The following is a 115343-nucleotide window of genomic DNA, read 5'->3' on the forward strand; positions in this document are numbered from 1 at the left end:
ATAGTGGCAGTGACATTGGTATTAATAACAGCTTCAATTTGCTCCGGCTCGTTGTTGGGCAAAAGCCCAAACAAACTAATGCCCGCACAATTAATTAAGATATCTACCGGCTGTGGCAAAGCAATTAATGCAGTGCGAATACTTTCCCGCCCGGCATGGGTTGCAATATCTGCAACCAGCGTAAAACCTTTATTCTTTTGTAAGTCTAATTCCCTCGCTAAAGCATTGAGTGTGGGCGCCGAGCGGCCAACTAAAATTAGTATCGCCCCTTGATGGGAGAGACGACGCGCAATAGCCTGACCAATGCCACCCGTGGCACCGGTGAGCAACACAATTTTTCCGCGGATAGTCATAATCTGCACTCCCCATTAGGCGGCTTGCGCCAAAGGTTTTTGCTCAATAGAGCGAAAAATATTGCCGTATAGAGTGAAAAACATTTTTGCGGCGTGGACTATATCGTCCCTATCTTTTTGCTCAGTCAAGCCATTCATTAACTTTTCAAAAAACACCATGTGCTCCAAATCCAAACTGCCGTGTGAGCGCAAATACGAAAACGCTTTATTCGGCAAGCCCAAGTGTTGCTGGATAATATCCGCCGCTTGCGTCGCCAAATTAATACTGGTGCCTTCCAACACCAGCACCATGCCAAAAAATGCCATGGGGTTATTGCGCATTACCGTGTCGTAGGCGTAGGCCACCATTAATTCAGTGGCTGCATTGGGGCAACCATGGCGCACCGTATCTTTATCCACACCGCAGGCAGCAAGGTCATTTAAAATCCATTCCTGATGCCCCAATTCTTCTTCAATATATTCAGCAATCGCTTCACGATAATTTTCTTTTTCAGCAGGCAAGCGACCACCCACCGCCATCAATAAAGGCACTGTATGCTTCACGTGATGGTAAGCCTCGGTCAGGAAGGCGATATATTCCTGCAGGCTAAATTGCCCCAAACCAATACAGCGCTGGATAATGGGCGCACTCAATAAATAATTACGCTCAACCGCCGTTTCTGCTTGTAACCGATCAAAAAAGTTCATGGATTGCTCCTGCAGTAGTGCTGCTTGTAGAGGGGTAAGAGGTAGAGAGCTGAGAGGAAGAAAGCTCAGAGGCAGTGGAATAAACCGTATCAATCAGTTCGGCATAAACAGCCTGAATCGCCGTGCGACGCAAACGTCCGTTGTCGGTTAACAGCTGATTAACGGGAGTAAAAGCTTCGCGAGCAATAATGAATTTTTTCACCTGTGCATAATCAGGTAAGGTTTGATTAATGCGCGCGATCTCGGCGAACAATTGATCGGTAGAGCTGGTAGGTGTAGGCACAATAATCGCGCTGCAAAATGGTTGGGCATCACCCACCACCATCACTTGTGTAATCGCAGGGCTCAGAGTCAGCTCAGCTTCAATCCACTCGGGAGAAATATTGCGCCCGAAACTGCTGATCAAACAATTTTTTTCGCGCCCGGTGATAAATAAAAATCTATCACTGTCGAGATAACCTAAATCACCAGTATTAACCCATTCATTATTTTCATGCTGGCTATTGAGATAACCACTAAACCCATTGCCACGAGTAAAAATTACACCGTTTTCAATACGCACTTGCACATGGCTGAGCGGTTTCCCCACACTGCCAATTTTATTTTCCAGCGGAGAATTTAAACTTACCACCGACGCACATTCAGAGAGGCCGTAACCTTCATACACCGGAATACTGCGAGCGCGCGCCTGGGCAATTAAACTCGCCGAGGTTTTTGCGCCGCCCACCGCCACAAAGTGTAGCGAGTCTGGCAAGCTAAAACCCTGTAGGCTGGCAGCAACCAAACCCTGCAGGATTTGCGGCAACAAAATCAAACTATTGGGCTGGTATTCGTGGAGTTTTTGCAGCAGTGTTGGTAGCGATAGCTGTGAGCTGCCCGTCAGCCCTAGCTGTACACCGGGCACCACAATAATTCGCTTACCCAAATACAGTGGCACATACACACCGGCAATATTTTCTAACAAGGTGCTAAGCGGTAATAAATTCAAATGACAATTTAATTTTTTATCTGCATCGGGCGCTGCATAAATACGCTCTGCCAAGGCAAGGGTGACATTTTCCAATGCAGCAGTTGAAAGACATACACCTTTGGGTGAGCCGGTAGTGCCGGAGGTAAAGGTAATTTTGGTGATATCTGCAATGGCGACGGCGTTAGAGGCATTCGCTAAATCATCGAGATAGATATTGGCGAGTGGAGAGTTTTTTCGGTCGCTGATTTTAGCTACCGGTGTTATATCACCACACATCAGCAAACAGGATAATTGCGCATCGGTTATTACATACTGCAGTTGTGTCGCCGAAAAAAAACGCGGTAGCGGCACCAGGGTGATATTCGCTTGCCAGGCGGCAAGGTCAGCCACAATCCACTCAATGGAATTTTCGCCCCACAATCCGGCGCGACCAATATTTTGCGCGACCAACCAATCTGCCAACTGATTAATTTGCGTCGCAAGCTGCGCATAAGTCAGTTGAACATTGTGGCCGGTTAAGGCAATTTTTTCTGGAGTGGCGCCAGCATGATGATAAATCGCGGCGAGAATTTTATTCATCATTCTGCTCCAGTGAAGTGCTCAGCTCGATTGAACTTTTCGTCGCACAACTTTCATTTGCTAATAGAAACTGTGCGCAAATTTTTTCAATCGGACGACTGATGGCGGCAACGGTCGCGCGGTACATCGGGTTTTTGCGCGCGGCCATCATCGCCGGGCGATTATCACCAAACATCACTTGCGGCTGATTGTTGTAGTAAGTGCCCCAACTGGCGCCGCCATCGGGCAACACACTCGGATCCGCATCGGCCAATACCATGGGCGAATAGCGCAAACGCGCGAGTAGCGCTTTTACTTCGCGGGTGCCGGTAAACAATACATAGTGATAACCCAAACGCTCCAGCACTTCACCAATCACAATAAACAGCAACAAACTGCTGCCCTTCCAGGTGGAAACCAAGTTGCCAACCTCCACGATTTGCTCGCGCGCTACCGGCACGCCGAGTTTATGGCTAATCACCTGCTCGATAGGCGCTGCCAAATACTGCTCCGCAAACAACTTGCCACTGCTTGCCGGTGCCAAGCCCACCGCCGCCGAATATTCACCACCACAACGCAGGCTGATGAGGTTGGGCAGGAAGTGAGTAACCTCGGCGCCATGTACTGCCGAAAAACGCGCATGAATATAAGCCTCCACCGCTGCACGCTCAGGCGAAGCAAGGGTTTGTAGACCAAAGCGGGGAATTCTGATTTGCGGCAAGCGCGGCATATGCCACTGACTGGTGCTGTGTTCAGCCAAGTGATCGCTGTTTATTGGCAAACCAAGAGACAAGTCTTTCATTACTGCACCCTGAAGGTTGGAAACCGGAAGTTCTTAGGGTGCAGACTAGGGAAGGAAACTTAAGGGAAAATTAAGGAAAAACAAAATAAGAGGGATAAGTGAAAATCGCGGCAAATGCGCTGCAGTCACCCAGTAAGAAACCTAAATAGTAAGGAACCTAAATAGCGACAGGTTTAAGCCGGTGAAACAGCGGCATAAAGGTTTCGTTGAGGATTTTTTCCATTTTTTTCAACTTACCCGGCGCGCCATCGTAATCGACCGAGGTTGATTTGCCGGCAAATAAAATGTGATTGCCGAACTCGCCAGAACACACTAACAGCGTGGAGAAGTGTTCAGTCAACGCAATAAAAAACGCGGAACCAGGCTCAGGAAGGCGATGGAAGTTAATTACCAGCCAACCATGTTTAGTGAGCGTGCGACAACATTGTTGGGCGAATTGTTTCTGCGCCTGAACCGGACTCATATGATAAGCATCGTAGAGGTCGGCAAAAATAATATCGGTACTGGCATTTTTACTGGACTGTATTTGCAGTCCGGCATCTTCAATAGACACCCACACCCGTTCATCGTCGGGAATATCAAAATAATCGCGCGCTATGTCGTACACCTTGGAGCGTAATTCCACCACATGAAAATCGCAGTGCGATAAATAGTGATGCAGGCTGCGCAACAAACTGCCACCGCCTAAACCCAATAAAGTAGCGTGGCGCGGCTGCATAAACCCCAATACCAGCATCATAATGCGAATATATTCATGCACTACAGCATGGGGTTTTTCCAAATAAAAACCACTTTGTTCATAAATGGAATCAAAACTGAGTACCCGATAACGCGGGTAATCCACTACCAAAATATTGCCGTAGGTATCGCTGGTGCTGTGGACTATTTTTCCTTCTGGCATAGCGGAAGCACCTGTGAGCAAAAATTTCAGTTTCATCTGGCGCTCGTTTTAAAGAACAACGTTCGCCTGCTTGATGCCTAAAGTGCGCATCAGCAACAAACATTGATTCGCATCGGTATTGGTCAAAACCACATCAAATTCATTGGTTAACAAAAAACTTTTGCCATCGTTCTCGCGCACCCACACCACCCACTCAGCAAGGTCAGCGGGATTACGCATCATCTCCACCTGAAAACTTTCATTGGCAGTTAGCTTGGTTTTTATTTCCGATATTTTCATAAGGTGTAACCAGACTCATATTCCAGACAGCAGCAATTAACCCCGGGCCATGGCAGACATGAACTATGAGCTGGGCTTTTTAGTGTAACACCAGAAGCATATAATGATAATAACATTATAATGTTATTATCATTTACAGGCTGGATGTGTAAGATAGGAGGCTTGGGGAAACGGCACATTTCAGAGCGATATACCGCTAAAATGCGCCCCGAAATACTATTTAGCGCCCAATACCGGCAATAGCATCACCTCAATAGCTGACGAGACTCCCGTTATGGAACAGAAAACCGCGCGTTTGACTGTGTTGATAGACCCAACCAAAAAAGATGCCTTTGAACAACTGTGCGCCGAGCAGGATGTGACGCCCTCGCAAGTAGTGCGGCAACTGATTCGCGAATATCTGGACAAGCATGGCGTTAGCTACGCCAATCAACCGTCCAATGGCGCGGCTAACAGCAAATAACCCCCCTTTTCACCTTTACCCTGTTAACAAAGAGATCACTTATGAGCCAGCTCCCACCCTGCCCCAAATGCAACTCCGAATATACCTATGAGGATGGCGGCCTGTTAATTTGCCCGGAGTGCGCGCACGAGTGGTCGAAAGAGGCAGTAGCAGCGGGCGTAGCTGAAGAAACCTTGATCGTGCGCGATGCCAATGGCAATCAGCTGAACGATGGCGATTACGTGACCGTCATTAAGGATTTGAAAATCAAAGGATCATCGTCGGTGGTAAAAGTCGGCACCAAGGTAAAAATTAATCGCCTGGTGGATGGCGATCACGACATCGACTGCAAAATCGACGGCATTGGCGCGATGATGTTGAAATCGGAATTTGTGAAGAAGGCTTAGATGTGAAGAAGGCGTAAGGCAAATCCCCCCTAGCCCCCCTTTTTCAAAGGGGGGAATTTGCTTCAATACCCCTTTTGAAAAAGGGGGTCGGCACAGCCGGGGGGATTTGCTCTTGCTCCCCCTTTGAAAAAGGGGGCTGGGGGGATTTGCTTTTACCGGGGGACTACATTGTGTAAATACCCTGACTGCGCAGGTAATCCTCGTAGTTGCCGTGGAAATCGATAAGACCGCTGGGTTGCATATCGATAATACGGGTCGCGAGCGAGGATACAAATTCGCGGTCGTGGCTGACAAAAACCAGTGTGCCGGGGTAATTTTCCAGCGCGAGGTTTAATGCCTCGATGGATTCCATATCCAAGTGGTTGGTGGGTTCGTCCATCAACAATACATTGGGGTTGATCAGGCTGAGCTTGCCAAACAGCATGCGGCCTTTTTCACCACCGGATAATACTTTTACGTTTTTCTTCACGTCATCGTTGGAAAACAACATACGACCGAGAGCGCCGCGCACTAATTGCTCGTCGCCTTTGGTCCACTGTTTCATCCAATCAAACAGGTTGGTGTCGTAAGAAAAATCTGCCGCGTGATCCTGCGCAAAATAACCAATTTCCGCTTGCTCAGCCCATTTCACTGTGCCCGCGTCCGGCTGCAAATCGCCATACAAACAGCGCAGCAAGGTGGTTTTACCGGCGCCGTTGGGGCCGATAATCGCGATGCGCTCACCCGCTTCTACTTGCAAGCTCAAATCGGTAAACAGTGGGCGGTCGTAAGCTTTACTTACCGCTTCCAGGGTTACTGCCTGGCGATGCAACTTTTTGTTCTGGGTAAATTTGATGTAGGGACTCACACGGCTGGAGGGCTTAACGTCATCCAACTGAATTTTGTCGATTTGTTTGGCGCGCGAGGTGGCCTGTTTGGCTTTGGAAGCGTTAGCCGAGAAGCGGCTCACAAAGGTTTGCAGCTCGGCTATTTGTGCTTTTTTCTTGGCGTTTTCGTTCAACAACTTTTCGCGCGCCTGGGTGGACGCCATCATGTAGTCGTCGTAGTTACCGGGGTAAACGCGCAGCTCGCCGTAGTCTAAGTCCGCCATGTGGGTGCACACCGAGTTCAAAAAGTGACGGTCGTGCGAAATGATAATAATGGTGCTATTGCGCTGGGTGAGCATGCCTTCCAACCAGCGAATGGTATTGATATCGAGGTTGTTGGTCGGCTCATCGAGCAAGAGCACATCGGGATCAGCAAACAATGCTTGCGCCAATAACACCCGCAGTTTCCAGCCCGGTGCCACCGCGCTCATGGGGCCAAAATGTTGTTCGATAGGAATATCCAGGCCGAGCAGCAATTCACCGGCGCGGGACTCGGCGGTGTAGCCGTCCATTTCGGCAAAAGCCACCTCCAATTCCGCCACGCGCATGCCGTCGTCTTCGCTCATTTCCGGCAGGGCGTAAATGCGGTCACGTTCGGCTTTTACCGCCCAGAGTTCGGTGTGGCCCATGATCACCGTATCCACCACCGAGAATTCCTCATAGGCGAATTGATCCTGTTTCAATTTACCCAAACGCACGTTGGGTTCCAGCATCACTTGACCACCGGAGGGGTCCAAGTCGCCACCCAAAATTTTCATAAAGGTGGATTTACCGCAGCCATTGGCGCCGATCAGGCCATAGCGGTTGCTGTTATTAAATTTGACCGAAACATTTTCAAAAAGCGGTTTGGCACCAAATTGCATGGTGATATTGGCGGTGGAGATCAAGGTAATTTCTCTGCGACTGTGCGACTAAATAGGAGTAACTAGGGATAAGTGGGTAAAAAAGGCGCGCATTTTAGCCTAGTTGGGACAGCAACAGGGATTTAGTGACGAAATTAGTGGATAAAAAAGCCCGCAGGTTGCGGGCTCTGTAGCGGGAATAGTTGCATTGAGGCGTTTAGGGCACTTTGAACACCACTTTTACTGAGGCATCCACCACGCTGGCATCCACATAACCAATCATGTTGGTATTGGCGGCAACCAAGGCTTTTACGCCGGCATCATCACCACCGTCTTTGGGCGGAGTGCCCTTGCCGGTAAACACCAACTGCGACCAATAGGCTTTGTATTGGCTGGCATTTTTTTTACAGACCGTCTCATTGAATTTTTCCCGCACCGCTGAACCTTCGTTCTGATTAATGGGCACGGCTTGCGCACCACCGGGAAAACTTTTGCTTTTGCCGAGGAACAAGCGTGCAATATCATCCTCGGTGAGGCTTTCAATACCCGCCGAGGGGTGCACTATAACCGCGACTTCCGCCACACAAAGTGCAGGCAGTGACAAGGCCGCAACCGCGATAAGAGAACCTAACCATTTTTTCATGTTGATCGCCCCCTAGAATACGGTTTGCACAGCAACGGAATAGACTTTTTGGTCGCCACGCACCTTATCGTCTACATCGTCAATCTGTAATTTAAGTGCAACACCCGAGGCGACATCCCAACGAGTTCCCAATGAAATTACATCGCGCTCATCCGCTTGCGCAGCGGCAATCGCATTGAGTGTGCCAATCAATTGTGCCGTTTGTTGTGCAACAGGAATTCCCTCCACTAAATTCACCGCTTCGTCTTTGGATTGTGCGGCCGTTACATGGAATAACCAGTCGCCCGTGCGCACTCCCACCATCACATACTCGCGAATATTTTTGGCGAGCATGGAATTTTCCGGCTCAAACTCCACATGCTCTGCTGCTGCCACAAAACGCCCGGTGTCGATAGTGAAACCAATTTGCGCAAAGGTGGCCTTTTCCTCCTCCACTAATATGCGCGGGCCGACAAAACTGAAGGACGCAGGAATGCTGCCGATAAACTGCCCCAAGGTTAAACCAGGCATCAGGGCCGCACCGGTCACATCCACACTTAAATCCGCTTCGTGGTACGCCGCGCGCAAATTCCACCAATCTTTACCCAGCGTTGCCGCGATCCCCATTTGATTGCGGGTTTGGGCATCGCTGGTTACGCCATCAAAATTAAATTCGTCATCAAAACTGCCAAAATACACTTGTACGCTGGTATCAAAAATTCCCAGTGTTTGGGTGGCATAGAGGTCGATGCCATCCACATTATTGAACGGTAAGTAATACACTTCTTGCGGCGGTGTTATCCACCCATAGCTGTAACCCACGTCAAGAAAATCGGAGTAAATATAAAACGGGGTGCGCAAACGGCCGGCGCGGAGTTTAATACTGTCGGTTGCCTGCCAGGTTAAATAGGCCCACTCCGCATTCACTTCGTAGCTGTCATTTTTGCGCGCGATTAATTGCGCTGTGGCTGACACTTTTTCATTGACTTGCCCCGTAACTTGCAACCCCAGCAAGCTGCGATCGAAGGTGAGGTCTTCCTCGTAGCCACCGTAATTGCCGCCAGAGTCAAAGTCGTCATCGACCATACCGCCGCCCACGGATAAAAAGCCGGAAAAATTAAGTTCCGCCGCCTGACTGCAAGGCACTGCCGCTGCGAATAATATGGCGAGCGCGAGTGTATTTTTTTTACGAGCCGAACTGTGTTTTCTCATTGATTGTCCACTCCTGATGTTAAGCACTTCCTGTGCCCCGGTTCCTTGAAAAACTAATCGGTTAAACGCGAAATTGACTGGCAACCTTATGCAGCTCATGGCTGATGTGATCTATATCGCGGCTCACTTCATCCAGCTCATTAGTGCTGGTAGTGACCAGTTGGGTATTGTGATAAATACCATTCACATGCTCGGAAACCTGCGCAAAGGTAACTGTTTGCTCCTGAGTCGCGGCGGCAATTTTTTCGTTGATGCTGCTGATAATGTCCACATTATTTAAAATAGAATTCAACACTTCACCCGAGGCAGTGGTTGCCTCCACACCGCGATTAGCGCGCACCACACTGCCCTGCATGGCAGTCACTGCACTGGCCGATACTGCCCGTAGCTCGCCAATCACTTTATGAATTTCTTCGGTCGCCTGGCGTGTGCGCACCGCCAGCCCGCGCACTTCGTCTGCCACTACCGCAAAGCCGCGCCCGTGCTCGCCAGCGCGCGCCGCTTCAATCGCCGCATTGAGTGCGAGCAAATTGGTTTGATCGGCAACGTTTTGAATCGTATTTAATAATTTCCCCACATCAGCCGAAAACTCTTCAAAGCGATTCACCACATTTGCTGCACTGCGCACCTCCTCTGCCAAGGTGCTAATAGTCGCCACGTTGGTCGCCAGGGTTTCTTTGCCGCGCGCTGCAGCCGAGCTGGCATCCTGCGCTTGCGCTGACGCATTGCCTGCAAACTCGGCAATTTCATTTACGGTTTGTAAGAGATCGTCAATCGAGGAGCGCATCGCCGCAATCGCGCCAGCCTGATCATTAATGCGCACTAAATTTTGACTGCTGGAATTGGTGAGCCGCGAAGCGACTTGCGCGAGCGCACCCACATCGTTACTGACATTGCCAAATGCACCGTGTAGTTTTTCTACAAATGCGTTGAAATATTTCACCAAATATAAAATTTCATCGTGCCCGGCGTAATGGATACGCTTGGTTAAATCGCCCTCGCCTGATGACATTTCTTTTAACGACACGGTCACTTCATTGATGCTGGACGTAATTGAACGGCTGATAAATAAACTGATAATTACCAACGCAATCACCGCGCAAATTGCAATCAGCAGTGCGATATGCGCAGCGTTTTGTGAAGCGGAAACTGTTTCGCTAATGGATTCATTGAAGCGTTTGGCCGTTTCACTTTTCATGGTGGCAAGTGAGTCGCGCAGCTTTTGCAAACGCTCGGCGTTGGCGGCGGCCTCCACACCTACTTTTTCAAAATCCACGGTGTTATTGATAAAACTTTGTGCGATACGTGTTGCGGTGGTGTACCAGGCTTCCAATTGCGCATCAATCCCCTTCACCTGCGCGGAAAGGTCACTGCTAAGGCTGGATAATTGCGCAAGATTTTTACGGATTTCCTCATAGTGCGCCGCAGTTTCTTGCAACACCTGCGCATCACCGGTGGTTACCGAACTATTAATTTGTTGTTCCATCAGCAACAGCGAACCGAGATTAATAGTGGTTAATTCAAGTGTGGGATAAATACGTTGTTCTACATCCGCCAAACGGCTGCTATTGGCGCGCTCAACCCACATGGAATAAACCTGACTAACAACAAACCCAAGCAGCGCGATACTGACTAAGAGCATCAGCTTTTTGGCAATGGTCAAGCGAAGCATCGGTGCTACCTCAGAACACAGTAATTGCTTTTGGGTATAGCAGCAGCCCAGACAATGCGCAAAAAAACGCCGCCACATATCGGGAAGGGAGCCAAACTAATTTATTTTTTAGTGTGTTTAATGCTTTAAAAAAAATGCCTAATCACTAATGGCGATTAGGCATTTTTAAAATCAGATATATACACAGGCATTAAATTCAGGCGTCGCTATTCAACAACCAGGCGACAGGTGCAACTACCAGCGCGATAAATACCGCCAGCGCAAGCGTGATAAGGCTGCTCACATCCAACAATAAAAACCAGGCGTAAACCGGCTGAACCAAGTCGCGCCAGGGAAGATGGCGGAGCACCAGAAACGCAATCAAGGCAACAGGCAACGCGATAATGGTTTTTTCCAACCAGGGGTTAAGTGTTTTCTGCACGGGCAGCGCCGCCATTAACTGCGAGGTAAAACCATTGTCGTCAATATAATCGGCGCACAATTGCTGACGCAGAAAATCATCAAAACGATCCGCCTGCAGGCTATTGCTATTTATCATGTCATTGTCATTCATCATCAACCTCACGTGGCTGGTTAGTGCGGCAGCGCATCCTGCCAGGATGCCAGCAGGGTTTGCAGTTTGGCTTTGCCGCGCGCTATGTGGGTTTTTACCGTACCGAGTGGAATACCCATGATACTCGCCGCCTCCTCGTGGGAAAAGCCGTCTTCGTAACAGAGGCGCAGTGCCAATTGCTGCCCGGCGCTCAAGGTTTGCATGGCTGCCTCCACGTCTCTTTGAGCATGAAACTGTTTAACACTGCACTGTTCTGCTTCGATCTCTTCGTTCCCGTCGAGTTCACACCATTCAATTTTTTTGGCGCGCCAGCGGTTGGCCGCAATATTAAAGGCGATGCGATACAGCCAAGTGGAGAACTTGGCTTCCGCGCGGAACGCACCGAGCGCAGCATAGGCCTTCATAAAGGTCTCTTGCGCCAGGTCATCGGCGAGGTGGGTATCGCCGTTGCACAAGCGCCGCGCCCAAATACGCAGTGCCGACTGGTAGCGCAGGACCAGCTGCGCAAAGGCATGCTGGTCCCGGCGGCTTACCACCCGCGCAATTAATTCCTGATCGGAAAGGGACATTGCCGCTTAGTCCTGCTGCTCAACCTGTGGTGCAAGCGGCTGCCCGGCTTTGGGCTGGTTGAGGTACCAAATCAGCACTTGGGATATGCCCAGCGCAATCCAGATAAAACCAATTGCGCCTATATCAATACCGGCGAGGATAGTCAGGAAAATCGCCCAGCCAGCACCGAGGCAAATATTGCGGATGCCCTTGCTGCGATTGCTATTGTCGTCGGCCCCCTTAGGTTCGTCGCCGCGCAGCAACTCCACCGGAATATCGCGCCCGGCGGCGAGCAACTTGTCGATATTGGAATTGATGCTCTGCTGGCGCACCGCTCTGGCGCGATAGCGCTGCACAATCAATAAGGCGACCAGGAAAATCGGCCCGCCGAAAATAAAAATCACCGCCAGAATCGGGATCAACATTGCCAGCTCAAACGCGCCTTTGTAATTTGCTTCGTCATCATGACCTTCACCAAAGGCATGTTTGAGGCCCATTTCAAATTCGCGCTCCCAATCGCCGTGACGATGGTGATCTGGAGGTTCGTGAGCAGGAGATGCAATCGGCGCAGGTGCGGCGATGGGGGCAGGTTGTGCATCTGGCGCAGCGGCGCTTGAGGCAGGTGCAATTGCATCTGCGGCACCAGTGTCGGCCGATTCAATCGGCACCGGGGTGCCTTCCAATTCCGCAGCCTGGGCTGAAATGGCGTGCGCCAACGGCAAACAGCCGACAAGCGCCAGACCAAGTGCACCCAATAGGTGACGGGAGAAGCGTGGAAGTAATGTCATGGGAAAACCTCTCAGGAAAAATCCGGGCAGGATGGTGATTATTGCCCCCAACTCACCAACTAAGACACAGTCTAGCGAGCGTCAGATTCACCTGAGTGATTTATTTTTGGAGCGCGGTTTGGGGGGAACCCTTTAGGCTGCTCTTTATTGATCTGTCTATTCAACTCATTGTTAAATAATTGAATAACAGCGGCTTAGTTGACCAGCCGCTGCCAGAAGTTTTTCACCGGATTATTGCTGTTAGGCAGCAAGCAATCCGCCGATTGTTGTGGGCGGGCATCATCCCGCAGCGGCAACCACAGGGCACCGATACAACCTTCCGCACTGAGCTTGCCGGTGGCGCCATCCAACCAATCGAAACTGACGCCGGGTGGCGGTTCTTGCGGCAGGCTCTGGCTGGGCAGCTGCTTCATAAACTCAGCCCACACTTGCAAGGCGCCGCCCGCACCACTGAGCGGGGTTGCACTATTATCATCGCGCCCCAGCCAGACCACCGCCAGATGCTCGCCACTGTAACCGGCAAACCAGCTGTCGCGCTGATCGTTGGTAGTACCGGTTTTACCTGCCACTTCAAGGCTAGCAGGCAACTGGTTGTAGGCGCTGCGCCCGGTGCCCTCGCGCATGGTGCGCTGCATGGCGTATTGCAATTGGAAACTGGTCTCGGCAGCAAAACGCTGCTCTAATTCCAGTGGGTAACGTTTTAATGGCTTGCCGTCGGCCGCCAATACTTCGCGAATCGCATTGAGCGGGGTATAGACGCCATCAGCCGCCAGGGTGTGGTAAATACCGGCCACTTCCAGTGGCGACATTTCAATCGAGCCCAGCAACATGGCGGGCAGCGCGGGCACCTTACCTTCATAACCTGCGCGCTTTACCACATCCGCAACCGTATCCAGCCCCAGCGTCATGCCCAAACGGGCGGTTGCCTGGTTGTAGGAAAATGCCAGCGCTTTATAAAAGGGGATATCGCCGTGATCTTTTTTGTCGGCATTTTGTGGCGCCCACCACTTGCCACCGGATTTGTAACTCACCGGTGCATCACTGACTGTCGTGGCCAAATTGTATTTGTGCGGTTGCTCCAGCGCCGCGAGAAACACAAAGGGTTTCATCAGGGAACCGATTTGGCGTTTGGCGTCCAGCGCGCGGTTAAACCCGGTAAAGCGCGGATCGCGATCCCCCAGGAGCGCCAGAATCTCGCCGCCACCCACCGAGGTCACCACCATGCTGGCCTGTACGCCCTTGGTGTTGAAGCGTTTTTCCAAGTCCGGCAGACGGGTCGTCATAGCGCGCTCGGCTTGACGCTGCACCATCGGCGATAAGCTGGTAAAAATACGCAAACCTTCGCTGCGCAAATCCGCCTCGTTGTAATCCTCATTCAATTGACGTTTCACCAACTCCATAAACGCCGGATAGGTGGTGCTGCGCGATTCCCCTTCGGCGACTATGCCTAATGGTGCTGCCTGCGCGCGCTTGAGTTGCTGCTCGTCAATCAGCCCCTCCTCTTTCATTACACCCAGCACCACATTGCGCCGCGCTTTGGCGCGCTCGGGGTTGCGCCAGGGGTTGTAATAGGAGGCACCTTTCACCAAGCCCACCAAGAGTGCGAGTTCATGAACCTCCAACTCACGCAACGGTTGGCGGAAATAATGCTGCGCCCCCAGGGCAAAACCGTTAATCGAACGCGCGCCGCTCTGACCTAAAAACACTTCGTTGATGTAGGTCTCCAGAATTTCGGATTTGCTGTAATGCACTTCCAGCAAGACCGCCATAATCGCTTCGGGAATTTTACGCCGCAGCAAACTCTGCTCATTGGTGAGGTAGAAGTTTTTCACCAACTGCTGGGTGATGGTACTGCCGCCCTGTACTACACCACCGCTCGATGCATTTACCCAAGCCGCGCGCAAAATCGCCAAGGGTGATACACCGTGGTGGTCGAGAAAATGTTTGTCCTCCACGGCCAACAAGGTTTCGCCGAGCAGCGGCGGCAAATCTGCCAGACGCACCAACAAGCGATCCTCTTTATCGGCGGGATAAAAACCGCCAATTTCTTCCGGCTCCAACCGTACCAGCGGCAAATCTGCGCCCGCCAAATCAATCAAACCCTGCACACTGCCATTGGCGACGCGCAACATAAATTTATGCGCCGGCTCTTTTTTATCCCAGAAATCAAAACCGCGACTGTGAATGTGATAAGTCACTTCGCTGCTAGTCGCGCTGACTTTTTTCACCACCTGCCCCGGCGCATTAATACTGCCTTCAAAGCGATAACCCAGCGCGCGCAGCTCCTGTTCAAACAGTCCGGGGGTCAGTGACTGGCCAACGTACAACTCCAGCGGCCGCGCATAAACACGCGCCGGCAGCGACCATTTTTTACCTTCAAATTTTGCGCGCACCACCGAATCCAAATACAGCGTCCAAATGCCCAACAACGCTACCAACAGCAGCGTGGCGTAAAGAATCCAGATGCGTACCAGCGCCCAGCCAGTGCGTGGTGCGCGAGGGGTGGATTTAGTGCGACGGTTATTAGTGCGACGTTTGGTCATGGAAAAATCTTAATGGTGATAAAGGCAGAATGGTGTTTGCAGTAGCAGCAAAGAGTGGGCGCAAGTTTACCCGCCACACCCAGTGATTGCGAGGAGCAATAATGCAAAGTGCTGCACAGCGAGCGGTTGTGCTTTATCGACCAAGGCGAATTTTGCATAATGCGGCCCACTGTGGCACTCAGGGCTACTTTCTCCCGCAATATTCTCCCGCAAAAGGTTAACTGCGTATGAACAAGCACTATCACATCTACGGCATAGGCGCGGCACTGGTCGATACCGAAATTACCCTCACCGATGCTGACCTCACACGCATGGCCGTTGCCAAAGGAGTGATGACGCTGGTAGATGAAGCGCGCCAAAACACACTTATGGATTATTTGAGCGATCACCTGGTTGCATCACATCGCGCCAGCGGTGGCTCGGCGGCCAATACCATCATCGCCGCCAGTTATTTTGGCTGTAATAATTTTTATTCGTGCAAAGTCGCCAACGATGAAAACGGCGCGTTCTATCTGGACGATATTCAAGCCGCCGGTGTGGCAACCCCGGCACACATCACACCGCCCGCCGGTATTACTGGCAAATGCTTGGTGATGATTACCCCCGATGCCGAGCGCACCATGAATACCTTTCTCGGTATTAGCGAAACACTCTCGGTGAATGAACTGGATGTGGGTGCAGTTGCAAAATCCCACTACGTTTACATTGAAGGCTATTTGGTGAGTTCCACCACTGGTCGCGCGGCGGCGATTGAATTGCGCAAACAGGCCGAAGCCAACCACACCAAAACGGCATTGAGTTTGTCTGACCCGGCAATGGTGCAATTTTTTTACGACGGTTTGGTGGAAATGATTGGCGAGGGTGTGGATTTAATTTTCTGCAACCGCGACGAAGCCATCGGCTTTACCAAAACACACTCGCTTGAAGAAGCTTGTATTGGGCTGAAAAAATATTGCAAACAATTTGCGATTACCTGCGGTGCAGACGGTGCGCTGGTTTTTGATGGCAATGAATTGATTCAGGTTGCCGGCGCTGCCGCGACACCAGTAGATACCAACGGCGCTGGCGATATGTTTGCCGGTGCGTTTTTGTATGCCATCAACCAGGGCAAAGATTTTAAAACCGCAGCAGAGTTTGCCAATATTGCCGCCGCCAAAGTGGTGTCACAATTTGGCCCGCGCTTGAAACCAGAGCAATATGCAGAATTAAAAGAAGGTTTTTTTAACTAAGGGACATTGCAGGATGGACAGAGCCAAAGCAATGCCCATCCTATTCTTCAGATTATTTTGGACCAAACAAAAACCACAAAATAAACCCGAGCAGTGGCAACAACAATAACACCACAATCCAGATCACTTTATTTCCCGTGCTTGCACTACTTTGTGTTGTTTTTACAATGGCGTAAACAACACAAATCAACAAAATAAGACCTAATAACCCACCGACTTCAACGTTCATAACCAACTCCTATTGCGTGAATTTATCGCGAAACGCTGACAGCACTTAACTAAACAATGATACCAGCCACTTGCCGTCCATAAACAACCAATCAAACCATAACACCTGGTGAGACAGCACTATCAACCAAAATACCGACAAAAAGGATATTTTTTTGGTTTTGTGGCGAAATTGTTGCTGTGCCACAAACGCACCAGGCCAACCACCCACCAATGCACACAAATGTAAACTCGCTTCGGGAACACGCCATTCATTGCGCTGCGCGCGGCGTTTGTCGGTCCAGTAAAAGTAATAAGCGAGCAGACTGGCAGATACTATCACTAACAGCGGCACCACCGTTTTGTGGCGGAGCAACAGGTCAGTTACACCTGCAACAGGCAGAGCAGCCAATACAATACAAAGCGCCCAGGGAATAGACTTTTTTGCGGACTTATGCCGAGTGGATTTGGCGATCATAGAGGCACAAGGTTTGAGGAAGGAAAAGCAGGCAACTTATTGCCAGTAACCGTGGGCAGCTTTCACCGCCCACGCGAACCGTTAATTAATGTCCATTTTTATTGGCAGAGCTCACACGCTGCATCAACAAATCGGTGTAAGCAATACCAATTGCTGACGCAATAAATGCCATGTGAATAATGGTCTGCCACATCACACCTTCTTCAGTAAATTTCGCATCGGGCATACCAATGTTGCCAGCCTCAATAAAGGTTTTTAACAAGTGGATGGAGGAGATGCCGATAATCGCCATAGCCAACTTTACTTTTAATACCGTGGCATTAACGTGACTTAACCACTCGGGTTGATCCGGGTGCCCATCCAAACGCAGGCGCGACACAAACGTTTCATACCCCCCCACAATTACCATCACCAACAGGTTAGAAATCATCACCACATCGATCAAGCCCAAAACAATCAACATAATGGCTTGTTCGTTGAGTGAGTTAATATCCATCACCAAATGCGCCAGCTCTTTCAGAAACAAAAATACGTAGGCGCATTGGGCGATAATCAAACCCAGATACAGGGGTAGCTGCAACCAGCGCGAACCAAAAATGAGGGCAGGAAAAAAACCGGTTTTGTATACGGGAGGAACGTCGTTCATTGTTACACCTTTAAAGTCGATAGATAGAAAGTTGAATAAAAAATGCGAGAAAAATTTGTTAGCGTCAATATAGAGACGCGATGATAAAAAACAAGCTTTTTACACAGCACTGGGCTTTAGGCCGACGCACACTGGCTGCATACCGGGCAATTGTGATCTTTCGGCAACTTCAATTCGCGCCACTGGCTATGGCGTGCATCCAGCAGCAGCAAACGCCCGGCAAGACTGGAGCCAAAGCCACAAATTAATTTGATGGTTTCCAATGCCTGCATCGAACCGATAATCCCTACCAGCGGGGCGAGCACGCCGTTTGCTGCACAAGTTAGATCATCGCTATCTTCTTCATATAAACAGCGATAACAGGGGCTGGTTTCAGCGCGTGCATCAAACACCGCGACCTGCCCTTCCAACCGAATTGCGGCGCCCGATACCAACGGTACTTTTGCAGCAACACAGGCGGCGTTAATCGCAAAACGGGTTTGGAAATTATCGGTGCAATCCGCCACCACCGTAGCCAATTTAACCTGTGCAACAAGCTCATCGGCATCGAGCAATTTTTCGATGGTTTCAATTTTTACGTCGGGGTTTAGTTCGCGTAAGGTCTGCGCTGCCGAGGCCGCTTTGTTCATACCGATACGCGCCGTAGTATGCACAATTTGACGTTGCAGATTGGTTAAATCCACCGCATCAAAATCCACCAGTGTTAAGTGGCCAACACCGGCCGCCGCTAAATACATCGCGACCGGCGAACCCAAACCACCCAAGCCAATAATTAATACTCGCGCGGCTAATAACTTGTCCTGCCCATCGAGATCGACATCGGGCAGCATTATCTGGCGTGAGTAGCGCAGCAGTTGTTCGTCATTCATGGTTTACTCCTGACCTTTCCTGCCCAGTGTGATACGTTCGTTGCCGCCCAAATCGCGCCGGGTTTCCACCTGCACAAACCCACGCTGGCGAAATAATTCCCGGACTGCGTGTGCTTGATCGTAACCATGTTCCAGCAACAACCACCCCTGCAAATTTAGATAATCCCAAGCCTGCTGAATAATCAGTTCGATATCCGCCAAGCCATGGTTAGCGGCAATTAATGCCGAGCGCGGTTCAAAACGCACATCACCCTGCGCTAAATGCGGATCTTGCGGATCAATATACGGCGGGTTGCTGACAATCACATCAAATGCTTGTGCGCCAACGTTTTCAAACCAATCACTCTGTGCGATGGCAACATGATTAAAACCCAAAGCCGCACGATTGTATTCCGCGAGTGCAACGGCATCCGCCGAGAAATCCACCCCCAGTAATTTCCAGTGCGGTTTTTCGCTGGCGATGGCTAACACAATTGCACCAGTGCCTGTGCCTAAATCCAAACCGCGACGAGCTTGCTGCGGCGCATCCTGCGCAAATAAATCCAACACCGTTTCTACTAACAACTCGGTGTCCGGGCGTGGAATCAAGGTGGAATTATTCACGGCGAGTGGCAGCGACCAGAATTCGCGCATGCCGATAATATGTGCAATCGGCTCGCCGGATTTACGGCGCGTGAAAAATTGCAAAAACTCTTCTTCCTGTTCGGGCGATAAGGTTTTTTCCGGCCAGGTAAAAAGGTAAGTGCGATTTTTTTGCAGGATATGACAGAGGATTAATTCAATATCCAAGCGCGCCGAATCACTGAGGGATTCAAGTTCATAGGCGCGCTGTAAACATTGTGCAACGGTGATGTTGCTCATAGGGGAGTCACGCAGGCCGGTGCTTTAATGAATCAGTCGGATGCGCAAATGTACCATCGCCATAAGCGCGCAATACCTGCGCGATCACAACTTGATAACCATTTAACCAATTGGCCTGTGCAGCCTTGGCTTCCAGATGTTTCGGGTGCTGCATCAGTTCATGCAAGCCGTCCATTGTTTCCCAATAATACACATTGGAGACGCGCCCGGTTTCAGGATTTTCCCAGGCTTCTTCCCCAATATAACCCTGGGTATTTTTGGCGACCTCAGCGATGCTTTTATCCAATTCATAAAACGCATCATCGAATTGCTTTTTATCAAAAATGAACGTTGCCGAATACATAATCATTAATCCGCAATCGCCGCTAATTGATCGGCTTGATATTCATTTGCCAGCGGCCCGACCACCGGATCGAGATCGCCCTGCATAATCGCATCCAACGAATAAAGCGTGAGGTTAATGCGATGATCAGTCACGCGCCCTTGCGGATAGTTGTAAGTGCGAATACGTTCGGAGCGATCACCGGAGCCGACCAGATTGCGGCGCTCATCGGAGAGTGATTTATGCGCAGCATCTTCCTGCATGGTTTTTAATTTGGTGGCGAGCAAACTCATCGCACGCGCGCGGTTTTTATGCTGCGAGCGTTCATCCTGACACTCAATAACCAGGCCAGTCGGCAAATGCACAATCCGAATTGCCGAGTCGGTTTTATTAACGTGCTGACCACCGGCACCGGACGCACGGAAGGTATCAATACGCAAATCGGCTTTGTTGATATTGATCTCTTCCATTTCATCCGCTTCCGGCATCACTGCCACAGTGCAAGCGGAGGTATGGATACGACCTTGGGATTCAGTTTCCGGCACGCGTTGTACCCGGTGTGCGCCCGATTCAAATTTTAATTTTGAATACACGCCCTGCCCGCTTACCAGCGTAATAATTTCTTTAAAGCCGCCGTGTTCACCTTCGTTCTGGCTGAGCACTTCCACTCGCCAGCCTTGCGTTTCAGCATAGCGCGAATACATACGGAATAAATCGCCAGAGAAAATTGCCGCTTCATCACCACCAGTGCCAGCGCGAATTTCCAGATAACAATTTTTTTCGTCATTCGGATCTTTGGGCAGCAGCAGTTTTTGCAATTCCAGCTGCATCGGCTCAAGTTGCGCTTCGCAATCTTTTAACTCTTCCTCGGCCATTTCTTTCATATCGTCATCGCCGTCCACCAGCAGGTGTTTGGCTTCTTCGATATTGGCAAGCAGATTTAAATAATTTTGATAGCCTTGCACCACCGGCTCTAACTCGGCGTACTCTTTGGAGAGATCGCGGAATCGGTTTTGGTTATTGATGATGTCCGCTTCCGACAACATGGCACTGACTTCTTCGTAGCGCTCTTTAAGGCGATCCAGTTTTTCTAAAATAGACGCTTTCATTATGGCTCACTTGCATCGCTGCTTTTGTCGGCAGCGGGGTTAACAGATTCTTCAGACGCGTTTGGGAATTCAGAGTCTAACGACAAGTCAAACAACTCGTGCGCCACCTGCAATACATGGTGACGCGAACTGGCACTCGCCTCTTTTAATACGGTGGTGGGCGAGTGAATTAATTTGTTGGTGAGGTTGCGTGCAAATTGCTGCAGCACCTGCTCGGCATTGGCACCCCCCTGCAAACTGCGCAGCGCTTTTTGCAACTCCATATCGCGCAGCTGCTCCGCTTTTTGGCGATAGGCTTTTACCGTTCCCACCGCTGTGAGCGCGCGCTGGTGACGCAAAAATTGCTCCACTCCCTCGCTGATAATATCTTCCGCTTGATCAGCAGCGGCAACGCGGGATTTTTTGTTTTCATCAATCACCGCGTGCAAATCATCCACGGTGTAAAGGTACACATCGTCGAGCTCACCGACCTGTTCTTCAATATCGCGCGGTACGGCGATGTCGAGCATAAACATCGGTTTGTGTTTGCGCTTTTTCAGGGCAGATTCCACCGCCCCCTTGCCTAATAAGGGCAATTGGCTGGCAGTGGAGGAGATGACGATATCCGCACGCTGCAAATGTTCGGGGATATCCGCCAGCAAAATCGCCTCGCCGTTAAACTCCCGCGCAAGGCGCTGGGCGCGATCCAAGGTGCGGTTGGCGACAATAATATGTTTGATGCCCTGCTCCACCAAATGACGCGCCACCAATTCGATGGTTTCACCCGCGCCGATCAGCAGCGCTGTGTCCTGCTTTAAATTAGAGAAAATCTGCTGCGCCAGACTCACTGCGGCGTAAGCCACTGACACCGGGTTTTCACCAATCGCGGTTTCGGTACGCACCCGCTTGGCGATATTAAAAACCTGCTGGAAGGTCGCATGTAATTCCGCGCCGAGGGTGCCTGCTTCTTTCGCCACCGCAAAAGCTGACTTCATTTGGCCCAAAATTTGCGGTTCACCCAGCACTAGCGAATCCAGACCACCGGCCACTTTCATCATATGGCGCACCGCGTTGTGATTCTCATAGCAGTAGTAGCTATTCGCCAGGTCAGCCGCTTCTATCGCGGTATGGGCGACCAACCACTGCTGAATCGCCTGGGCGTCACTCTCACTGGTGGCATAAATCTCCGTGCGATTGCAGGTAGAGAGGATCGCCACTTCGGTTAAACCCGCCTGCGCACAGGCCTCCTGCAGTGCGGACTGCAGGTTTTCCGGCGCAAAGGCAACCCGCTCGCGCAGGGCAAGAGGTGCAGTGGTATGGTTTATGCCAAAGGCTAACAGGGTCATCGAAGGCGCTAGTTGTGATTTAGGGCGGTATTGTCGGGTTCGCAGCTTGGCGTGACAAGAGGCAAGCGGATAATCCCATCATAAACACTGGCTATTTTTTGCAGGAAGATCACAAGACACACCCTATACTGAAATGCACTCAAAGGATTCTTTATGCGCCATCACCCCTGCCCAACCATTATCGACATTGAAGCCTCCGGCTTTGGCTCCCGCAGTTACCCTATTGAAATCGGGGCAATCAAGGCCAATGGCGAGCGCTACTGTGCGCTAATAAAACCGCAGGATGAGTGGCAGCACTGGTCAAGCGACGCAGAGGCAATGCATGGTATCAGTCGCGATGTGCTCTGCGGGCGCGGCAAACCAGTGCGACAGGTATGCACGGAGCTGAATCAGTTTTTAGGTGAGATCACCGCTTACAGCGATGCCTGGACCCACGATAGCGCCTGGCTTAACTGCCTGTTTTTTGCGGGGCGCATCCAGCCTCTCTTCCACCTCAGCCCAATAGAAATGATTGCCAGCGAAGCCCAACTGCTGATTTGGGATGCCACCAAAAAGAAGCTGGCAAAAGAACATGGGGCGCGCCGCCACCGCGCGAGCGTGGATGCACACCTGATCCAACAAACCTATTTGCGTACCCGCACCCGCCTGCAAGCTGAACCACAACTCGCGCTACGCGGCGGATTGCTCTGAGCCTCCGCCGACACACCGAATACCCTCACTTAACGATTAATGACAACTGTCCCCTTTTTATAAGCCAGTCGCCCGTTTATCATGTCCAGCCGCGCCTCCATTTACGGCGCACTTTCACTCCCGCTACTGGTCGAACATGATCAAACACCGCCCGCTGATACTGTCGAGCATGACCCTCTACTGGGTATTGAGTGGCTGCAGCCTGCCCGCCAGTCGCACCGTTGCCGCCGTAGATCAGACACCTGAGCCAAGCGCGCCGGCAGCGGAGGTGCGCGTTCAGATCCCCGCCCGCCCCTTCCCAACCGAAACACTTTATTCACTGCTCACGGCTGAAATTGCCGGTAGTCGGGCGCAATATGATCTGGCACTGGGCAACTATGTGCAGCAGGCGCGTGAAACCCGTGACCCGCAGGTGGCGGAGCGCGCCACACTGATCGCGCGCTACCTGAACGATTATTCCACCGCATTGGAAATGGCCAAGCTGTGGACGAATGCCGTCCCCCACAACCAGGATGCACTGGCCAACGCGTCGCTGGCACACCTGCAACTCGGGCAATTACGTGAAGCTTTTGAGTTTTCACGCCGCCTGCTGGATGAAGGTGGAGAGCCACTGTTTCAAAATATCGCCGCCAGCGCCGCCAGTGTTGACGATGCGGCCCGGACGAAATTGCTGGAGGATTTTGCGCACGAATTGGAGCAGCACCCTGAAGATGAGCAACTGCTGGTCGGCACCGGGATATTGCTACAACAAAGCGGCGACTATGACGCAGCAATGCAACAGGTTCACAAAACCCTGAAGCTGCACCCGCGCAGTATCCCCGCGGCTATTTTGGAAGCAAACCTGCTGCACCAACTCAAGCGCGACCAGGAAGCGATTGCCAAAATGGCAAGCCTGCTGGAGTTCTACCCGGAAAATACCAGCCTGCGCCAACAATACGCGCGCATCCTGACCCACCATGATATGACTCTGGCGCAGGAACAGTTCGCGATCCTCAGCCAGCAATTGCCGGGCAATGGCGATATGTTGCTCTCCCTGGGCATTATTGCCCTGGAGCGCCGCGATCTGGATACCGCGCGCGCCAGCTTCGAGGAATTACTGGATCGCGATCAACATATAGCTGCCGCCCACTATTATTTAGGGCGGATGGCGGAAGCGCGCAACGACCTGCAAGAGGCGATCATCCACTACCTGCAAGTAAATAGCGGCAATGATTTCCTCTCGGCCACCCTGCAGTTGCTAGATATTTTTGTCCGACTGGAGGATTTCCTCAGCGCCGAGCAGCACATGAATCGCGTGCGCTTGCGCTTTCCCGATCAAAGTGAAGCTCTGTATGTATTGCACGGCCAAACACTCATCAAACACAACTATTTGACCCAAGCCGAGCAAGTACTTAGCGACGGACTGACCAGCTTCCCCAGCAGCACGCACCTGCTGTTTGCTCGCGCCATGCTCAACAACGAACGCCAACGCCTGCCCGCCACCGAGCGCGACTTGCGTCAGATCCTCAAACAAGACAGCGACAACGTGGCCGCACTTAACTCGCTCGGCTACATACTCGCGGACCGCACCCAGCGCTACAGTGAAGCCTATGAGCTGCTGGAAAAAGCATTGCGCCTGAAACCGGATGATGCCGCGATTATCGACTCCATGGGCTGGCTCTACTATCGCACCGGCAAATACCCGGAAGCGCTGAGCCACCTGCGCCAAGCTTACGAGGCATCGCCCAATGCTGAGATTGGCGCGCACCTGGGCGAAGTGCTGTGGGTGATAGGCGAGACCGAAGAAGCGCGCCGCGTCTGGCGCGAAGCACAACAGCTGGAGCCAGACAACGCCACCATCCGCGAAACACTCAACCGCCTGAAGGCCGATTTATGATGCAACGCTGTTTTATCTGCCTGCTGCTATTAGTGACCATCAGCGGCTGCGCCCAGCGCGGCACATTTGCACCACCGCCGGATCTGGTCGCCCACCAGCAGCAATTACAGCGCATCACCCACTGGGAACTGAACGGCAAGCTGGGTATTCGCACCCCGGACGAAAGCGGCAGCGCCTCGCTCAAGTGGGCCCAACAACTCGCTGATTACCAAATCAACCTCAGTGGCCCACTCGGCCAAAAGCGGATGATTATTACCGGCACACCCGGTAAGGTGCGCCTCGAACAAACCGGCAGCGACACACTGGAAGCTAAAAGTGCCGAGTCGCTTATTAAAGAAGCGGCGGGCTGGACACTACCGGTAGCGCAACTCACCTACTGGGTGCGCGGTGTTCCCGCCCCCAAACAACGCATCACCCACTTGCAACAAAATGAGTCCGGGCTGATCGCGCAACTCCAGCAGGGCGGCTGGTCCATCACCTATAACAACTACAAAAACTACAACCACCGCGACCAAGCCTTTTCCCTGCCCGGCAAAATCACTGCAGAACATGACGATGTCCGCCTGATTCTGGTAATTCGCGATTGGCAGCTGGGCAACTAAGCCGCCCATCAGTGCCATTGGATTTGATTTATGAGTAGCTTGACGCTGTTATCCCCCGCCAAACTCAACTTGTTTTTGCATATCACCGGCCGCCGCGCCGATGGTTATCACAACCTGCAAACGCTGTTTCAATTGCTCGATTACGGCGATGAAATGACCTTTAACACCCGCAGCGATGGCCAAATCACCCTCTCGCCCGAGTTGCCTGGTGTCGCCTTCGAGCAAAATTTAATTATCAAAGCCGTGCGTAAACTCGAAGCCTATAAAAGCGCAGCGGCCGGTGTAGATATCCAATTGCAAAAACGCCTGCCCATGGGCGGCGGTATTGGCGGTGGTAGCAGTAATGCAGCCACAACTCTTGTCGCCCTCAATCATTTATGGAATTGCGGGCTCACCAAAAACCAGCTGCAAACAATCGGTTTACAACTCGGTGCCGATGTTCCCGTTTTTATCAATGCGCAAACCGCATGGGCCGAAGGGGTTGGCGAAGCACTTGAGCCTATTAAAATGCAGCCAAAATGGTTTTTGGTTGTGCAACCTGACTGCCATGTATCCACTGCAGAAATTTTTTTACATAAAGATTTGACAAGAGATACGTCGGCCATTAAAGTGGCGGCCTTCCTTGAGCGGGGCGGTAAAAATGACTGCGAAGCCCTAGTGAGAAAGCTCTACCAGCAGGTAGATAAAGCACTCATTTGGCTACAGAAATTTGATCGTAACGCGAGAATGACGGGAACCGGAGCATGCGTTTTTGCAAGCTTTGAGTCGGCAGAAAAAGCACAGCAAGTGCAGGCATTATTGCCCAGTGATCTGCCCGGTTTTGTAGCACAAGGTGTAAATCAATCACCGCTCTACAAACTGCTTCCGCCAAACTAATCAAGTACAACAGGGGCGTCGCCAAGTGGTAAGGCAGCGGGTTTTGATCCCGCCATTCGTAGGTTCGAGTCCTTCCGCCCCTGCCATCTATTTCTCATCATGATCATTCAAAAACTTCTCCTTTTATCCAGTCGAAATTGCCAATTTGGCTAGGATTTCCTAGGGTAAAAAACTCTGTTTTGCGCAGAAAGACTTTTTGCTGACAGACTTTTTATAGACAGAAAGTATCGGCTCTGGCATTCAAGCACCAACAATCACCCCAGCAATCACCAAAAGGTATCTGACGTGACTGACTTAATGGTCTTTACCGGCAACGCAAACCCTGACCTCGCCAAAAAAATTGTTGATCACCTGGGCATGCCGCTTGGCAATGTTTCCGTGTCGCAATTTTCCGATGGTGAAATTGCGGTGGAGCTGCACGATAACGTGCGTGGTCGCGATGTATTTGTGGTGCAACCCACCTGCGCGCCCACTAACGATAACCTGATGGAATTGATTGTAATGGTCGACGCATTGCGTCGCGCCTCCGCTGGCCGCATCACCGCTGTGGTCCCCTACTTCGGTTATGCCCGCCAGGATCGCCGCGTACGTTCCGCGCGCGTGCCTATCACCGCCAAAGTAGTGGCTGACATGATGGTGGGTGTAGGTGTTGACCGTGTGCTTACCGTTGACCTGCACGCCGAACAAATCCAGGGCTTCTTTGATGTTCCTGTTGATAACGTCTACGGCTCACCCGTATTGCTGGAAGATATAGAAGCACAAAAATTTGAAGACCTGATTGTGGTATCCCCTGACATCGGCGGCGTAGTACGCGCCCGTGCGGTAGCCAAACAATTGGGCATTGACCTGGCGATTATCGATAAACGTCGCCCGCGCGCCAACGTCGCCGAAGTCATGCATATTATCGGTGAAGTCGATGGCCGCACCTGCCTGTTGGTAGACGACATTATCGACACCGCCGGCACCCTGTGCAGCGCCGCCAAAGCACTGAAAGCCCAAGGCGCCAAAAAAGTGGTGGCCTACTGTACTCACCCGGTGCTATCGGGCAAGGCGATTGAAAACCTGAACAATTCCGAGCTGGATCAGTTGGTCGTTGCCGACTCCATCCCGCTCAGCGAAGCGGCTAAAAACTGCCCGCGCATTCGTAGCTTGACCCTGTCAAGAATGCTCGCCGAAGCGGTGCGTCGCTTGAGCAATGAAGAATCCCTGAGTGCCATGTTTCGCTAATACTTAGCAGACACAGCACCTGGTAAACCACCGTACAACATAGTGTTGTACGGTTACTGAAACCCGGTAGATTCTGGTCGCGGATCTACACGGAAAATTGAGGACGTAATCATGTCTGAAGACTTTAAATTAGATGCAACAGCCCGTAACGATTTGGGGAAAGGTGCGAGCCGCCGCCTGCGTCGTTTGGCAAAACAAGTTCCTGCGGTAATTTACGGCGGTAACGTAGCGCCAATCAGCGTTTCAGTTTCTGAAAACGAATTGATGAAGCACTTGGAACACGAAGCATTTTACTCGCACATCATCAGCCTGAATGTTGATGGTGCTGCGCAAGATGTGATCCTGAAAGATGTACAGCGTCACCCATCCAAGCCAGTGGTTCTGCACCTGGACTTCCTGCGCATTGACAAGTCAACCAAGGTACACACTCACGTACCTCTGCACTTCATCAATGAAGCTGGTTCTAAAGGCGTGAAAATCCAAGGCGGCAAAGTGGTTCACAACCTTACCCAATTGGACATCATCTGCTTCCCACACCAGTTGCCAGAGTTTATTGAAGTAGACTTGGCTGATGCTGAAGTTGGCACCATCATCCATATTTCTGACCTGAAACTGCCTGCTGGCGTTGTTTCTGCTGACCTGCAAAAAGGCGCAGACCACAACCTGGCTGTTGCAACCATTCAGAAGCCGAAAGGTGGTGCAGAAGGCGAAGAAGCGTAATTGCTTTTTTACCGCTGCTGAAAAGGGCTGGATCTTCGGATCCGGCCTTTTTTTTGCCTGCCATTACAGCGACAATGCGCGCCGCATAGTTCCTCAACGCCGCTGGCGAATCCCATTTAAAATCAAGGTTCAACCATGACCAACGAGATTCAATTAATTGTCGGCCTCGGCAACCCGGGCAGCGAATACGACCGCACTCGCCACAATGCAGGGCAGGATTTTGTGATCGAATTGGCCCGTAAACTCGGCGCCACACTCAATACCGACAGTAAATATTTTGGCCTGACAGCACGCGTCAACTACCAAGGGCACGATTTGCGCTTATTGATCCCCACCACTTACATGAACCGCAGCGGGCAGGCAGTGGGGACACTGGCGAATTTTTTCAAAATAGAACCGGCTGCCATTCTGGTAGCACACGACGAACTGGATCTCGCACCCGGCGTAGCGCGTTTTAAACAGGGTGGTGGCCACGGTGGTCACAACGGCCTGCGCGATATCATCGCCGCACTCGGCAATAACCCCAATTTTCCGCGTCTTCGTCTGGGTATTGGCCACCCCGGCGTTGCCGCGCAAGTTGCTAACTTTGTACTCAAACGCGCCCCGGCCGCCGAGCAGGAACTGACTGATGAGGCGATCAACCGCGCAATCCACTGCCTACCCGATGCCCTCAAGGGGGATTGGAATACGGCGATGAAAAACCTGCATACCGATCCTAAAAAAAGCGAGCCTCAAAAAACCTGACCTGTCTATAGCGGGCGCGAGCCTATATAATCGCGCAACTTTCTTACCATGCTTTTTGCGGCTCCTTTTTCTTTCTTATATTTATAGTGGACACACACCATGGGTTTTAACTGCGGCATAGTCGGCCTGCCCAACGTCGGCAAATCAACACTCTTTAATGCATTGACCAATGCCGGTATCAGCGCGGAAAACTTTCCCTTCTGCACCATCGAACCCAACGCCGGTATCGTAGTAGTGCCCGATCCTCGCCAGGACAAACTCGCTGAAATCGTGAAACCCGAGCGCATTGTTCCCACTACCATGGAATTTATCGATATCGCCGGGATTGTCGCGGGCGCATCCAAAGGTGAAGGCCTGGGCAATAAATTCCTCGCTAACATCCGCGAGACCGATGCCATCGCCCACGTCGTGCGCTGCTTTGATGACGACAACGTGATTCACGTAGCCAACGGCGTAAACCCGGCTGCGGATATTGAAGTTATCAATACTGAACTCGCACTCGCCGACCTCGAAGCCGTGGATAAAGCCATCAATCGCTACGCCAAATCGGCCAAAGGCGGTGACAAACACGCCATGGCGATCAAAGCGCTGCTGGAAAAAGTCCAGCCACATTTGAACGAAGCCAAACCGCTGCGCTCCTTCCCGCTCGACAAAGAAGAAGTGGCGATGCTGAAAGAGATCAACCTGCTCACCCTCAAGCCAACTATGTATATCGCCAACGTGGCGGAAAATGGTTTTGAAAATAATCCGCATTTGGATGTGGTGCGCAAAATCGCGGAAGAAGAAAAATCTGTCGTAGTGCCGATTTGCAACAAACTGGAAGCCGATATCGCAGAACTGGAAGGCGACGACAAAAAAGAATTCCTCGCCGAAATGGGCATGGAAGAGCCAGGCCTGAACCGCGTAATTCGCGCTGGCTACCAGTTACTCGGCCTGCAAACTTACTTCACCGCCGGGGTAAAAGAAGTGCGCGCCTGGACCATTCCTATCGGCGCCACCGCCCCCCAAGCCGCAGGTGTAATTCACACCGACTTTGAAAAAGGTTTTATCCGCGCCGAAACCATCGCTTACGAAGACTTTGTTCAGTACAAAGGCGAACAGGGCGCAAAAAACGCCGGTAAGTCACGCAAAGAAGGCAAGGAATACGTAGTAAAAGACGGTGACGTACTGCACTTTTTGTTTAACGTCTAATTCCGTCCAGTATTTGCACCCACAAAACGCCGCCCCACAACCATCGGGCGGCGTTTTTTTATGCGCAACACTGGCTATGACATAGCCATAGGGTATCAGCGCAAGTGGGTACATGATTGGAGAGTATAAGAAAGATGATTTAGGCGAAGTATAATAACTCTCACCTCACAGTCCTTACGAATAGCAGGGCACATCATGGCGCTGCTCGACACGGTCAATGTCATCGGCTCGACCATCTATTTTGTGTTTGTGATATTACTGGCATGGTTGAGCACGATTCCGCGCACCAGCCCCGGCGCTGGTTGCTGGGCTATTGCCATTTTATTTGGCATGAGCGCTCGCCTCAGCCTTCTATTACTTCCGCAACTACTGCCAGCAGAAAATATCGATCACATTTATGCATTTTTTATCTTGCTGGAAAAATGTTTTTTATTAATTGGCGCATTTCAATTTCTAAACCTTCGCCATTTAATACGTCCTTATTTGTTGTTTATTGCGTGCGGATTTTTGTGGCTAGCAATCACTTTTTTAGCAGAATCAAACCGTATTTTATTTTCGCTAGGCTTTGGCATTATTAACGCTGCCGCATTATTTTTACTCGCCTATATTTGTTATCGCGAGCGCGACAATATTCCACACCGCATTATGAACATCACCAGTATTATTTGTTTGCTGCTGGGTATTCACTGGCTCACTTACCCCCTGTTACGCTTTACCGACTTCTGGCAAGTGCCTGGTTTTTTATTGGGCACCACACTGGTACTACTGGAATACCTGTGTTTAATTTCAGCGGTACTACTGCAATTTCAAAAACGCTTATTGGAGGCAGAGCGCAACGCGCTTGAACTCGCGTATCACGATCCACTCACCGGCTTGAACAACCAGCGCTACATGACCACCCTGTTTGAACAAGCATTAGTTCTCGCCCTCCGCCCGCATCAAATGCTCGCGGTTTTTTACATTGATCTGGATAACTTCAAACCGATTAACGACAGCGCCGGTCATCACGTCGGCGACGAAGTATTAAAAGTTATCGCCAAACGTTTAGTCGAACACACCCGCAGCACCGATATTTGCGCCCGCATGGGCGGCGACGAATTTGTGGTTATCGCCACTCAATTGGAAACCGAAGAGCAAGTCAAACAAGTCGCCAACAAAATCCTCCAACAATGCTGCACGCCGGTGGAAATCAATAAAAACCACTACCACCTGGGCGCCAGCATCGGCATCAGCATCTACCCCCAACACGGCAATGACCTGGCTCAACTATTACAAAATGCCGACGACGCGATGTACCAAGTGAAAAAAAATGGCAAAAGTGGGTTTCAGGTTTTTGATGGGTGAGTAATGTCGCGTAATTCCCCTTTCATAAGCTTTAATGATAATCTTATCGCGCTCAAACATTGACCGTAGGGTGCGCCAAGCGCAGTAACCCGCCGCCTCATCAGTAGGTGGCAAGGAGTCCAAATGCGTAGACCCATCCTGTTGCTGATCATCATGGCAATCGCCTATTCCCAAAGCGAAATCATGTCGCCAGACATCATCAAAGGTGTGATGTTTCCCCTGCTATTTTCTGCCGCATTATTGATATTGCTTATCTGGCTTATACGTCTATCTCATAGTAATCGCAGGGGCGATGGGGGATCGGGGGATTCAGGTGGTGGTTTTTACTCAAGTGGAAAAAGTAATGATAGGGATTTGGGAGACGGTGGTGGGGATGGTGGCGGAGATTAACGCATTTATATAATCACACCACTCAACTTCTCACAGAGAATAACTAGCATCTTCACTCAAACAACACATTATTGCCAAAGTACTCACGAATGAATAACGGAAAAGCACTAAGCACATAAATTTCAGCTGCTCTTTCCATAAGTTCAGATTGCGCAACAAATATTTGCAGTTGGCTTGGGCAGTCTGGATCCTCTAGGCATGTTATTTTCTGCGATTTAATTAAACTGTAGCGAATTAAGTCCATCCAGTTTTGATGGGATATTTTCCGATAGTCCTGCGGAATAGCCTGACGTCGTGATTCAGACAATTGCTTGTAAGTCGCACCATCACATTTATTAATTGCTATTTTTAGATCGACAAAATCTGCAAATGTAGCCACATCACGCAGCGCTTCGACCATCGGATAACTAATATATAACTTCCCGTGCTCAGTTTCTTCTGTGAACTTCACTAGCATTTGTGCAAGGTTAGGGAGTGAGAAATGATTATCTTGGGGTTCCATATCAAAAAATAAAAACACCTGCGCTATTTCATCGCGCTCGATGCCAGCCAATACATCTTTATTGGCTGGCACAGTGGCTGACTCGCGAACCAACTCGACAACATCCAAATCATCATCTTGTTGTAACTCATGTAGTAAATGGTACAGATCATTGCCGTAAGAGCATTTAATAATCGCTTCCTGTTTAAAAAAATGCTCTTCTACTGATGAAAAATAATGTGGTTCTCGCTTTTCCCCCTCAAAAACACACAATATAGTATTAGCCATTAGTTAATCCCTTATATATCTTTTCCAAGTTATGCGCTTTACGAAGCTCCTTATCAACCAAACTGAAAAATGGGTACATACCTGGCTTTTCATGTTTATGATCAGAGCCAACATTTTTTTGTTGGCTGACATTAGCTCGCACCTCAAAGTAACAATCGGGTCGCAGCAAGTCATTCGACATAATGCCAGTATTGTGGGTAGTTAATACAGTTTGGCAATCCTCAAGAGCAGAAAGTTTTTTCACGATTTCTTTAGCCAGTGCGTGGTGATAAAACGCATCAAACTCATCAATGTAAGCAAAGCTCAACGCACCTTTTTTCAATTTCAACCACCAGAAATAGAAAACCCCTAAAGATTGGGTGCCAGACGATGCAGCCAGCGAAAATTCCACATTGCGTCCATCAAACACAAACTCGATGCGCTCATCATCTTTTGGTCCAGCCTTTTTTAAACGGCATTCAACACCAGACTCGTTGAGAAATGCTTCAAAATCGACCAGATGCCCCGAGTTAATAATTTCTTTAGATAAACGACTGATTTCAAACTCAACACCAAGGTGCTCAGAACGTTTATTGAGCGTACGAAAAAAGACCATTCCTTTTACGAAGCTAATCAATTTTTTAAATGCAATCCCCGCCTTAGTATCTTCAAGAATAGCATTTGCACTCAGATACTTGAGCGCAGATATGGGCGAATCAGACAGGTCATTTTTTAGATGCTCAGCACCTTGAATAGCATAAGTTGCTAAAGCAGATTTGCGGCGGTCAATACTGATGCAGGTTTCCCCATCGATGTCTAACCGCTCATAAACAAGCGTACTTACATCCTTTTTTCCATAGGAATAAACAACCTCAACACCGTCGAACTCAAACTGATATTTAAACTCCGCCATATCATTACGGTTGTTTGCATTTAGATAGTTGCTGGACAAACTACTGAATGAACTATTACTCGACATATCATTTAAATGGCAGGTCAAGTCCAACATAGCCAAACCTAAATTTGATTTGCCACCACCGTTTAGGCCATAAATGATGGCATGCTTGACGACACCATTTTGAACAGCAAAGGAACTGAACTCGTAATTTTTTGTTGTTCGAAGATCAAACTCAAACCAATCCTCGAAATTGCGAAAGTTTTTGATTTGCACGCAAACAAGCATGATTTTTCTCACAAGAAAATAGATTGCAAATTGATAATCCAAATCCTAACACAAAAAAAGGGGTGCCGTAAAAAAATTACGGCACCCCTTTTTACAGCTTTAGTGAAATAGAAAACCTACTCCATCTTAAAAAACGTAGCCCGATAATGCTGCAACTCTGCAATCGAATCCTTAATATCATCCAACGCTAAATGTGCACCGGATTTTTTCACGCCGGCAATCACATCCGGTCTCCAGCGGCGGGCTAATTCTTTTACGGTGCTGACATCCAGATTTCGGTAGTGGAAATAATCTTCCAGCTTGGGCATGCCGCGCACTAAAAAGCGGCGGTCCTGGCAGATGGAGTTGCCGCTGATGGGTGATTTGCCTTTGGGTACCCATTGCTCCAAGAATTTAATGGTCTCGGCTTCGGCTTGTTCAATACTGATTTTACTCTCGCGCACGCGCTGGGTAAGGCCGGATTTACCGTGTTGGTTGGTGTTCCATTCATCCATATTTAACATGATGCTGTCAGGCTGATGGATGGCGAATACGGGGCCTTCGGCGAGGATGTTGAGATCGGCGTCGGTGACGATGGTGGCGATTTCGATAATCACGTCGGTATCCGGGTTGAGGCCGGTCATTTCCAGATCGATCCAGATCAGGTTGTTTTCATTCAGCATGGGTTTTTCCTCGGTAAATAGGGCACAATTGCCGCGCAGCTTAAAGTAATAAATCAGTCTAGCCAAACATCACCCACCTCACAGGCAAGTTCACCAACGCATGACCAAACGCAAATTGACTCGCCGCCAGCAATGGCGCATCGACAAAATCCAGGACGAACGCACCGCCCGCGTGGCGAAACGCGACAAAGTCACCGATGAACAAATGCACGAGAACGATTTGGGGCCTGAGCAGCTGGGTTTGATCATCACCCACTACGGCACCCAAGTGGTGGTAGAGGCAACTGAAGGTGAACAAGCGGGGCAGCACCAGCGCTGCCATTTCCGCAGTAACCTCGGCTCTTTAGTGACCGGCGACAGAGTGGTATGGCGCACCGGTAACCCTATGGGTGTGGTGGTGGCGGTAATGCCGCGCGATTCCGCACTGCAACGCCCCGACCCGCACGGCGATATGAAAACCGTGGCCGCCAATATCGATCGCATTATGATTGTGGTCGCCCCCTACCCCGAACCCCACGCGAATTTGATTGACCGCTATCTGGTCGCCGCCAATGCCATCGATATAGAACCGGTGCTAGTGATCAATAAAATCGACCGCATCGATGACAGCACCCGCGAAAAAGTCACTTATTTGGAAACCACTTATCGCAAGCTGGGTTATACGGTGTTGATGGTATCCACCAAAACCGAACATGGGCTGGATGAACTGCGCAATTACCTTGCCGATTACACCAGCGTATTTGTGGGGCAATCAGGTGTGGGTAAATCGTCGCTGGTGAATGCGCTGTTGCCAGAATCGAACTTACGCGTGGGTGATTTGTCGGAAAGACAACAGGGAACCCATACCACCACCAGCGCCACACTCTTGCACTTCCCCGGTGGCGGCCATTTGATCGATTCGCCCGGTATCCGCGAATTTGGTTTGTGGCATATGGAGGAAGATGAGGTGCTGGAAGGGTTTATTGAGTTCAAGCCTTTTATCGGCCACTGTAAATTCCGCGATTGCTCGCACCGCCACGAACCTGGCTGCGCGATTTTAAAGGCGCTGGAAGATGGCACAATCAGTGCAACACGTATGGATTCATACCGGTATATTTTGCGTACATTAAACGAGAATTAATCGGCAACCCCACCCCGGCCCGCCCCTTAACGCCCTACCATTTTAAGGGGAGGGCGCCAAAACCCCTCCCCCCTGTCAAGGGGGAGGGGAGGCTGGGAGGGGGATAAATATTATTTTTCCAAAGGAAAACATTATGGCCCTGCCCTTTGTGATTGAACCCACGCAGCTGGCGGCATTGCTGGCGCAGCCCACCAGTAAACTGCTGGTAATTGATATGTGTGTCGAAGCCACCTATTTGCGCGGCCACATTGATGGCGCCGTGCATGTGCCGCCGCAAAAAATCGTTTGTGGCACTGCGCCAGTGCCGGGCAAAATCGCCAGTCTCGAGCAACTCAATCGCCTATTTTCGTTTTTGGGTTTAACCCCCGAAACCCACGTGGTGGTGTATGACGATGAAGGCGGCGGTTGGGCCGGGCGTATGATCTGGACGCTGGACGCTATCGGCCACAAAAACTATTCCTACCTGAATGGTGGCTTGCACGCCTGGATTGCCTCGGGGCAATCGCTCTCAACCGAGGCGCCAGTGGTCACGCCAAGCGAGGTAAAAGTCAAAATTGACCCGCTGGTGGTCATCGAACTGACCGATGTGCTGGGCGAAATGGATCGGGCAGATTTTGTGGTATGGGATGCGCGCAGCCCGGCAGAATTTACCGGCGAACGTATTACGGCGCAAAAAAATGGCCATATTCCCGGGGCGATTAACTGCGAATGGACCAATTTGATGGATCGCAATAATGCGCTGCGCATCCGTACCGATGCGCGCGAATATTTGGCATCGCTTGGTTTAACAGCGGATAAACGAATTATCACCCATTGCCAAAGCCATCACCGCTCCGGCTTTACCTATTTGGTGGGCAAGGCGCTAGGGCTGAATATCCGCGCGTACCACGGCTCCTGGGCTGAGTGGGGCAACCACCCGACTACGCCGGTAGTGCAATCCCAAGCGGTTGCCGTTTAAAAAAACACCCGCCCCTTTTTAAGGGGCGGGTTAGCCCCCTCCTCCCGAAACATCCCCCCCTCTTAATGCTGTGCTACTTTTGTTTAAAGCGAAAACAATTCGTTCATCCTCAGTGATAGTGCGATGAGTTGTTAACGTAAACACAAGAAACGCTAATCAGCAGGATAGGGCCATGAAGTTTCTGAAACCCGCAAGTGCGCAATCCCCCACCAAAAGCGCCGCAGGCAGCCCCTGGAAAGTCGCGATTATTGACGACGAGCAGCAGATTCACGCGGTCACCCAATTGGTGCTGAAAAATACCCGTATCGATGACCTGCCACTGCAGTTCCTCAACGCTTACAGCGCCGAAGAAGGCCTGCGTTTGTTTCAGGATCACCCGGACATCGCCCTGGCATTTATCGATGTGATTATGGAGAGCGACGATGCCGGTTTACAGTTAATCCACAAAATTCGCAACGAGCTGGGCAACCACAGTACCCGCATCGTATTGCGCACCGGCCAGCCCGGCACCGCACCCGAAGAAACCGTGATCCGCACCTATGACATCAACGACTACAAAAGCAAAACCGAACTCACCGACACCAAATTAAAAACCTGCGTCTATTCCTCTATTCGCTCCTACCGCGACATCATTACCATCGAAACCAGCAAGCGCGGCATGCAAAAAGTTATCGCCGCGTCTGACTCCGTATTGCGCAGCCAAACGCTTTATCAATTTGGCAATGCGATTTTGAATCACACCATTCAACTGCTGAACATTAAAACCGCCGAGATGTATTTAATCAGCCAGCATGTGGATTTATTTGGCGATTCAGAAATGATCCTGCTGGCAGCCACTGGTGATGAGGTGAAACTCGATACACATTGGAGCGCAGACATCATGCCCGCCGATGTAAAAAAAATGATTGAGCAGACGCTGGCAGAAAAAAAATCCTACAGCGACGACACTCTTTTTATCGGCTACTACCACACCAATAGCAGCACCGAGAGCGTGCTCTACACACGTTTTCATGAAGCACACGACGCCTTGCAAGATGAAATTCTCACGCTCTTTGCCGCCAACATCACCTTAATTTTTCAAAACCTGCACAACCGCGAGCATATTCAGGAAACCCAAAAAGAATTACTGCTGGTGCTGGGCGATGCCATAGAGCAACGCTCCAAAGAAACCGGCTCCCATGTGCGCCGCGTGGCGCTAATGTGCGAATTGATTGCGCTGAAATTAGGCCAGAGCAGCGAGTACGCAGAAATGCTGAAATACGCTTCACCGCTGCACGATATTGGCAAAATCGGCATTCCCGAAACCATTTTGCACAAACCGGGCAAGCTCGATGACGCCGAGTGGGAAGTGATGAAAACTCACGCGCAAATTGGTTATGAGCTGTTAAAAAATTCCACCCGCACTATCGCCAAAATGGGCGCGCGCATAGCACTGAGCCATCACGAACACTGGGATGGCAATGGCTACCCCGGCGGTTTACAAGGTGAGGCGATTCCGCTGGAGGGGCGCATTGTGGCGATTATTGATGTGATAGACGCCCTCGGCTCCGAGCGTGCTTACAAAAAGCCCTGGCAGGAAAACGACATCATTCAATACATTCGCGAGCGCAGCGGCAAACAATTTGACCCGGCCATTGTTGACGCCGCGCTGGAATTGTTTGAGCACTTCCGAGTGATTCGCCAGAACTTTCCCGATCACCTGCAACACTGAATGGCGCAAATAGACTATGGCTAGAAATCTCTACGAAACATTACTCGATGTATCCAAGTCATCAATGATTGATGCCGGCGATATGCAAAGTGCGGGATTATTAATTCTCACCGCCGCTATTCACGGGCTGGGCATTAATCGCGCAGGAATCTGGTTGCTCAGCGACGACAAACAAGCCATTTGCGGCAAGATGTTAATTGACGGCGACGACTGCAAATTGGATACGGAGTTGTGCCTCGCCCGGCGCGACTTTCCCAATTACTTTGCCAGCTTGGACAGCGAGCGCGCCGTAGTCGCTAACGATGCACAAACCGACCCGAGCACCTGCGAGTTCCGCAGCAGCTATTTAATTCCTCACGGCATCACGTCCATGCTCGATGCGCCGATTCGCCATCGCGGTAATATGCTCGGCATTATTTGCTGTGAACATCAGGGCGAAGCGCGGGTCTGGACCAATGAAGAAATTGCCTTTGTCAGCGCTCTGGCCGACACCTATGGACGCGCGGTAAGTGCGGCGCAGCGCAATGAATACGAACAAAAACTGCAGGACATTAACGATCAACTCGAGCAAAAAATTAATGAGCGCACCGAGGGCTTACAAACGGCGCTGCGCAATTTACATCACACCCAAGCCAAATTAATTGAAAGCGAAAAACTTGCCTCACTTGGGCGCATGGTATCCAGCCTCGCCCACGAAATTAATACACCGCTGGGCATTGCGGTTACATCGTCCAGCCATTGCGCCAGTGAATTAAAACGCGTACAGCAGTTATATCGCGATGAGCAATTAAACGAAGCCGAGTTCGCCCAATTTTTACAATCCATCGACGACGGCCTGCAATTAATTAACCACAACCTCAGCCGCGCTGCCGGGCTGGTGCGCGACTTCAAATTATCTGGCGCCATTCATATTGCCGATGAGCGCGAGGAGTTTGACCTGCGCAGCTGTATTGAACTTTCACTCAAAGGTTTACAGCCGCTGCTGCGCAAAGAGCAGATTAGTTGCGAGCTGGCGCCGGGCGCTGCACTGCCACTCAACAGCTACCCCGGCGCTATCGCCCAAATTGTTACCAACCTGATTACCAACTCCATTCACCACGCATTTGCCCACACCGAGCACAAACAAATTCGCATCGCCTTGGAGCACGGCGCAGAAAAAGTAGCCATTCACTACCACGACAATGGCAGCGGCATTCCAAACGACATTCGCGATAAAATTTTTGAACCCTTTTTCACCACCGCACGCCGCACCGGCGGCTCAGGGTTGGGGCTGTCGATTGTATACAACCTGATCACGCAGAAATTGGGTGGGGAAATTGTTATAGATGAGGATCAAAGCGAGGGGGCCAAGTTTAGTATTGAAATCCCCGCTGCAAGATAATTAATCTATTGTTTAACGAGCACATTATCATTTTCCACATAGACTTTTTCCCAAAGCTGGTTACGAAAACGATACTGGGGGTCAACTGCTTTTTTTAGTGCGAAAAATTCCTGCGAACGTGGATAGGCGGCCATAAACTGGGCAGGAGTTTCATAGACTTGATAAGGCAAGTAATAAGCACCACCTAGTTCAATCGCTGCATCATTCATTGCGCGCGTCCACAGCTCAACCACCTTCTGTGCTTCGCTACTAGTTTCCTGGCGATAATAAACTACAAAAGCAAATACTTCAGTTTTTGCCCAAGCTAATAATGTACCTGGGTCTTGATGGGCATGACGCACTGAAACATTAATGATCGTCGCATCATAGGTCTGAAAAATAGCGCGCATTTTCGGCACAAATTCATCAAATTTTTCTACCGGGACAAAATATTCTCGCAATGCATAAGTAGTAGTTATACGGTTTGCTGGCTCCAATTCACGAACATCGTAACTGGCCTCATAATTACGCCAAACCACTGGGGATGACGTGTAGATGAAGGGATCAATGACATGCTCGCGCAACCAAAGCCCAATATCATAGTCGGCAATCCAATCAACCACCTTTGGCCCCCAATAATATTGGGCATCGCGCGGAATTAAACGTGCCGTTTCGGTTAAGGGCAGCTGGGTGTTGTACCAAGTCACAGAGCGCAATTTTTCGTAAGCTGGGGGGTAAATATCAGCATTGGTAAATACTGCACTGGTATCGTCGCGAATGTGTTCAAAAAAGAACTGCTTGTATTCGCTTACGGGCATAGACAGATCGCGGCGCACCACTTTTTGATTCTCTTCTAGTTGCAAGGTTGCTTCGACAATGACGCCTATACCACCGTAACCGCCAATTGCCGCAAAGAACAACTCTGAATTTTCACTGGGGCTGGCAGTTTTCAATTCACCATTGGCTAAAATCAATTTAATACTTTCAACCGATTTCACTAGCGGCCCTTCACCCACATAGCGCCCATGAACATTGACACTGAGTGAACCCCCTACCGTAAAGTTGGCGTAGGTTTGCATAATTTTGAGCGATAAATTGTACGGATCAATGTAGTCCTGAATATCGCGCCAGCGAATACCAGCCTGCACTGTGATTTGTTTTTTATTTTTATCGAATGCCAGCACTTGCTTAAATTGTCGCATATCAATATGCAGGCTATCGGGATATGCCACTTGCCCGCCCTGACTGTAGCGTCCACCACCGATAGACACTGGCCCTGATGTTTGGGTAATGGCTGTAATAATTTCCTCAGTGGTAGTGGGTGCAATTACCTGTGCTACCCGCACGGGGTTTAGCTGCGTTACGTTGTCGATCCAAAGATTGTCGTACTGCGAATTGTTTTGAGTCTCATCAGCAGAAAGCATCCACATTACGATGACAAGAACACAGCCTAAGAGCAGACAAACTAGCAACCATTTTGACAGGGGGCGTGCAAACATAGATTGCATGAATAATTCCTTGAATATTATGGGGCAAGTACCTTCGTGCAATGAAGTATCAGCGACGGTAATAAGCTTGGGAGTGTAGATGCCAAAGTCATAACAGAACAAGTGTTCAGGAATCCACCACCAAGAGCCGTAACGCTGGCATCTACCACCTCATACGCCTACAATTCCCCCCTTTGCCCAACACTGGTCGCATAGGCCGCGAGCACTATGAGTTCATCGCTATTACCGGAACGCCCCCTGCTGATTTCCCCGTCCCTGGCCGCCACTATCGGGCTAGAGGAGGCGTGTATGTTGTCGATTCTGGGCGATATGGCGACTTACCTGCCGCTGCACCCGGCCAATAATCGCCAGTGGCTGGATATAGACGAGAGTTGGGTGAGCCGGCTGATGCCCTTCTGGACTGACTTTGATGTACAGCGCATCAGCCGCAGCCTGAAAGACAAAGGCATAATCCTGCTCGCCTCCGCACCCTATGTGGACAGCCGCCGCCTGACGCTGGCATTTGATGATGCTGGCACCGCGCCTTTCGCCCAACCTGCGCCCGCTATCGCCCCGATTGCAGCCATGGCCCCGGTGATCAATAGCGGTGCGACGCTGATATCGCCCAACTGGCAACCGGATCAGGAATTGCTGCGTCAAATTGCCCAGTACAATATCCCGCTCGATTTTGTGCGATTGCAGGTGCCCGAGTTTGTGACCTACTGGCGCGAGCGCGGTGAGACCAATCACTCCTGGGGCGCCAAGTTTTTAAAAGATTTGCTGCATAAATGGCGCAATTACGAGACCCAAATCGCCCGCCAGCAACGTGAAGAACAGGAGCGCAACAGTCGCGACCGCGATACCGAGTTCCTCCAGCGCGATCTGGAAACCGCTATGCACAGCCAATGGCGCCCGAGTAAGGATGCGCTGGAAGTGCTGGTCAAACACGCCAACATCAGCCTCGCGTTTGTGGAGGATTCCATCCCCGAGTTTGTGGTTTATTGGCAGGAGCGCGGCGATGTAGGGCGCACCTGGAACAGCAAGTTTATCCAGCATGTGAAACGCCAGTGGCAGCGTTACCACTCGGCGCTGGAACACGACACCGAACCCAAGCGTATTCCCGAGAACTGGAACCCCAGTAAAGATGTCTATGACGTTTTGAAACTGGCCAATATCGATTTGAAATTTGCGCAGCAGCAGGTGGCAGAGTTTGTTTTATTCTGGCGCGACAGCAATCAGGTCTACGCCAGCTGGAACACCAAGTTTTTGCAACACGTGAAATACCACTGGGCCAAACAACACGCCCTGGCAACCGTTAATTCGCAGCAGGTTAATCCAAATGCAGGACAGCAATTCGCTAATCAACCAGGTCGCACACGAGATAGCAGCCTCGCACAACAGCTCAACGACCGCAGCTGGGCAAGCTGACCGGCGCAGTGAGCAGGCGACACCGACGGATGCGCATATCGATGCGATCAATCAGGTATTTGCCCTGTTTCGCATCAACTATCACAACCAGTATTACGCGGCCTTTAAAGACAATGAACTGCTCAATCAGGCGCGCCGCCTGTGGCTTAATTCACTCGCGCAGTTTGCGCCGGAAACTATTTTGCGCGGCGCACGCCGGGTGATTGAGGAGTCGGAATACCTGCCCACCCTCAACCGCATGATTCGCGCCTGCCAGGGCGACCCGGAAAAGTTTGGCCTGCTCGACGCCCATGCCGCCTATGTGGAAGCTTGCCGCGCGCCCAGCCCGAAAGCCGCGCACAACTGGAGCCACGCGGCGGTGTATCACGCGGGTTGCGCTAGCGATTGGTATTTTTTGATGACCAATGCCGAGAAAGTCGCGTTCCCGATTTTTGAACGCCACTATTTAAAATTGTGTGAGCGCGTGATGAATGGCGCCGAGCTGCCTGCACCCAATGTGCAGCTGCTGCCTGAAACCATAGAGACGCCACTCAGCAAAGAGGAAAACCTCAAGCGCATGGAAGACCTGCGCAAACAGCTCGACTTATAACCCTCTTTTTCTGTTCACTTTTGGTAGCCCCCCGCTATGAATAAACATGCTTCACAATGGTTGCTAGGTTTTGCGTTTGCAGCCTTTCCACTGATCACCCTATTCCTGGTTTTGGTACTGGCCAGTGTTTCACCGCAACAATTTTTTACAGCAATGGATGACGATGAGCTAACCAGCAATACTCTGTTACCCGACTTTGCCGCCATCGAACAAACACCTGAGCGCAAAGCCCAGTTTTTAGACATGCTGCGCCCGTTGATCGATGAAAAAAATGCCAAATTATTAAAATCGCGCGAGCGTTTACTAAAAATCAAAAATGAATGGGATACAAAACAAACGGTCACTGGTGTAAATAAACGCAACCTGGAAAAGCTGCGTGAGAAATTCCACGTCACCTACAAAACCTACCCGGAAGATGCGCGCGCTATAGAAATTCTGCTGTTGCGCGTGGACGTGATTCCACCGGCCATGGTGCTGGCACAAGCGGCGGTGGAGTCCGGCTGGGGCACCTCACGGTTTGCCGAGGAAGCACACAATTTGTTTGGTCACTGGTGCTACACCCCGGGCTGCGGCTTGGTGCCAAGCCGTCGCGCCGCCAACGCCAAACACGAAGTTAAGAAATTTAACAATGTTGAAGAGTCGCTTACGGCATACTTCAATAACATTAATACCCACAACGCCTATCGCCCATGGCGTCAGCTGCGCGCACAGTTGCGCCACGACGAAGCGCAGTTTACCGGTAGCACCATGGTGGCGGAGCTGGGCAAATATTCCAGCCGTGGCCCGGCTTATATTCACGAATTGCGCACCGTAATACGCGCCAACAACCTGGAATAAAGACGATACCCAAATAACAAACACCAACTTTCACCCAGCAAGGATTACTTATGTGCAAACGATTGGTTACTTCACTCTGCGCCCTGGCACTGGCCAGCAGTGCCGGCGCTTTTGCCCAAGGGCAAACACCGGATGGATTGCCCTTGGCCTACCATCTCTCCGGTCAGGCGACCTACACCAAAATCAAAGCCTCGGGTGAAAGCTTTTCACCCAGCCTGTTTCAATTTCGCGCCGATGTTGAAGTCACCAACGGCATGCTTGATGGTATTGGTTTACAAGGTATGTTTGGCGTGCCAATGAGCAATGATGAAAAAAATGACATGACGCTGGATATTAAACAGCAGAGCGCCGCTTACATCACCCTAAGCAACCCCGACTACGAACCTGGCGATTTACGTGTAGTGATTCTGTTGGGTTATGCCGCTACCGAATTGGAAACACACTTGCCGAGCCTTGGCGATAAACAACAAGATACTTTCAGCGGTTTTAGCTACGGTTTTTCGCTGCAGGATCGTGTAGTGGAAGGCAAAAATTATTATTGGGCGCTCGATTGCGCCCGCTACTTTAAAGACGACAACCTGAGCATTGATGGCTGCGGCCTGGGAGTTTCCTATGCGTTCTAAAGGATTACATTATTCATGTGCACTGCTATTAAGTGTGGGTGCGCTGGGCATAAGCGGCTGTGGCGGCGGTGATGGCGACAGCGCACGTATCGCCCAAACCGTGGATGCCAGTAAAAACGGTGTTACCAGTATCGAATTGGAAGACAACGACGGTTACGCGCATTTCAAAGGCACGCTGCAATTAAACCTGATTGGTCGCAATAGTGAAAACGTCGCCACCAACCTCAACACCCAAGCGACCTGGAAACTCAGCGACAAAACCTTGGGTAGTATCAAAAATGGTTTGTTTACTGCCTCGGGTAAATCCGGTGAGCTGATTGCAACGGTGGAATATGCGGGGCTGAGCGAGACCCAAAATATTATTGTCTCCGACGCCAACCTGGTGAGCATTAGCGTTACTCCCGCCAGCAGCTCTGTCGATGAATGTAAAAATGCCAGCTTCACCGGCAGTGCATTATTTGATAATGGCTTAACACTGGAATATCCACTGATATGGGCAGTCACCGAAGGCGTCACTCTCGCGCAGTTTAGCAATACCACCAAAGGTGAGTTAAGCACCAAAAATAGTGGCGTGGTGAGCATTGTGGCGCACGCTGAAAATAACAACGGCGAGCTCATCAGCTCCACGCCGCTCAGTTTTCCTATCAACGACACCTTAGTGAGTTTGGCGCTGGTATCTGACAAAGAACTGGAAATGCGTGAAGGTGAGTCCGCCACTGTCACCATCACTGGCACTTACACTAATAACAGCACTGCCGTTATTACCAGTAACAGTACGTTGGCCGCCGATCCAAGTGCGTCATTGACCATTGATGGCGCAAAAATTACTGCCAAAAACGGTAGCTATGCCGGAACAGACCTCACCCTCACGGGCGCTTGCGGCGGTGAAACGGATGAACTGGCGCTGGTCATTCTGAAAAAACAACTCAAGTCAGTTGAGATCAAAAACAGCAATGGTGGCACCGAAAATCTCTCCGTCACTGAAGGCAGCAATCTGGAATTGAATATCACCGCCACCTTTGCCGATGACACCACCGATAGCAATTATGATTACAACTTGACTTGGTCGATTGTGGATTCCAAATCCGATGATTATGAAGATGACCTGATCACGCTGGATCAAACCGGAAAATTATCGGTAAGCTCTGAATTGGATCTTGCCCTTAATCAACAACTCAACCTGGTAGTCCGTGCGGAAGTTCGCGATGAGGATGACCGAATTGCAACCAATGCCCAAGGCCAGCAATTGGTGGATGAAATTAATATTGTTGTGCGACCATAATTGGTTGCACTCACCCAGCCCAATAAAAAAACGCGCCAAAAACGGCGCGTTTTTTATTGGATATTGCGCTGCATTAGGCTTGGCTAAGGCAGTGTGATATCAAAAGGCACAAATAATTCTTCGCTCTCACTGGTGTATTCAATTTCAAAACGCGCAGGCAGCTCACTGATTTCCAGCGTAAGCTGTGGGTCGCCAAATATAGAAGAATATTGCGCGGGTTGACTGATAAGCGCATTGGCATGATTGAACGCTTTTAACCCTATCACCTCTTCGTAACTGCCCTGCACCGCAAAAACCAAACGCCCGCTTTTCCATTCAATTAATTCCACGCTGGATTTAGGGCCACTCCAAATCGGTCCCAACACAAAAGGCAGAGTTGCCGTTTGTAAGCGTTTGGGTTGATAAAAACGCAGCTCACCCTGTACCTGACGAATATTGTCGACGCGTACGTCGGCCGCCTTGAGCGAAAAATCAGACCTCAACCAAGGTGTTTTTTCATCCGGCTGGTAAACACCATTACTGGTTATGCCGCCCTGCCGCTCAAAATATAAAGGCACTGATTTATTTACCGGGAAAATTTTTCCATCGGCATCGGCCAACTGTTTGATAAATAATTGCGCTGCACCGATTTGTCCATACAGTGGCAATGCAAGGTCAGTGTAAGCCGCACCTTCAACCGATAAACCAAAACTGTTACTGCTGCGCACATCGTTAATGGCCAGCTCCACCGGCGCAGCTGTGGCACGCGCTTTCGGTGGATAAAAAGGGAACTCATCAATTTGTGGCGCCTGTGCCAACAGCAATTGCTCAAAACCTTTATCGCCAAAGGGCGGCGGAAATTCCTTGTCCATAAAAAATGCTTTAGCGGGCGGTGTTAGTTGGTTTAATTCAAATTCATAACGCTGGTTTTCTATGGCGCTGGCAACAATCACCTCCGCCTTGGCAACGGTGCCTTTGAAATCCAGACTGGCGGATTTACCCGACCCAAAAAATATACCGCTACGCATCCCACTGCTTGATGAGAGCGGTTTGTTTGTCGCGTTTAATGCATTGACTTGTAACAACTGTTGGGTGTTGCCGCTGGTTTCAAAACTGAGTGCACTGGCGCCCGCTGTTTTGAATCGAACGCGAGTGCCGTACAAATCGATCGACTTTCCGGCTAGCGGCGCATCAATAATTTTTGTCTCTACCGCTATGGGTAAGTGGTAATCGATATAACCTTTAATGCGTGCCACTTGCGCAAAGTTCACCCCCGCGGCTAATTCAATTATTTTCTCGCCAATTAATGCACGGCCCGGCACCAATTTGCCATCTTCAAACCGGCTCGTGGCGTAACTATTAGTAATTGCCTCAGGGGCACGCTGATCGGTTTCTCCGCAACCCGGTGCGGACAATAAAGAATTACCCTGTTGATCCACCACATCCGTAATCACCAGAAATGCAGGACTGCTTTCATTGCCAAGGTTCGGCAAGTCATAAGCCTTTACACCCAACTTAATCTGTATGCGCTGATTTTTTAGTGCCAAGGATTCAACACCCAACCCAAAGGGGCCAGTTGTGGTTTTATATATTCCATCCATGAAATCATCTTTTGGCACAAACGATGTGAGCTGTTCGCGGCGCGCGGGAGCAAACGCCGCCGGATTTTCATCAATCACATCCTGCTGTGCAACCGTAGGCTGATCCATCCCGACGGAAAAACTAAAGAGTGAGCGAAACCAGATAGCGACTTCATCTTTTATATGTTGATCAAAACGAATTGATGCCTGCAATTGTTTAGTGCTGCGGCTCAATTGCAAACGATCATAAATGGCGACAACCTCCGGCCAATCCTGTGCGATTTTTTTGCGTGTTTCATCAAGCCGGGTTTGTAACGCGGTATGAGTGTTATTAATAAACTCAGCGTCGCCACTGATTAAGCTTAGGCTTAGCGTCATACCTTGGGCCACAACATCAGGTTCGACATCAACATATACTTCGCTCACTGCTTCCATTTCATCAGCCAGTTTTCCCAAGCTGTATTGCACCATACCCGACTTATCAGCCTGCCAACGCGCAGGAGAAAAAATAACAAGGGAGAATAATTTTCCACCCAAGGAGTTTTGCCATTGCGCAAGATCCACCGCCGCCCCTGCGGCATTTTTTAAGCGCAGTGCAATACGTTTTACCGCCTCTGGCGAACCGATTAATAACTGACCTTGAGTAAACTGCGCAAGCATGGGCTCACCTTTAGCACAGGTGGTTTTATCCAGTGGCGCAAACCAAATGCCATCAGCATCTTGTTTGTCTATGCCGTATTGCTCATCGAGCCAGCGGGATATTTTGTCCGGTGAAAAATTACCGCGCGCGATAACTGCAACTTCCATCTTATCCGCAACAAAAGCAGCCGCATAAAGTTGCGTGGCCTGTTGTTGGATATGAATGCCCGAACGCTCCATGCTGCTCCACATATCGGCATCCACGCCGGGAAGGTTTTGCAATTGTCCTGCCTCCGCCAGTGAAGGATCGAGTGTGCGCATCAGTTCAATATCTACACGCGCAAGGGCGAGCAATTGCGGATCGGCCATTGCCGCCAGCAAGGTTTTTTCTTCTTTACTGACGGCGGAAAATAACCAGCGATTTAAATAACCCTGCTGCCAAACAATCGCCGCACTGACCACTACTACCAACAAACAGGCCACAAGGCCGATTATCAATTTACGAAATTTTAGTTTAGGCAGTGTGGCTGAAACGGCTGACTGAGTTGCAACTGGATGATCAGAGGAATCCGAATGGGCAACACTGGATTCTGAGTCGGTAGTATTGGAAATTGATGGCGATTCAGTAACCGGAGGTGTTGGCTCAACCGCAGTTTCGTCGACGATTGTTAACACCGCCCCCGCAGTGGCAAATGCATTTTTCCATTGGGTTGCGCGCGCAAAATTATCAACCCGTTTAATAACACGCTCTGTGCCGCTAAATAATAATTGCTCAATACGCGCTGGTGATTGTTTTAACAGCAGTGCCAGTTTTGCGATAACATCCGCGCGAACAGCACCCTCACCTAATTCGCCACGAAAGACTAATTTGTACATATCAGATCCTTAATAATTCACACACTTTGAAGTTATTGTTATATTTTTTGGCGAGCGTTAATCGCGATAAGTCCAATTGCCCTGCTTGTCGGTTACCAACCATTGCTGGGTGTACCAGTAAAACCGCCCTTTTTCGCCCGTGTACGCCGTGCAGTTATAGCGGGTGCGCCCCGAAGGTAAAGGTTTGTTCGGTTGCACCCACACTTTGTTGTCGATCACCTCAGTAACAATTGCCCCTTGGCCGGAGGCAAAACAATTTATTTTTTTCAGCAGACTGGCATCGGCCAGCGTTAACACCAACCAAGGTTTTTCACCTTGGCGCACAATTAAATTGTCAGCTTTCTTTTTGTTATCTGCATAAAATTCCACCCGGGAAACAGGCATAGGTTTGGCATTCACCTTGAGAATAAAATCATCCAAATCACTAAAGCTGCCGCCAAACGGAAACCGCGGCACCGCCTGTAAATCGCCCTCACTATACAGCGCACCTGACTGCTGCCCAAATGCGATATAGCCTAATTTTTTCGCGATGCGCTGTACCTCGGTATCGTATTCACCAAAGGGGTAAGCCAGAATCATCGGCGCCGAGCCAATTTCCGTTTTTATTGTTTGCTGGGCATTATTAATTTCTTGTGTGATACGTTCACGCCATTGTGCAGCGGACTCACCGCTTTCACGTCGGGGTAAATGTGTATGGCTGCTACTGTGGTTGGCGATAGTCGCACCCGCCTGTGCCATTTCGCGCAATTGGTCCCAGGTTACAAATACCTTACCTGTGCCCACCGCATCGGTGTTGACAAAAAAAGTAAACGGCCAGCCGCGTTTTTGTAAGCGCGGAAAAGCCGACTCATAAACTGATACATAGGAGTCATCAAAACTGATCGCCACCGTTTTATCGGGTAGCGGTTCGCCTTTGCGCAGTTTTTCGGTCAGCTCTAACAGCGGCACTACTGCAAAATTATTTTTCTCCAAATAATCCATCTGCGCTTCAAAGGCCGCGGGGCTAATGCTGGTGGACTTGGGTGTTTTATCGCTGACGTGGTGATACAAAAGCACCACGGCTGCTGATGCCGGTAACGCCAGTGAAGTCATTGCAGCCAGGAAGAATATACGAATTAAATAAGCCATTGTTTAAACCGGATTAGTCCTCTTGTACAAAACGCAAACCAACCCCGGCGGGTTCTACCCGCACCACCTCCATTTCCAATACCGGTGCATCATCCATCAAGCCCTGCACCTGACCGGTGAGGCGCGTGCCAATCGGCGGAATCTGCTCGGGCTCCAGCACTAAAAAAACGCCACCATCCGAAATGTCGCGGGTTTTTACCTGTAGCTCGCCAATCGATTCATGTTGAATTTTAATGCGACAGCTAAACGCAGTGCGCACGTATCGACGTTGATCTTTATCGCTCATAACTATTCCTGCATTATTGTTTTACCGTTTTTTCCAGACAAAAATAAAGGCGGAATACCGCCTTTATTTGCTCACTTTATTTATCTGTCACTTCGGCCTTATCCACTTTTTGGAAACCGCGCGGCAACTTATTACCACGACGTCCCCGCTCACCTTTGTAATGCTCAAGGTCAGCCGCTTTCAAGGTGATAAAACGTTTACCCGAATGCAGCGTTAACAATTGCCCCGGATGAATGACTGCCAGCGCCACCACAAATTCTTCGCGGCTTTGCACTTTTGCCGAGGGAATATTCATGATTTTATTGCCCTTGCCTTTGGCGAGTTCCGGCAATTCGGTCACCGGGAATACCAACAGACGGCCATCATTGCTTACCGCCGCCAACTGCACCTGTTCGGGTGAATTAATTAATTGCGGTGGTAAAACTTGTGCGCCTTCCGGCAAGGTCAGCAGTGCTTTACCTGCTTTATTTTTACTGGTGAGATCTTCCAATTTGGCAACGAAACCATAACCAGCATCCGATGCAATAAGCACACGCTGACTGTCGGCGCCCATTAGGGCCCCCTCAAAAGTCGCCCCACTGGGTGGGCTGATACGACCGCTCAGTGGTTCGCCCTGACCGCGCGCGGAAGGCAAATTGTGCGCGGGCACCGAATAACTGCGACCAGTAGAATCAATTAAAATCACCTGCTGGTTACTCTTACCCTGTACCGCAAATTTAAAACTGTCGCCCGCTTTATAACTCAAACCGGTTGGATCTATATCGTGGCCCTTGGCAGCACGAATCCAACCTTTATCCGAAATCACTACAGTAACAGGGTCGACACTGAGCAATTCGGTTTCGCTCAAGGCTTGCGCTTCAGCGCGCGCTACAATCGGTGAGCGACGTTCATCGCCAAACGCCTCGGCAATTTGCAGCAGTTCTTTGCGCACCAGATTTTTTAACTTCACGGCGGACTCAAGAATTTTTTGCAAGCCATCGCGCTCTTTTTCCAGCACGGTTTTTTCTTCCAGAATTTTCATTTCTTCCAAACGCGCCAATTGGCGCAATTTGGTTTCCAGAATATATTCCGCTTGCATTTCAATTAAATTGAAACGCTCCATCAATACCGGCTTGGGGTTGTCCTCTTCGCGAATAATACGAATCACTTCATCGACATTGAGAAACACCACCATCAAGGCGGCCAAACGCAGCAAGCGCTCTTCCACTTTCTCCAAGCGATATTGCAAACGGCGGCGAGTCGTAACCGTTCTGAAACTGAGCCATTCACTCAAAATTTTGGTAAGCGATTTCACCGCCGGGCGGCCATCGATACCAATCATGTTCATGTTGACGCGATAGGTGCGTTCAAGCTCAGTGGTGGCAAATAAATGCTGCATCACCTGCTCCAGATCAACACGATTGGAGCGCGGAATAATCACTAAGCGGGTAGGATTTTCATGGTCGGATTCATCGCGTAAATCGGCGACCATCGGCAATTTTTTCGCCTGCATTTGCGCAGCGATTTGCTCCAGGATTTTTGCCCCACTCACTTGGTGTGGCAGCGCAGTGATAATGATATCGCCCGACTCTTCATCTTTTTGCCAGACCGCGCGCATGCGCACACTGCCGCGCCCGGTTTCGTACATTTTGATCAGCTCTTCGCGCGGAGAAATAATTTCCGCTTCGGTGGGCATATCGGGGCCGAGAATATGCTGGCACAAATCGTTGACCGTCGCCTGCGGATTGTCGAGCAAGTGCACACAGGCATTAACCACTTCGCGCAAATTGTGCGGCGGAATATCCGTCGCCATACCCACCGCAATACCGGTAGTGCCGTTCAATAACACATTGGGCACGCGTGCGGGTAATACGATAGGTTCTTCAAGTGTTCCGTCAAAGTTGGGCTGCCAATCCACCGTGCCCTGCCCCAACTCTTCCAGCAAGACTTCGCTGTATTTGGTGAGGCGCGATTCGGTATAACGCATCGCGGCGAAAGATTTGGGGTCGTCAGGTGAACCCCAGTTGCCCTGGCCATCCACCAGCGTATAGCGATAGGAAAATGGCTGCGCCATTAATACCATCGCTTCATAGGATGCTGAATCACCGTGCGGGTGGAATTTACCGATCACATCACCCACGGTGCGCGCGGACTTTTTATATTTGGCGCTGGCTTTTAAACCCAGTTCACTCATCGCATACACAATGCGGCGCTGTACCGGTTTAAGACCGTCGCCAATATGTGGCAGAGCGCGGTCGAGAATTACATACATGGAATAATCGAGATAGGCTTTCTCGGTGTAATCTTTCAGCGCGATGCGTTCATCGGCTTCGGGCAATACAATTTCGTCAGTCATTGAAGATCCTGAAAATACAAAATTCAGTGAAAATACGTTCGCTAAAAATTAGCGCTTTTTGGCCGCAAGCGGGATCGAGCCTTTTTCATTTACCCGCAGCGCGGGCAGCCAGGCGCTAAAATCCAGCTTGGCGGAAAAATTATAATCAACATTCTCTTTCATGCCATTGCGACCAAAGTGCTCAATCAAACGCACCAGCTGCAATACATTGGCTGTCACCACAACTTTTATTGGTGTTTCCTGATAGGCGGTGAGGGTTGGCAACTCGTTGCTCACACCACTCAATACGTCAAAATTTTCGATGCCCACGGTATAGGACATACCGCGCAGTGATAAGTCGCGGTCATTGGGGTTAGTCACTAACAAATTCACTTCTATCGGCTGCAACAAACCTTGCGCGGGCAGCAACTGCAAGCCGGCCACCTTGACTGTCGGCTGCTCCAATTTGGGCTTGATGGCGGCACAACTTGCCAATAACAAACATAAAGCGATAAAAAAAATATTTACTAGCGACTTGGCCCGCAGTACACCAAGGTTGGGGGATGAAATCATTGCACGCTCCGTTTAGCTACCTAAGGTTTAACTGAACTATCTTTACGTTATCTTTAACTGAATTATCTTCAACCGAATACCGCTTGAGTGGGTAAACAGAAAAACAAAAATGTGAAAGACCGCACTCGGCGATTAACAACGCTGTGGTCTAATCCACGCGCTTTTTACAGTCTATTTGTCTTTGGCTTTGTCACAGCGGATAGTTACACTAGGTGTTTTTACAACCTTGTCAGGATACTGGAGTGCTTGTTTCACTCTGCCCGACCACGATGGTCAGCCTATTCGTCAATAACGTATAACTGACTTTATCTTATGCAGCAGCCACCACACAAACGTTTGATTGATCCAGACGAGTTATTCGCCAGCCGCGAAATTCGTTTTCAGGATCGACGCGAGTCGCAGTATCCGCTGCTGATGCGACTCTGCGCGGATTTTAATTTTTCGGTACTGCAACTACAGCGCAAACTATTTAGCCACTTGAGTCGCAAAACAGTGCCGGGCGCACTGGAATTTGTTTTGGCGACCCGCGATGAGTCAACCAATTTTTGGTGTAGCCTCAGCCCCGGTGTTGCCGATTTAAAAGCGCTGAACGATTACGCTAAACACTACGAGGTAGATATTTTGCACCTGCAATTGTTTGGCGAAGAGACCGACCAGAATCAAGTAGGGGATGCTTATTATTAAGCGCACCGGTCAGCGGTAACGCTTAGTCACTCATTTCCTGTTCAAACTCTTCCAGCAAGTCCAGCGGCTCCAGTTCCTCGCCTTCCAGCTCATCGTTCCAGTTGATGCCCACCAGCAATACATCTTCATGCATACCGGGCAGCCAATCCTCCAGGAACTCTTCCAGGTCCACAGCAACCGGCTGGTAATCTTTCCAATCGTCCTGGCAGTGGGCGCGGGCAAAACTCTCCTGCGACCAGAAGGGCATCACATCTACGTCTTCATGCGCTTCCGAGCCACTGAGCGCCCAGCCTTCTGGCCCTTGCAGCCCCCAGACACAGCCCAGCTCCATGGCTTCCACGATAAAACGATCCAGGTTTTCAGCGGGATCATCACTCAGGGGTTCGATGGTGCTTTCAATAGAGGGAATGTCATTCATCACTAAATACCTTTGGAGTTTATAAACTGAGCCGTGCACCGTTCGCTTTTAACCAGGCGCGATCGGCCGCAAAAGATGGACAAACACTGGCAACCAGAGCCCAAAAATCGCGGCTGTGGTTTTGGTGGCGCAGATGACAGACTTCGTGTGCGACAAGATAATCGACTATGTGTTCGGGTGCCAGCAGTATATTCCAGTTGTATTGGATGGCGCCGCGACTGGTGCAGTGGCCCCATTTTGAGCGTGTCGCCTTCACCGTCACCGCGCTGCACACCAGCCCCATTTGCCCCGTTAATTGCGCCGTTTTTGCGGTGAGAATGTGCAGCGCTTGCTGTTGATACCAGCGCATTAACAACTGCTGGATTTGCTGGGCATCTGGCAGGCGCGAGCGGGTTGATAAAAGTACATGCAAGTGCTGATCGACACGGTGGATAGCCGCAGTGGCACCGCGCCCAAGCACCAGCGTCAAACGCTCATCCATAAACACCACTTCGGTACCTTGGGTGTAGACCGGTGCAACTGGCGGCGCAACGGACTCTAACCGCTGGGTCTGTTCAGCGATTTTTTGCTGCACCCAGCGCGCTTTCTGCTGCAAAAAATCGAGCAATAGTGCTTCAGGCACAGCTACCGGTGCGCGAATCACCACCTCCGCGCGGCGGATTTCAATGCTGATACTGCGCCGCTTCGCCGAGCGCGCAATACTAAAGTCAAAGCCCGGGTTCCAGTTGGAATCAACGCCCGGCTTGGATTTTTTGAGATCGGCAAACAGCGACATAAGGTTACATCAACCGTAGTTTTTATCGGCGACAAAGGGATTGCTCAGTCGCTCATGACCAAAAGTGGACATAGGGCCGTGGCCCGGAATAAAACGCACCGCGTCACCCAAGGGCAATACGCGGGTGCGAATGGCATTGATCAAATCGGCGTGATTACCGCGCGGGAAATCGGTGCGACCGATGGAGCCTTTAAATAACACATCACCCACCAGCGCCAATTGGGCCGCGCGATTATAAAAAATCACGTGGCCGGGAGTGTGGCCGGGGCAGTGCAATACCTCCAGCTCGGCATTGCCGACCCTTACTTTATCGCCGTGATTCAGCAGTTGATTCGGGGTAAAGCCCGCCACCGGTTTGAAACCCATCATTTGCGCCTGCTGGGGCAATAGATCAATCCAAAACAGGTCATCCGCGTGCGGGCCAATAACGGGCAGTTGCAATTCTGCGATCAACGCGGCGGTGCCACCAATATGATCCATATGACCGTGGGTGAGTAGAATCTGGCGCAGGTTTACGCCCTTTTCGGCTACGACAGCGAGGATGCGCTCAATATCGCCGCCAGGATCGACCACGGCGGCATCGAGCGTTTCATCACACCACAGCAGGGTGCAATTTTGTTGATAGTGAGTGACGGGAATAATCTGGAATTGCAGCACGGAACACCTCGTAAACACAGAGGCCGCCACCATACCACAGCGGCGCATGCGAGATATCTTCTCTACCCTCGCAATAGTCGCCGCCTCCAGTTGAGTTTGTTAAACTGCGCCGGCACTGATTACCACCCCAAGTGAATTACACTAGCCCCAGCCCTTTACCCTCTGAAACGGTCGACAAGACCTGCGCAGGAACAATAACAACACATGAATCCAAAACTGTTTATCGGCCTTCAATATCTGGTTCCCCAACACGCCCTGTCGCGCGCGGCCGGTTGGCTGGCCAATAATGAAACACCCTTTATTAAAAACACCTTTATCAAATGGTTTGTAAAACGCTACAACGTGGATATGAGCCTCGCGGCGCAAGAAAACCCCCTGGAGTACAAACACTTCAATGATTTTTTCACCCGTGCCCTAAAACCTGATGCGCGCCCCATCGATGCCAGCAGCAATGGCATTGTCTGCCCCGCCGATGGCGCCATTAGTCAATTGGGTAAAATCGTGAATGGCCGTATTTTCCAAGCCAAAGGCCAGGACTACAGCACCGTGGAATTACTCGGCGGCGACGAACAACTCGCCGCCGAATTTAACGAGGGTGAGTTTGCCACTGTGTATTTATCGCCACGGGATTACCACCGCGTACACATGCCCTACGGCGGCAAACTGCGCAGCATGATCAGTGTTCCGGGCGAATTATTTTCGGTGAATACCGTCACCGCCGAAAACGTGCCGCGCCTGTTCTCGCGCAATGAACGGACAGTGGCAATTTTTGATACCGATATAGGCCCCATGGCCGTCGTGCTAGTCGGCGCCATGATTGTGGCTGGCATAGAAACCGTATGGGACGGCGCTGTCGCCCCCTTCGCCAGCCGCGAAATCGCCACCTCCCTCTACCCCTACCAAAATATCCAGCTGGAAAAAGGCGCCGAAATGGGCCGTTTTAAACTAGGTTCCACCGCCGTCATTCTCTTCGCCAAAGACAAAATGCAGTGGGATGCAAAGTACCAAGCGGGCACACCGACCAAAATGGGTGAGTTGATGGGGGTTAAAAACACCTGATTAATCACCCCGGCACCTAGGTGAATATGCGCTCCGCCCATACCCCCAAACCCGCCGCCACACTGCCAAAGTGATCACCATCGACAATCGCTATATCGTCGCCAAATAATTCGCGCACCACTTGGCGAATGAGCGGCGATTTAGCGCTGCCGCCAGTGATATAAACGATGTGCGGTTGCACACCCGCCTGCCGCGTTGCTTCGCTGATCAGCGCGGCGATTTTTTGCAACAGCTGTTCGCTGACGTGAGCGTAATCCTGCGCGCTGCACTGCGGCGCCAAACCTTCCTCGATAAAACCCAATGGAAAACTGTGATGCGCTTGTGCCGAAAGCGCAATTTTACCCAGCTCCGCCTGGTGCACCACGGCAAAATTATGTTTGCCTTCGCGCATTTTTATTAAGCGCGCAAGCAATTCCGGCTCATGGGTTTCGCGGGTTAATCGCTCCAATAAAAAACCGGTTTTGGCATCGTAAAAATCAGTTTGTGCGCCTATATCGTTAATAGCCATCGCATTCACAAACGGCATGAGCGGCATGGGTAAGCCGGTTTTTAATGGCGACAACATACCAAAATGGGGCATCAATATTTTTTGCGCGAGCTGGATATCAAAATCGTTACCGCCGATACGCTCACCGGTGTGACCGAGAAAATCCTGCGCCCGATCCAGTTGCCGAATATGCTGCGGGCCCATCAGCACCATGGAGCAGTCGGAAGTACCACCGCCCACATCGACTACCAATACCGTTTTGTTTTCGGTTAAGCGTGTTTCAAAATCAAAACCGGCGGCGAGCGGTTCAAACAAAAATTCTATATCGCGAAAGCCAATACGTTTTGCTGCCGCCGCCAAAATCGTTTGCGCTTGAGCATTACTTTCCTGCGCATTAATACCTTGAAAGTTAACCGGACGACCAATCACCACTTGGGTGATATTGTTTTGCAGCTGCTGCTCAGCGCGGTTTTTAACGTTGAGCATCATGGCGGCAACCACGTCCTCAAAAAAATCCACCGACTGTTGACGCAAACCACTCGCACCTAAAAACGATTTAGGCGATTTAATAAAATAACCTTCACCCGGTGCAGAAATATAATGGTCGATCGCCTCCGCGCCAAAAAAGATTCCCTCGTGCGCATGATCAAGATCATGTTCCATTTTTCCTGCGCGCGCCTGACTTAACAGCGCCGCCCGACCCTGGGCATAAACACGTTTATCCGCATCATCGGTTAATTGCGTTGCCACCAACTCGGCGATGAACGAGCGCTCCAATGCGTAGAGGGTGGAGGGTACAAACGCGTCATTGCCGTAGAGTGGGATTAACTGCGCTTGTCCTTCATTGATAAATGACATAGCGCAATTGGACGTACCGTAATCAAAACCAACAAACATTATTCACCCGTTAAATAGCGACGCTCGAGGTGCGCCTTAAAGTGGCTGGCATTGAGCGGCTCGCCAGTTGCAGCAATCATTAATTCATCGGTCGAGCGCAAACTCGCTTGCGACCAAATATTCACGCTCAACCAAGCGAACAGTTCGCCTAAATCGCCGGCGGCAATCTTACTACGCAATTGTGGAATCATACGCTCTGCCGCAGCGAATTCCTGCGCCGCATACATAGCCCCTAAGGTATAGGAGGGGAAATAACCAAAAGCGCCGCCCGCCCAATGAATATCCTGCATACAACCGTGGCGATAATTTCCTGCAGTGCTCAGCCCCAAATATGCCTGCATTTTTTCGTCCCACAAGGCAGGAATATCATCCACTTCGATATGCCCTTCAATCAGCGCACGCTCCAATTCGTAACGCAAAATTACATGGGCGGGATAGGTCAGCTCATCGGCATCCACGCGAATAAAATCGCGCTTAACCCGAGTATTGAGTGCGTAAATATTGTGTGCACTCAATGCCACATCTTGCGTGCGCGCCAAAAATTCTGCCGCCATAGGTGCGAGCAATTGTGCAAATTCCGCTGAGCGCGCCAATTGCATTTCAAAAAATAAACTCTGCGACTCGTGCACGCCCATCGAGCGCGCCTCACCTACCGGCAAGCCCGCCCACGCTGCGGGCAAGTTTTGTTCATAGCGCGCGTGACCGGTTTCGTGGATTACGCCAAACAGTGCTTTCATAAAATCGCTTTCGTCGTAGCGGGTAGTAATGCGTACATCCGTCGGCACGCCGCCACAAAATGGATGAGCACTTACATCCAGGCGGCCGTGATTAAAATCAAAGCCAAGCAGCCTCATTGCCGCCAGCCCCAATTCTTTTTGTTGCGCGATGGGAAACGGCCCTTGCGGGACGATAACTTTTTGTGTTGCCTGCAGCGCTTCCGCGCGCACAATAAAATCCGGCAGCCAGGTTTTTACCTCGCCAAACAACACATCAAGCGTTGCACTGCTCATGCCTGGCTCGTAGATATCCAACATGGCGTCATAGCTGCTCAACCCCGCTGCCGCCGCGCGAATAGCAGCCTCCTCCCGCGCCAATTCCACCACCTTGGCGAGATTGGTTTTAAACCCCGTCCAATCGTTATTGATGCGCTGTTCGCGCCAGGCGTGCTCACATTCGGAATTGGCCAGCGATTGCGCCATCACCAATTTTTCCGGCAACAACGTCGCTTGTTGCCAGCGGCGCTTAATAGCAGCGAGACTTGTTTTTTCGGCGGGCGATAAACTTTCATTTTCCGCCGTCGCAATCCAGTCGCCTAATTGCGGCGCCGTTGTCAGTTGATGAATTAACACCGACAGCTCAGCCATGGCTGCACCGCGGGCATCGTTACCGCCGGCAGGCATCATCGCCGCCTGATCCCAGTGGCTGATAGAAGCGAGGTGTTCAAAGTGAGAAATTTTGACAAAGTGTTGCTGCAGTTGTTGATACGACATAGAAACTCTCATTCACATTGACTGGCGCGAAGAAGCGCCATGTTGATCAATTCAAGGATTTATTCGCACGCAATTGCTCAGCCATCAAATCAATAAAGCTGCGAATTTTGGTGGAAGTATAACGCCCCTCACGATGCACAATATGAATTGGCACAGGAGCGGTTTCGTATTCACTCAATAAAATTTTCAATTTGCCGGAATCAATTTCGGGGGCAACCTGATAGGACATCAAGCGGGCAATTCCCAAACCACGAACCGCCGCTTCAATCGCTGAATCATTACTGGAGACGCTCAAGCGCGGTTTGATGCGCACAACCCAAGGCGTTTTATCCTGCATAAAACGCCACTCAACATTGGCACCGAGACTGGTAGCTACGATAATCGAGTGCCCCGTCAGCGCATCCGGATTTTCAGGTACCCCCTGACGGGCAAGGTAATCTGGCGACGCACAAAGCACACGGCGCACACGGCCCACGCGCAGCGCATTAAAACTGGAATCGCCCAGTTCGCCAATGCGCAGTGCAACATCCACGCCCTCTTCCAATAGATTCACTACGCGATCAACAAACAGTGCCGATACTTCAGCCGCTGGGTAGCGCTGCAAATAATCGACTATCGCCGGCATAACATAGATCCGCCCGAACAATACCGGCGCGGTCACGGTTAAATGTCCACGCGGCTCGCTATTAACACCGATGGCCGCCTCGTCCGCTTCATCGGCTGCCGCAATTACGCGCCGGGCATCATCCAGGTAACGCTGCCCAGCATCGGTTGCACGCACATAACGTGTGATGCGATTCAGTAGCCTGACCCCAAGGCGAGCCTCCAAATCAGCTACCGCCCGCGTGACAACCGGAGGTGATATTCCCAACCGCCGCGCCGCTGCCGCAAAGCCCTCACATTCGGCAACCGCCACATAGATTTGCATTTCAGTAAGTCTATCCACGGATTATTCCTTTTTTGGAAACAATCAATTAATAAGCGTGAGTATTCTTTACATTGCTAGTGGTTGGCAATATGAACTTCCACCCATTGCTATTTATCTCAACAGGAACACACCATGAGCCGCATCAACACAGTAACCGACCTCACCGCATCCGACGAACAGACCGCGCTGTTTAAAGCGATTCAGCAAAAAATTGGCATGGTGCCGAATTTTCTGCGCGTACTTGCCAATTCCCCCGCTGCGCTGCGCGCCTTCCTTGGCTTACATGGAATTGCCAGTGAAGGCAGCCTGGATTTACCAACCCGCGAGCGCATTGCACTGGCGATCGCACAACAAAATGCTTGCGACTATTGTTTATCTGCGCATTCAGCGATTGGAAACCACGCTGGGTTAAATCCAGCGGAAATAGATGCAAATCGCAAGGGCACCAGTCAGGACACCAAAGCCGTCGTGGCAGTAAAACTGGCGCGCTCGCTGCTTGAGCACAAGGGCGAGATTACGACTGCAGAACTGCTCGAAGCGCGCAATGCAGGTTATTCAGACGCAGACATAGTAGAAATTATTACCCATGTGGGAATGAATTTATTGACGAACATTTTAGGCAAAGCCAGCCGCGTGGAAATTGATTTCCCGAAAGTGACAGCTAACAGCTAAACCGGCGCCTATGCAAATGATGCTGGCAGGAAATTTTTAACGAGGTAGTTATTATGTCGCGTGCATTTTCTGATATCACTTTCACACCCAGCGTCAAAGCCGCACAAGAGTTTTATGGCAGCCGGGAGGGAAATCGCAATTTCGAATTGGCGAACGAGCCGCGCAACAGATTAACGGAAGCCGAAATTCAATTTATTCGGGCACGCGACAGTTTGTATCAGGCAACCGTGGGCGAAAATGGCTGGCCTTATGTGCAGCATCGCGGCGGCCCTGTTGGCTTTTTAAAAGTGTTGGATACAAGCACAATTGGTTTTGCTGATTTTCGTGGCAACCGGCAGTATCTCAGCGTGGGCAATATTACCGCCGATGAGCGAATCAGCCTGATACTGATGGACTACCCACGACAGCGCCGGTTAAAACTCTGGGGGCGTGCACGTATTGTGCATGAGGCTGAGCAACCAGAGATTCTTGCTGCCGTAGAAGATCCCGCTTATCGCGCCCGCATTGAACGCGCGATTGTAATCAGCATCGAGGCGTTTGATTGGAATTGCCCGCAGCATATTACGCCGCGTTTTTCTGCAGATGAAATACGGGCCTATATCGACCCAATCATCGCCGAGAACGAAAATTTAAAACTCCAATTACAAATGCTGCTAAAAGACCAAGCCCCCCGTTAGCCTGCAATTGAAAAAGGAAATATAGCTATGACTGAATCTCGCCCACCCGAGCCTCCGCTTCCACCGCAGAGAATAACCCTGTGATCACCTCGGGTACAAATGGGCGACCGCGCTCATTGAGTGAGGTGCCAGTAATTTTGGCGGAGAGCATTAATTTATTGTCGCGCTTACGATAGATATTTTGCAAAAAATCAAACCGCACCCGCGATGACAGTTCAACATTTACCGTGACATAAAATTCATCGCCACTCACCAGCGGCAATTTGTAATCCAACTCGGCGCGCACTACTACCAAGTGAATTTTCTGGCGCGTCAGCTCGGCAAAATCCACACCTTTGGCAAGCAAGTATTCGTGGCGGGCATGCTCCAAATAATTTTGGTACACGCTGTTGTTCACTATGCCCTGCATATCGCATTCGTAGTCGCGCACTTTGAAATCGAGCGTAAATAATTCCTTATCCATCACCATTGCCCTTATTTAACGACCGATGCAAATACATCGAAATAAGTCGGGAAAGTTTTGGCGGTACATTTGGGGTCGTTAATGCGCACTGGCACGCCGCCAAAGGTCGCGAGCGAAAAGCACATCGCCATACGGTGATCGTCATAAGTATCAATCGCCGCATTCGGGATTAAATTTTTCACCGGCGTAATACGCAGCCAATCGTCGCCCTCTTCCACAATCGCCCCCAACTTGCGCAATTCAGTCGCCATCGCCGAAATACGATCGGTTTCTTTCACGCGCCAGCTGGCGATATTGGTCAAACGCGAGGGGCCATCGCAAAACAACGCAACTACTGCAAGGGTCATGGCTGCATCGGGAATATGATTGAAATCGCGATCAAAAGCTTTAAGCGGCAGCGAGGGTGCCGAAGCCTCAATCCAGTTCTCGCCTTTGGTGATGGTCACACCGATTGCTTCCAGTGCATCGGCAAACGCCACATCACCTTGAATGCTGTTAGCGCCGACGCCTTGCACCCGCAACGGGCCACCACCCAACGCACCAGCGGCAAGGAAGTAAGACGCCGAAGAAGCATCACCCTCAACAAACACTGTGCCGGGGCTGGTATAACCGGTCGCCGCTGGAACCGTAAAACGCTCCCAACCATCGCGCACCACGTTTACGCCGAATTGCGCCATCAGTTTGAGGGTGATTTCAATGTAAGGCTTGGAAATCAGCTCACTCACCAACTCGATGTGGGTTTCCTTGCCAGTCATGGGCAGCGCCATCAGCAGCGCGGTAAGAAATTGACTGGAGACATCGCCGCGAATTTTGATACTGCCGCTGGCAGCGATTTGCGCCGGCTTGATCAACAGTGGAGGAAAACCTTCCTGCCCCAGATAAGTAATGTCCGCCCCGATTTGACGCAGCGCATCCACCAAATCGCCAATCGGGCGCTCGTGCATACGCGCCACACCGTGCAACTTATAGGTGCCGCCACTCAGCGCCAGCGCCGCAGTCAGCGGGCGAAACGCCGTACCGGCGTTGCCGAGGAATAAATCCGCCTCTTTATTAGGAAAAATGCCGCCGGTACCTACCACACGGTAATCCATCTCGCCGGTTTTGGTCACACTCACACCCAGCGCCGCCAAGGCTTCCAACATCCGGTCGGTATCGTCAGACTTCAGCAGATCACGAATATCCGTCTCGCCCTGCGCCAATGCCGCCAGCAGCAGCGTGCGATTGGAGATACTCTTGGAGCCGGGCAAATGCACAACGCCCTGGGCGCGGGTAACGGGAGCGAGATCGAGAAATTCCATCGTGAACCTATTTATCGGTGGGTTTGCGGGATGAGTTAGGCAAGCAATAAAACAAAGCGCGCATGATACCCCCATCCGCCGCCGCTGGCATTATCACAAAGGTGATTTTTGGGGTTGACAGCACGCCCTTCAGTCGCCAAAATGCGCGCCTCATTTATGGCTAGATAGCTCAGCCGGTTAGAGCACAGCACTCATAATGCTGGGGTCGGCGGTTCAAGTCCGCCTCTAGCTACCATATTTGATAAAGCCAGCTTGGTGAAAACCTCGCTGGCTTTTTTATTGGATTGAATTTGGTCAAGTGTTAATACGGCGCGCACTTACAGAAGGAGAGTTTCGCTAATCCTCCCTCTTTCCCATCAAATCCTTCAAATTCGCAAAAGGGTTGTGCGTGGCGGGTTGGATTTTCTTTTCGGTGGTTGCGCCATAGAGTACGTATTCGTGGAACTTGGTGTGTTCGTGGTCGTGGCAGTAGATGCAGAGCAACTCCCAGTTGCTGCCGTCGGCGGGGTTGTTGTCGTGGTTGTGATCGCGGTGATGGACGGTGAGTTCGCGCAGGTTGGAATAAGTGAACTCACGTGCGCAGCGGCCGCAGACCCAAGGGTACATTTTTAAGGCGCGATCCCGATAACCTTGCTCTTGTTTTAAATAGGTCGTGGTGCGGCCAAGTTTGTCGGTGGTCATGTGTGCGCCTGTTGATTGGATTATTGGCAAAGGTTATGTAATTTGGCGTATTGCAGGAGCATGATAGTTTTTCCGTCCATGATCTCGCCCGATTTAATCATCGCGTAAGCAGCATCAAACTTGAGCTCAAGTACTTCAATATTTTCTTGCTCATGCTCCAAGCCACCACCTTCGGACACTTTCATATTTTCGCTATATTCCGCGATAAAAAAATGTACGATTTCTGTAACTGACCCAGGCGACATATAGGCTTGAAATATTTTTGTTACCTTTTCGATTTTATAGCCGGTCTCTTCTGCTGCTTCCTTTTTAATACAATCTTCAGCATTGTGTTGATCGAGTAAACCGGCGCAGGTTTCAATCAGCATGCCGTCGCTATTGCCATTCACGTAAGTCGGCAGACGAAACTGGCGCGTCAGAATTACTGTGCCTTTGTCGGTATTGTATAAAAGAATGGTTGAACCATTACCTCTGTCGTAAGCCTCACGCTCTTGTTTACTCCACTCACCATTGGGTTTTTGATATTCAAACGAATATTTATTCAAGGTGTACCAATTATCGGAAAGCAGGGTTTTAGTGAGGTTTTTGATCTTTGCGGACATGCTTTTCTCTCATTCATGGAATAGAATCGGCCAACGGATTTTGGCAACACTATAATCGAAAGCTCAAGGAGGAACTATGCAGAAGTTGTTAATCATTTCTACCGCACTCGCGGCATTAAGCCTGCCCACACTAGCCCTCGCCAATGACTGCGGTCAGTGGCAATCCAAATTAAAATCCACCCAGCGCAAACTTAATAATGGCGGCAATCAAAGTCAGGTCAGGCAATGGGCCAAGGAGCGGGATTATTATGCGGACACGCTGGATAGATGTAATAAAAAAGCGGGGACACATCGCTGGATTGAAACGGCGAACAATCCCTCAACCTCCCGCCACACACCTACGCGCGGTAAACGCGAGAAGCCGCGTGCGCTAAACACTGAAAACCCACAGCTGCAACAACTTATTGCGACCTGCAATTATTGGATCGACCAGTACAACACCAATGCCAGCGACACCAATTACACCTACCAAACCACGGCCTGCCGCCACGCAGACCAGATGATGGCAGAGGCTGACTCGCCGCCCACAAAACACAATACCTTCGCGCCGACACGTTCACTCAAGGAATGCGTAAAACCTGACAATCGCATTGATGAAGATGTGAAACGCTGTATGCAGGGGCAAATGGAGCCGCAGTGGCGAGTGAACCGATGAGAGCAAACGTATATCAGACTCGCTGGCGCTCTGATTTTCACAAATTAAAAATGATTTAAACGCCAAACAAATACTGTGAACATAAAAATTTATGCTGCTGCGTAAAAATATCGCACAGAAGATGATTTAGGCGACATAAATTTTATTTAGCTTTTTGCTGGGACACAAACGGTGGTGTCTTGTTTGGCGCTTCATTACTCTAGGTCAGCAAATGAACAATTCATTTGCATAACCGACCTTTAAACGAATGAGGATTCAATCATGCAAACTACTAATTCTTCTGTTGCTTTCCGTGCTGACGACGTTCTTAACAGCTTTCCAACTGCCAAAGCCTGGCCAATTGCGCCGCAAACTTACTATCAAAAATTTGAAACGTCGCTCAAGCATTCCAATGCAACACAGAACGTGTATTTCTCCAACTTTTTTGAATGGCAAGGTGCAGTGAGAGAGCGCTGGTTCTTTGAGTGCATCTCTAACGATATGCTGCAAGATCAAGGCGTATTTATTACCAAACGCGCGCACAATGAGTACCTGAAAGAGGCCTTCCCCTTCCAGACAGTCACCTGCTCACTCAATGCGTTTAACATTCAAAAATGTTCGTTCTACTTGCTGTTCAGCTTTTATATTAACGATGAACTGGCATCGCGCGGCTATCAGCAAATCGTATTTGCCGACAAGGAAAAACGCATTGCACGCCTGCCCGACCAGATCATCCGCAAGATCAAAAAGTTTGAGCGCACGGATATCGATTTGGACGATTTGAAGTAAACCGCACAACGCTTTAACCAGCGACAACCCGGCATAACAAAATGAAAAGGGTGCACTTATAACTACGCTGATAGACCACATCCAACGTCTTGGCTGCTATAACTGTAGCCAGGACGTTGCTTTTATCGCGGATTAGCCACAGCAGATCGCGGGATTAATCCCACGAGCGGCTGTATAAAAGCAGATCTTTTGTATATATTTAAGTCAGGCGCCCAACAATAACCCTCAACCGCCACCATCAACGCATTCGCCGATAACAGGACACCACCTTGAAATCCAAGATACCGCTGTTTTTTTATCCTGCACAAATCGTGTTTATTGACGACAATCCGGATTTTCTTGCCTCGCTGGATATGGTTTTTTCCAACGAGTACAACCTGAAGCTGTTTGATAATGCTCTGTCCGCCCTCGAGTACATTAATGCACCCAAGCCGGCAACCCGCTCAAGCCACAACAAAAACGCCCCTGAGCTTGCAGGCGACTCCGACAAGTGGGTCAAAAAGGTACTCAATCATTCCCACTTAAAACAGCGCAACAATGAGCGCGACATGGAAATCTCCGTGGTGGTTGCCGACTTCTCCATGCCGTCACTGAATGGCATTGAGTTTTGCAAAAAAATAAATAATCCGGCCATCAAAAAAATACTTTTAACCGGCCATGCCACACCCAGCGACGCAGTCACCGCATTTAACGAAAATATTATTCATTACTACATTAAAAAAAGTGATGAAAACATGCTGGAACAGCTGACCAACGCCATCAACAAATTACAAAATGCCTACTTTCAGGATTTAACCAGCCACATTAAAAATGAAGCGGTAGATGTAAACACGCCATTTTTTGCCGACGCAGAATTGGCCGATTATTTTCAAAAGGTATGCAGCGAATTGGATGTCAAAGAATATTTTTACCTGTCCAATCCCTCGCGCTTTACCTTGCAAACACGCGATGGCAGTGAATCACTCTGTTTGATTTACACCGAAGAGGATATTGCCGAGCACTTGAAAATTCTGGAAGAAGAGGATGCACCCAGCGATTTGATCCAGCGCATTGCCTCTCGTGACTTCATTCCCCTGTTCAACTCAGAGGATGGCTTTTACGAACCGGAAAGTTTTAATCACAGCGTGAATATTTATCCCGCACAGAAAGTAACAGGCAAAACCAATTATTACTGCGCCGTTATTCCGCAACATGAAATATGCACCGCACAACCGCACATCAGCCCTGTCGCCAACCGGGGCAAGTTGCACTAACACTTGCCCTGGCGCTACGGCGCTTACTTTTTAAATGACAAGGTAAAGCGGGTGTATTCGCCCAGTTTGGATTCGCAGGTAATATTGCCGCCAAAAGATTCCATCACCTTGCGGCAAAATGTCAGCCCTACACCCGAGTTGTTGCTGCGGTCTTTGGTAGTAAAAAAGCGATCAAAAATGTGCGGCAGAATTTTTTCATCTATGCCAACACCATTATCCAAAAACTCGAGCCGATTACCTGCCTGATCCGCAATAATAGTGATATTAATGCTGCCGCGCTCTTTGCCGCGCAATGCATCCAGCGAATTTTTAATCAGGTTGATCAATACAAAGGTGAGAAATTCGTTAGAGGCCAACACCACAAAATCGGCTTTAACATCGACATTAACGATCTTTTCTGCATCGTTTTTATAAGGCACCCGGCTCACCGCCAACTCAACGCATTCCTTCATGGAAAAATGTTTAAAATCCTTTTCATTTAAATAATGGGCGGTGGTTAACGCCATGAGCATGTCGATGGCGTGATTAGCCTGCACCACCTCGCGCTCGAGAATTTTGGCAGTGCGTCCCAAATGTGCCAGCGTTTGTTCGCTGATTGACTGCTTCAACAACCCCTCTTCGCGCGCGAGGTTGTATCCGGCAATCAGTTCCGGTAGATACTCGGTTAATACCCGCGCCTGTAATTTTAACGACGCCAGCGGCGTGCGCATTTCATGGGCGATACTCGCCACCAGCATGCGCGAATCATCCATCGCGTGGTAGCGCACAGTGGCTAGCGCAATCAAGCCCAGACCTACCGCGATAAACACCACACCGGGTGGGTAAAATTCAAAACCGTAGTTGCATAAATAATCCACCGCCGAGAGCGAGAAAATCAGCAGCGCTACACTGCAATATTGCAGCTTGGTTTTCTCACCGGCTTGCACCAGTTTTTGTTTTTGATAGGCGAGATACAGCCCGTAAACCACCACCGTACTGGTCTGCAACACATGCAGTATGTGCAAAATGCCAGCCTTAGGATAAAAGCCCCAAAAATAATGGTAGTTGCCATTAATGACCAGATCCGTGGTGACATGAGTTGCAGCGAGAAAAATAGAAAAGATATAAGAGGCATAGACTTTGCGTTTATGGTTTTGCTGCCCCGTCAACTCCACCAGAAAATGAAACAAACTGGTCGGCAAAAATAAAATCAGCAACCAACCCAAATCAATCAGGTTTTGCGCCAGTTTTTCGTTTTCTACCTGAAACAAAATCGCCCACACAAACTGCCAGAAAAACGTGGTGATACACAGAATCAAAAACGCAGCCGTCACTCGGTTCAAACCTTTGGAGTGCGCCACATAAAGGCCGAAGAATAAAAATAGAAACGCCACTATGGCGGGTAATATCGAATACATGGGTTGTCAGCTGCATGAAGATTGAAGCTGAATTCTGCGTGCTTGGCACCGCTTTGTCATCTGTTAATAAGCAAAAAAACCTGATGCCAGTATGGCATCAGGTTTTAATCGCGTCGGAGCTTGTACTTAAGGCAGAGTAAGCACCAAGCGCTTCACGCTAATCGCCTTGCTCGCTGAGCCGGTAAAGCTTTCACCGTAGGAGAGGCTGGTAGTGCTAACGCTTATGCTGGTGGAAGTAATGGCATAGCCAGGTGCTTTTACCGTCCAGCTCAGGTTTTTGGTGGCACCGTCAGCAATGCTGCCCGCACTTTGGGTTTGCGCGCCAGCTACCAGCGAGAATCCCGCCGGTAAATTGATTTTGACGTTTACATTGTGCGCGTCCAAATCACCGGTATTTTTCACCGCCACTGTGTAGGTGAAGTTGGTGCCTGTAAGTACACTCGCCGGTGCAGTGATGCTGTTGGAAAATACCGGGCCGGTAGCAGCGACAAAATTTTCTTCGGTCGCCAGCGAGAAGGGCTCGCTGCTCGCACCATCAAAAGCACTGCTGTAAGCATATACTTTGACGACAGCCGATTGAGTCGCGGTGGCTGCTACCTGATGCACGTTGTCGCGCACGCTGGTGTCTGAATCCAACTGACTATTGCTTGGTTCTGAATAAAGTTTCAAATCCAAATCCGACAGCGCGCGGAAACTGGTTGGCGTGGCGGCGTTGTTGTAATCCACATCTCGTTCCCACACCAGCGTTGCCTTATCGCCGTTATACATTGTGCCCTTGTAGAGCTTGAAGCTACCGGATTGCCCTTTGGGTTTGACCGAGTTAGCAAAAAAGTCGTTGCGATGGAAGTGAGCGTGCGCCAAATCCAGATAGCCCCAACCGTAGGTTTTATTCCACTCTTTACCGGTTTTTGGACCGTCATCGGCAGTGGATTGGGTGTCGCTATCCTCCCAGGAATCGGCGGTATTGATCAGCACCGCTTTGATGGAGCGCGGATCCCAGTTACCGGCATCAGTCAATAAGAGTGTCGCTGCGCCGACTTTGGGCGCCGCTGAACTGGTGCCGCCCATGTCCGAATAACCACCGGATGCATTACAACTGCGGGTTTGATTGCCCGGCGCAGACAGGTCAGGTTTTTTGCGGTTATCCACGGTTGGCCCACGGCTGCTCGAGGCGGTAATCACATCATCAGCGCGCGACACTGTATTGTTGTCCGCCATGTTTGCCACGGTGAGGCCGTTGTAGTTGGTGGCCGGCACGGTCATGGTGTTGGTGCCAAAACCTTGATTGCCCGCTGACTTGGCCCAGTTGGTGGCGTAATCAAACACCACACCATCCACAAAACGCGAGAGCGGATGCCAATCACTGCCGGTCGCATCGCCATTACCCCAGGAGTAGTTAATCACTTCTGGATCATCGCCCGCCGAGCGCAGCATCCAATCCGCACCGGCCATAGTGGTCGCTTCATCGCCGGCATTCTCCACCAGGATAGAATCCAACCCAAAGGCCAAGCCGCGACGGGTGGCATCGGTGCCTGCATACATACAGGCCACGCCGGTACCGTGATTGCCATTGCCCGCAAAATTTTCATAGAAGGTGTGGGTGTTCAGGCCGGTATGGGTTTCCAGCACACCATCATCGATCACGCCTACATCCCAGATACCACCATCGAAACCGGTATTCCACCAGGTATCTGCACCGAGCGATGCCGCCTGATTATCCAATTCGGCTTTGCCGGGTGTGTTGTAGATAACCTCGGCTACACCTTGCAGTGCGCCAAGTTCCTTTAAAGCTGAAGCCGGGATAACAGCGCTGATGGCATTAGTTGTCACCAGTTTTTCCTGCACCTTGGCACCCAAGCGGGTGATGGCATCCAACTGCGATTCCTGCACACGGGTTACCGCCAGCTCCGATTCGCGTGCAATTTCCTGACGAACTTTTCGCATCAGGCTTTCACGCTGTTCATTGAGCGCGCGGATTTCTTTTTTATCGGCATCGGTAATGTACTGGGCCAACAACTTGCTGTGTTCGACTTCCTTGTCTTTGCTGGCCAGTGTTTCCTTGGTGAGATAGCGATCGTAAATAGCCCGTACTCGCGCCGCCAAACCATCGATATCGCGCTCGTATTGCGCATTTAATTTACGGGCGATAGCGCGCTGGGGTTGCTCGCCAAAAATGATGATCACCGGCAGCGACGCCTGTTCTGCAGCCATACGCTCCAAAACAGGGTCGATACGCACCACGGTGTCAATACGGGGAACTTCGGTTTTTTTATCCGTATCTGCCAGAACTCCGCCAGCAGAACAGGAGATTGCAATCAAGATTGCATGAGTGAGTGGTTTAACAATAGCGTGAGACTTTTTCATGATGAGATCCTTCCAGATTAATAACCAACATTTGGCACTAGGTGCCGCTCCTTTTATGCCCAGTCGCGCAACCTTTGCACTTGGACAATAGAGCCATTGTGGCCTTAACCCTGGAGGATCTCCGTATCAAAATCCGCTGGTTTTTTGTGATTTATTCACCTAAAACAATCGTTTTTCGTCATGCCCGCCAACGCGGGCATCCATAACAAATTATTTCAAAGAGGGAGCAATGCGCGCCGCCAACAAAATCAGCCCCGCAAAAATCGCCAATAACAGCCACTGGGAGCGGCCATGGGTTTGATCGTTCTGGATAAAATCCTGCAGCCCTGCGGGAGCGGCAGATTGCGCCACAGCCAGCTCACCCACCGGCACTTCCGGCACCGACGCCACCAGAACGGCGCCCGCCGCACAGTCACGCCCGCCAGCAGGTTCCTGCACAGCAGTATCACAGCCGGGCTGAACTGCCGGCATTACACTGGAAAATACGGGTACAGAGAGGGGGATTAACAGAAAAATAACAAATAAGAGGAATAGATGAATCCGGTTCATTTGCAAGACTCCTTTGCAAGATAAGCACTTTTGCCGCAAACGTAACCGGGCGCCCTGCCAACCGGCATAACCCGACCGTCCCTGACCGACAAAACCGCTGTTCCGCTCGCCTATCCCTGCAGACGCCCTGCTACAACAGCCACCATACCCGAACGAGAGGATGAAAACTGTGACAAATTGTTAGAGAGGATTGTGATTTATTCACATAAAAAAGCGACCACCGGGGTCGCTTTTGGACAGATTACAATTGAAGTATATATTCAATGACGCCTTACAATAATCTCTGGATCAAGCTCTTTACCATTAACAATAACGCCGTAGCTAAACTTGAGCTGGCCATTTTTACGATATTCCTCTACAAACTCGCGCTGATCAAAAACCTCACTGGGAACATCAATTTTAACCACGCCGCCTCTGGATGGATTATCTATTTTTCGATTAGGACTTTTCTTATTCTTGAATGTTACTGTGAACTCATCCGGCCCAGCAAAAAGGATTTTTTGCCCTGGGGCAACAATAATTTCTTTAGCGGCCACAAACGGAATCCCGTTTTTATCAACACCAATACCCACAACCGCAGTATTGGTTCCAGCCATAGGATAAATAGTGTGATGATTTTTAACTTCCGAACTGATAGCTGAACAGCCAGTAACAATGAGAACACCACATAGCGCAATCAACTTGATAAAAAATTTCATATTAAACCTCCCGGTTTATTAAATGTAGTTAATGAGTCCGATCAAATAAATCACTAAATCTTGGCTCCTTTAGTACACCAAAGTCAGGATTAGCGAGCAGCAATTTATCTGAATACTTAGATTCGAGCAATTTCTTAGCATAACTCTTTATTTTTCCATCATTTTTTTCGGCAATAGCAACCCTCAATTTACACGACAACACCTCTATACTCTCTCCATCCAACTTAGATGCAAAAGAAATAGAATTTTCGGCATCAGAAATTTTACCAAAATAGGCCTGAGCAATAGCGAGATAACGGTAGCTCTTTGCAATATTAGGGTTAATCTGAATTTCTTTACGAGCCAACTGAATTGCATTTTTAAAATAGAAAATAGCCAGATCTTCTTTCCCTGGAATGTATTTATAGGTATCAGCAACATAAACCATGAACTGATAATTTTCAGGCTCCAGCCTCATTGCTTCTTTATATGAAAGCAAAGCTTGGTCAAAATTTTTGGATAAGTAATACATGCTTCCAATATTTGCAAAAATCATGCTGTGCGGCTCTAATTCTGCAGCCATACTGAAATATTGAGCGGCCTTATCGAAGTTGGCATTGAACAGATTCATAGCTGCAATATTGTTTAGTGCCAAAGTATTATGCGGCGTGATATCAAGAATTTTCTCATATATACCTATAGCTTCATTGTATTTTCCATTCCTAAACAAATGATAACCATAACCATCATACGCAATCCAATTTTCAGGAAATTTTCTTATAGCTTCAATATGAAGTTTTTCAGCCTTTTCTTTTTCACCTGTATCGTTATATACAGCAGCCAATTCAACAATCACCGCAACATCGTCCGCACTGATCGAAATAGCTTTCTCAAGATATTTAGTTGCAGCATCATATCTACCCATCTCTGAATAAATTCGCCCTATCGCTTTGTAGGCTTTTATAGACCTGTCATCGTATTCTAGTGCTCTCAGACAATATCTCTCTGCTTCATTTAACCAATGTGCCGACTTAACCTGTTCGTACTTAAGACGATAAGCTTCACACAGCCCAGTATTTGCCAAAGAAAATTTTTCATCATGAACTAATGATGTATTAAATAATTGAACTGAAGAATCTATAGTTTCATGAGAAGGAGATTTTGCAAGATACTCAATTCCGCGCAAATAATAATCATAAGCCGTTACATCCCCCGTCAACCTCAAAGGTGCAGGCCGAAAGTTTTGCAAGTCAAATTCATCCGCCAAATACCGCGCAATTTCCCCCACCAACCTATCCTGCAAAATAAAAATATCCTGATAGGTGCCATCCAATTTTCCACCGGCGATTTGCACATTATCTTTGCGGCGAAATAAACGGTAGGCGATGCGGAGATTATCGCCGAGCCGCTGTACGCTGCCCTCCAAACGAATGGGAGCGCGAATACCTTCTTTGGAATCTACAATATAAACATCGCGCATATCTGCTAATTGCGAGCGCACCGCTTCGGTGATCCCGGCGGAGAAATAATCGGCATCGGCCTTTTCATTCATTAAATTTTGGAAGTCGGCGATCTCCACATAGTTGGCGGCATAACCCGGCACCAACCAGCGCGGAACAAAATAAAAACCGGCGGCGATAAACGCGAGCAAACAAGCGGTTAATGGGTAGCGATAGGCGATAATTTTTTTATTGAGGCCGCGCAGAAAATAATGCAGGTGATCGCGCCAATTTATGCCCGCGGGCTTGATAAGGTAAACCCGAATTTTTTGTTCTATATTTTTTAACGCCTGCCCCCCAAGGCGTTTGGCGGGCGCCGAAAGGCTGTAACGGATTTCATCGTATACGGTTTGCGAAATGCAAATACCGTCGGCAACAGCGAGGGGCTCCAAGCGGGCGGCGATATTTACTGTGTCACCAAAAACCGCATTGTCGCGCAGTGCAACTTCACCTTTGTGCAAGCCGATACGGGTTTGCAGGCGCGGTAATTTTTTGTCGCGCAGTGTATTAAAGGTTTGCAGGTGTTGTTGAATGGCTATGGCGGCAGCGGTAGCACTGGCGGCGGTGTCAAAACGCGCAAAAATCGCATCGCCAATACACTCCACTAATTGGCCGCCCTGCGCTTCAATATGGGAGAGTAAAATATTGCGATACTCGCCCAGCATGTCTATCGCCATGGCCTCATTGCGCCCCATAAGGCGCGAATAGCCGACGATATCCGTGAACATGAGAGTCTGTTCACAATGGCGTGAATCTGCAGCAGCCATAGGCCGATAGCTCTCCGTGCGACAATAGGGGAAATATAAAACGGAATTATGATCCTTGCCCGGCAAAAATGGGCATAAGTAGTGGCGATTATTGTGTGTTTTGATGACAATAACAATTCATTTTCTTTACTGGGAACTAGACCACCATGTTGCAGAGCGTCCGTTTATTCGCCGCCGTTCCAGCGCATTATCTTGCGCAGCTGGAAAAACACAGTGTATTGCGCAAGTACCCTAAAAATACCGTGCTGGTTACCGAGGGGGATGAGTCGAGCCATTTGTACGTAATTCGCAAAGGCACGGTGAGCGCCTACTTGACCAATGACGAAGGACGCCAGGTAAATTTAAATTACATGCAGGATGGCGATTACTTTGGCGAGCTGTCGCTGCTGGACGGCCAACCACGCTCGGCCTCGGTAATAACTTTGAGCGATTGTGAAGTGTTGATGCTACCCAAAGCCAGCGTGCACGAGCTGATGCGCGAGTACCCCGACTTCGCATTGATGATGCTTACCGAACTGACCCGCCGCGTGCGCGAACTGACCGATAGCGTAAAAGATTTAGCCTTGCTGGATGTGTACGGACGCGTGAGCAGCACGCTGGAAAAATTATCGGATGAGGATAAACGTATCCACAACCCCAAAGTGACCCATCAGGACATAGCGAATATGGTGGGTTCGTCGCGCGAAATGGTGAGCCGGATCATGAAACAATTATTGATTGGCGGTTACATAGAGCAGTGCACGGGGTATATCGAAATTAAAAAAAATCTGCCGCGTTATTGGTAATTTTTTTAACTGTTTGATTCCCCTGAAAACACAAAGGCCAGCACCAATAGCTGGCCTTTTTTATTGCGCGACATTCATAGTGCCAAATCAATTAAACGCACCCACCTGCACCAACCAGGCTTTTAATTGCTGCATGGACATAGCGCCAGATACACGCTGCACTTCTTTACCGCCTTTAAATAAAATCAGCGTTGGAATACTGCGAATTCCCCAGCGCTGGGCAATAGAAGGAACCGCTTCAGTATTTAATTTTGCGCAGCGCAAATAGGGTTCGGATTGCGCCGCCAACTGCTCAAACACCGGCGCAAAACTTTGGCAGGGGCCGCACCAGGGCGCCCAGCAATCCACTAACACCGGAATATCATTTTTCTCCAAGGTGTTGGCAACATTGCCCGGATTTAATTCCAGCGGCTTGCCCACAAACAGGGGGCGCTTACATTTACCGCAATTGGGCTTATCGGTGAGCCGTTCGGAGGGTAAACGGTTGGTGGCAAAACAATGGGGGCAATTAATTTGAACCGGGTTCATAGAATATCCACACCTTAACAGGCAATAAAAAACGTGAAATGGGCCCTAGCCAATAAATTTCAAGCAGCCGTCAGTATAGCGCCCCACACAAAAAAGCCCATGACTGTAAGGGGACAGCCACGGGCAAAAAAGGAAAACTATTCAGGGATTGCAACAATAACTACTGGCGATAAATAAACTAATTGCGTGTAGCCAGCGCCGATTGCTGGGCAAATTCCCAACCACCACCAAGGGATTTATACACCGCAATCAAATTTAACAGCACCTGCATATCGCTCTGCGCCAATTGTGCACTGAGGGTTAACTGCGACCGCTCCGCATCCAACACCGTCAGAAAATCGCTGCTCCCCACTTCAAAACGCTTGCGGGCAAATACTGCGGCTTGATTGCTCGCCTGCAAGGCGCGCTGCAAGCTGGTACGGCGCTCTTCTTCGCGGGTAAAGTTTTGCAGTGCACTGTCGGTTTCCGCTAATGCAGTAAGCACCTGTTGCTCAAACTCGGCGATACGCGCCTGGGTGCGGGCATCAGCCGCATCGATTTGCGCATCTACCCTGCCCAGATTGAACGCCGCCCATTCAATGCGCGGCGAGAATAAAAAGGTATCGGTATTGCTATTGCCCACGCGCGTCCAATCGCTGGACAAATAACCCAAGCCACCAGTGAACGTGACGCTCGGATACAAATCCGCTACGCGAATATTGTATTCCGCTACTGCACCCGCCAGCGCTTGTTCAGCGCGGCGAATATCGGGCCGACGTTTTAATAAATCTGTCGGGTTACCCACCGCAAAGGATGCGGGAATCTGCGGCAGCGATTTCACCAGCGCCAAGGCCGTTTTTAATTCCGCCGACGGCGTCCCGGTTAAAACACCAATGCGATTCAAGGCAATATTAATTTCCGCATTTAACGCAGGAATACTGGCACGGGTTAATTCCAGCTGCGCCTCGGCACGCGCCACATCCAGTTGATCGCCGCGCCCCACTTCAGAAAAACGTTGGGCAAGTTCCAAAGTTTCCTGTTGGTTGAGCACATTACGCAGCGCGACATCCAACAAATATTGATTGCCACGCAAGCTGATATAGGCACCGGCAACTTCCGCCGCAATGCTAACCTGCGCCGCTTGTAAATCAGCTTCGCGTGCGGCGAGCTGTGCTTTGGATAATTTCACACCGTTGCGGACACGGCCGAAAATATCCAGCTCCCAGCTTGCATCAAAACCGGCCTGATAGGTCTCACTGATACGTGAATCCACATCGCCAACAATATCTGCACTCTGCTTTTGACGCGCGCCACTCACACCGGCTTCAATTGTGGGATAGCGATCCAACTTGCTGTTGCGCAACAACGCGCGGGATTCCGCCAGCGATGCCTGCGCAATACGGATGGAATGATTTTGTTGCAGCGAATTGGCAATTAACTGATTCAACTGCTCATCATTTAATTGCGCCCACCATGCCGCAACCGGCTGCTGCTCACTGGCCGACGCAGGCAATACAAATGCTGCCGGCGCCGGCTGAACCTGAGCGAACTGCGCAGACTGCTCAACCGATTTAAAACTGTGACAGGCGCTGATCATGGCGGGCAACACAGCGACAACAAAACCTTTTATAAAAACTGATGAAATATTCATGATTGCAACTCCTTATGGCTTGCAACGGCAGGCGTACCGGTATGCACTGGTGCGGGTGAAAGCTCTTCTTTCCCCTCAACTTTATAACTGCGTTTACCTTCCAGCTTGCGCAACAGCACATAAAACATCGGCGTAAAAAACAGACCAAAGAAAGTCACGCCCAACATGCCGGAGAAAACGGCTATGCCCATTACACTGCGCATTTCGGCACCGGCGCCAGTAGAGAACACCATCGGTAATACACCCATAATAAAAGCAAAAGAGGTCATTAATATCGGGCGTAACCGCATACGGCTGGCGGTAATGGCCGCCTCATAGGTTGCCATGCCGCGCTGCTCTAATTCGCGCGCAAACTCCACAATCAAAATGGCGTTTTTGCTGGCGAGACCGGCGAGCACAAACAAACTAATTTGGGTGAAGATATTGTTGTCGCCGTTGGTAATCCACACACCAAAAAGTGCAGACAAAATGGAGAGCGGAACAATAGTCACCACTACCAGTGGCAATGCCAAACTTTCATACTGTGCGGCCAGCACCAGGAACACCAACAACAGACACAGCGGCAAAATATAAATCGCAGTATTGCCTGCCAGTACTTCTTGATAAGTTAAATCAGTCCATTCATACACAATGCCACTGGGCAACACTTCATCAAGAATTTCATCAATCGCATCCTGCGCTTGACCACTGGAATAGCCAGGCGCGGCGTTACCGTTAATATCCGCTGCTAAATAGCCGTTGTAGTGCGCGGCACTTTCAGGACCGTAACTTTCTTCCATGGTCAACACCGAACCCAAGGGCACCATATCGCCTTGCACATTACGCACTTTTAAATTCAGTGCATCCGCCGGGGTATTGCGATACTCCGCATCTGCCTGGGCGATAACCTGATAGGTGCGACCAAATTGATTGAAATCATTGACATAAAGCGAACCCAAATAGATTTGCATAGTGTCAAAAATTTCTTTCACATTCAGGCCGAGCTGTTTGGCTTTGGTGCGATCCACATCGGCATACAATTGCGGCACATTGATTTTGTAGTTGGAAAACACACTGGCTAATTCCGGGCGCTGCATGGCTTTTTGTTGCACTTGCGCCACAACTTCTGCCAGCTTTTCGTAACCCAAACCAGCGCGATCCTCAATTTGCAATTTAAAACCGCCAGTAGTTCCCAAACCGCGCACCGGTGGTGGAGGGAATACCGCAATAAATGCCTCTTCGATACCGGCAAATTTCATTTGCAGCTTTTGCGAAATAGCCGCGGCCGATAAATCTGCACCATTGCGCTCATCAAATGCATCCAGCGTTAAAAACACAATGCCGGCACTGGAGCTATTGGTGAAACCATTAATACTCAAGCCTGGAAATTGCACTGCACTTTCCACACCGGCTTCGGCCAAACCAATTTCACCCATTTCACGGATGACTTGCTCAGTGCGCGCCAGAGTGGCGCCATCGGGCAGCTGGGCGAAAGCGATTAAATATTGTTTATCCTGCGCGGGCACAAATCCTTTGGGAATAATATTAAAACCGACCGCCGTCACCGCCAGCAGCACCGCATAAACGCCTACAGCCATTGCTTTGCGGCCTAATAATTTCCCGACTTTGGTTGAGTAATCACCGGAGGCGCGATTAAAACTGCGATTAAACCAACCAAAAAAGCGACCAAAGAGTTTATCCATAATGCGCGTCAGGCGATCTTTGGGTGCATCGTGACTTTTTAACAAAATCGCCGCTAATGCCGGACTTAATGTCAGCGAGTTAATAGCAGAGATCACGGTAGAGATTGCAATAGTTAACGCAAATTGTTGATAGAACTGTCCGGTCAAACCACTCACAAAGGCGATAGGTACAAACACGGCAACCAGGGTCAATGAAATCGCAATAATCGGCCCGCTCACTTCCTGCATGGCTTTATAAGTGGCCGCAAGTGGCGTTAACCCTTCTTCAATATTTCGCTCCACGTTTTCCACTACCACGATGGCATCGTCCACCACGATACCAATCGCCAACACCAAACCGAACAGTGACAAGGTATTAATCGAAAAACCAAAGGCCCACATCAACGAAAAGGTACCGATGATTGAAACAGGAACGGCAAGCAGCGGAATAATGGATGCGCGCCAGGTTTGCAAAAATAAAATCACTACCACCACGACTAATGCCAGTGCTTCGAGCAAGGTTTTGATTACCGCGCTGATGGAGCTTTTTACAAAAATAGTAGGGTCGTAAACGACTTTATATTCCACCCCCGCCGGAAAACGCTCGGATAATTGCGCCATGGTTGAGCGCACCGCATCGGAAATTTGAATGGCATTAGCACCGGGCGATTGGAAAATAGGAATCGCCACCGCCGGTTGGTTATCCAACATGGCATTCAAACTAAATTCTGACGCACCCATTTCAATGCGCGCCACATCTTTCAAGCGAGTAATTTCACCAGTAGCGCCCGCGCGGATAATAATTTCGCCAAATTCTTCCGGATTATCCAAACGCCCCTTGGCATTGATGGGCAATTGCACATCCACCAAATCAGTAACCGGCGCGCCGCCAATCATACCGGCCGCGACTTGTACATTTTGTTCACGAATCGCGTTAACAACATCATTCGCAGTGAGATTTTTTTCGGCGATGGTTTCCGGATTCAACCAAATACGCATAGCGTAATCGCCCGAACCAAACAATCGCACCTGGCCTACACCGGTCACTTTGGCGAGCTCATCTTTAATGTTCATGAGCGCATAGTTGCGCAAATAAAGTTCGTCGTAACTTTTATCCGGCGAAATTAAATGCACCACCATGGTTAAATCGGGCGAGCTTTTTACGACGGTAACACCGCGCTGGCGGGTGACATCCGGCAAACGTGGCAGCGCTTGGGAAACACGGTTTTGCACCATCTGCTGCGCAAGGTCAACATCGGTGCCTATTTTAAAAGTGACGGTCAAGGTCAAGCGGCCATCGGTAGTCGCTTGTGAAAACATGTACAACATATTTTCAGTGCCCGCCAATTGCTCTTCCAAGGGCGTAGCAACCGTTTCAGCAATGACCTTCGGGTTAGCGCCAGGATAGGACGCACTCACCACCACCGAAGGTGGCGATACATCCGGGTATTCCGATATAGGCAATTGAAACATGGCGAGTAAACCGGCGATAAAAATCAACAGTGAAATCACGCCGGCAAAAATGGGACGATCCACAAAAAATTTGGATATGTTCATGGTGAGCCTGCTTGCAAATGGGCCAAAAATAAATTTGAAAATAGCTGCGAAAATAAATCTAACGCGAGAGAAAAATAGTGAATTAACTGATGAGCTTGGAGAGCGCCGGTGCCGAACACCGATGCAACTCATTACAAAAACAATTGGGATTAAATGCGCGTGTTGCTATTAATGACTGGATGCCACCGCTGCCGTAGTACCCGCTTGTGTCACACTCGGATTGACTACACTATTCGGCCGCACATGGGACAGGCCATTCACAATCACCTTATCGCCCGCAGAAACGCCGGCCACTATGACGCGCTGCCCCTGGTGATGCTCACCCAAGGTGATTTCTTTGTAGGTGGCGGTATTATTTTCATCCACCACCAACACAAACTTTTTACTTTGATTGGTGCCAATTGCACGCTCGGGCACTAACAACGCCTGAATTTTTTCCGCCGAACCCAAACGCACATTGGCAAACATACCTGCGGTTAACGCGCCATCTTTATTATCAAAAATAGCGCGGGCGCGAATGGTGCCGCTGTTGGTATCCAGGCGATTATCAAAGGCGGAAATATTGCCGTTGTAGGTGACACTGCTATCGCTGGCGAGCGTTAACTCTACAGGCATGTCCTGCGTATTTTTGGTGTTGCGCACGAACTGGATATACGTGGCTTCATCCACATTAAATTCGGCGTAGAGTTTGTCGTTAGCCACAATTTGCGTGAGCAGTGGTGCGTTGGCTCCCGCCTCTACCACATTGCCCACCGTTAATTCCGCACGACCAACACGACCGCTAATCGGCGCACTAATGTGGGCGTATTCCAAATCCAGCTTTGCTTGGCTTAAGGCCGCCTCCGCTTGTTTTACATCGGCTTGCGCAACTTGATGGGTACTGAACGCGGAGTCGTAAATACTTTGCGACACCAGCTTGGCGGCGATTAATTGTTGGGCGCGATTCAATTCATCCTGTGCGAGTTTGGCACGGGACTGGGCCGTGGCTAATTGCGCCTGGGCGCGCTGCACCGATGCTTGATGGGGGCGCGGATCAATGACAAACAGCGGCTGGCCTTTTTTCACTTGCTGGCCTTCAGTAAACAGTACTTGCTGGATGGTGCCGCTCACCAAGGGCTTGATGGCCGCACTTTCAACCGGCGCTAAACGGCCGGAGAAACTGGCCCAGGTGCGGATCTCTTGCGGTTCCAAAATCACTACATCTACCGCTGGCGCAGGTGGTACGGCCGCAGCTGCCGAGGCCTCCACACCAGTGACATGATAAAAACCAACGATACCTGTGAGTATGGCCAATGCGCTGAGGGTTAAAAACTTGCGGGGGAAAATTGTGCTACTCATGATAGTCTCCTGTTGCTCCTGAGCAAATCAATGCCAAGCTAAAACTCCCTGGACACAAAATCGGCGGGGTTAAACCGGTCATTTCGCAAAACTATACATACCGGTAGGTATGGAGGTCAACATTTTTTTAATTTTGTTGATTATTCCCGCCCCAATGGCAGGCAGCAAAATTGATAAAAGTGAGAAAAATCAAGGGCTTTAGCCTATAAAGCGAAGATGAGCGCGGTAACACAACTGGCATACTGCCCTGTTGTGGCGCAAGCTTGTGATTGAAAAACATACCGGCCGGTATCATAATAACCATAACGTTTGTACGAGAATCCAGCTTATGAGCACTACAGATACCCGCACTTTGCTACTGGAAACCGCGCTGAACCTGATCTGGAACAGCAACTACAACTCTGTGGGCGTGAATGAAATTTGCAAACAAGCGGGCGTGACCAAGGGTAGCTTCTATCACCACTTTGAATCCAAGGCGGAGCTATTTTGTGAGGCAACTTCCCACCATTGGGATCAAATCCGCCAGGATTTGGACTGTATTCTCTCGCCCATTAATTCGCCGCTGGAACAGCTGGAGAACTGGCTGCAATTTATTTACATCAACAAGGTAGGCGAAGATAAAGACAACGTTCCCGGTTGTGCGCTGTTTAGCGCAGGTATGCAGACTGGTTGTGGCGACACGCGCATTACCGACACCTTGCAACTCATGACCGAACGCGGTGCGAAATACAATCAAGCGCTGGTGCGCAGCTTAAAAAATGGCAATTATTTACTGGAATCGCCGGAGCAGGACATAGAACAAATTGCGCGCCTGATGCAGCAGTATGTGCAAGGCGCAATTAGCCACGCGCAAGTGACACGCAATATTGATAATGTAAAACAGGATTTGCCGCAGGGCATTTATCGTTTGATTGGCTTGAAACCGGAATATTGGTACAGCGCCAAACCCACCTGGCCCTGCACCCAGGCCGCCTAACATTTACGGCGGCACCACCAACAAATCTGCATAAAAAAGCCCGCAACCAGTGCGGGCTTTTTTTATGCGCAACGCGCGAAAAAATTAGTCGTGGTGATGACCACCAACGCCATGCGCATGGCCATGCGCCAGCTCTTCCGCGGTTGCATCGCGCACCTCAACCACTTCCAATTCGAAGTCGAGATTTTTGCCGGCAAGTGGGTGATTGCTGTCGATATCGACATTGAATTTACCCACTTTTAATACCACGGCATCCCAGGGACCGTGCTGGGTATTTACCGCGACTTTCATGCCGGGTTTGATTTTGTTTTTGATTTTTTCGTAGCCCAGCAAATGTTTGATGGGAATGCGTTGGGTCGCGTTTTCCTGACGCACACCATACCCCTGTTCGGGAGTCAGATTTACGGTGACTTTATCGCCTGCTTGTTTGCCTTCCAATGCGGCTTCTAATGCCGCCAGCAAGCCACTGTGTCCGTGTAAATAAAGAGTTGGATCTGACTCGTAAGAAGTTTCGAGCAGTTCACCGCCCGTTTCGCTCAGGCGATAGTGAAAGCTGACAACTTTGTCGGCACTGATTTGCATAACAACTCCAAAAGATTGGCTGTAAATAGCGGAAATGGGTCGAGGGGTTTTGAGGGCGCGAATTAGAGCACAAAAGCGGGCGCAGGCACAATTTAGCAGGCGCAGTGCAAGTCGCGTATCATCTCACCACTACCCAAGCCCGACAGCGAACCATGCGTAAACCGAATTCCCCGTTGCCATCCCCAGTGTTTTCCACCCCCATATCCTTGGGTGAAGAACAGGTACACCTGTGGCTGCTGGATTTGCGTCGAATAGACGAACATCACCTCGCTCTCGCCCACAGCATTATGAGCACAGCAGAGCACACGCTGGCGCAGACATTTAAGCGCGGCAAAGATAATTATCTCGCCAGTCGCTGGCTGCTGCGCAGCTGCCTTGCGCGTTACACCGGCATGCCCGCAGGTGATATAACTTTTGCACGCACCGACAAGGGCAAGCCCTTTATCCCGCACAGCGATATTCAATTCAGCCTTAGCCACAGCGGCCATTGGGCAGTGCTTGCTATCGCCCGGGGCATGCAAGTAGGTATCGACTTGGAGGCTGGCCAACGCCAGCGTTCGATCCTGAATATCGCCGAGCGCTACTATCATCCATTGGAATATGCGCAACTCAGGGCACTACCGGCAGAGCGACAGGCAGATTATTTTTATCGCCTCTGGACACTGAAAGAAGCGTTTTTCAAAGCGCTGGGCACCGGCATTTCAGCCGGGCTGGAAAAGATTCAATTTGCACTGCACAGCACTGCCGACCAGCCCGCTATTGATGCCCGCATTGACCCGCAGCTTTCCCATAGCACCTGGCAATTTGAGCAGTGGCAATTAGCCGAAGGCGAGCTTGTTGCGCTCGCCTATGCTGCGCCACAGGTCGCGCCATGCCTTTGGTTTGATGTACTGGCGCCAGCTTTTCCTTGACTCTGCATCGCCCGCTGCTAGCATTGCCGCCACTATTTTCCCTCTCTGATAAATAAGAAAAGCCCATGTTGCCATTTCATCAGGCCGTCAAAGACGACTTCAGCGCAGTTAACCAACTGATCATCGATAAACTCCACTCCGATGTTGGCCTGGTCGAGAATATTGGCCATTACCTGGTTGAAGCGGGCGGCAAGCGCCTGCGCCCCCTGCTGGTGCTGCTCACCGCTAATGCGCTGGGTTATAAGGGTAAGGATCATTTGTCGCTTGCGGCAATTATCGAATTTATCCACACCGCTACCTTGCTGCACGACGATGTGGTGGATATGTCCAACCTGCGCCGCGGGCGCCCCACCGCCAATGCCGAATGGGGCAATGCACCCAGCGTATTGGTGGGTGATTTCCTATATTCGCGCGCTTTTCAGATGATGGTGGCGATTGGCAATATGGATGTGATGGCGATCCTCAGCGATACCACTAACATCATCGCCGAAGGTGAAGTGCAGCAGTTGGTTAACGCCAAAGACCCCAATGTGAACGAGGAAAACTACTTCCGCGTGATCGACAAAAAAACTGCCATTTTGTTTGCTGCCGCCTGCGAAGTGGCCGCCGCCCATTGCGGTGGTAGCGCGGCACAACGCGAAGCCGTACGCCTTTATGGCCGTCATGTAGGTGTTGCCTTCCAATTGGTAGATGACGCACTGGACTACACCGGTGATGCCGCCACTCTGGGTAAAAATGTGGGTGATGACCTGGCCGAAGGCAAACCCACCCTGCCCCTGATTTACGCCATGCGCACCGGTACCGCGGCGCAAGCCGAATTGATCGCCACCGCGATTCGCAACGGCGATGCCAGCCAACTGCCAGCCATTTTGGAAATCGTACAGGCAACCGGTGGCATGACTTACACACTGGATGCTGCCAAAGCGCAAGTTCAGGCCGCCATCGCACAACTGCAACACCTGCCGAACAACATCTATACCCAGGCGATGAAGGAACTGGCTGAGTTCTCTCTGGCACGCAGTTTTTAAGCCCATTCACGGCGAGCGCTACCCAAAGAAACAAATTCATGGGCAGTGCGCGGTGCACGAGCAACGGCTGCCCGTCTAACTGGACAACTGAGCCACAGCGGTTAGAATGGCGCACTTTTGCGCGACGGCTCCGCCCTCGCCATCATTAACAACCTGAGTAATTTCAATGACCACCTTTGAACCACAAAGCTCCTACAGCCGTGAAGAACTGTTGAAATGCGGCGACGGCCTGCTGTTTGGCCCAGGCAACGCTCAATTGCCCAAACCTAATATGCTGATGCTGGATCGCATTGTTCATATCAGCCACACCGGCGGTGAATTTGGCAAAGGCGAAATTGTGGCCGAATTGGATATCTCCCCCGACTTGTGGTTCTTTGACTGCCACTTCCCCGGCGACCCGGTAATGCCCGGCTGTTTGGGGCTGGATGCTATGTGGCAATTGGTGGGATTCTTCCTCGGCTGGAAAGGCAACCAGGGTCGCGGTCGCGCACTGGGTTGCGGCGAACTGAAATTCACCGGCCAAATCCTGCCCACCGCCAAGAAAGTGACCTACCATATCAACTTGAAGCGTGTGATCGAGCGCAAGCTGATTATGGGGATCGCTGATGGCCGCGTATCCTGCGATGGCAAAGACATCTATTTTGCAAACGATTTGCGTGTTGGCCTGTTCCAGAACACCGACAGCTTCTAATCAGCCGACTCATCTGCGTGACTGTTACAAACCGCACAACAAAAACAAGCCATAAAACAAGGAGTGAGCAGCGAGCCCCCTGTGGCATACTGACACTCCGCTTAACCCGCCAGACTCTGTGAAAACCTGCTGTTCAGGCGCTGTAGCTAAATACAAAAGAGGTAGCCTATGAAACGCGTTGTTGTTACCGGTATGGGAATTGTGTCCTGCCTGGGCAATGATAAAAATGCCGTGTTGGATGCATTACGCGCTGGCCGTTCCGGTATCAAATTCCAGGAAGCATATAAAGAGAAAGGCTTCCGCAGCCATGTTGCAGGCTCTATCGACATCAACCTTGCCGAATTAATCGACCGTAAAGTACTGCGCTTTATGGGTGATGCCGCCGCCTATGCATTCCTCTCCATGGAACAAGCCATTGCCGATTCTGGCCTGAGCGAAGACCAGGTTTCCAATGAGCGCACCGGCATTATCATGGGTTCTGGCGGTGCGTCCTCCAAAAATCTGGTTGAAGCGGCTGACATCCTGCGCGAAAAAGGCCTGAAACGTGTTGGCCCTTACCGTGTTACCCAAACCATGGGCAGCACCACCTCGGCATGTTTGGCCACTCCTTTTAAAATCAAAGGCGTTAACTACTCGATCTCCTCCGCTTGTGCCACCAGTGCACACTGCGTGGGTAATGCGGTTGAATTGATTCAGCTCGGCAAACAAGATGTGGTATTTGCCGGTGGTGGCGAAGAAGAGCATTGGACGCTGACCGCACTGTTTGATGCCATGGGCGCCCTGTCCACCAAATACAATGAAACCCCGGAGCAAGCCTCACGCGCCTACGATGCTGAGCGCGATGGCTTTGTGATCGCCGGTGGTGGTGGCTGTTTAGTGCTGGAAGAATACGAACACGCCAAAGCACGCGGCGCCAAAATCTACGCCGAAGTAGTCGGCTACGGCGCCACGTCTGATGGCTACGATATGGTGGCTCCGTCTGGTGAAGGCGCTGTGCGCTGCATGAAACAGGCTCTCGCCACTGTGAATGGCAGCATCGACTACATCAATTCTCACGGCACCTCTACACCAGTGGGTGATTTGGCCGAACTGAAAGCCATCAAAGAAACTTTTGGCGACAAAATCCCGGCAATCAGCTCCACCAAATCCCTGACTGGCCACAGCCTGGGCGCTACCGGCGTTCAGGAAGCGATTTATAGCTTGCTGATGATGGAAAATGATTTCATCTGCGCTTCAGCCAATATCACCACCCTCGACCCCGAAGCTGTGGGCATGCCCATAGTGCTCAAGCGTCAGGACGGCGTAAAACTGGATCGGGTTATGTCCAATAGCTTTGGTTTTGGTGGTACTAACGCGACCCTGGTTTTTCAAAGAATCTAAAGGGGCAGCGCACTTAACAGTTCAGCGACCACCCACAATGCAATAAAAAACGCGAGCGGCTGACAAAGCCCCTCGCGTTTTTATTGCACTGCATTACAGCATCATCCCCATCAAAACGCCTAGTTGGATACCAGTCCCTGGCGCCACAAGCCACACCCGAAAATTTACTGGCGCCAAACCTCGCGCTTTATCGCTTAAATCTGCATGGCATGCCACTTGCGTTATTTAAGCAGCCCAGTTGGCATAACCCTGCCCTGCCTCCTTCTCGCCCGCTGGTTTCCCGCATCACTGCGTGCGCAAACAGTCAACAAACTGCATAGGGATTGCCGCTATGAATTATTTTATCCAAGCCGCCCGACAACAAGGCTTTTCCGTCCCGCTTCATGCGCTGCGCGGTGTGGCGGCGGTAATAGTATTGCTCGGCCACCTGTATGGACGAGCTGCCGAAGCCTTTCCTGCGGTGCAATTCATGCCACTGTTTAACGGCAGCGCGGCCGTCACCTTCTTTTTTGTCCTGAGCGGCTTAGTGGTGGGGGCATCGCTCGCCAAAAACGGCCTGAGCCAAGCCTCGGTATCGCTGTATTTTCACCGGCGCTTTTTTCGCATTATGCCGCTGATGTTTTGCACGGTTACTGTGGGCGGTTTGTATTTGTTATTTATCGACCCCTATTTGCGCTATTCGCTTAACCCCAAAGAGTTTGGTGAGTTCTCGCTGCTCAAGTTTGTCGCTGGCTATGTGGGCTATTCACTCAAGGCCAATCCACCCATTTGGTCGATTTATGTGGAGATAATCGCCTCGCTGCTGATCCCCTTAATGCTGCTATTTGGCAACAAGGCGAGCCATATTGCCCTGGCACTTACCGCGTGTATTTTGATCTCGCTAATTCCTCTTAATTTCAAACACCATTGGAATTTTTACATTTTTAGCTTCTACGCCGGCTTGAGTGTTTTGCTCTGGGGAAGATGGTTAAAGGATCTATTCATGTCATTTGCAGCGCCCTTATTTTGGGTGCTGCTGACGATATTGGTGGCAGGGTTTTATCTGGCAAGGCCACTGACCAGCGCTGGTTACGGAGATTTATGGATTGTCTATTGGGAGACGCTGTGCATCGCACCGGTCATTGGGGTTATCTACTATGCGCCCGAGCGCTTTGCATTTTTACAGGCGCGGCTGTTCCGCTATTTGGGGGATGTGTCCTACAGCCTTTATCTCACCCATTCGATTTTGTTAGTGGTACTACTCAATCTGGTAATCGGGTTCATGGGCACTACAAGCATGGCCGTTGTGGTCTATTGCGTGCTCGCTATCTGCAGCTGTTTTTTGGTGGCGCAAATCTCCTATCGCACCATAGAAATGGGAGGTATTCGACTGGGTGAACGCTTGCGCAGGCCACCAAAACCGGCAATGGAGTTGCTGTAGCTGGCTGAATCGAATGGGCGCAGGTTATGGGGCGAGCTTGATCTGCTCGCGGTTGTGCAACCACTGTTTGACCAAGGGCAGCAAACTTGGGCGCCAGGAGCGGGCCTGAATACCAAAGTTGTCGCGCGCGTGGCGGCAACCCAATATCGCACTGAGTGGTTCCGTTTCTGGTTCAGCATCTACCAGCGTCAGGCTGGGCTCAGCGGTGAGTAATTGCTGCTGGATTAACAGCTGCAGAACTTGGTCGGCAAACTCATCTTCGGTACAGGCATCACCGCTGCAATAATGCATTACGCCCCAGTTCTCTGCACCGCAGCTAATTTGTTTTGCCATGGCAACGGCAACGCGAGCGGCATCCGAAAGCGCCGTGGGTGCGCCGCGCAGGCGACGGTTAACACTGACTGACGCCCCCGCTAAAAATGCGCTGAGCAAACGCGTTAAATGATTGTCGCCATAGGCACCTATCACCCAGCTTAACCGCAACACAACAAAACGCTGCAACTCCGCCGCAATTGCTTGTTCCGCTTCGACAAACGCCGCGCCCGTTTCATTTTTGGGCGCCGGTGCATCTTTTTCACTGTGAGTCCCCTTCGGGTCCGCACCAAACACGCTGTAACTGGAGAAGTGAATCAGGGGGATATTCCCCTGTTTACACGCACGCGCCAACTGCCGCGCGGTTTCTATCAGGGGCATCTGGCCACCGGGATAATAGGCCTCTTCCCAGCCGCGACAATTAATCACCAAGTCCGGCTGCTCGCGCGCAAAATAAGCCGCTACTGCCGCTTCATCTGACCAGTCCAATGCATTGCCCGCGGGCATCAGCAACTTGAAAGGCTCGCGCTCAAGCTCGTGCTCTAACGCCTTACCCAAGGGGGAATTTACATCCGTTAACAACAAGGTGAATGACATGGTGATCCACATACCCGTAAAATTTTTACGCATATTAGCAGCACAAGCGCCGGGCGCGGCAAGGGTAATTCGCGCTTGAAACACTTATACTGCGCCGCCTGACCGTTCAGCTACCGGAAATTCACTGCCGATGAGCACACCCCCGCACGAGATTCATCTGGACATCGCCATTATCGGCGGCGGTGTCGCAGGCCTATGGCTGGCCAATCGCACCAAAAGCGCGGGGTTTAGTGTCGCCCTGTTTGAATCCAACGCGCTGGGCAGCGACCAAACCCTCGCCTCGCAGGGCATGATCCATGGCGGTATGAAATACACCTTGGCGGGCACCCTAACCGGAGCGTCAGAAGCCATTGCCGATATGCCCAAGCACTGGCGCGCCTGCTTGTGCGGCGAAGGCGATGTCGATTTGCGTCATACCCGCATTCTTAGCGATCACTTTTTTATGTGGTCGGGTGATGATTTGGGCAGCAAAATCACCAGTTTTTTTGCCAGCAAGATTACCCGCGGCCGGGTCGATGCTGTCCACCCGGATCGTCGCCCGCCCCTGCTACGCCACAAGGATTTTGCCGGTAGCCTCTATCGTCTGGAAGACCTGGTGATTGATACCCCCAGTCTGGTCGCGAATCTGGCAAATAACATAGACGGCTGCTGTTACCAGATCGATTGGCAACAGGCACAACTGCAGCGAGACAGCAGCGGCAAGATCCATTTGAAAATCGCCGCTACTGCTGGCGAGCTATGCATTTATGCACAGCGTTTTATCTTCACCGCAGGCAAAGGCAATGCGCAATTACTGGCCGAACTGGGGCTGGAACAGCCCGCCATGCAGCTGCGCCCGCTGCAACAGGTGATGGTAAAACACCAACACCCGTTCGACTTTTACGGCCACTGCTTAGGGCGCGAGGCCACTCCGCGCCTGACTATTTCCAGCCATCGCCTGCCCGATGGTGCCTCTGTGTGGTACCTGGGCGGCAGTCTCGCGGAAAAAGGCGCAAGCATGACGCCGGAGGCACTGGTAGAACTGGCCCAACAGGAATTACAGGAATTGATCCCCTGGGTAAACATGGAAGGCGCCGAGTGGGCTTGCCTGCCCATCGACCGGGCAGAACCGCGACAACCTGACTTTGCCCGCCCCGACAACGCCTTTGTGGCACCGGCTACTGGCGCTGACAACCTGCTGGTGGGCTGGCCGACCAAACTGACCTTGGCCCCCAACCTAGCGAACCAAGTGTTGGCACTGCTCACTGGCAACCGCATCACCCCCACCCATCCACAAGTGTCAGTGCGGGATTGGTTACCCTTGGCACCACTGGCCAAAACACCCTGGGAGCATGCATTTCCCCCGGCGCTCAGCGCGGAGGATTCACTCGCCCTGCGCTTTCGCGAGCCGGACGATGAATAGTTACCAACCAACTTGGACAAGCTCCCAATTGCAAGAGGATTTACCCGTATGATGCCGCGCAAGCGCCTCGGCCGAACGGACATAGAGGTCAGCACCATGGGCTTGGGCACCGTTAAATTCGGCCGCAACCAGAGCCTCAAGTACCCGACACCCTTTGATTTGCCCAGCGATGAACAAGTCCGGCGCCTGATCGACTGCGCCCACTCCATGGGCGTAAACCTGATCGATACTGCCCCCGCCTATGGTTATAGCGAAGAGCGTATTGGCGATGCACTGCGTAAATCGCGCAAGGACTGGGTGATCTCCACCAAAGTGGGCGAAGAGTTCACTCCCGACAAGTTTTCCGATCAGGGGCACTCGCGCTTTGACTTCAGCGCCACACACACCCGTATGAGTGTAGAGCGCTCACTGCGCCGCTTGCGCACGGATTATCTGGATCTGGTACTGATCCACTCGGATGGCAATGACCTTAACATCCTGCAACAAACCGAGGTACTCCCCACTCTGCAGCAACTCAAGCAGGAGGGCTGGATTCGCGCCTTTGGCATTTCCAGCAAAACCCTGGAAGGCGGGTTGCTCGCCGCCGAAATCTGCGATGCGGTGATGGTGACTTACAACGCCAGCCAACAGGACGAGGCGCCGGTCATCGCAAAATCTGCGCAACATGGTGCGGCCGTGCTCCTGAAAAAGGTTCTCGCCAGCGGCCATATCTGCCATGATGCGCCCGCACCGGGTACAGTTGTACACAAGGTTAAGGCTGAAATAGACCCAATTCAGCAAGCACTGGATTTTACCTATGCAGCGCAAGGTGTCACCAGTGCGATTATTGGCACCCTTAATGAACGCCACTTGCGCGATAATTTGTTCAAAGCGATACGCGCGCAAGATTCAGCAGTAAGCACAAACGAGTAAACTATGAGTAATTGGTTAGACGCTGTGAACTGGAATAGCGATGGACTGGTTCCCGCGATTGCCCAGGATGCACAAACCGGCCGGATTTTGATGATGGCCTGGATGAACCGCGAATCGCTACAGCTATCGGCTGAGCGGGGCGAAGCGGTTTATTGGTCGCGCTCACGCGGCAAACTCTGGCACAAAGGCGAAACCTCTGGTCATATCCAAAAGCTGCATGAAATCCGCCTGGATTGCGATGAAGATGTAATAGTGCTGCAAGTGGAACAACTGGGCGGCATTGCTTGCCATACCGGACGGGAATCGTGCTTTTACCGGATTCTGAAAGATGGCACTTGGCAGACTGTTGACCCGGTTATCAAAGATCCGGCAGAGATTTACTAACCGCACCCGGCAAACCCGATAGAGAAAGTTATGAACAACGATATTCTCAAGCAACTGACGGACATTCTGGAAGCGCGCAAAAATAACGCCGACGCAGAGTCATCCTACGTTGCCAGCCTGCATCAAAAAGGCCTGAACAAAATTCTGGAAAAGGTCGGCGAGGAATGCACCGAAACGATTCTAGCCGCGAAAGACGCACAGACCAGTGGCGACAATAGCGACCTCATCTATGAAACCGCTGACCTCTGGTTTCACAGTCTGGTTATGCTCTCCCATCTGGGCGAGAACGCAGATTCTGTTTTAAACGAACTGGCGCGCCGCTTTAATATGTCCGGTCACGACGAAAAGGCCGCGCGCGCCAACACCTAATCACACCTTCATTTAACTGGGGAATCATCATGGGTATTAGTGGAATCAGTATTTGGCAACTGCTTATTGTTCTGGCAATTGTGGTTATGTTGTTTGGTACCAAACGTTTGCGCAGTTTGGGCAGCGACCTGGGCAGCATGATCAAAGGCTTCAAAAGCTCTATGAGCAGTGAAGAGGCCGCCAAAAAAGACGAAGAGGAAGCCCAGAAAAATCTGGAGCAAAAAACCGTAGCGAATAGCACCAGTGCGGAAAAAACCGAACAAAACAACACCAAGGTTTAATTGTGTTTGATATAGGTTTTACCGAGCTTGTTGTATGTTTGGTGGTTGCACTGGTGGTAATAGGGCCAGAGCAACTGCCCGGCACTGTGCGCACTGTTGGCCTGTGGATTGGCCGACTCAAACGCAGCCTACGCGAAACCCGCAGCGAAATTGAGCGGCAAATCGGCGCGGATGACATTCGCCGCCAGTTGCACAATGAAGAGATTCTGCAAAACATTGAAGCCACGCGCCGGCAGTTTCAAAACTCTATCGACGAATCGGCCAACGCCATCCAATCCAGCTTGAATGAGGCGGATAAGGTTGACGAGCAAGCGCGCCGTGAACGCAGCGGCCAGTACGGCCCACCCGATGAGCTACCGGATCACGCCCACACGGCTGAAGCGGTAACTAATACGCCATCGGCAGTAGTGGAAGCCAAAACTACGCCCGCAACCGACATAGCCACCAAGCCTGCCAGTGCTGCGGGCACAGATCCTAAATCCGTATGAATCCATCCTTGAACGACAAAGAACAGCCGCTGGTGCAGCACCTGATTGAACTGCGCACCCGCTTGCTGCATGTGGTTTATTTTTTACTGGCCGTGTTTGTGTGCCTGTTTCCCTTCGCGACAGATATCTACGGGATTGTCTCTGCCCCTTTGATTGCTGTTTTGCCCGAAGGCAGCAATATGATCGCGACCGATGTTATCTCGCCCTTTTTAACACCGCTGAAACTCACCTTTTATTTGGCACTGCTATTGGCGGTGCCCTTTATTCTGTATCAAGTGTGGGCGTTTATTGCACCGGGGCTGTACCAGCACGAGAAACAATTGGCTGCACCGCTGTTGGTCTCCAGCGTGCTGTTATTTTTTACCGGTATGGCGTTTGCGTACTTTCTGGTCTTGCCCATGCTGTTCAACTTCACCATGGGTATACAGCTGGAAGGCGTGAGCGCCATGACTGACATCACCAAATATCTGGATTTGGTGCTGCATATGTTTTTTGCGTTTGGTTTCGCCTTTGAGATACCCGTCGCGACTGTGTTGCTTATTCATGCCGGAGTCGTGACGCCAGAAGGCCTTGCCGAGAAGCGACGCTATATCATTGTCGGCTGTTTTGTCGTGGGAATGTTGCTCACCCCACCGGATGTTTTCTCCCAGGCCATGCTGGCCATCCCTATGTGGATGCTATTTGAGGCGGGATTATTCTTTGGCCGCCAAATCAAGAAACGCAGTCAGGCACGTGAAGCAGCGGACAATCCGCCAGACTAAACCCCATCTCCAATCAGGGCACGCAAAGGCCAAACGCGCGCCCCTGAGTCACTTACAGCTGTAACGCATCAACCATTTACATCACCCGTTGGGCCATGGCTTCGGCAATAACAGCTTTGTGCTCGGCAAACTTTTTCCACCCCAATTCATGAAAGTAGAAGGCCACGGTGTTGATCGCCGGCTCCACCAGCGCCATAGTGCCGCCAATCAATACACTGCCGGTGAGGGCGTAGCCAACAGAAAAAGCGACGGTAAAGTGAACGGCAGCGAATGTTGCTGTCTTGGCCATGGTAGATTCCTCGTAAGCTAGTAGGCGGGCGCCTGTCTCAATCGCCCATGAAGCTATACTAGGCAAATCATAACCATTAACAAAGAAAATTGATTTTAACTAACCGATAGCAACTGACTATTTAAAGAGTGCACCGAGGTTTACCATTGCTTAAACGGTAACCGCACCAAATTCGAATTGAAGTAGCGTAGGTCTGCAGTTACCTCTTCACCTACCCACTCAGGATTAGTAAACGATGTGTTCTCTGAGGGCAACTCTATCTCTGCCACCACCAAGCCCTGATTCTCGCCGAGGAATTCATCGACCTCCCACACAAAACCCGCATAGGTAATTTTGCGACGATATTTTTCAATCAAGGGTTGCTCGCACATGAGCAGCAACTCGCGTGCATCTGCCAGCGGAATCTCATATTCAAACTCCGCCCGGCTCATACCTTGTGTTACACCTTTAATCGTGAGAAATGCCTGCTCGCCAGCGATACGCACCCGCACCGTGCGCGCTTTATCACTAGAGAGATATCCCTGGCTGTAAAACACGGCGGGTGCCTCACGCCATGCATCACCCACTACTAAAAACTTGCGTTCAATTTCAATTGCCATAGGGTTTGCCTGCAGATGTGAAAGGGACACACATACTAACACCGGGCAGTGAGTGGTAAAAAATGAGAGGAATAACGGATAGCGGGAATAAAAAAATGGCGCAGTCTTGCGACTGCGCCGAATCATCAACAGCGACGATATACAACAAAAAAGATGGAGATCAATGTCATTGCCAGAACCCAAAGTCACCAACAGCAATACTCTGGTAAATCATTGCAATGGAGTCATCCTAGGGGTTATCGCCGCAGCGCTCAATGGACTACATACGTATTCATGCGCCACTGCAGGCTACATACGTATGTAGTCATTTTTTATGCAAAAAAAACCGCACATTTTCATGTGCGGCCGATGCGTTTTCACCGTCAGATGTTAGAAGGTGTAGTTAGCCCCCATGTAGAAGGTGCGACCAAACCATTGCAGGGTACGCGTCAACTCTTCGTCAAACATGTAGCTGCGGTTAGGTTCGTTGGTGAGGTTGCTGATGGAGAACACCAGATCCAAACCATTATCAAACTTATAAGCCGCTTGATAATCCAGCAGCGTTTCCGGTGCATAGATAATCGGTTGCAGGTTAATGTTGCGTGTCTCGCCCACAAACGAATCCTGGAAGGTGGTGGATAAACGGGTTTCAAAGCCGCCGTAGCTGTAGAACAGGGTGAAGTTGGCGGATTTCTCTACCAAGCCAGGGAATGGCAAAGTAGCGCCGGTATTTACACCCTCTACCGGGTTGGCCACGGAGATCTCCGAGTCGGTCAGCGAGTAACTTGCACTCACCCCCAGCCCTTGCCAGAGGTCAGGCAGGAAGTTGAAGGTTTGGGTATAAGACACTTCCAGACCGCGAATGAAGCCGCCGTCCAGGTTGTTGATAGAGGTGGAGTAGTCACCGTTTTCCACTTCAACTTCAGTATCCAAACCGCCAATATTCACTACCCAGGTATCCGGCACATCGAATCCTGCTGCACGGAAATCAAAGTTTTCGTAAGTAATATCCTGAATGAATGATTTGATTTCACGGTGATACACGGCCACCACAAAGGCACCGTTGGTATCCGGCATGTAGTACTCGTAGGACAAGTCAACCTGATCGGCGATGAAAGGTGTCAGGAATGGCGACGTATTACTACCGTAGTTGAACACCGGAGTAGTCTCGTTTTCTACCGTAACCGAACCTTCGGAATCCGGGGCAGCCAAGCGATTGATCGGTGGACGGGAAAGTACACGCGCCAATGCCAGACGCAGCTGGTTATCTTCAGCCACGCTGTAATTCAGGTTGAGCGATGGCAGGTTGTGGCTGTATTCGGTGCCGAGTGTTTGGTAGGCGTAGTCCGTTTCCGAGGTGCCTATCTCGTCAAAAATCTCCACTGCACCAGCATCAACATTACCGTTTACGTTCACCAGGGCAACGCTGGTCTGTTCCGTGCGTACATGGCGCAAACCTATGTTACCCACCAAGTCGCGATCAAACAGCGTCGTTTCCAAATTGGTCTGCAGATAAATTGCATCCACATTTTCATCGATGTCCGAGCGTTGTTTCATCGACCAATCACGACCTTCTGTCCAACGCGCTTTGGGGTCGATAGAACGCGGGGAATAGACCTTGCCATTTTGGCCGAGCACTTCTACACCATCGTCCAAAACCAGCCCTTGGCTCACCGCTTCCTGGATAATCTTGTCGCCATCGATTGCGAGGAATGATGGGAAATGGGAGAAGTCACCTTTCCAATTCACTACATCCGAATTGCCGGTGTTGATTTCCAAGGGGAAATCGCGGTCGTATTGCGCGAGATCACCATAAACAAACACTTGGCGACGGTCGGTATGATTGCGTTCTGAACGGCGCACACCAGCTTCTACCGACTTGATTAACGGCAGCTCCACTTCGTATTTAACATCCAGGCGAACCGCACTGATTTTGTCATCATTGATGCGCGGGTAGCGCTCGTAGTTGGTCATGCGCAGAGTACTGACGCCATCAGCACCGTAAGACGCATAATCACGGCTCAAGCTAACGCTGGGTACATTGATGCCATCGAGCAAGTAGGTCATGGACTGATCCGGGTCGCGCTCAAAAGTCGCGCCGCCGGGAACCGGGTTTTCAATGGGGCGATAGAGGTGCGCACGCACTACCCCGTCCGCTTGAACGCCAGAGGCATCCGAGTGCGACAGGTCAAGCGCAACAGTCAACGCATCCTGTTGCCATTCAAGGTTCAAACCGCCGGAGAGCAATTCGTTCGTTTGGGTAACGTCGTTGCTATTGACCTGCAAATTCAAAGAGTCTGGCGCAGCGTCGTCCACCGCGAATTCACCACCAATCACCGCCTGGTTTTCCCACAGCACCAGGCTGTTTGTCAGTGCGTTGCGCAGCGGCTGGATACGGAAGCCCCGCGAGTAACTGTCGGACTCAAATTTGGAATAGAACACATCCGACTGGATCGACAAGTTGTCGGTAGGTTCAAACTGGATTGCCGCCACGTAACCATCGCGAGTCTCTTCACCACCGGTTTGGAATAATTCAAAACCTTCAGCCATAAACACTTCTGATGGACGATTGGCGGTGGGTACTGCATTGAAATTTTCATCCACAATCGTGGTATCCAATCCCTTTTCATCAACTAAAGAATAGGGGTTGGCTTCGTAGTTGTACTGTTCAAAACGGGTTGCGGAACGCGGCTGCACCAAACGGGCGTAGCCCAGTGCCACACCGAGTTTGTCATCAAACAGTTTTTTCTGGAACGAGAGCGACAGACGCTGGCCGTAAGGCTCTGCGCCGTAAATATCGTCAGCCTGATCGTTGTAGCTGCCGCGCACACCCACAACAACTTTTTGATCTTCCGTCATTTCCAGGGGATTGGCGGTTTTCAATTCGACCGAACCGGCGACACCACCCTCAATCAGTGATGCCTTGGGCGACATATAGACTTCTACCGATTGGATCAGCTCTGAGGGGAACTGGCTGAATTCCATGGCGCGGGTACCGTTGGGCGATACCTGCTCGCGGCCATTCAGGGTGGAGAAGACAAAACCTTCACCCATACCGCGCACCTGAATGGTACCGGCCTGACCGCCCGAACGAGTCACGGTAATACCGGGTACACGACCAAGGGCATCGGCGATGGACACATCGGGCAGACCACCGAGGTCGGCGGCAGAAATCGCCTGCACCACGGTGTCGGCGTTACGTTTGGTTTCAATACTGTTCTGAATGGAGCGGGCATAACCCGTCACCATCACTTCTTCAACCAGCGAGGGGTTTTGTGGCCCGGCATCGGCGTCAGTTTCCTGAGCCAGCAACGCGGGAGACAGGGACGCCATTGCCAATGCAGAAACAACAGCAGCCAGCGGCTTTAAAGTAAATGTTTTCATGTGCTTTATCTCAGCTCGTTATCTGTTTTTACTATCGCTTAACACTCCCCCCACCAAGGGGGGAGCGATAGCTGGCTCGATTTAGTTGACGGCATCCACGCGAATAGTCAGTGCGTTTGGATTGGTGGTATCGAGCGTGAAGCGATAATCCCCGGCGGTGGTAATGGACAGGCCTATGTTGTCATTGGAACCCTGAGTTACCTCGCTCGGCTCACCCAGGACAACAGCGGAACCACCAAGGTTGGGGTTGCTCCAGTTTGCCTCGGCCACTTTAAACTCGTAGGAACCCACGGCCAGGGTGAGGGTTTTGGTGTACAGCCCCTTACTGGCATAGATCATCTGGTTGATGCTGTTGGCGTCACCCCAACCCGCCGCCGAGACAGTGCCGCGCAGGTAAATCGGTGTTGCAGCAAACAGATCTTCACGGTACACCTTCACTACCGGTGCGTCGGGGTTGCGCGCATCCACTTCAAAGCGATAGTTGCCCGCTTCAGCAATGTCCAGCATCAGGTTGTCGTTGCTGCCTTGCGCCAGAACAACACCCTCACCCAGCATCACTGGTGTTGCGGAGCCGAGGTTTACTGTGCTCCAGTCCGCCGAAGCAACTTTGAACATGTAATCCTGACCCGCCACCATGGGCACACTCAGGGCATAAACGCTGTTACCCTCATGAACCAGTTGATTGCCGCTATTGGTATTCTCCCAGCCCGACGCCGTTACAGTGCCGCGCAGATAAATAGCGGTAGCGCCATACACATCCGGATTCTCCACCTTCAAGGTTGGTGCGGTGGTACTTGCAGAGGCATCCAGCACGAAGCGATAAGTGCCTGCGGCAGGGATGTTGATACGGATATTGTCATTGCTGCCTTGGGTGAGGGTAATGGTGTCACCAATTTCCATCACTTCATTGGAGCCCAGGTTTGGCAAGCTCCAGCCAGCTTCTGCCACTTTGAAGTTAACTTCGGTACCCGCAACCACCGTTAACAACAAGGAGTAGATACCCTCGCCTTCATAGGTGAAGCGGTTAGCGGCGGTAGTATTCGCCCAGCCAGAGGCAGAGATATCACCACGCACATACACAGCCGTATCGCCGTAAGGCACAGCCACGCTCGATCCAAGAGTTGCTGTTGCCGACAGCCCCATACCCTGCGCACCGGCTTGCGCTTTCACAAACACGGCAGTGGTGTAGGCAGGCACAGTGAATACACCATCTTCACCATCAGCCGCAAAGCTCGCAGTTTTTACTGTGGCATCTACTGAATTTTGCTGGGTTTGATGCAAGGCAAAGCCCGCCGCCGTTTTCACTCTGGGTGACTGGGTCATGCCAGTGGCGTTGATCACCACCACAATCGCATCTACCGCTGAATCCAGGTCGGCGCGCGGTGTTGATTCCGTACCGGCAACAATGCCTGCACCATCATCAATACTCATCACAATCAAACCAGACACCTGAGTCTTGCCACCATCGTGGAAACCAACACGATCCATTACCTGCTCGGCCGTTTGCAGGCTGAACAGCGGGCTGCCGCTGGCAATACTCATAAACTCAGTGAACACCGAGGAAGCCTGCTCAATATGGCTTGCTTCAGGTTTGGTTTGGGCATTGGCAAACAGACCGGCAACATACTCGTCGGTAATACCATCGCGCAGCTCTGGTGGCAGACCTACACCCCAGTTGTTGCTTTGTTTGGTGAAGTCCACCTTGTTAAACCAATCGCCAGCGTTGTAGCTGTTGGGCGACATAGACTTGGAGCGCAGCAACTCGGTACCCATTTGGATGAAAGGCACACCTTGGCTCAATACCGGTACCGACAGAGTCAAGCTGCTCACACGGGTACGGTTGGCAATAGTCATATCGGTTGGCACGGCGCCCGGACGATGCATCCAGTCCCACAGGGTTTCGTTGTCGTGTTTCTCTACATAGTTGATAGCTTGTTGTGGGTCAGTGCCATAGGCACCCACGGTAGAAGCAGTGATTACTGCGCCGGATTTGGTTTTCAGTTTGAAATCTTTCAGGTTGCCCGCCAAACCAGCGCGGATAGCATCCAGATTGTCGCCCTTCACCAAGGCCATTTGCTGCAGCGGGTTGCGGATACGGTCATTGAAAGTACCCATTTCAGTGTCGTTCAACGCTTCCTGGGTTGCACGCACGGCAATGCGGTCACCTGAGGTACCACCACCGGGAGTCCAGGCTTCGGCGTAGAAATAGGTATCTGGATCAACGGCTTTGGTAGCTTCATAGGCATCCACCAGTACTGACTTGGGCATATAACCGGATTGGTCAAAACGGAAGCCATCCACCTTGTAATGCTCAGCCCATTGCGCAACAGAGTCAGCAACAAACTTGCCCATCATGCGGTGTTCAGTTGCAGTGTCGGGGCCGGCACCAGTGCCAGTTTCCACAACCGCAGTAGCCGGATTCACACGGTAGTAATAACCAGGAACTACTTTATCGAATACAGAGTTAGCGGCTTCAATACCGGAAGACACTGTGTGCGGGTAGACCACATCCATTACCACACGCAGCCCCATTTCGTGCAGCGCCATGTTCATCGCACGCATTTCTTTGATACGCGTGAAACCTTCAGGGTCAGTTGCGTAAGTACCTTCTGGTGCGTTGAAATGCTGAGGGTCATAACCCCAGTTAAAGCCATCCAAATCAGCGATAGCCGCAATTAAGGTGCGTGCCGCCGAGGTTTGTGGATCGTAGCTTTCCAACACTTGGCGCACAGTAGAGTTATTAGGCACTGAGCCGTCACACACACTGACTGCATCGCGGTTTGATACCCGCTGGCAAAGCTCAAGGATGTAGCTGTCCAGATTCACCTGGCCTTCAAAATCCTCTTTCATGTTAGAGCTGTCATTGCTGGGCAGCAGGTGAACATGGGTCAGCCCCGCATCCGCCAGTGAACGCAAGTGTTGTACGGGCAAGGAGTTCTCGGTAAATGCCAGATACTTGCCGCGATAGCTCGCTGAGGTGCTGGCATCATCAATACTGAAGTCGCGAACATGCGCTTCGTAAATTGCCATATTTTCCGGCGCCACCACTTCTGGAATTGAATGGCCTTCCCAGCCAGCGGGCTTGGTATCAGCATCATCCAGGTTCACAAACTGTGAGTGACGACCATTGGTAGACAGGGAAATAGAATAGGGGTCAGTCACCTCAAGGCGACGCACAGCCTTCTGCAGGGGGTGATAGGCGGTAACACGATAGCGGTAGAATTTGCGATCCAACTCAGTAGCAGTGCCAGTTACACTCCACACACCGGTTTCGGCATTGAAGGTCATAGGCATAGTGGCAGACACACGCAGTGGGTCACCAGAGAACACACGCAACTCAACGTTTTGTGCAGTTGGCGCCCATACCGATGCCGTTACACCATTGGCGTAGCTAACACCCAAAGTGGCATCTGCAGCATTGTCGGCATAAAGAGCATCCAGTACATGAGGGACTTGCACGCGAGTGCCGCGGCCACGCTCAATGGTCACTGTCTGTTCGTTTTCACCTTCCTCGACAGAATCAAAACGACCCACAACCAGCAGCTCATCTTTTAGCGCTGACTTGATGCTATCGAGGCTGATCTCCGCAGGTAAGTCGTAGGCAATGTAGTCGGACATATGGGGAACTAATGCTTTTTCCTCATCCGTCATCGCACGCCCTGCACCTAACACGGCAAAACGCTCTCCGCCAACAACAGCACCGGCATCATCGCCAGTCATACCACCCGCAGCAGAGCGGTATAGCTCAACTGATTTACCGGCAGCAAACGAGCGGCTCCAAATAATGGTATGCGGGCTAATCCAATGCGCTTCCACATCGCTAATTGCCAACATTGGGCGCTCAAGGCTGCACACATCGTTGATACAAATGGGCACATTACTGACGCGGCTATTGCGCATATTGTCGGTATTAACAATCACCCAAGCCATGCGATCGTAATCGCCGCCATCACGCTTAATATTGAGCGACAAGTCAGCAGTTTGATTGGGGGTATTCGGCGTTTTAACAATGAAATTACCGCAAGTACCTGCTTCACTCACGGGAATTACAAAATAAGCACCATAGTATGGATCGTGGCGAACGCCCGCTTCGCCTTCATTCTTACTCGCAATCCCCGGGCCGTTTGGCCAGGTAGTTGGAATTGCATAAGTAGTGTTGCTGCCATCGGTGACTGAATCCGCCCAGCCGTTACCGCAGGACTGCCATAGGTGTAAGTTATATTTGGCAAAAGCTGCATTTTTCTCGTCAGCAGTGCCTTCAACGTTAACGAAAATAACCGCTTCATTCGGGCCCGCTAATTTTTCAGGAACCGGGAAGTCAGGCACCACGCATTCCGCACCGGAACGAATAGTTCCCTCAGGGCAAGCGGGTAATTCAAAGGGCGGGCGCGGGTCACCGCATACACCGTTATCGAGCAATACTTGCGGGTCGCGGCACGTCGGCAATTCCGCCGCGTTATTGTCTGTACCGCTGCCACCACCGCCACACGAGCTAAGTGTGAATACGCCGAGCAAAAGAGCCGCTAGCCCCAATGCTTTCCGCGCGGATTCATTTCGCGAATTGAACTTCATTTGGTATCCCCCGTTTAATTATTTTTTACAAATGTTGCGAACTTAAAAATCGATAATTTGGGCAAGACTGACTGGCAAAAAAACCACGGCCAGAGGTATATGAAAAAATGGTTTTTTATATTTATGTCACCAACAGAAAAAACACTGCTGGGTGTTATTAATCAGTCTATGAGCGAGAAATTTAATTCGCAAACTACATACGTATGCAAAAAATGAGGAATAAAAAAACGCAAATTGCATACGTATGCAAAAGCAAAAAACATGAAGAAAAGTAACACTTTGTGCGGGGCTCGACACTTGAGCATGGGGGTCTATCACAGCGCACCACCGCTATGCACCAAGGCAACAGGGTGGCGAACCATCGTAAATAGATTAATCAAAACAATGTTATTAAAAATAAATTGCCACTGATTCCAGTGGGGCTAATGTTAACGGTTTCGTTAAATCCACCTTCTTGCCACTAATAACATCTACTCCATTGTTGCGCCCTTGCAACAGGCGTCCAAAGCGGTTTAAGTCCAACACAGAGGCCGTTTTATTTTTGTTGATAACCACCATGACCTGCTCCTGTTCCTGCCCCTTCTCATAGCGGCGGAAATATACATAGTGACCATTTTCAGGAATGTAATGCGTGAGTGTTCCCTCTGCGATGGCGCGACTGGATTTACGCCAAGTGAGCAAGGTGCGCAAATAGTTTTGCACCTCGCGCTGATCCGCACTCAAACCTTGGGCACTAAAACCATTCACCTTGTCACCCGCCCAACCGCCGGGGAAATCAGCGCGCAACAAACCATCGTTACGCACGAGCGGGCTTTTGGTTAACACTTCAGTGCCGTAATAAAACTGGGGGATACCGCGTGTAGTTGCCGTGAACAATAACGATGTTTTTAATAATTGCAGATTTTCATGCAGCAGCGAATAAATACGCGACATATCGTGATTATCCGGAAACAGCATTAACTTCATCGGGTCGGCATAGACAAAATCATTGGCGATCATTTCATAGAGCTTGATCAGCCCATTGCTAGCAGTTTCTTCCGCGTTTAACACTTCCGGCATTAAATACACCACCGGAAAATCCATTAATGTTGGCAAATGGGAGACATAACCGTCGCGATTAACCACTCCCTTTTGCCAGTAAGCCAAAATATGCGGATTGGAATTCATCTCCTCACCGACGATATTTAAATGGGGGTATTCATCCAATACGGCCCTACTCCAACGCGCCAAAAATTCTTTGTCGGAATAAGCGTAAGTATCTTCGCGGACACCACTCAGATCGGCGTATTCAATCCACCAAATGGTATTTTGAATTAAATAGCGCGCGAGCAACGGATTGCGCTGGTTCATATCCGGCATGGATTCCACAAACCAACCATCGGTAAAGTGTTTGATATCCTCCGGCGCCGCATGAATATCCAGTACGGTGGTGTGTTGGTTGTTGGTGGGCACAAAGCCGGATTGAAAATTCAACCAATCCGCAGCAGGTAAATCCTGCATCCACCAGTGGCCGCTGCCAATATGGTTCAACACTATATCCTGAATAAAACCCACGCCTTTTTTACGGGCGGCCGCTACCAGGTTTTTATAATCCTCATTGGAACCCATACGCGGATCCATCTGGTAAAGATTGGTAGGTGAATAACCATGGTAAGAATATTCCGCTTGGTTATTCTCAATCATCGGCGTCGGCCAAATCATGGTAAAACCCATACGCGCGATATAATCCAGATTGTTTTGAATCCCTTTCATATCACCACCGTGACGCCCAATCGGGCTGGTGCGATCCGCAACTTCCACCATCGATGAATGATTGTCGTTAGCGGGATTACCATTGGCAAAACGATCCGGGGTAATTAAATAGATAACATCTTTCGCAGAAAAACTATCACGCAACGCAGAGTCAGCACGACGTTTTTGCAGTTCATAGGGAACCCGCAATTGCACACCGGATTTATCGCTAAACTGCAGCTCCAACTTGCCCGGCTTTGCATTAGTTGCGATATGCAGATTGATAAACAGATAATTTTTATTCGTGGTTCGCTCGACAGTTTTTATTGTTACGCCAGAATAATTCACACTGGGATGTAGCTCGGCAATTGCCTCTCCATGCACCATAATTTGTAATTCAGGATTATGCATCCCTACCCACCAATGCATGGGCTCTATATGTTTGAGATTATAGTTAGCGGGATTAGCATTGGCTAAACTGCTAATGGCAATACCGAAGCACAACAAAATAAAAAAAAAGGGAAAAATAAAAACAAAACGAACGGGAACAAACATAGACGATACAGTGGACTGACTCATAAAGACATCCTGGTGGTTGATTGGTTATTGTTATGCACGTGCGCGACGCAGAATACTTAACCAACCAATCACCACCAATCCACTACATACGTATTCAAGAGGAGGCTTTACAATTATTAAAACGAGCTTACATAACCTGTTGCTTCGCAACCAAATCATTCAATTGTTCGCGGTGCGAACTAAAGTTTAATGCACAGCGGCTAATAAAATTCTCAATATTTTCCATTTTATATTTATGAGCAACTTCATTGCCTGGCAAAAGCTGATCCTGTGTTGGGAATAGACCATACCCGGCAAGCAAACAATGCCATGAAGCAGATGGGTAATAACAACCAATTTTCTGCCGCTCAATTTCCTGAGTCAAATTCCCACCACCAACCCATACCTGCAGCAGTTCACGCAAGGAATCTGAAAGTGAATTGTTGTTAGCATTGTCGCGCCAATATTGGGTGTCCGTGCGGGAGTTCACCCGATAGTGACATACAATGTAGTCGCGCACCGCTTCAAAACGTTGGTTAATAGAACGATTAAAGTTCGCCTGCTCACGATCGGTAAAATCCCCCAACTCAATAGCTTCCGCAAACCCCAAGACTGTTTCCTGCACCAAATGCAATGCCGTTGCCTCCAGCGGCTCAATAAACCCTTGAGACAAGCCAACTGCCAAGCAGTTTTTAGCCCAATGATGCTGCAAACGCCCCACTTTCATTTTTAAATGTCGTACTGGGACATCTTTATCTAGCAAGTTCAATTTTTGTCGTAGTTCGGTCTCAGCCATATCAGCTGATAAATAATTCGAGCTGTAGACATAACCATTCCCAATACGATTAACTAGAGGAATATTCCACATCCAGCCGGCGTTTAATGCAGTAGCGGTGGTCTGTGGGGTTATATCCATAGCAGCAGAGGTAGGCATAACAACTGCCGAATCATTAAATAAATTACTAGAAAAGTTAATAAAAGGTACTTTTAACGCTTGTTGAATTAGCACGCCGGCAAAACCGGAACAATCGATAAATAAATCCGCAGCGAGAGGCTGCTGATTCTCTGTCAACAAGTGGCTTATATATCCTTGTGCATCCAGTTTTACTTCCGTTATTCGTGCATCTATGTGCGCCACTCCCAACTTCGCCGCGTGTTGTTTTAAAAACAACCCTACCAGCGAAGAGTCAAAATGATAACCATAGCCTAGCTGGAAAGGAAAATGGTGCGCAGGTTTTGGCCCTAGCTGGTGTTTGGCAAGATAGGTCGCCAGGAAAAATTTATCCGGGTGAGCATAAACATCAGCGCCCTTGCGTCGCACAAAACAATTATAAAAAAAGGCAGGTGCCGAATAATCATCCGGCTGCGCAGGAAAAGGATGAAAGTAATTTTCAAAACCTGGTTTGGTTGACCAGTTGCAAAAGCGGATCCCGGTCTTATAAGTTGCATTACAGGCTGGCATCCACTCTGCTTCGGCAATCTCCATATAATCAAAAAATGATTTTAACTGTGGTGTTGACCCTTCACCCACGCCAATAATACCGATATCACTAGACTCAACTAGCGCAATTTCTACGGAATATTTAGCCCAGCGCTTGGCAAGAATATTGGCCGCCATCCAACCGGCAGTACCACCACCCAAAATTACAATTTTTTTGATCATAAATTTCACATCAAAGAATGTATTAGTTTTTTGTTACAACTTCCAAAACCAACGAATCGTAGGCTGCCAATTCAAGTTCAACAGTGGCAACGTCTTCATTCACTGTTAGCGTTGAAAATTGTGAGCCGTGGGCCAGCTTGGCTGACAATTCATAGGCAGTTTCATTCAGCGCCCAGTCTTTTATAGTAGCGGCAGGTAATAATAATTTTACCAAGCCACTTTGTTCGCCTGAAAAATTGCTTATCACAATCCATTTCTGTGTTTGGGTGGCACGGGTAAATGCAAATAATTTATTGGTGTAACCGCCTGCTGCTGAAATATTGTGGCTGTGTAACTCGCGATACTCCCCTTCGGCTACGGCGCTGTGATGCGATAAATTTAATAACTCACGATAAAATCCCCGCAGCGCTTTTTCGCTCGCAGTAGATTGCCCACCATCAAACTTCCCGCCATTCATATAGCGTTGGTGCGCGGGCACACCGGCATAATCAAAAATCGTAGTACGCGACGGGTCGCCAAAACCGGAACCCAGCTCGCCAGCCTCACCGACTTCCTGCGCGAAATACAACATGGTCGGCGAGCGACTAATCAACGTGGATACCACCATCGCCGGCTTGGCTTTTTCGGCGCTGCCCGCAAACTCGGGGCTGGCAATACGCTGCTCATCGTGGTTTTCCAAAAAGTGCAGCATGTGTTCTTCTATATCGCTCATGCCCGCTTGCACTTGCGCAATAACCTCGGTACCGCTTTTACCTTGCATTACCGCTTTTAAGCCGTCATACATTTCCACTTTGTCATAGAGGTAATCCATTTTTCCCATGCGAATATAATTGCGATACTCGGCCGGGTTATACACTTCAGCCAACAAAAATGCCTGGGGATTTTTTTGTTTAATCGCGGAATTTAAATAACTCCAGAATTCGACTGGCACCATTTCGGCCATGTCGTAACGAAAACCATCTACCCCTTTTGCCAACCAATATTCCGCAATTTGGCGGAACTTAATCCATGAATCCGGCACATCCTTACCCTGCCAGAATTGGGCGTGGGCGAGTAGATCTTTTTGCGCATAGTCTGCGGGTAATTCAGGAAAATCTTTGGTGCCATCGGGGCGCACACCGTAATTGATTTTTACGGTTTCATACCAGTCATCAAATTTTGGTTGCGCCAAGCGCGAACCATTGCCGGTCCACTTCGCCGGTTTCTCATCAAACTGGCCATCACTTAGGGGATGTGAATCGCCACCCAGCGGCTGATAATTGCCTTGCGCTTCTGGCACAAGGAAGTCTTCGCCTACCACGTAATAAAAATTATTGTCCCGTCGGTATTCCACACTCACATCATCGCGCGCACCAAAGCTCTCCACTCCTGGCGGGTTACTCAATGATTCATAGCGACGCGCCACATGGTTAGGCACTATGTCGATAATAACTCGCATGCCCTGCGCGTGGGTGCGGGCGATTAGCGCTTCAAATTCTTGCAAGCGTTTTGCTGGGTCAACAGCTAAATCCGGGTTAACGTTGTAATAATCCTTGACCGCATAAGGTGAACCGGCGCGACCCTTTACTACGTCAGGATCATCGTTGCTAATGCCGAAAGCGGTGTAGTCGCGAATGACGGCGTGATGCGGTACACCGGTGTACCACACGTGAGTAACACCCAACTCTTTAATCGATTTAAGCGCAGTCTCGTTGATATCATTAAATTTACCCACACCATTTTCTTCCAAAGTCCCCCAAGGTTTATTGGTGGTATTGGTATTGCCATAAAGGCGAGTAAATATTTGATACACCACCGGCTTGCCGTGTACTACTGGTGTGGGAGTTTGTTCCGCGCGATCAGTGGATTGATTGCAGGCTACCAGCCCTACAATTGCCAAACTTAATGCCAGCATAGCGGCACCGGTCAACAGTATTTTTTTATATTCACTCATAGCCATACAACCTGAATAAATGGCTCGCCACAACAGCGAGCTATTGTTAATAAAAATATTTTTATTGCAGTTCAATTATTAGCGACGTTTTTGCGGGCATAACTATCGGCTTATCCAGCGCTATTTTTTTGCCAGTCAGCACATTGCGCGCGCTTTTTTTACCCGCGATAAACGTTTGGTAGGGCTGTAAGTCCAACAGGTTTTCCTGCGCATTTTTATTCAGCACCACCAAGACGGCTTGGTTATCCGAATAGCGAACATATGCATAAAAACCATCTCCCGGTGAAAAGTGCTGCAGTTTTCCGTGATGAATCACCGCCGACTTTTTGCGCCAATTCAGCAGGGTTTTTACATACTCCTGCATGTCGCGCTCTTGGGCAGTTAAGCCCTTGCCGGTGAACGCATTTTTAGTATCGCCTTGCCAGCCGCCGGGCATATCGGCACGCACAGCGCCATCGTCGCGTTCACGGGGGCTGGTCATCAGCACTTCCGAACCATAATAAAATTGCGGAATACCACGCATAGTGGCCATATACACCATTGCCGTTTTAAACAAATCAACATCTTCATTCAGGTAAGAGTAAAGGCGGGAGGTGTCATGGTTTTCAGGAAAGATCACTAGATTCAAGGGATCGGCATATACAAAATCATTGGCCAGCATTTCATACAGACGCACCCAACCTTTATCCCAGGACTCCTCCTCATGCAACACCTCGCGCAAGGTTTCATGAATGGGAAAATCCATCACACTTGGCATGTGCGGCACATGGCCGCTGGCATTAACTTTACCGCGTTGCCAGTGCGCAACCACCGCAGGATTCGGGCTCCACTCCTCGCCAACAATATTAAAATGGGGATATTCATCCATAATAGTTTTTGCCCAGCGCGATAAAAATTCCTGATCGGCATAGCCATAGGTGTCTTCACGAATCCCGCTCAGCCCCGCGTATTCAATCCACCACAAACTGTTTTGAATTAAATAATTGGCGAGCTGTGGATTGCGCTGATTTAAATCCGGCATGGTGGGCACAAACCAACCACTCACAAATAATTCTTTATCGGCAGGTGCGGCGTAAGGGTCTTGCACCGTGGTGCGGCGGTGATTGGTTTCTTTATATTCCGCGGGAAAATTTAACCAATCCTTTGCAGGCAGATCTTTCATCCACCAGTGGTTGGAGCCAATGTGGTTCAGCACTATATCCTGAATAACTCCAATACCTTTTTTCTGTGCCTTTTGTACAAAAGTTTTGAATTCTTCGTTAGTGCCGTAACGTGCATCGATTTGGTATAAATCCGTTGCGGCGTAACCATGGTAGGAATATTTTTCCATATTGTTTTCGGTGAGCGGGTTGGGCCAAATTTGGGTGAAACCCATGGCAGCGATGTAATCCAGATGCTTTTCCATGCCTGCAATATCACCCCCATGGCGCCCACCTTTGTAAGCGCGACTGGGTTGTTCCAACATGCCGGGCATAGCGTCGTTATTGATATTGCCATTGGCAAAACGATCCGGCGTAATTAAATAGATGGCATCTTTGGGTGAAAAGCCCTGACGTTGAGCGGAATTTTTTTCACGCGCCAATAATTGATAATCAACACGGCTGTGTATTTTCCCATCGCGCATAAATTCAATGGGGAATTTTCCCGGCTTTGTAGTTGCTGCTATATCGATAGTGACAAATAAATAATTCGGGCTATCGGATTTTTTTATATTGATAATATTTACGCCAGGGTAGTTCACGGCAGGGGTAGTTACACCCAGATTATCGCCATGCACCAGTAATTCGACTTGATTGTATTTCATGCCAACCCACCAGTTGGCGGGTTCTATGCGTTTTAACCCGGCTTCCTGTGCCATTACTGGCAATACACAAAGGAGTGATATGAATAGGATGAGTTTTTTCATTTTATTTATCCTTTTTATAACGATGCATGAAAAGGGTGAACCAAATAAAAAATCACCCACATGGAAGGCCATGTGGGTGATTCGTCAATACAAAGTCATTTGACCTTTACATCTTGTAGTTCACACCAAAGAAGTATTGACGACCGAAGTATTGAATAGAGCCAGTCTGAGCCTCTGATCCGAAATAGGTTTTGGAAGGTTCATCCGTCAAGTTATTGACCTGGAATACCAATTCAAGACCACTTTCAAATTCGTAAGAGGCTTGATAGTCAACAACTGATTCATCGGCATAGAAAACTTCCTGAGTTTCAACAGCGACCTGGTTCGCAACAAACGCTTCACGATAGCGATAGTTCAAACGAGTAGAGAATCCCTCATAATCATAGAACAATGTAGTACTTAGGTTGCTTGGAGAAAGACCAGGCATGCCAATGTCTTTTTCCTCACCACCAAGATTATTTATGCGTTCTACATCGCTTTCTGTATAAGAATAGCTGCTGCTTAGACCCAAGCCAGACCAAAGTCCAGGCAAGAAATCAAACGTCTGTGTATAACCCAACTCAATACCTTGGATGTAACCGCCTTTAGTATTGTTGTATGCAGTTTGATATTCACCACCTGGCTGCAATGGGTTGCCGGTATTAGGATTGATGTCCGGCACGTTAAAACCTAAGGCTTCGAAGTCAACGCCACGCAACGTAATTTGCTCAATAAAAGATTCGATGTCTTTACGGAACAACGCTACAACGATTGCGCCTTCGGTTTCAGAAAAATAATGTTCATAAGACAAGTCATATTGATTTGCATAAAACGGATCAAGCAAAGGACTGGTATTGCCCCACGCATTAAATCTGTCCTCACCATCAATCCACGAGCCTGCGCCTGATTTTAATTGGCTAACGGGTGGGCGAGACATTACTTTTGCCGCAGCAAAACGAATGTTATCTTGATCTGTAATTTGGAAATTCAAGTTCAAAGATGGTAAGTAATCAGTATATTTTTGACCCATTGTGTTGGTCACATAATCATTACTAACCACGCCGCGTTCGTCGGTAATAGGCTGACCAGCACCGGCACCAATTTGCAAATAACCATCGCTGGACTGATCCGACTCTACAACACGTACACCTAAATTACCGGTAACAGGTGTAGCGCCCAATTCAGTTGCAAAATTAGCCATTACGTAGGCGGCAAGTACGTCTTCAGTCACAGTGCCAGACTGAATCATAGTCCAGTTGTTTTCCCAGTTTGCAACCGGATTCCAATCGCGGCCACGTGCGGCCTCTACAGCCGCAACAGCGTCATCGAAGTCAATTGCGAAGAAGTTTGGCATACCTTTCAGGTCACCACCGAACTCAACAACTTTAACCATATCGTCAGTCAAAGCGATAGGGAATTGTGATGGATGATTGCCGAACTCAGAGCCGTAACCATCTTGCCCACGTGCACCAGTGTACTCACGCGAAGAGTTACGAATACCCGCTTCAACAGAAGTAATGAATGGTGTATCCATTTCGTACTTCACATCAATTTTCTGGGCATTGATTTCATTGTGAGTGATGAACGGCCACTGACCAACCTCAGTCAATGCAATTCGATTCAGATTAGTATAATCCTGACTAGCAAAGAAATCGGCGGGCTTTAAACCTTTGTTGATATAGGTGATCGATTCTGCCGAGCGCACTGGATTGGCAACGCTGGTATCGTTATATAACAACGCGCGAGTGCCGCCATTTTGGAAGTCGCCATCTGACTCAGAGAAAGAAACGTCAGCGTTGATAGTCCACTGATTGAGACGCCATTCAGCATTCAAACCATAAGACAACACTTCAGCTTCACGTGAGTCATTGTCGTTAACGGTAAACACTGCAAAATTGCTAGTGCCATCACCCGAGACAGTACCGCCAATCATATTGTTATCGACAATTACCGGGTTAGTGATAACTGTATTTTCAGAGTGCAAAGTTTTTACACGGAAGCCACGAGCAAATGCTTCTGAGTCAGCTTTAGTATTAAATACATCGCCCTTCAATGTGAAGCTTTCATTAGGCTCCCAAACAACAGTCGCTAAATAACTATCACGCTGCTCTTCACCACCGCGCTGCTGCATTTCCATACCTTCACTAACAAATTCGTTGTCAGCATCGGCATCAATATTACGCTGGCCATTGTAATTCAAACCAATATATTGATTTGCAACACTGGGAGCACTTAACTTGGCGTAACCAAGCGCAAAACCGATAGTTTCATCTGCAAACTTACCTTGATAAGAAGCGTTGAAACGATGGCCAAAATCAATCGCGTCTTCAACTTCAGAGGTGCGGCTATTTGAACTACCACGAACACCCACATTAAATGAATGTTCTTTTGAGTTTTTGAGCGGGTTTACTGTAGTTAACTCAATCGAACCAGCCACACCACCTTCAATTAAGGACGCTTTTGGTGATTTGTATACTGCCGCTTGTGAAATCAATTCTGATGGATATACATCAAACTCAATTTTACGACCGGCAATTGGGCCGGTGCTGGTGCTGACTTGTTCGCGACCATTCATGGTTGCAAATACAAAATCACCACTCATCCCGCGAATATTTAACTCGCTCGCTTGGCCACCAGTACGTACAGAAGTGACACCAGGCAAGCGGGAGAGAGAGTCGGCAATCGAAACATCGGGCAAGCCGCCAATATCGTCTGCTGAAATTGCTTCAATAACCGTATCGGAGCTGCGCTTTGCATCGAGGGCATTAAGCACGCTTTGACGGAAACCGGTTACTACTACCTCTTCAATGTCTTTTTCAGTAGCGTTGCTTTGTGAATTAGCACCTTGTTGCGCATAAACAACTTGTGAACCCGACACCAGCGCCATAGTGGCCGCCATCGCGAGTACGTGATTAAAGGTTTGTTTCTTCATGAATTCTCTCCGCGGAAAACTACTCTTATTTTTAAGATTGTGTGTAATAACAACAGCGTCCTTACGCTATACACGTAAAGCGATACAAACTTGTCGTTGCGGCGATAGTAGGCGCAGGGGGATGACACTCACAATAGAATGCATACGTATTCAAACCACCGCATACGTATGCATTCACATTCTTTATGAAACCTTTTTGCAGTTTTTGAATACAGCGTAAGGCAGTGATTAATTTTTAAGATAAAAAAAGAGGGCCGAAGCCCTCTGCATTGACCGAACACTGATGTTTGAAGAGCGGTTTAAAAGAAAACCGGAGCAGAATATTGGAATGAAAACCTTATTTCGCCAAGCGCGCGATCACCGTGCCATAGGCAGGTACTGGCAAACGTTCATATTGCCCGGCAAGCGTTGTGCAACTGTGCCCTTCTATGGCGCTTAGTTGATACGCCGCATCTAAATGGATGAGATTTTCTTGTGCGGAAAAATTAAACGCACATAGCAAAGTGTCATCACCATAGCTGCGGGTAAATACCAAATAATTCACACCATCAGCAATAAATTGGATATCACCCAAACGCAATGCAGGCTGGCCCTTGCGCCAATTCATAAATTGGCGGTACGCATTGAGAATAGAAGCCGGATCAGATTCTTGCAGGCTCACCGCTTGCTCTTTATGCGCCGAGGGAACCGGTAGCCAGGTTTTTACTTGCGAGAAACCAGCGTAGGTTTCTGTGTGATTCCAGGGCATAGGTGTGCGACAACCATCGCGACCTTTAAAGCGCGGCCAGAAGGTGATGCCGTAAGGATCTTGCAATTCGTGCTGTTGAATGGGCGCTTCAATTAAACCCAACTCTTCACCTTGATAACTGCACACGCTGCCGCGCAGTGAAAACAACATCGCATTCAAGGTTTTTGCCAATTGTGGAGATTGGTCTTTACCGCCCCAGCGCGACATAAAACGCACCACGTCGTGGTTGCCAATCGCCCAGCAGG

Annotated in this window: 105 protein-coding genes and 2 tRNA genes (2 of these 107 cut by a window edge); 45 read left to right on the plus strand and 62 right to left on the minus strand. The window is 50.1% G+C overall.

The window, feature by feature from the left end:
• From D0B88_RS00220 to D0B88_RS00245, 6 genes are all read right to left on the minus strand, one after another.
• Nucleotides 1-353 carry the 5' end (the start) of an SDR family oxidoreductase gene (locus tag D0B88_RS00220; RefSeq protein ID WP_151054220.1) on the minus strand. 514 nt of this gene lie to the left of the window's left edge, so 353 of the gene's 867 nt are visible here — the first part of the coding sequence; the start codon lies at nucleotides 351-353; its stop codon lies beyond the left edge, outside the window.
• A 15-nt stretch (nucleotides 354-368) separates the two neighbouring features.
• Nucleotides 369-1040 carry a TenA family transcriptional regulator gene (locus tag D0B88_RS00225; protein ID WP_151054222.1) on the minus strand — a complete coding sequence of 224 codons (672 nt, stop codon included), beginning with the start codon at nucleotides 1038-1040 and terminating at the stop codon, nucleotides 369-371.
• Nucleotides 1027-2592 carry an AMP-binding protein gene (locus D0B88_RS00230; protein WP_151054224.1) on the minus strand — a complete coding sequence of 522 codons (1566 nt, stop codon included), beginning with the start codon at nucleotides 2590-2592 and terminating at the stop codon, nucleotides 1027-1029. The genes D0B88_RS00225 and D0B88_RS00230 overlap by 14 nt, the downstream gene beginning before the upstream one ends.
• Nucleotides 2582-3370, minus strand: coding sequence for a thermostable hemolysin (locus tag D0B88_RS00235; protein WP_151054226.1), 789 nt, complete (start codon nucleotides 3368-3370; stop codon nucleotides 2582-2584). Before D0B88_RS00235 ends, D0B88_RS00230 begins: the two co-directional genes overlap by 11 nt.
• Nucleotides 3371-3527: 157 nt before the next feature.
• The gene (locus tag D0B88_RS00240; protein ID WP_151054228.1) at nucleotides 3528-4307 is read right to left on the minus strand and encodes a spermidine synthase; all 780 of its coding nucleotides are present in this window, start codon (nucleotides 4305-4307) and stop codon (nucleotides 3528-3530) included.
• Between the two features lie 12 nt (nucleotides 4308-4319).
• Nucleotides 4320-4550 carry a hypothetical protein gene (locus tag D0B88_RS00245; protein ID WP_151054230.1) on the minus strand — a complete coding sequence of 77 codons (231 nt, stop codon included), beginning with the start codon at nucleotides 4548-4550 and terminating at the stop codon, nucleotides 4320-4322.
• Between the two features lie 274 nt (nucleotides 4551-4824).
• On the opposite strand from D0B88_RS00245, the gene D0B88_RS00250 reads away from it, so the two are divergent.
• Nucleotides 4825-5013 (plus strand): ribbon-helix-helix protein, CopG family, encoded by a 189-nt coding sequence (locus tag D0B88_RS00250; protein WP_151054232.1) that lies wholly within the window; start codon nucleotides 4825-4827, stop codon nucleotides 5011-5013.
• Between the two features lie 41 nt (nucleotides 5014-5054).
• Nucleotides 5055-5399: a zinc ribbon domain-containing protein YjdM gene (locus tag D0B88_RS00255; protein ID WP_151054234.1), complete on the plus strand. Its 345-nt coding sequence runs from the start codon at nucleotides 5055-5057 to the stop codon at nucleotides 5397-5399.
• A gap of 163 nt (nucleotides 5400-5562) precedes the next feature.
• Here D0B88_RS00255 and D0B88_RS00260 read toward each other — a convergent pair whose 3' ends face one another.
• The 8 genes from D0B88_RS00260 to mrcB form a co-directional block, all read right to left on the minus strand.
• Nucleotides 5563-7152: an ABC-F family ATPase gene (locus tag D0B88_RS00260; RefSeq protein WP_151054236.1), complete on the minus strand. Its 1590-nt coding sequence runs from the start codon at nucleotides 7150-7152 to the stop codon at nucleotides 5563-5565.
• A gap of 172 nt (nucleotides 7153-7324) precedes the next feature.
• On the minus strand, nucleotides 7325-7750 hold the full coding sequence (locus D0B88_RS00265; protein ID WP_151054238.1) for a phosphate ABC transporter substrate-binding protein: 426 nt from the start codon (nucleotides 7748-7750) through the stop codon (nucleotides 7325-7327).
• 12 nt (nucleotides 7751-7762) lie between these two features.
• Complete coding sequence (locus D0B88_RS00270; RefSeq protein ID WP_151054240.1) at nucleotides 7763-8941, minus strand: porin; 1179 nt, start codon at nucleotides 8939-8941, stop codon at nucleotides 7763-7765.
• Nucleotides 8942-9002: 61 nt separating this feature from the next.
• Entirely contained in the window at nucleotides 9003-10613 is a 1611-nt protein-coding gene (locus D0B88_RS00275; RefSeq protein ID WP_007644676.1) for a methyl-accepting chemotaxis protein, read from the minus strand.
• 196 nt (nucleotides 10614-10809) lie between these two features.
• Entirely contained in the window at nucleotides 10810-11169 is a 360-nt protein-coding gene (locus D0B88_RS00280) for a hypothetical protein (protein WP_151054241.1), read from the minus strand.
• Between the two features lie 17 nt (nucleotides 11170-11186).
• Nucleotides 11187-11735 (minus strand): RNA polymerase sigma factor, encoded by a 549-nt coding sequence (locus tag D0B88_RS00285; RefSeq protein WP_151054243.1) that lies wholly within the window; start codon nucleotides 11733-11735, stop codon nucleotides 11187-11189.
• Nucleotides 11736-11741: 6 nt separating this feature from the next.
• Nucleotides 11742-12503, minus strand: a complete 762-nt coding sequence (locus D0B88_RS00290) for a DUF6249 domain-containing protein (protein WP_151054245.1) — start codon at nucleotides 12501-12503, stop codon at nucleotides 11742-11744.
• A gap of 194 nt (nucleotides 12504-12697) precedes the next feature.
• Nucleotides 12698-15046: a penicillin-binding protein 1B gene (gene mrcB / locus D0B88_RS00295; protein ID WP_151054247.1), complete on the minus strand. Its 2349-nt coding sequence runs from the start codon at nucleotides 15044-15046 to the stop codon at nucleotides 12698-12700.
• Between the two features lie 227 nt (nucleotides 15047-15273).
• Here mrcB and D0B88_RS00300 point away from each other — a divergent pair, with 227 nt between their 5' ends.
• Nucleotides 15274-16275, plus strand: coding sequence for an adenosine kinase (locus D0B88_RS00300; protein ID WP_151054249.1), 1002 nt, complete (start codon nucleotides 15274-15276; stop codon nucleotides 16273-16275).
• A 52-nt stretch (nucleotides 16276-16327) separates the two neighbouring features.
• On the opposite strand, the gene D0B88_RS00305 is transcribed toward D0B88_RS00300, so the two are convergent.
• From D0B88_RS00305 to hemA, 8 genes are all read right to left on the minus strand, one after another.
• On the minus strand, nucleotides 16328-16504 hold the full coding sequence (locus D0B88_RS00305; RefSeq protein ID WP_151054251.1) for a PLDc N-terminal domain-containing protein: 177 nt from the start codon (nucleotides 16502-16504) through the stop codon (nucleotides 16328-16330).
• Between the two features lie 45 nt (nucleotides 16505-16549).
• The gene (locus tag D0B88_RS00310) at nucleotides 16550-16960 is read right to left on the minus strand and encodes a DUF1294 domain-containing protein (protein WP_151054253.1); all 411 of its coding nucleotides are present in this window, start codon (nucleotides 16958-16960) and stop codon (nucleotides 16550-16552) included.
• A gap of 85 nt (nucleotides 16961-17045) precedes the next feature.
• Entirely contained in the window at nucleotides 17046-17606 is a 561-nt protein-coding gene (locus tag D0B88_RS00315) for a TIGR00645 family protein (RefSeq protein ID WP_007644655.1), read from the minus strand.
• Between the two features lie 116 nt (nucleotides 17607-17722).
• Nucleotides 17723-18475: a molybdopterin-synthase adenylyltransferase MoeB gene (locus tag D0B88_RS00320; protein ID WP_151054255.1), complete on the minus strand. Its 753-nt coding sequence runs from the start codon at nucleotides 18473-18475 to the stop codon at nucleotides 17723-17725.
• Between the two features lie 3 nt (nucleotides 18476-18478).
• Entirely contained in the window at nucleotides 18479-19336 is an 858-nt protein-coding gene (gene prmC / locus D0B88_RS00325) for a peptide chain release factor N(5)-glutamine methyltransferase (protein WP_151054257.1), read from the minus strand.
• Nucleotides 19337-19343: 7 nt separating this feature from the next.
• Nucleotides 19344-19679: an antibiotic biosynthesis monooxygenase gene (locus D0B88_RS00330; protein WP_040393250.1), complete on the minus strand. Its 336-nt coding sequence runs from the start codon at nucleotides 19677-19679 to the stop codon at nucleotides 19344-19346.
• 5 nt (nucleotides 19680-19684) lie between these two features.
• Nucleotides 19685-20767 (minus strand): peptide chain release factor 1, encoded by a 1083-nt coding sequence (gene prfA, locus D0B88_RS00335; protein ID WP_007644649.1) that lies wholly within the window; start codon nucleotides 20765-20767, stop codon nucleotides 19685-19687.
• Nucleotides 20767-22092 carry a glutamyl-tRNA reductase gene (gene hemA, locus D0B88_RS00340; protein WP_151054260.1) on the minus strand — a complete coding sequence of 442 codons (1326 nt, stop codon included), beginning with the start codon at nucleotides 22090-22092 and terminating at the stop codon, nucleotides 20767-20769. Before hemA ends, prfA begins: the two co-directional genes overlap by 1 nt.
• Before the next feature lie 153 nt (nucleotides 22093-22245).
• Here hemA and D0B88_RS00345 point away from each other — a divergent pair, with 153 nt between their 5' ends.
• The 11 genes from D0B88_RS00345 to D0B88_RS00395 all read left to right on the plus strand — a co-directional run bounded on the left by D0B88_RS00345 (nucleotide 22246) and on the right by D0B88_RS00395 (nucleotide 31752).
• Nucleotides 22246-22782: an exonuclease domain-containing protein gene (locus D0B88_RS00345; RefSeq protein ID WP_151054262.1), complete on the plus strand. Its 537-nt coding sequence runs from the start codon at nucleotides 22246-22248 to the stop codon at nucleotides 22780-22782.
• Nucleotides 22783-22918: 136 nt separating this feature from the next.
• A complete protein-coding gene (locus D0B88_RS00350; RefSeq protein WP_151054264.1) occupies nucleotides 22919-24658 on the plus strand; it encodes a tetratricopeptide repeat protein in 1740 nt (579 codons plus the stop codon).
• Complete coding sequence (gene lolB / locus D0B88_RS00355) at nucleotides 24655-25260, plus strand: lipoprotein insertase outer membrane protein LolB (protein ID WP_151054266.1); 606 nt, start codon at nucleotides 24655-24657, stop codon at nucleotides 25258-25260. Before D0B88_RS00350 ends, lolB begins: the two co-directional genes overlap by 4 nt.
• A 30-nt stretch (nucleotides 25261-25290) precedes the next feature.
• The gene (ispE, locus tag D0B88_RS00360; RefSeq protein WP_007644641.1) at nucleotides 25291-26136 is read left to right on the plus strand and encodes a 4-(cytidine 5'-diphospho)-2-C-methyl-D-erythritol kinase; all 846 of its coding nucleotides are present in this window, start codon (nucleotides 25291-25293) and stop codon (nucleotides 26134-26136) included.
• Nucleotides 26137-26147: 11 nt separating this feature from the next.
• A tRNA-Gln gene (locus tag D0B88_RS00365) sits at nucleotides 26148-26222 on the plus strand.
• A gap of 199 nt (nucleotides 26223-26421) precedes the next feature.
• On the plus strand, nucleotides 26422-27363 hold the full coding sequence (locus D0B88_RS00370; RefSeq protein ID WP_191966477.1) for a ribose-phosphate pyrophosphokinase: 942 nt from the start codon (nucleotides 26422-26424) through the stop codon (nucleotides 27361-27363).
• Nucleotides 27364-27474: 111 nt separating this feature from the next.
• On the plus strand, nucleotides 27475-28083 hold the full coding sequence (locus tag D0B88_RS00375; RefSeq protein ID WP_007644639.1) for a 50S ribosomal protein L25/general stress protein Ctc: 609 nt from the start codon (nucleotides 27475-27477) through the stop codon (nucleotides 28081-28083).
• A 135-nt stretch (nucleotides 28084-28218) separates the two neighbouring features.
• The gene (gene pth, locus D0B88_RS00380) at nucleotides 28219-28827 is read left to right on the plus strand and encodes an aminoacyl-tRNA hydrolase (RefSeq protein ID WP_151054268.1); all 609 of its coding nucleotides are present in this window, start codon (nucleotides 28219-28221) and stop codon (nucleotides 28825-28827) included.
• A 99-nt stretch (nucleotides 28828-28926) separates the two neighbouring features.
• Complete coding sequence (gene ychF / locus D0B88_RS00385; RefSeq protein WP_007644634.1) at nucleotides 28927-30018, plus strand: redox-regulated ATPase YchF; 1092 nt, start codon at nucleotides 28927-28929, stop codon at nucleotides 30016-30018.
• Nucleotides 30019-30213: 195 nt separating this feature from the next.
• Entirely contained in the window at nucleotides 30214-31362 is a 1149-nt protein-coding gene (locus D0B88_RS00390) for a GGDEF domain-containing protein (RefSeq protein ID WP_151054270.1), read from the plus strand.
• A 123-nt stretch (nucleotides 31363-31485) separates the two neighbouring features.
• Nucleotides 31486-31752, plus strand: a complete 267-nt coding sequence (locus D0B88_RS00395; protein WP_151054272.1) for a hypothetical protein — start codon at nucleotides 31486-31488, stop codon at nucleotides 31750-31752.
• Between the two features lie 52 nt (nucleotides 31753-31804).
• Here D0B88_RS00395 and D0B88_RS00400 read toward each other — a convergent pair whose 3' ends face one another.
• From D0B88_RS00400 to orn, 3 genes are all read right to left on the minus strand, one after another.
• Nucleotides 31805-32521 (minus strand): hypothetical protein, encoded by a 717-nt coding sequence (locus tag D0B88_RS00400; protein WP_151054274.1) that lies wholly within the window; start codon nucleotides 32519-32521, stop codon nucleotides 31805-31807.
• Entirely contained in the window at nucleotides 32514-33671 is a 1158-nt protein-coding gene (locus D0B88_RS00405) for an ATP/GTP-binding protein (protein WP_225318468.1), read from the minus strand. Before D0B88_RS00405 ends, D0B88_RS00400 begins: the two co-directional genes overlap by 8 nt.
• Before the next feature lie 128 nt (nucleotides 33672-33799).
• Nucleotides 33800-34345 (minus strand): oligoribonuclease, encoded by a 546-nt coding sequence (orn, locus tag D0B88_RS00410; RefSeq protein WP_151054276.1) that lies wholly within the window; start codon nucleotides 34343-34345, stop codon nucleotides 33800-33802.
• A 100-nt stretch (nucleotides 34346-34445) separates the two neighbouring features.
• On the opposite strand from orn, the gene rsgA reads away from it, so the two are divergent.
• From rsgA to D0B88_RS00430, 4 genes are all read left to right on the plus strand, one after another.
• A complete protein-coding gene (gene rsgA, locus D0B88_RS00415) occupies nucleotides 34446-35465 on the plus strand; it encodes a small ribosomal subunit biogenesis GTPase RsgA (protein WP_151054278.1) in 1020 nt (339 codons plus the stop codon).
• A 133-nt stretch (nucleotides 35466-35598) separates the two neighbouring features.
• Nucleotides 35599-36423: a sulfurtransferase gene (locus tag D0B88_RS00420; protein ID WP_151054280.1), complete on the plus strand. Its 825-nt coding sequence runs from the start codon at nucleotides 35599-35601 to the stop codon at nucleotides 36421-36423.
• 172 nt (nucleotides 36424-36595) lie between these two features.
• A complete protein-coding gene (locus D0B88_RS00425) occupies nucleotides 36596-38134 on the plus strand; it encodes a DUF3369 domain-containing protein (RefSeq protein ID WP_151054282.1) in 1539 nt (512 codons plus the stop codon).
• Between the two features lie 16 nt (nucleotides 38135-38150).
• A complete protein-coding gene (locus D0B88_RS00430) occupies nucleotides 38151-39515 on the plus strand; it encodes a sensor histidine kinase (RefSeq protein WP_151054284.1) in 1365 nt (454 codons plus the stop codon).
• Between the two features lie 5 nt (nucleotides 39516-39520).
• Here the strand turns inward: D0B88_RS00430 and D0B88_RS00435 are convergent, their stop codons facing one another.
• The gene (locus tag D0B88_RS00435; protein WP_225318469.1) at nucleotides 39521-41002 is read right to left on the minus strand and encodes an FAD-binding oxidoreductase; all 1482 of its coding nucleotides are present in this window, start codon (nucleotides 41000-41002) and stop codon (nucleotides 39521-39523) included.
• Between the two features lie 207 nt (nucleotides 41003-41209).
• Between D0B88_RS00435 and D0B88_RS00440 the strand changes: the two genes are divergently transcribed.
• The 5 genes from D0B88_RS00440 to D0B88_RS00460 are packed head-to-tail and all read left to right on the plus strand — an operon-like array spanning nucleotide 41210 to nucleotide 45740.
• Nucleotides 41210-42409: a DnaT-like ssDNA-binding domain-containing protein gene (locus D0B88_RS00440; RefSeq protein ID WP_151054286.1), complete on the plus strand. Its 1200-nt coding sequence runs from the start codon at nucleotides 41210-41212 to the stop codon at nucleotides 42407-42409.
• Complete coding sequence (locus D0B88_RS00445; RefSeq protein WP_050977096.1) at nucleotides 42321-42998, plus strand: replication protein P; 678 nt, start codon at nucleotides 42321-42323, stop codon at nucleotides 42996-42998. Before D0B88_RS00440 ends, D0B88_RS00445 begins: the two co-directional genes overlap by 89 nt.
• 36 nt (nucleotides 42999-43034) lie before the next feature.
• Nucleotides 43035-43835 carry a glucosaminidase domain-containing protein gene (locus D0B88_RS00450; RefSeq protein WP_007644615.1) on the plus strand — a complete coding sequence of 267 codons (801 nt, stop codon included), beginning with the start codon at nucleotides 43035-43037 and terminating at the stop codon, nucleotides 43833-43835.
• 50 nt (nucleotides 43836-43885) lie between these two features.
• Entirely contained in the window at nucleotides 43886-44458 is a 573-nt protein-coding gene (locus tag D0B88_RS00455; protein WP_151054288.1) for an outer membrane beta-barrel protein, read from the plus strand.
• Nucleotides 44448-45740: a hypothetical protein gene (locus D0B88_RS00460; protein ID WP_151054290.1), complete on the plus strand. Its 1293-nt coding sequence runs from the start codon at nucleotides 44448-44450 to the stop codon at nucleotides 45738-45740. The genes D0B88_RS00455 and D0B88_RS00460 overlap by 11 nt, the downstream gene beginning before the upstream one ends.
• Nucleotides 45741-45823: 83 nt before the next feature.
• Here D0B88_RS00460 and D0B88_RS00465 read toward each other — a convergent pair whose 3' ends face one another.
• From D0B88_RS00465 to D0B88_RS00485, 5 genes are all read right to left on the minus strand, one after another.
• Complete coding sequence (locus D0B88_RS00465) at nucleotides 45824-48814, minus strand: hypothetical protein (RefSeq protein WP_151054292.1); 2991 nt, start codon at nucleotides 48812-48814, stop codon at nucleotides 45824-45826.
• A gap of 57 nt (nucleotides 48815-48871) precedes the next feature.
• On the minus strand, nucleotides 48872-49942 hold the full coding sequence (locus D0B88_RS00470) for a polysaccharide deacetylase family protein (RefSeq protein WP_151054294.1): 1071 nt from the start codon (nucleotides 49940-49942) through the stop codon (nucleotides 48872-48874).
• Between the two features lie 13 nt (nucleotides 49943-49955).
• A complete protein-coding gene (locus D0B88_RS00475; protein WP_007644601.1) occupies nucleotides 49956-50228 on the minus strand; it encodes a PilZ domain-containing protein in 273 nt (90 codons plus the stop codon).
• A 76-nt stretch (nucleotides 50229-50304) separates the two neighbouring features.
• Nucleotides 50305-52563, minus strand: a complete 2259-nt coding sequence (gene parC / locus D0B88_RS00480; protein ID WP_151054296.1) for a DNA topoisomerase IV subunit A — start codon at nucleotides 52561-52563, stop codon at nucleotides 50305-50307.
• Between the two features lie 48 nt (nucleotides 52564-52611).
• Nucleotides 52612-53115, minus strand: coding sequence for an LEA type 2 family protein (locus D0B88_RS00485; RefSeq protein ID WP_007644599.1), 504 nt, complete (start codon nucleotides 53113-53115; stop codon nucleotides 52612-52614).
• A 312-nt stretch (nucleotides 53116-53427) separates the two neighbouring features.
• On the opposite strand from D0B88_RS00485, the gene D0B88_RS00490 reads away from it, so the two are divergent.
• Entirely contained in the window at nucleotides 53428-53799 is a 372-nt protein-coding gene (locus tag D0B88_RS00490) for a hypothetical protein (RefSeq protein ID WP_151054298.1), read from the plus strand.
• A 22-nt stretch (nucleotides 53800-53821) separates the two neighbouring features.
• On the opposite strand, the gene D0B88_RS00495 is transcribed toward D0B88_RS00490, so the two are convergent.
• Genes D0B88_RS00495 through D0B88_RS00505 form a run of 3 tightly spaced genes read right to left on the minus strand, consistent with a single transcriptional unit; the run spans nucleotide 53822 to nucleotide 55649 of the window.
• Nucleotides 53822-54217, minus strand: a complete 396-nt coding sequence (locus D0B88_RS00495) for a DUF2750 domain-containing protein (protein ID WP_007644596.1) — start codon at nucleotides 54215-54217, stop codon at nucleotides 53822-53824.
• 19 nt (nucleotides 54218-54236) lie between these two features.
• Nucleotides 54237-54992, minus strand: a complete 756-nt coding sequence (locus D0B88_RS00500; protein ID WP_151054300.1) for a M48 family metallopeptidase — start codon at nucleotides 54990-54992, stop codon at nucleotides 54237-54239.
• A gap of 9 nt (nucleotides 54993-55001) precedes the next feature.
• Nucleotides 55002-55649: an MBL fold metallo-hydrolase gene (locus D0B88_RS00505; protein ID WP_304487082.1), complete on the minus strand. Its 648-nt coding sequence runs from the start codon at nucleotides 55647-55649 to the stop codon at nucleotides 55002-55004.
• Nucleotides 55650-55853: 204 nt separating this feature from the next.
• Here D0B88_RS00505 and asd point away from each other — a divergent pair, with 204 nt between their 5' ends.
• Complete coding sequence (gene asd, locus D0B88_RS00510; protein WP_007644593.1) at nucleotides 55854-56708, plus strand: archaetidylserine decarboxylase; 855 nt, start codon at nucleotides 55854-55856, stop codon at nucleotides 56706-56708.
• A 16-nt stretch (nucleotides 56709-56724) separates the two neighbouring features.
• Here the strand turns inward: asd and yegD are convergent, their stop codons facing one another.
• The 3 genes from yegD to D0B88_RS00525 are packed head-to-tail and all read right to left on the minus strand — an operon-like array spanning nucleotide 56725 to nucleotide 60528.
• Complete coding sequence (yegD, locus tag D0B88_RS00515) at nucleotides 56725-58092, minus strand: molecular chaperone (RefSeq protein WP_151054302.1); 1368 nt, start codon at nucleotides 58090-58092, stop codon at nucleotides 56725-56727.
• The gene (locus tag D0B88_RS00520) at nucleotides 58092-59582 is read right to left on the minus strand and encodes a carboxypeptidase M32 (protein WP_151054304.1); all 1491 of its coding nucleotides are present in this window, start codon (nucleotides 59580-59582) and stop codon (nucleotides 58092-58094) included. The genes yegD and D0B88_RS00520 overlap by 1 nt, the downstream gene beginning before the upstream one ends.
• A gap of 46 nt (nucleotides 59583-59628) precedes the next feature.
• Nucleotides 59629-60528 (minus strand): LysR family transcriptional regulator, encoded by a 900-nt coding sequence (locus D0B88_RS00525; RefSeq protein ID WP_191966478.1) that lies wholly within the window; start codon nucleotides 60526-60528, stop codon nucleotides 59629-59631.
• Nucleotides 60529-60642: 114 nt separating this feature from the next.
• On the opposite strand from D0B88_RS00525, the gene D0B88_RS00530 reads away from it, so the two are divergent.
• Together D0B88_RS00530 and D0B88_RS00535 are read left to right on the plus strand one after the other, a co-directional pair.
• Nucleotides 60643-61182: a carboxymuconolactone decarboxylase family protein gene (locus tag D0B88_RS00530; RefSeq protein WP_151054306.1), complete on the plus strand. Its 540-nt coding sequence runs from the start codon at nucleotides 60643-60645 to the stop codon at nucleotides 61180-61182.
• A 53-nt stretch (nucleotides 61183-61235) separates the two neighbouring features.
• Nucleotides 61236-61859, plus strand: a complete 624-nt coding sequence (locus D0B88_RS00535; protein ID WP_151054308.1) for a pyridoxamine 5'-phosphate oxidase family protein — start codon at nucleotides 61236-61238, stop codon at nucleotides 61857-61859.
• 25 nt (nucleotides 61860-61884) lie between these two features.
• Here the strand turns inward: D0B88_RS00535 and D0B88_RS00540 are convergent, their stop codons facing one another.
• Both D0B88_RS00540 and aroA read right to left on the minus strand, forming a co-directional pair.
• On the minus strand, nucleotides 61885-62322 hold the full coding sequence (locus tag D0B88_RS00540; RefSeq protein WP_225318470.1) for a thioesterase family protein: 438 nt from the start codon (nucleotides 62320-62322) through the stop codon (nucleotides 61885-61887).
• 11 nt (nucleotides 62323-62333) lie between these two features.
• Entirely contained in the window at nucleotides 62334-63620 is a 1287-nt protein-coding gene (gene aroA, locus D0B88_RS00545) for a 3-phosphoshikimate 1-carboxyvinyltransferase (RefSeq protein ID WP_151054312.1), read from the minus strand.
• Between the two features lie 158 nt (nucleotides 63621-63778).
• Here aroA and D0B88_RS00550 point away from each other — a divergent pair.
• Nucleotides 63779-63855: transfer RNA gene (locus tag D0B88_RS00550), tRNA-Met, on the plus strand.
• A 101-nt stretch (nucleotides 63856-63956) separates the two neighbouring features.
• Here D0B88_RS00550 and D0B88_RS00555 read toward each other — a convergent pair.
• Complete coding sequence (locus D0B88_RS00555; RefSeq protein WP_151054314.1) at nucleotides 63957-64301, minus strand: YajD family HNH nuclease; 345 nt, start codon at nucleotides 64299-64301, stop codon at nucleotides 63957-63959.
• Nucleotides 64302-64321: 20 nt separating this feature from the next.
• The gene (gene nudK / locus D0B88_RS00560) at nucleotides 64322-64903 is read right to left on the minus strand and encodes a GDP-mannose pyrophosphatase NudK (RefSeq protein ID WP_151054316.1); all 582 of its coding nucleotides are present in this window, start codon (nucleotides 64901-64903) and stop codon (nucleotides 64322-64324) included.
• Between the two features lie 76 nt (nucleotides 64904-64979).
• On the opposite strand from nudK, the gene D0B88_RS00565 reads away from it, so the two are divergent.
• The 3 genes from D0B88_RS00565 to D0B88_RS00575 all read left to right on the plus strand — a co-directional run bounded on the left by D0B88_RS00565 (nucleotide 64980) and on the right by D0B88_RS00575 (nucleotide 67579).
• A complete protein-coding gene (locus D0B88_RS00565; RefSeq protein ID WP_151054318.1) occupies nucleotides 64980-65558 on the plus strand; it encodes a hypothetical protein in 579 nt (192 codons plus the stop codon).
• 261 nt (nucleotides 65559-65819) lie between these two features.
• Nucleotides 65820-66326: a thioesterase family protein gene (locus D0B88_RS00570; RefSeq protein ID WP_007644574.1), complete on the plus strand. Its 507-nt coding sequence runs from the start codon at nucleotides 65820-65822 to the stop codon at nucleotides 66324-66326.
• Nucleotides 66327-66595: 269 nt separating this feature from the next.
• On the plus strand, nucleotides 66596-67579 hold the full coding sequence (locus D0B88_RS00575; protein WP_007644573.1) for a response regulator: 984 nt from the start codon (nucleotides 66596-66598) through the stop codon (nucleotides 67577-67579).
• Between the two features lie 23 nt (nucleotides 67580-67602).
• Here D0B88_RS00575 and D0B88_RS00580 read toward each other — a convergent pair whose 3' ends face one another.
• From D0B88_RS00580 to D0B88_RS00600, 5 genes are all read right to left on the minus strand, one after another.
• Nucleotides 67603-68976, minus strand: a complete 1374-nt coding sequence (locus D0B88_RS00580) for a sensor histidine kinase (protein ID WP_151054320.1) — start codon at nucleotides 68974-68976, stop codon at nucleotides 67603-67605.
• 126 nt (nucleotides 68977-69102) lie between these two features.
• Complete coding sequence (locus D0B88_RS00585) at nucleotides 69103-71340, minus strand: S8 family serine peptidase (protein ID WP_151054322.1); 2238 nt, start codon at nucleotides 71338-71340, stop codon at nucleotides 69103-69105.
• 210 nt (nucleotides 71341-71550) lie between these two features.
• A complete protein-coding gene (locus D0B88_RS00590) occupies nucleotides 71551-71889 on the minus strand; it encodes a hypothetical protein (RefSeq protein WP_151054324.1) in 339 nt (112 codons plus the stop codon).
• Between the two features lie 260 nt (nucleotides 71890-72149).
• Complete coding sequence (locus tag D0B88_RS00595) at nucleotides 72150-72587, minus strand: hypothetical protein (protein WP_225318471.1); 438 nt, start codon at nucleotides 72585-72587, stop codon at nucleotides 72150-72152.
• 28 nt (nucleotides 72588-72615) lie between these two features.
• Nucleotides 72616-74832, minus strand: a complete 2217-nt coding sequence (locus D0B88_RS00600) for a tetratricopeptide repeat protein (protein ID WP_151054326.1) — start codon at nucleotides 74830-74832, stop codon at nucleotides 72616-72618.
• Between the two features lie 146 nt (nucleotides 74833-74978).
• On the opposite strand from D0B88_RS00600, the gene D0B88_RS00605 reads away from it, so the two are divergent.
• Complete coding sequence (locus D0B88_RS00605; protein WP_007644567.1) at nucleotides 74979-75617, plus strand: Crp/Fnr family transcriptional regulator; 639 nt, start codon at nucleotides 74979-74981, stop codon at nucleotides 75615-75617.
• An 87-nt stretch (nucleotides 75618-75704) separates the two neighbouring features.
• On the opposite strand, the gene trxC is transcribed toward D0B88_RS00605, so the two are convergent.
• From trxC to D0B88_RS00625, 4 genes are all read right to left on the minus strand, one after another.
• Nucleotides 75705-76145: a thioredoxin TrxC gene (gene trxC / locus D0B88_RS00610; protein ID WP_151054328.1), complete on the minus strand. Its 441-nt coding sequence runs from the start codon at nucleotides 76143-76145 to the stop codon at nucleotides 75705-75707.
• Between the two features lie 178 nt (nucleotides 76146-76323).
• The gene (locus D0B88_RS00615) at nucleotides 76324-77775 is read right to left on the minus strand and encodes an efflux transporter outer membrane subunit (protein ID WP_151054330.1); all 1452 of its coding nucleotides are present in this window, start codon (nucleotides 77773-77775) and stop codon (nucleotides 76324-76326) included.
• A complete protein-coding gene (locus tag D0B88_RS00620) occupies nucleotides 77772-80993 on the minus strand; it encodes an efflux RND transporter permease subunit (RefSeq protein ID WP_151054332.1) in 3222 nt (1073 codons plus the stop codon). Before D0B88_RS00620 ends, D0B88_RS00615 begins: the two co-directional genes overlap by 4 nt.
• 168 nt (nucleotides 80994-81161) lie before the next feature.
• Nucleotides 81162-82331, minus strand: a complete 1170-nt coding sequence (locus tag D0B88_RS00625) for an efflux RND transporter periplasmic adaptor subunit (protein WP_151054334.1) — start codon at nucleotides 82329-82331, stop codon at nucleotides 81162-81164.
• Nucleotides 82332-82659: 328 nt separating this feature from the next.
• Here D0B88_RS00625 and D0B88_RS00630 point away from each other — a divergent pair, with 328 nt between their 5' ends.
• Nucleotides 82660-83307, plus strand: coding sequence for a TetR/AcrR family transcriptional regulator (locus D0B88_RS00630; RefSeq protein ID WP_007644559.1), 648 nt, complete (start codon nucleotides 82660-82662; stop codon nucleotides 83305-83307).
• A gap of 84 nt (nucleotides 83308-83391) precedes the next feature.
• Here D0B88_RS00630 and D0B88_RS00635 read toward each other — a convergent pair whose 3' ends face one another.
• Nucleotides 83392-83889 carry a peptidylprolyl isomerase gene (locus tag D0B88_RS00635; protein WP_151054336.1) on the minus strand — a complete coding sequence of 166 codons (498 nt, stop codon included), beginning with the start codon at nucleotides 83887-83889 and terminating at the stop codon, nucleotides 83392-83394.
• Between the two features lie 152 nt (nucleotides 83890-84041).
• Here D0B88_RS00635 and D0B88_RS00640 point away from each other — a divergent pair, with 152 nt between their 5' ends.
• The 5 genes from D0B88_RS00640 (at nucleotide 84042) to D0B88_RS00660 (ending at nucleotide 89319) form a co-directional block, all read left to right on the plus strand.
• Nucleotides 84042-84800, plus strand: a complete 759-nt coding sequence (locus D0B88_RS00640; protein ID WP_151054338.1) for a 4'-phosphopantetheinyl transferase superfamily protein — start codon at nucleotides 84042-84044, stop codon at nucleotides 84798-84800.
• Between the two features lie 65 nt (nucleotides 84801-84865).
• Nucleotides 84866-85828 (plus strand): polyprenyl synthetase family protein, encoded by a 963-nt coding sequence (locus D0B88_RS00645; RefSeq protein ID WP_007644555.1) that lies wholly within the window; start codon nucleotides 84866-84868, stop codon nucleotides 85826-85828.
• A 166-nt stretch (nucleotides 85829-85994) separates the two neighbouring features.
• Nucleotides 85995-86519, plus strand: a complete 525-nt coding sequence (fabA, locus tag D0B88_RS00650) for a 3-hydroxyacyl-[acyl-carrier-protein] dehydratase FabA (protein ID WP_007644553.1) — start codon at nucleotides 85995-85997, stop codon at nucleotides 86517-86519.
• Nucleotides 86520-86687: 168 nt separating this feature from the next.
• The gene (gene fabB, locus D0B88_RS00655; RefSeq protein ID WP_007644551.1) at nucleotides 86688-87899 is read left to right on the plus strand and encodes a beta-ketoacyl-ACP synthase I; all 1212 of its coding nucleotides are present in this window, start codon (nucleotides 86688-86690) and stop codon (nucleotides 87897-87899) included.
• A 331-nt stretch (nucleotides 87900-88230) separates the two neighbouring features.
• Nucleotides 88231-89319: an acyltransferase gene (locus D0B88_RS00660; RefSeq protein ID WP_151054340.1), complete on the plus strand. Its 1089-nt coding sequence runs from the start codon at nucleotides 88231-88233 to the stop codon at nucleotides 89317-89319.
• Nucleotides 89320-89343: 24 nt separating this feature from the next.
• Here D0B88_RS00660 and D0B88_RS00665 read toward each other — a convergent pair whose 3' ends face one another.
• Nucleotides 89344-90261, minus strand: a complete 918-nt coding sequence (locus tag D0B88_RS00665) for a sugar nucleotide-binding protein (RefSeq protein WP_225318472.1) — start codon at nucleotides 90259-90261, stop codon at nucleotides 89344-89346.
• Between the two features lie 97 nt (nucleotides 90262-90358).
• Between D0B88_RS00665 and D0B88_RS00670 the strand changes: the two genes are divergently transcribed.
• From D0B88_RS00670 to tatC, 7 genes are read left to right on the plus strand one after another with little or no spacing between them, the layout of a single operon-like run.
• Nucleotides 90359-91630 carry an FAD-dependent oxidoreductase gene (locus D0B88_RS00670; RefSeq protein ID WP_151054344.1) on the plus strand — a complete coding sequence of 424 codons (1272 nt, stop codon included), beginning with the start codon at nucleotides 90359-90361 and terminating at the stop codon, nucleotides 91628-91630.
• A gap of 48 nt (nucleotides 91631-91678) precedes the next feature.
• Nucleotides 91679-92542 carry an aldo/keto reductase gene (locus D0B88_RS00675; RefSeq protein WP_151054346.1) on the plus strand — a complete coding sequence of 288 codons (864 nt, stop codon included), beginning with the start codon at nucleotides 91679-91681 and terminating at the stop codon, nucleotides 92540-92542.
• A gap of 3 nt (nucleotides 92543-92545) precedes the next feature.
• Nucleotides 92546-92926, plus strand: a complete 381-nt coding sequence (gene hisI, locus D0B88_RS00680; RefSeq protein WP_040393196.1) for a phosphoribosyl-AMP cyclohydrolase — start codon at nucleotides 92546-92548, stop codon at nucleotides 92924-92926.
• Nucleotides 92927-92956: 30 nt separating this feature from the next.
• Nucleotides 92957-93295, plus strand: coding sequence for a phosphoribosyl-ATP diphosphatase (locus tag D0B88_RS00685; RefSeq protein WP_007644541.1), 339 nt, complete (start codon nucleotides 92957-92959; stop codon nucleotides 93293-93295).
• 29 nt (nucleotides 93296-93324) lie between these two features.
• Nucleotides 93325-93576 (plus strand): twin-arginine translocase TatA/TatE family subunit, encoded by a 252-nt coding sequence (gene tatA / locus D0B88_RS00690; protein WP_007644540.1) that lies wholly within the window; start codon nucleotides 93325-93327, stop codon nucleotides 93574-93576.
• A gap of 2 nt (nucleotides 93577-93578) precedes the next feature.
• Nucleotides 93579-94064 carry a Sec-independent protein translocase protein TatB gene (gene tatB, locus D0B88_RS00695; protein WP_007644539.1) on the plus strand — a complete coding sequence of 162 codons (486 nt, stop codon included), beginning with the start codon at nucleotides 93579-93581 and terminating at the stop codon, nucleotides 94062-94064.
• A complete protein-coding gene (gene tatC / locus D0B88_RS00700) occupies nucleotides 94061-94825 on the plus strand; it encodes a twin-arginine translocase subunit TatC (RefSeq protein WP_007644538.1) in 765 nt (254 codons plus the stop codon). Before tatB ends, tatC begins: the two co-directional genes overlap by 4 nt.
• A gap of 76 nt (nucleotides 94826-94901) precedes the next feature.
• On the opposite strand, the gene D0B88_RS00705 is transcribed toward tatC, so the two are convergent.
• From D0B88_RS00705 to D0B88_RS00750, 10 genes are all read right to left on the minus strand, one after another.
• Nucleotides 94902-95114: a DUF2061 domain-containing protein gene (locus D0B88_RS00705; RefSeq protein WP_007644537.1), complete on the minus strand. Its 213-nt coding sequence runs from the start codon at nucleotides 95112-95114 to the stop codon at nucleotides 94902-94904.
• A gap of 140 nt (nucleotides 95115-95254) precedes the next feature.
• A complete protein-coding gene (locus tag D0B88_RS00710; RefSeq protein ID WP_151054348.1) occupies nucleotides 95255-95713 on the minus strand; it encodes a CYTH domain-containing protein in 459 nt (152 codons plus the stop codon).
• Between the two features lie 369 nt (nucleotides 95714-96082).
• On the minus strand, nucleotides 96083-99076 hold the full coding sequence (locus D0B88_RS00715) for a TonB-dependent receptor (protein ID WP_007644535.1): 2994 nt from the start codon (nucleotides 99074-99076) through the stop codon (nucleotides 96083-96085).
• Nucleotides 99077-99157: 81 nt separating this feature from the next.
• On the minus strand, nucleotides 99158-103648 hold the full coding sequence (locus tag D0B88_RS00720) for an alpha-1,6-glucosidase domain-containing protein (RefSeq protein ID WP_191966479.1): 4491 nt from the start codon (nucleotides 103646-103648) through the stop codon (nucleotides 99158-99160).
• 390 nt (nucleotides 103649-104038) lie between these two features.
• Entirely contained in the window at nucleotides 104039-105958 is a 1920-nt protein-coding gene (locus tag D0B88_RS00725) for a glycoside hydrolase family 13 protein (RefSeq protein WP_225318473.1), read from the minus strand.
• A gap of 127 nt (nucleotides 105959-106085) precedes the next feature.
• Nucleotides 106086-107600, minus strand: coding sequence for a tryptophan halogenase family protein (locus tag D0B88_RS00730; protein WP_151054350.1), 1515 nt, complete (start codon nucleotides 107598-107600; stop codon nucleotides 106086-106088).
• Between the two features lie 22 nt (nucleotides 107601-107622).
• Nucleotides 107623-109533, minus strand: a complete 1911-nt coding sequence (locus D0B88_RS00735; protein ID WP_151054352.1) for an alpha-amylase family protein — start codon at nucleotides 109531-109533, stop codon at nucleotides 107623-107625.
• Nucleotides 109534-109594: 61 nt separating this feature from the next.
• Nucleotides 109595-111439 (minus strand): glycoside hydrolase family 13 protein, encoded by a 1845-nt coding sequence (locus D0B88_RS00740; protein WP_191966480.1) that lies wholly within the window; start codon nucleotides 111437-111439, stop codon nucleotides 109595-109597.
• Nucleotides 111440-111545: 106 nt separating this feature from the next.
• On the minus strand, nucleotides 111546-114350 hold the full coding sequence (locus tag D0B88_RS00745) for a TonB-dependent receptor (protein ID WP_151054354.1): 2805 nt from the start codon (nucleotides 114348-114350) through the stop codon (nucleotides 111546-111548).
• A 337-nt stretch (nucleotides 114351-114687) separates the two neighbouring features.
• On the minus strand, nucleotides 114688-115343 hold the end of the coding sequence (locus tag D0B88_RS00750) for an alpha-glucosidase family protein (RefSeq protein ID WP_191966481.1). It continues 970 nt past the right edge of the window; the window shows 656 of its 1626 coding nt (coding positions 971-1626); the start codon falls outside the window, past its right edge; its stop codon occupies nucleotides 114688-114690.

Origin of the sequence: Cellvibrio sp. KY-YJ-3 (assembly GCF_008806955.1) — a bacterium.
Taxonomy (GTDB): Bacteria; Pseudomonadota; Gammaproteobacteria; order Pseudomonadales; family Cellvibrionaceae; genus Cellvibrio.

Excerpts from the sequence above, each read along its gene's own strand:
- D0B88_RS00395 (WP_151054272.1), top strand. The coding sequence starts at position 31,486 with ATGCGTAGACCCATCCTGTTGCTGATCATCATGGCAATCGCCTATTCC.
- D0B88_RS00745 (WP_151054354.1), bottom strand. The coding sequence starts at position 114,350 with ATGAAGAAACAAACCTTTAATCACGTACTCGCGATGGCGGCCACTATG.
- D0B88_RS00705 (WP_007644537.1), bottom strand. The coding sequence starts at position 95,114 with ATGGCCAAGACAGCAACATTCGCTGCCGTTCACTTTACCGTCGCTTTT.
- tatA (WP_007644540.1), top strand. The coding sequence starts at position 93,325 with ATGGGTATTAGTGGAATCAGTATTTGGCAACTGCTTATTGTTCTGGCA.
- D0B88_RS00300 (WP_151054249.1), top strand. The coding sequence starts at position 15,274 with ATGAACAAGCACTATCACATCTACGGCATAGGCGCGGCACTGGTCGAT.
- D0B88_RS00710 (WP_151054348.1), bottom strand. The coding sequence starts at position 95,713 with ATGGCAATTGAAATTGAACGCAAGTTTTTAGTAGTGGGTGATGCATGG.
- D0B88_RS00580 (WP_151054320.1), bottom strand. The coding sequence starts at position 68,976 with ATGTATTCGATATTACCCGCCATAGTGGCGTTTCTATTTTTATTCTTC.
- ychF (WP_007644634.1), top strand. The coding sequence starts at position 28,927 with ATGGGTTTTAACTGCGGCATAGTCGGCCTGCCCAACGTCGGCAAATCA.
- D0B88_RS00640 (WP_151054338.1), top strand. The coding sequence starts at position 84,042 with ATGCGTAAACCGAATTCCCCGTTGCCATCCCCAGTGTTTTCCACCCCC.
- D0B88_RS00330 (WP_040393250.1), bottom strand. The coding sequence starts at position 19,679 with ATGTATTCGGCAACGTTCATTTTTGATAAAAAGCAATTCGATGATGCG.
- D0B88_RS00390 (WP_151054270.1), top strand. The coding sequence starts at position 30,214 with ATGGCGCTGCTCGACACGGTCAATGTCATCGGCTCGACCATCTATTTT.
- tatC (WP_007644538.1), top strand. The coding sequence starts at position 94,061 with ATGAATCCATCCTTGAACGACAAAGAACAGCCGCTGGTGCAGCACCTG.
- D0B88_RS00590 (WP_151054324.1), bottom strand. The coding sequence starts at position 71,889 with ATGAACCGGATTCATCTATTCCTCTTATTTGTTATTTTTCTGTTAATC.
- orn (WP_151054276.1), bottom strand. The coding sequence starts at position 34,345 with ATGCTGAATGAAAACAACCTGATCTGGATCGATCTGGAAATGACCGGC.
- D0B88_RS00615 (WP_151054330.1), bottom strand. The coding sequence starts at position 77,775 with ATGAATATTTCATCAGTTTTTATAAAAGGTTTTGTTGTCGCTGTGTTG.
- D0B88_RS00625 (WP_151054334.1), bottom strand. The coding sequence starts at position 82,331 with ATGAGTAGCACAATTTTCCCCCGCAAGTTTTTAACCCTCAGCGCATTG.
- D0B88_RS00500 (WP_151054300.1), bottom strand. The coding sequence starts at position 54,992 with ATGTCGCTGTTTGCCGATCTCAAAAAATCCAAGCCGGGCGTTGATTCC.
- D0B88_RS00725 (WP_225318473.1), bottom strand. The coding sequence starts at position 105,958 with ATGAGTCAGTCCACTGTATCGTCTATGTTTGTTCCCGTTCGTTTTGTT.
- D0B88_RS00605 (WP_007644567.1), top strand. The coding sequence starts at position 74,979 with ATGTTGCAGAGCGTCCGTTTATTCGCCGCCGTTCCAGCGCATTATCTT.
- D0B88_RS00535 (WP_151054308.1), top strand. The coding sequence starts at position 61,236 with ATGTCGCGTGCATTTTCTGATATCACTTTCACACCCAGCGTCAAAGCC.
- D0B88_RS00450 (WP_007644615.1), top strand. The coding sequence starts at position 43,035 with ATGAATAAACATGCTTCACAATGGTTGCTAGGTTTTGCGTTTGCAGCC.
- D0B88_RS00465 (WP_151054292.1), bottom strand. The coding sequence starts at position 48,814 with ATGTACAAATTAGTCTTTCGTGGCGAATTAGGTGAGGGTGCTGTTCGC.
- D0B88_RS00265 (WP_151054238.1), bottom strand. The coding sequence starts at position 7,750 with ATGAAAAAATGGTTAGGTTCTCTTATCGCGGTTGCGGCCTTGTCACTG.
- prmC (WP_151054257.1), bottom strand. The coding sequence starts at position 19,336 with ATGAGCAACATCACCGTTGCACAATGTTTACAGCGCGCCTATGAACTT.
- D0B88_RS00495 (WP_007644596.1), bottom strand. The coding sequence starts at position 54,217 with ATGAATGACATTCCCTCTATTGAAAGCACCATCGAACCCCTGAGTGAT.
- D0B88_RS00670 (WP_151054344.1), top strand. The coding sequence starts at position 90,359 with ATGAGCACACCCCCGCACGAGATTCATCTGGACATCGCCATTATCGGC.
- D0B88_RS00255 (WP_151054234.1), top strand. The coding sequence starts at position 5,055 with ATGAGCCAGCTCCCACCCTGCCCCAAATGCAACTCCGAATATACCTAT.
- D0B88_RS00740 (WP_191966480.1), bottom strand. The coding sequence starts at position 111,439 with ATGAAAAAACTCATCCTATTCATATCACTCCTTTGTGTATTGCCAGTA.
- hisI (WP_040393196.1), top strand. The coding sequence starts at position 92,546 with ATGAGTAATTGGTTAGACGCTGTGAACTGGAATAGCGATGGACTGGTT.
- rsgA (WP_151054278.1), top strand. The coding sequence starts at position 34,446 with ATGACCAAACGCAAATTGACTCGCCGCCAGCAATGGCGCATCGACAAA.
- parC (WP_151054296.1), bottom strand. The coding sequence starts at position 52,563 with ATGACTGACGAAATTGTATTGCCCGAAGCCGATGAACGCATCGCGCTG.
- D0B88_RS00635 (WP_151054336.1), bottom strand. The coding sequence starts at position 83,889 with ATGCAAATCAGTGCCGACAAAGTTGTCAGCTTTCACTATCGCCTGAGC.
- D0B88_RS00735 (WP_151054352.1), bottom strand. The coding sequence starts at position 109,533 with ATGAGTGAATATAAAAAAATACTGTTGACCGGTGCCGCTATGCTGGCA.
- D0B88_RS00620 (WP_151054332.1), bottom strand. The coding sequence starts at position 80,993 with ATGAACATATCCAAATTTTTTGTGGATCGTCCCATTTTTGCCGGCGTG.
- D0B88_RS00315 (WP_007644655.1), bottom strand. The coding sequence starts at position 17,606 with ATGAACGACGTTCCTCCCGTATACAAAACCGGTTTTTTTCCTGCCCTC.
- hemA (WP_151054260.1), bottom strand. The coding sequence starts at position 22,092 with ATGACCCTGTTAGCCTTTGGCATAAACCATACCACTGCACCTCTTGCC.
- D0B88_RS00270 (WP_151054240.1), bottom strand. The coding sequence starts at position 8,941 with ATGAGAAAACACAGTTCGGCTCGTAAAAAAAATACACTCGCGCTCGCC.
- D0B88_RS00440 (WP_151054286.1), top strand. The coding sequence starts at position 41,210 with ATGAGTTCATCGCTATTACCGGAACGCCCCCTGCTGATTTCCCCGTCC.
- D0B88_RS00455 (WP_151054288.1), top strand. The coding sequence starts at position 43,886 with ATGTGCAAACGATTGGTTACTTCACTCTGCGCCCTGGCACTGGCCAGC.
- D0B88_RS00420 (WP_151054280.1), top strand. The coding sequence starts at position 35,599 with ATGGCCCTGCCCTTTGTGATTGAACCCACGCAGCTGGCGGCATTGCTG.
- D0B88_RS00645 (WP_007644555.1), top strand. The coding sequence starts at position 84,866 with ATGTTGCCATTTCATCAGGCCGTCAAAGACGACTTCAGCGCAGTTAAC.
- D0B88_RS00490 (WP_151054298.1), top strand. The coding sequence starts at position 53,428 with ATGCAGCAGCCACCACACAAACGTTTGATTGATCCAGACGAGTTATTC.
- D0B88_RS00435 (WP_225318469.1), bottom strand. The coding sequence starts at position 41,002 with ATGCAATCTATGTTTGCACGCCCCCTGTCAAAATGGTTGCTAGTTTGT.
- D0B88_RS00540 (WP_225318470.1), bottom strand. The coding sequence starts at position 62,322 with ATGGATAAGGAATTATTTACGCTCGATTTCAAAGTGCGCGACTACGAA.
- D0B88_RS00320 (WP_151054255.1), bottom strand. The coding sequence starts at position 18,475 with ATGAATGACGAACAACTGCTGCGCTACTCACGCCAGATAATGCTGCCC.
- D0B88_RS00595 (WP_225318471.1), bottom strand. The coding sequence starts at position 72,587 with ATGAAATTTTTTATCAAGTTGATTGCGCTATGTGGTGTTCTCATTGTT.
- D0B88_RS00375 (WP_007644639.1), top strand. The coding sequence starts at position 27,475 with ATGTCTGAAGACTTTAAATTAGATGCAACAGCCCGTAACGATTTGGGG.
- D0B88_RS00555 (WP_151054314.1), bottom strand. The coding sequence starts at position 64,301 with ATGACCACCGACAAACTTGGCCGCACCACGACCTATTTAAAACAAGAG.
- D0B88_RS00675 (WP_151054346.1), top strand. The coding sequence starts at position 91,679 with ATGATGCCGCGCAAGCGCCTCGGCCGAACGGACATAGAGGTCAGCACC.
- prfA (WP_007644649.1), bottom strand. The coding sequence starts at position 20,767 with ATGAAAGCGTCTATTTTAGAAAAACTGGATCGCCTTAAAGAGCGCTAC.
- fabA (WP_007644553.1), top strand. The coding sequence starts at position 85,995 with ATGACCACCTTTGAACCACAAAGCTCCTACAGCCGTGAAGAACTGTTG.
- D0B88_RS00245 (WP_151054230.1), bottom strand. The coding sequence starts at position 4,550 with ATGAAAATATCGGAAATAAAAACCAAGCTAACTGCCAATGAAAGTTTT.
- fabB (WP_007644551.1), top strand. The coding sequence starts at position 86,688 with ATGAAACGCGTTGTTGTTACCGGTATGGGAATTGTGTCCTGCCTGGGC.
- D0B88_RS00280 (WP_151054241.1), bottom strand. The coding sequence starts at position 11,169 with ATGATGAATGACAATGACATGATAAATAGCAATAGCCTGCAGGCGGAT.
- D0B88_RS00310 (WP_151054253.1), bottom strand. The coding sequence starts at position 16,960 with ATGATCGCCAAATCCACTCGGCATAAGTCCGCAAAAAAGTCTATTCCC.
- D0B88_RS00630 (WP_007644559.1), top strand. The coding sequence starts at position 82,660 with ATGAGCACTACAGATACCCGCACTTTGCTACTGGAAACCGCGCTGAAC.
- D0B88_RS00730 (WP_151054350.1), bottom strand. The coding sequence starts at position 107,600 with ATGATCAAAAAAATTGTAATTTTGGGTGGTGGTACTGCCGGTTGGATG.
- D0B88_RS00460 (WP_151054290.1), top strand. The coding sequence starts at position 44,448 with ATGCGTTCTAAAGGATTACATTATTCATGTGCACTGCTATTAAGTGTG.
- D0B88_RS00275 (WP_007644676.1), bottom strand. The coding sequence starts at position 10,613 with ATGCTTCGCTTGACCATTGCCAAAAAGCTGATGCTCTTAGTCAGTATC.
- D0B88_RS00350 (WP_151054264.1), top strand. The coding sequence starts at position 22,919 with ATGATCAAACACCGCCCGCTGATACTGTCGAGCATGACCCTCTACTGG.
- D0B88_RS00305 (WP_151054251.1), bottom strand. The coding sequence starts at position 16,504 with ATGAACGTTGAAGTCGGTGGGTTATTAGGTCTTATTTTGTTGATTTGT.
- D0B88_RS00445 (WP_050977096.1), top strand. The coding sequence starts at position 42,321 with ATGCAGGACAGCAATTCGCTAATCAACCAGGTCGCACACGAGATAGCA.
- mrcB (WP_151054247.1), bottom strand. The coding sequence starts at position 15,046 with ATGACCAAACGTCGCACTAATAACCGTCGCACTAAATCCACCCCTCGC.
- D0B88_RS00715 (WP_007644535.1), bottom strand. The coding sequence starts at position 99,076 with ATGAAAACATTTACTTTAAAGCCGCTGGCTGCTGTTGTTTCTGCATTG.
- nudK (WP_151054316.1), bottom strand. The coding sequence starts at position 64,903 with ATGTCCGCAAAGATCAAAAACCTCACTAAAACCCTGCTTTCCGATAAT.
- D0B88_RS00570 (WP_007644574.1), top strand. The coding sequence starts at position 65,820 with ATGCAAACTACTAATTCTTCTGTTGCTTTCCGTGCTGACGACGTTCTT.
- D0B88_RS00285 (WP_151054243.1), bottom strand. The coding sequence starts at position 11,735 with ATGTCCCTTTCCGATCAGGAATTAATTGCGCGGGTGGTAAGCCGCCGG.
- D0B88_RS00600 (WP_151054326.1), bottom strand. The coding sequence starts at position 74,832 with ATGGCTGCTGCAGATTCACGCCATTGTGAACAGACTCTCATGTTCACG.
- D0B88_RS00230 (WP_151054224.1), bottom strand. The coding sequence starts at position 2,592 with ATGATGAATAAAATTCTCGCCGCGATTTATCATCATGCTGGCGCCACT.
- D0B88_RS00520 (WP_151054304.1), bottom strand. The coding sequence starts at position 59,582 with ATGTCGTATCAACAACTGCAGCAACACTTTGTCAAAATTTCTCACTTT.
- D0B88_RS00430 (WP_151054284.1), top strand. The coding sequence starts at position 38,151 with ATGGCTAGAAATCTCTACGAAACATTACTCGATGTATCCAAGTCATCA.
- D0B88_RS00235 (WP_151054226.1), bottom strand. The coding sequence starts at position 3,370 with ATGAAAGACTTGTCTCTTGGTTTGCCAATAAACAGCGATCACTTGGCT.
- D0B88_RS00470 (WP_151054294.1), bottom strand. The coding sequence starts at position 49,942 with ATGGCTTATTTAATTCGTATATTCTTCCTGGCTGCAATGACTTCACTG.
- D0B88_RS00345 (WP_151054262.1), top strand. The coding sequence starts at position 22,246 with ATGCGCCATCACCCCTGCCCAACCATTATCGACATTGAAGCCTCCGGC.
- D0B88_RS00530 (WP_151054306.1), top strand. The coding sequence starts at position 60,643 with ATGAGCCGCATCAACACAGTAACCGACCTCACCGCATCCGACGAACAG.
- aroA (WP_151054312.1), bottom strand. The coding sequence starts at position 63,620 with ATGGAATTTCTCGATCTCGCTCCCGTTACCCGCGCCCAGGGCGTTGTG.
- D0B88_RS00250 (WP_151054232.1), top strand. The coding sequence starts at position 4,825 with ATGGAACAGAAAACCGCGCGTTTGACTGTGTTGATAGACCCAACCAAA.
- D0B88_RS00485 (WP_007644599.1), bottom strand. The coding sequence starts at position 53,115 with ATGATTTCATCCCCCAACCTTGGTGTACTGCGGGCCAAGTCGCTAGTA.
- trxC (WP_151054328.1), bottom strand. The coding sequence starts at position 76,145 with ATGAACCCGGTTCAAATTAATTGCCCCCATTGTTTTGCCACCAACCGT.
- ispE (WP_007644641.1), top strand. The coding sequence starts at position 25,291 with ATGAGTAGCTTGACGCTGTTATCCCCCGCCAAACTCAACTTGTTTTTG.
- D0B88_RS00720 (WP_191966479.1), bottom strand. The coding sequence starts at position 103,648 with ATGAAGTTCAATTCGCGAAATGAATCCGCGCGGAAAGCATTGGGGCTA.
- D0B88_RS00685 (WP_007644541.1), top strand. The coding sequence starts at position 92,957 with ATGAACAACGATATTCTCAAGCAACTGACGGACATTCTGGAAGCGCGC.
- D0B88_RS00400 (WP_151054274.1), bottom strand. The coding sequence starts at position 32,521 with ATGGCTAATACTATATTGTGTGTTTTTGAGGGGGAAAAGCGAGAACCA.
- D0B88_RS00290 (WP_151054245.1), bottom strand. The coding sequence starts at position 12,503 with ATGACATTACTTCCACGCTTCTCCCGTCACCTATTGGGTGCACTTGGT.
- D0B88_RS00565 (WP_151054318.1), top strand. The coding sequence starts at position 64,980 with ATGCAGAAGTTGTTAATCATTTCTACCGCACTCGCGGCATTAAGCCTG.
- pth (WP_151054268.1), top strand. The coding sequence starts at position 28,219 with ATGACCAACGAGATTCAATTAATTGTCGGCCTCGGCAACCCGGGCAGC.
- yegD (WP_151054302.1), bottom strand. The coding sequence starts at position 58,092 with ATGTTTGTTGGTTTTGATTACGGTACGTCCAATTGCGCTATGTCATTT.
- D0B88_RS00660 (WP_151054340.1), top strand. The coding sequence starts at position 88,231 with ATGAATTATTTTATCCAAGCCGCCCGACAACAAGGCTTTTCCGTCCCG.
- D0B88_RS00475 (WP_007644601.1), bottom strand. The coding sequence starts at position 50,228 with ATGAGCGATAAAGATCAACGTCGATACGTGCGCACTGCGTTTAGCTGT.
- asd (WP_007644593.1), top strand. The coding sequence starts at position 55,854 with ATGAATCCAAAACTGTTTATCGGCCTTCAATATCTGGTTCCCCAACAC.
- lolB (WP_151054266.1), top strand. The coding sequence starts at position 24,655 with ATGATGCAACGCTGTTTTATCTGCCTGCTGCTATTAGTGACCATCAGC.
- D0B88_RS00425 (WP_151054282.1), top strand. The coding sequence starts at position 36,596 with ATGAAGTTTCTGAAACCCGCAAGTGCGCAATCCCCCACCAAAAGCGCC.
- D0B88_RS00225 (WP_151054222.1), bottom strand. The coding sequence starts at position 1,040 with ATGAACTTTTTTGATCGGTTACAAGCAGAAACGGCGGTTGAGCGTAAT.
- D0B88_RS00240 (WP_151054228.1), bottom strand. The coding sequence starts at position 4,307 with ATGAAACTGAAATTTTTGCTCACAGGTGCTTCCGCTATGCCAGAAGGA.
- D0B88_RS00665 (WP_225318472.1), bottom strand. The coding sequence starts at position 90,261 with ATGCGTAAAAATTTTACGGGTATGTGGATCACCATGTCATTCACCTTG.
- D0B88_RS00585 (WP_151054322.1), bottom strand. The coding sequence starts at position 71,340 with ATGAAAAAGTCTCACGCTATTGTTAAACCACTCACTCATGCAATCTTG.